The sequence below is a fragment of the Variovorax sp. DAIF25 genome (genome assembly GCF_050711835.1).
Classification (GTDB): domain Bacteria; phylum Pseudomonadota; class Gammaproteobacteria; order Burkholderiales; family Burkholderiaceae_C; genus Variovorax.
Map to the genome: position 1 here is coordinate 6179314 of NZ_CP136636.1, position 111703 is coordinate 6291016.

105 protein-coding genes and 1 tRNA gene (2 of these 106 running past the window's edge) are annotated in these 111703 nt (G+C 69.5%); 59 read left to right on the top strand and 47 right to left on the bottom strand.

The window, feature by feature from the left end:
* The 6 genes from R0232_RS28595 to serA form a co-directional block, all read right to left on the bottom strand.
* Positions 1 to 360 carry the start of a Tim44 domain-containing protein gene (locus tag R0232_RS28595; protein WP_431510262.1) on the bottom strand. It extends 657 nt beyond the left edge of the window, so the window shows 360 of its 1017 coding nt (coding positions 1–360); its start codon is at positions 358 to 360; the stop codon falls past the left edge of the window.
* Positions 361 to 391: 31 nt separating this feature from the next.
* Positions 392 to 1123, bottom strand: a complete 732-nt coding sequence (ubiE, locus tag R0232_RS28600) for a bifunctional demethylmenaquinone methyltransferase/2-methoxy-6-polyprenyl-1,4-benzoquinol methylase UbiE (RefSeq protein WP_057592061.1) — start codon at positions 1121 to 1123, stop codon at positions 392 to 394.
* Between the two features lie 147 nt (positions 1124 to 1270).
* Positions 1271 to 1684 carry a gamma-butyrobetaine hydroxylase-like domain-containing protein gene (locus R0232_RS28605; protein ID WP_208511833.1) on the bottom strand — a complete coding sequence of 138 codons (414 nt, stop codon included), beginning with the start codon at positions 1682 to 1684 and terminating at the stop codon, positions 1271 to 1273.
* 65 nt (positions 1685 to 1749) lie between these two features.
* Positions 1750 to 2196, bottom strand: coding sequence for an HIT family protein (locus tag R0232_RS28610; RefSeq protein WP_431510263.1), 447 nt, complete (start codon positions 2194 to 2196; stop codon positions 1750 to 1752).
* On the bottom strand, positions 2193 to 6071 hold the full coding sequence (locus tag R0232_RS28615) for a DUF3683 domain-containing protein (RefSeq protein ID WP_431510264.1): 3879 nt from the start codon (positions 6069 to 6071) through the stop codon (positions 2193 to 2195). The genes R0232_RS28610 and R0232_RS28615 overlap by 4 nt, the downstream gene beginning before the upstream one ends.
* A 138-nt stretch (positions 6072 to 6209) precedes the next feature.
* Positions 6210 to 7442, bottom strand: a complete 1233-nt coding sequence (gene serA, locus R0232_RS28620) for a phosphoglycerate dehydrogenase (RefSeq protein WP_431510265.1) — start codon at positions 7440 to 7442, stop codon at positions 6210 to 6212.
* 231 nt (positions 7443 to 7673) lie between these two features.
* Here serA and ugpB point away from each other — a divergent pair, with 231 nt between their 5' ends.
* The 6 genes from ugpB (at position 7674) to R0232_RS28650 (ending at position 15165) form a co-directional block, all read left to right on the top strand.
* Positions 7674 to 8987 (top strand): sn-glycerol-3-phosphate ABC transporter substrate-binding protein UgpB, encoded by a 1314-nt coding sequence (gene ugpB / locus R0232_RS28625; RefSeq protein WP_093340996.1) that lies wholly within the window; start codon positions 7674 to 7676, stop codon positions 8985 to 8987.
* A gap of 128 nt (positions 8988 to 9115) precedes the next feature.
* Positions 9116 to 9997: a sn-glycerol-3-phosphate ABC transporter permease UgpA gene (ugpA, locus tag R0232_RS28630; protein WP_093340998.1), complete on the top strand. Its 882-nt coding sequence runs from the start codon at positions 9116 to 9118 to the stop codon at positions 9995 to 9997.
* Positions 9998 to 10060: 63 nt separating this feature from the next.
* Entirely contained in the window at positions 10061 to 10909 is an 849-nt protein-coding gene (ugpE, locus tag R0232_RS28635) for a sn-glycerol-3-phosphate ABC transporter permease UgpE (RefSeq protein WP_057592066.1), read from the top strand.
* A 17-nt stretch (positions 10910 to 10926) separates the two neighbouring features.
* Entirely contained in the window at positions 10927 to 11934 is a 1008-nt protein-coding gene (ugpC, locus tag R0232_RS28640) for a sn-glycerol-3-phosphate ABC transporter ATP-binding protein UgpC (protein ID WP_093340999.1), read from the top strand.
* Positions 11931 to 12671, top strand: a complete 741-nt coding sequence (gene ugpQ / locus R0232_RS28645; RefSeq protein ID WP_431510266.1) for a glycerophosphodiester phosphodiesterase — start codon at positions 11931 to 11933, stop codon at positions 12669 to 12671. Before ugpC ends, ugpQ begins: the two co-directional genes overlap by 4 nt.
* 70 nt (positions 12672 to 12741) lie before the next feature.
* Complete coding sequence (locus tag R0232_RS28650) at positions 12742 to 15165, top strand: DUF3772 domain-containing protein (RefSeq protein WP_431510267.1); 2424 nt, start codon at positions 12742 to 12744, stop codon at positions 15163 to 15165.
* An 18-nt stretch (positions 15166 to 15183) separates the two neighbouring features.
* Here the strand turns inward: R0232_RS28650 and R0232_RS28655 are convergent, their stop codons facing one another.
* Positions 15184 to 15654, bottom strand: coding sequence for an Lrp/AsnC family transcriptional regulator (locus tag R0232_RS28655; RefSeq protein WP_093341004.1), 471 nt, complete (start codon positions 15652 to 15654; stop codon positions 15184 to 15186).
* Between the two features lie 204 nt (positions 15655 to 15858).
* Between R0232_RS28655 and R0232_RS28660 the strand changes: the two genes are divergently transcribed.
* From R0232_RS28660 to R0232_RS28675, 4 genes are all read left to right on the top strand, one after another.
* Positions 15859 to 16833, top strand: a complete 975-nt coding sequence (locus R0232_RS28660) for an ABC transporter substrate-binding protein (RefSeq protein WP_093341005.1) — start codon at positions 15859 to 15861, stop codon at positions 16831 to 16833.
* Between the two features lie 76 nt (positions 16834 to 16909).
* Complete coding sequence (locus R0232_RS28665) at positions 16910 to 17806, top strand: ABC transporter permease (protein WP_057592072.1); 897 nt, start codon at positions 16910 to 16912, stop codon at positions 17804 to 17806.
* On the top strand, positions 17806 to 18600 hold the full coding sequence (locus tag R0232_RS28670) for an ABC transporter ATP-binding protein (protein WP_057592073.1): 795 nt from the start codon (positions 17806 to 17808) through the stop codon (positions 18598 to 18600). The genes R0232_RS28665 and R0232_RS28670 overlap by 1 nt, the downstream gene beginning before the upstream one ends.
* 61 nt (positions 18601 to 18661) lie before the next feature.
* Positions 18662 to 19162, top strand: a complete 501-nt coding sequence (locus tag R0232_RS28675) for a GNAT family N-acetyltransferase (protein ID WP_431510268.1) — start codon at positions 18662 to 18664, stop codon at positions 19160 to 19162.
* Between the two features lie 10 nt (positions 19163 to 19172).
* Here the strand turns inward: R0232_RS28675 and R0232_RS28680 are convergent, their stop codons facing one another.
* Positions 19173 to 19451 carry a hypothetical protein gene (locus tag R0232_RS28680; RefSeq protein ID WP_057592075.1) on the bottom strand — a complete coding sequence of 93 codons (279 nt, stop codon included), beginning with the start codon at positions 19449 to 19451 and terminating at the stop codon, positions 19173 to 19175.
* Positions 19452 to 19544: 93 nt separating this feature from the next.
* Between R0232_RS28680 and hemA the strand changes: the two genes are divergently transcribed.
* The 6 genes from hemA to R0232_RS28710 all read left to right on the top strand — a co-directional run bounded on the left by hemA (position 19545) and on the right by R0232_RS28710 (position 25094).
* Entirely contained in the window at positions 19545 to 20816 is a 1272-nt protein-coding gene (gene hemA, locus R0232_RS28685; RefSeq protein ID WP_203202645.1) for a glutamyl-tRNA reductase, read from the top strand.
* 96 nt (positions 20817 to 20912) lie between these two features.
* Entirely contained in the window at positions 20913 to 22001 is a 1089-nt protein-coding gene (gene prfA / locus R0232_RS28690; RefSeq protein ID WP_431510269.1) for a peptide chain release factor 1, read from the top strand.
* Positions 21998 to 22849: a peptide chain release factor N(5)-glutamine methyltransferase gene (prmC, locus tag R0232_RS28695; protein ID WP_431510270.1), complete on the top strand. Its 852-nt coding sequence runs from the start codon at positions 21998 to 22000 to the stop codon at positions 22847 to 22849. The genes prfA and prmC overlap by 4 nt, the downstream gene beginning before the upstream one ends.
* A 29-nt stretch (positions 22850 to 22878) precedes the next feature.
* The gene (grxD, locus tag R0232_RS28700) at positions 22879 to 23205 is read left to right on the top strand and encodes a Grx4 family monothiol glutaredoxin (protein ID WP_093341014.1); all 327 of its coding nucleotides are present in this window, start codon (positions 22879 to 22881) and stop codon (positions 23203 to 23205) included.
* Positions 23206 to 23218: 13 nt separating this feature from the next.
* Positions 23219 to 23731 (top strand): cupin domain-containing protein, encoded by a 513-nt coding sequence (locus R0232_RS28705; protein WP_093341015.1) that lies wholly within the window; start codon positions 23219 to 23221, stop codon positions 23729 to 23731.
* Positions 23732 to 23810: 79 nt separating this feature from the next.
* Positions 23811 to 25094 carry a hemolysin family protein gene (locus tag R0232_RS28710; RefSeq protein ID WP_093341268.1) on the top strand — a complete coding sequence of 428 codons (1284 nt, stop codon included), beginning with the start codon at positions 23811 to 23813 and terminating at the stop codon, positions 25092 to 25094.
* 15 nt (positions 25095 to 25109) lie between these two features.
* Here the strand turns inward: R0232_RS28710 and R0232_RS28715 are convergent, their stop codons facing one another.
* Both R0232_RS28715 and R0232_RS28720 read right to left on the bottom strand, forming a co-directional pair.
* Positions 25110 to 25793, bottom strand: a complete 684-nt coding sequence (locus tag R0232_RS28715) for a lytic transglycosylase domain-containing protein (RefSeq protein ID WP_431510271.1) — start codon at positions 25791 to 25793, stop codon at positions 25110 to 25112.
* Complete coding sequence (locus R0232_RS28720; RefSeq protein WP_431510272.1) at positions 25790 to 27535, bottom strand: proline--tRNA ligase; 1746 nt, start codon at positions 27533 to 27535, stop codon at positions 25790 to 25792. The genes R0232_RS28715 and R0232_RS28720 overlap by 4 nt, the downstream gene beginning before the upstream one ends.
* Positions 27536 to 27672: 137 nt before the next feature.
* Between R0232_RS28720 and R0232_RS28725 the strand changes: the two genes are divergently transcribed.
* Positions 27673 to 28350 carry an RNA pyrophosphohydrolase gene (locus tag R0232_RS28725; RefSeq protein ID WP_093341020.1) on the top strand — a complete coding sequence of 226 codons (678 nt, stop codon included), beginning with the start codon at positions 27673 to 27675 and terminating at the stop codon, positions 28348 to 28350.
* Between the two features lie 91 nt (positions 28351 to 28441).
* Positions 28442 to 28891 (top strand): CNP1-like family protein, encoded by a 450-nt coding sequence (locus R0232_RS28730; protein ID WP_431510273.1) that lies wholly within the window; start codon positions 28442 to 28444, stop codon positions 28889 to 28891.
* Between the two features lie 69 nt (positions 28892 to 28960).
* On the opposite strand, the gene proB is transcribed toward R0232_RS28730, so the two are convergent.
* From proB to rplU, 4 genes are all read right to left on the bottom strand, one after another.
* Positions 28961 to 30100, bottom strand: coding sequence for a glutamate 5-kinase (gene proB, locus R0232_RS28735; RefSeq protein ID WP_093341023.1), 1140 nt, complete (start codon positions 30098 to 30100; stop codon positions 28961 to 28963).
* An 80-nt stretch (positions 30101 to 30180) separates the two neighbouring features.
* Complete coding sequence (cgtA, locus tag R0232_RS28740) at positions 30181 to 31257, bottom strand: Obg family GTPase CgtA (protein ID WP_093341025.1); 1077 nt, start codon at positions 31255 to 31257, stop codon at positions 30181 to 30183.
* A gap of 71 nt (positions 31258 to 31328) precedes the next feature.
* The gene (gene rpmA / locus R0232_RS28745; RefSeq protein ID WP_057592096.1) at positions 31329 to 31589 is read right to left on the bottom strand and encodes a 50S ribosomal protein L27; all 261 of its coding nucleotides are present in this window, start codon (positions 31587 to 31589) and stop codon (positions 31329 to 31331) included.
* 12 nt (positions 31590 to 31601) lie between these two features.
* On the bottom strand, positions 31602 to 31913 hold the full coding sequence (rplU, locus tag R0232_RS28750; protein WP_057592097.1) for a 50S ribosomal protein L21: 312 nt from the start codon (positions 31911 to 31913) through the stop codon (positions 31602 to 31604).
* A gap of 185 nt (positions 31914 to 32098) precedes the next feature.
* Here rplU and R0232_RS28755 point away from each other — a divergent pair, with 185 nt between their 5' ends.
* From R0232_RS28755 to R0232_RS28800, 10 genes are all read left to right on the top strand, one after another.
* A complete protein-coding gene (locus tag R0232_RS28755) occupies positions 32099 to 33091 on the top strand; it encodes a polyprenyl synthetase family protein (protein WP_296800489.1) in 993 nt (330 codons plus the stop codon).
* Positions 33092 to 33135: 44 nt separating this feature from the next.
* A tRNA-Pro gene (locus R0232_RS28760) sits at positions 33136 to 33212 on the top strand.
* A 121-nt stretch (positions 33213 to 33333) separates the two neighbouring features.
* Entirely contained in the window at positions 33334 to 35067 is a 1734-nt protein-coding gene (gene pilB / locus R0232_RS28765; protein WP_431510274.1) for a type IV-A pilus assembly ATPase PilB, read from the top strand.
* Between the two features lie 30 nt (positions 35068 to 35097).
* The gene (locus R0232_RS28770) at positions 35098 to 36333 is read left to right on the top strand and encodes a type II secretion system F family protein (RefSeq protein WP_208511845.1); all 1236 of its coding nucleotides are present in this window, start codon (positions 35098 to 35100) and stop codon (positions 36331 to 36333) included.
* Entirely contained in the window at positions 36333 to 37298 is a 966-nt protein-coding gene (locus tag R0232_RS28775; protein WP_431510275.1) for a prepilin peptidase, read from the top strand. Before R0232_RS28770 ends, R0232_RS28775 begins: the two co-directional genes overlap by 1 nt.
* Before the next feature lie 16 nt (positions 37299 to 37314).
* The gene (gene coaE / locus R0232_RS28780; RefSeq protein ID WP_431510276.1) at positions 37315 to 37923 is read left to right on the top strand and encodes a dephospho-CoA kinase; all 609 of its coding nucleotides are present in this window, start codon (positions 37315 to 37317) and stop codon (positions 37921 to 37923) included.
* A gap of 74 nt (positions 37924 to 37997) precedes the next feature.
* Positions 37998 to 39491, top strand: coding sequence for an MBOAT family O-acyltransferase (locus R0232_RS28785; RefSeq protein WP_431510277.1), 1494 nt, complete (start codon positions 37998 to 38000; stop codon positions 39489 to 39491).
* A gap of 172 nt (positions 39492 to 39663) precedes the next feature.
* Entirely contained in the window at positions 39664 to 40677 is a 1014-nt protein-coding gene (locus R0232_RS28790; protein WP_431510278.1) for a hypothetical protein, read from the top strand.
* Between the two features lie 34 nt (positions 40678 to 40711).
* The gene (gene zapD / locus R0232_RS28795; RefSeq protein WP_431510279.1) at positions 40712 to 41467 is read left to right on the top strand and encodes a cell division protein ZapD; all 756 of its coding nucleotides are present in this window, start codon (positions 40712 to 40714) and stop codon (positions 41465 to 41467) included.
* Positions 41464 to 41688 carry a DNA gyrase inhibitor YacG gene (locus tag R0232_RS28800; RefSeq protein ID WP_203202663.1) on the top strand — a complete coding sequence of 75 codons (225 nt, stop codon included), beginning with the start codon at positions 41464 to 41466 and terminating at the stop codon, positions 41686 to 41688. Before zapD ends, R0232_RS28800 begins: the two co-directional genes overlap by 4 nt.
* Before the next feature lie 31 nt (positions 41689 to 41719).
* Here the strand turns inward: R0232_RS28800 and R0232_RS28805 are convergent, their stop codons facing one another.
* From R0232_RS28805 to secA, 6 genes are all read right to left on the bottom strand, one after another.
* Positions 41720 to 43693 (bottom strand): acyltransferase family protein, encoded by a 1974-nt coding sequence (locus R0232_RS28805; protein ID WP_431510280.1) that lies wholly within the window; start codon positions 43691 to 43693, stop codon positions 41720 to 41722.
* Positions 43694 to 43716: 23 nt separating this feature from the next.
* Entirely contained in the window at positions 43717 to 45684 is a 1968-nt protein-coding gene (locus R0232_RS28810; RefSeq protein ID WP_431510281.1) for an acyltransferase family protein, read from the bottom strand.
* Positions 45685 to 45770: 86 nt separating this feature from the next.
* The gene (locus R0232_RS28815; protein WP_431510282.1) at positions 45771 to 46226 is read right to left on the bottom strand and encodes an NUDIX domain-containing protein; all 456 of its coding nucleotides are present in this window, start codon (positions 46224 to 46226) and stop codon (positions 45771 to 45773) included.
* Positions 46223 to 47098: an ATP-binding protein gene (locus R0232_RS28820; RefSeq protein WP_093341040.1), complete on the bottom strand. Its 876-nt coding sequence runs from the start codon at positions 47096 to 47098 to the stop codon at positions 46223 to 46225. Before R0232_RS28820 ends, R0232_RS28815 begins: the two co-directional genes overlap by 4 nt.
* Before the next feature lie 7 nt (positions 47099 to 47105).
* The gene (argJ, locus tag R0232_RS28825; protein WP_431510283.1) at positions 47106 to 48335 is read right to left on the bottom strand and encodes a bifunctional glutamate N-acetyltransferase/amino-acid acetyltransferase ArgJ; all 1230 of its coding nucleotides are present in this window, start codon (positions 48333 to 48335) and stop codon (positions 47106 to 47108) included.
* Positions 48336 to 48360: 25 nt separating this feature from the next.
* Positions 48361 to 51147, bottom strand: coding sequence for a preprotein translocase subunit SecA (gene secA / locus R0232_RS28830; RefSeq protein WP_093341043.1), 2787 nt, complete (start codon positions 51145 to 51147; stop codon positions 48361 to 48363).
* A gap of 221 nt (positions 51148 to 51368) precedes the next feature.
* On the opposite strand from secA, the gene R0232_RS28835 reads away from it, so the two are divergent.
* The 3 genes from R0232_RS28835 to R0232_RS28845 all read left to right on the top strand — a co-directional run bounded on the left by R0232_RS28835 (position 51369) and on the right by R0232_RS28845 (position 53898).
* Positions 51369 to 51677: a hypothetical protein gene (locus tag R0232_RS28835; protein WP_093341044.1), complete on the top strand. Its 309-nt coding sequence runs from the start codon at positions 51369 to 51371 to the stop codon at positions 51675 to 51677.
* A gap of 66 nt (positions 51678 to 51743) precedes the next feature.
* Positions 51744 to 52733, top strand: a complete 990-nt coding sequence (locus R0232_RS28840; protein ID WP_431510284.1) for an ornithine cyclodeaminase family protein — start codon at positions 51744 to 51746, stop codon at positions 52731 to 52733.
* A 22-nt stretch (positions 52734 to 52755) separates the two neighbouring features.
* Complete coding sequence (locus R0232_RS28845) at positions 52756 to 53898, top strand: DSD1 family PLP-dependent enzyme (protein WP_431510285.1); 1143 nt, start codon at positions 52756 to 52758, stop codon at positions 53896 to 53898.
* A 40-nt stretch (positions 53899 to 53938) separates the two neighbouring features.
* Here the strand turns inward: R0232_RS28845 and R0232_RS28850 are convergent, their stop codons facing one another.
* Positions 53939 to 55081: a threonine synthase gene (locus tag R0232_RS28850; protein WP_431510286.1), complete on the bottom strand. Its 1143-nt coding sequence runs from the start codon at positions 55079 to 55081 to the stop codon at positions 53939 to 53941.
* Positions 55082 to 55113: 32 nt separating this feature from the next.
* The gene (locus tag R0232_RS28855) at positions 55114 to 56022 is read right to left on the bottom strand and encodes an amino acid ABC transporter substrate-binding protein (protein ID WP_431510287.1); all 909 of its coding nucleotides are present in this window, start codon (positions 56020 to 56022) and stop codon (positions 55114 to 55116) included.
* Positions 56023 to 56187: 165 nt separating this feature from the next.
* On the opposite strand from R0232_RS28855, the gene R0232_RS28860 reads away from it, so the two are divergent.
* Complete coding sequence (locus R0232_RS28860; RefSeq protein ID WP_093341052.1) at positions 56188 to 56814, top strand: helix-turn-helix transcriptional regulator; 627 nt, start codon at positions 56188 to 56190, stop codon at positions 56812 to 56814.
* A gap of 3 nt (positions 56815 to 56817) precedes the next feature.
* Here R0232_RS28860 and R0232_RS28865 read toward each other — a convergent pair whose 3' ends face one another.
* Together R0232_RS28865 and R0232_RS28870 are read right to left on the bottom strand one after the other, a co-directional pair.
* Positions 56818 to 57795 (bottom strand): Bug family tripartite tricarboxylate transporter substrate binding protein, encoded by a 978-nt coding sequence (locus R0232_RS28865; RefSeq protein WP_431510288.1) that lies wholly within the window; start codon positions 57793 to 57795, stop codon positions 56818 to 56820.
* 43 nt (positions 57796 to 57838) lie between these two features.
* Positions 57839 to 59047, bottom strand: coding sequence for a pyridoxal-phosphate dependent enzyme (locus tag R0232_RS28870; protein ID WP_431510289.1), 1209 nt, complete (start codon positions 59045 to 59047; stop codon positions 57839 to 57841).
* A gap of 107 nt (positions 59048 to 59154) precedes the next feature.
* On the opposite strand from R0232_RS28870, the gene R0232_RS28875 reads away from it, so the two are divergent.
* Positions 59155 to 60075 carry a LysR substrate-binding domain-containing protein gene (locus tag R0232_RS28875; protein ID WP_093341057.1) on the top strand — a complete coding sequence of 307 codons (921 nt, stop codon included), beginning with the start codon at positions 59155 to 59157 and terminating at the stop codon, positions 60073 to 60075.
* A gap of 4 nt (positions 60076 to 60079) precedes the next feature.
* Here R0232_RS28875 and R0232_RS28880 read toward each other — a convergent pair whose 3' ends face one another.
* Positions 60080 to 60946, bottom strand: coding sequence for an alpha/beta fold hydrolase (locus tag R0232_RS28880; protein ID WP_431510290.1), 867 nt, complete (start codon positions 60944 to 60946; stop codon positions 60080 to 60082).
* Between the two features lie 143 nt (positions 60947 to 61089).
* On the opposite strand from R0232_RS28880, the gene R0232_RS28885 reads away from it, so the two are divergent.
* Positions 61090 to 61722, top strand: a complete 633-nt coding sequence (locus tag R0232_RS28885; RefSeq protein WP_431510291.1) for a CGNR zinc finger domain-containing protein — start codon at positions 61090 to 61092, stop codon at positions 61720 to 61722.
* Here R0232_RS28885 and R0232_RS28890 read toward each other — a convergent pair.
* The 3 genes from R0232_RS28890 to R0232_RS28900 form a co-directional block, all read right to left on the bottom strand.
* Positions 61709 to 62410, bottom strand: a complete 702-nt coding sequence (locus tag R0232_RS28890; RefSeq protein ID WP_431510292.1) for a hypothetical protein — start codon at positions 62408 to 62410, stop codon at positions 61709 to 61711. The genes R0232_RS28885 and R0232_RS28890 overlap by 14 nt on opposite strands.
* Positions 62411 to 62486: 76 nt before the next feature.
* The gene (locus R0232_RS28895; protein ID WP_431510293.1) at positions 62487 to 63512 is read right to left on the bottom strand and encodes a response regulator; all 1026 of its coding nucleotides are present in this window, start codon (positions 63510 to 63512) and stop codon (positions 62487 to 62489) included.
* 7 nt (positions 63513 to 63519) lie between these two features.
* Complete coding sequence (locus tag R0232_RS28900) at positions 63520 to 67128, bottom strand: ATP-binding protein (protein WP_431510294.1); 3609 nt, start codon at positions 67126 to 67128, stop codon at positions 63520 to 63522.
* A 126-nt stretch (positions 67129 to 67254) separates the two neighbouring features.
* Here R0232_RS28900 and R0232_RS28905 point away from each other — a divergent pair, with 126 nt between their 5' ends.
* From R0232_RS28905 to ureG, 8 genes are all read left to right on the top strand, one after another.
* Entirely contained in the window at positions 67255 to 67557 is a 303-nt protein-coding gene (locus R0232_RS28905) for an urease subunit gamma (RefSeq protein WP_057591402.1), read from the top strand.
* 37 nt (positions 67558 to 67594) lie between these two features.
* Entirely contained in the window at positions 67595 to 68203 is a 609-nt protein-coding gene (locus R0232_RS28910) for a HupE/UreJ family protein (protein ID WP_431510295.1), read from the top strand.
* Between the two features lie 16 nt (positions 68204 to 68219).
* Positions 68220 to 68525 (top strand): urease subunit beta, encoded by a 306-nt coding sequence (locus tag R0232_RS28915; protein ID WP_057591400.1) that lies wholly within the window; start codon positions 68220 to 68222, stop codon positions 68523 to 68525.
* A 12-nt stretch (positions 68526 to 68537) separates the two neighbouring features.
* Positions 68538 to 69221: a LysE family transporter gene (locus tag R0232_RS28920; RefSeq protein WP_431510296.1), complete on the top strand. Its 684-nt coding sequence runs from the start codon at positions 68538 to 68540 to the stop codon at positions 69219 to 69221.
* Positions 69209 to 70927: an urease subunit alpha gene (gene ureC / locus R0232_RS28925; RefSeq protein ID WP_093341067.1), complete on the top strand. Its 1719-nt coding sequence runs from the start codon at positions 69209 to 69211 to the stop codon at positions 70925 to 70927. The genes R0232_RS28920 and ureC overlap by 13 nt, the downstream gene beginning before the upstream one ends.
* 101 nt (positions 70928 to 71028) lie before the next feature.
* Positions 71029 to 71631 (top strand): urease accessory protein UreE, encoded by a 603-nt coding sequence (gene ureE, locus R0232_RS28930; RefSeq protein WP_057591397.1) that lies wholly within the window; start codon positions 71029 to 71031, stop codon positions 71629 to 71631.
* Between the two features lie 332 nt (positions 71632 to 71963).
* Positions 71964 to 72644, top strand: coding sequence for an urease accessory protein UreF (locus R0232_RS28935; protein WP_431510297.1), 681 nt, complete (start codon positions 71964 to 71966; stop codon positions 72642 to 72644).
* A 23-nt stretch (positions 72645 to 72667) separates the two neighbouring features.
* On the top strand, positions 72668 to 73318 hold the full coding sequence (ureG, locus tag R0232_RS28940; RefSeq protein ID WP_093341072.1) for an urease accessory protein UreG: 651 nt from the start codon (positions 72668 to 72670) through the stop codon (positions 73316 to 73318).
* 18 nt (positions 73319 to 73336) lie between these two features.
* On the opposite strand, the gene R0232_RS28945 is transcribed toward ureG, so the two are convergent.
* A complete protein-coding gene (locus R0232_RS28945; protein ID WP_431510298.1) occupies positions 73337 to 73858 on the bottom strand; it encodes a hypothetical protein in 522 nt (173 codons plus the stop codon).
* Positions 73859 to 73982: 124 nt separating this feature from the next.
* On the opposite strand from R0232_RS28945, the gene R0232_RS28950 reads away from it, so the two are divergent.
* Positions 73983 to 74780 (top strand): 2-keto-4-pentenoate hydratase, encoded by a 798-nt coding sequence (locus R0232_RS28950; protein WP_431510299.1) that lies wholly within the window; start codon positions 73983 to 73985, stop codon positions 74778 to 74780.
* Positions 74781 to 74789: 9 nt separating this feature from the next.
* On the opposite strand, the gene alkB is transcribed toward R0232_RS28950, so the two are convergent.
* The 13 genes from alkB to R0232_RS29015 form a co-directional block, all read right to left on the bottom strand.
* A complete protein-coding gene (gene alkB, locus R0232_RS28955; RefSeq protein WP_431510300.1) occupies positions 74790 to 75443 on the bottom strand; it encodes a DNA oxidative demethylase AlkB in 654 nt (217 codons plus the stop codon).
* An 82-nt stretch (positions 75444 to 75525) separates the two neighbouring features.
* Positions 75526 to 76506, bottom strand: coding sequence for an NAD(P)H-dependent flavin oxidoreductase (locus R0232_RS28960; protein ID WP_057591373.1), 981 nt, complete (start codon positions 76504 to 76506; stop codon positions 75526 to 75528).
* A 46-nt stretch (positions 76507 to 76552) separates the two neighbouring features.
* Positions 76553 to 77293, bottom strand: coding sequence for an SDR family oxidoreductase (locus R0232_RS28965; protein WP_431510301.1), 741 nt, complete (start codon positions 77291 to 77293; stop codon positions 76553 to 76555).
* A gap of 118 nt (positions 77294 to 77411) precedes the next feature.
* On the bottom strand, positions 77412 to 77972 hold the full coding sequence (locus R0232_RS28970; protein ID WP_093341080.1) for a TetR/AcrR family transcriptional regulator: 561 nt from the start codon (positions 77970 to 77972) through the stop codon (positions 77412 to 77414).
* A 145-nt stretch (positions 77973 to 78117) separates the two neighbouring features.
* Positions 78118 to 78930, bottom strand: a complete 813-nt coding sequence (locus R0232_RS28975) for a shikimate dehydrogenase family protein (protein ID WP_431510302.1) — start codon at positions 78928 to 78930, stop codon at positions 78118 to 78120.
* 8 nt (positions 78931 to 78938) lie between these two features.
* Positions 78939 to 81188 carry a N,N-dimethylformamidase beta subunit family domain-containing protein gene (locus tag R0232_RS28980; RefSeq protein WP_431510303.1) on the bottom strand — a complete coding sequence of 750 codons (2250 nt, stop codon included), beginning with the start codon at positions 81186 to 81188 and terminating at the stop codon, positions 78939 to 78941.
* Between the two features lie 22 nt (positions 81189 to 81210).
* Positions 81211 to 81549: a hypothetical protein gene (locus R0232_RS28985; RefSeq protein ID WP_177239245.1), complete on the bottom strand. Its 339-nt coding sequence runs from the start codon at positions 81547 to 81549 to the stop codon at positions 81211 to 81213.
* Positions 81546 to 82295: a GntR family transcriptional regulator gene (locus R0232_RS28990; protein WP_093341085.1), complete on the bottom strand. Its 750-nt coding sequence runs from the start codon at positions 82293 to 82295 to the stop codon at positions 81546 to 81548. Before R0232_RS28990 ends, R0232_RS28985 begins: the two co-directional genes overlap by 4 nt.
* 97 nt (positions 82296 to 82392) lie before the next feature.
* Positions 82393 to 83463, bottom strand: coding sequence for an extracellular solute-binding protein (locus R0232_RS28995; RefSeq protein ID WP_093341086.1), 1071 nt, complete (start codon positions 83461 to 83463; stop codon positions 82393 to 82395).
* A 46-nt stretch (positions 83464 to 83509) separates the two neighbouring features.
* Positions 83510 to 84340: an ABC transporter permease gene (locus R0232_RS29000; protein ID WP_203202689.1), complete on the bottom strand. Its 831-nt coding sequence runs from the start codon at positions 84338 to 84340 to the stop codon at positions 83510 to 83512.
* Positions 84337 to 85242, bottom strand: a complete 906-nt coding sequence (locus R0232_RS29005) for an ABC transporter permease (RefSeq protein WP_431510304.1) — start codon at positions 85240 to 85242, stop codon at positions 84337 to 84339. Before R0232_RS29005 ends, R0232_RS29000 begins: the two co-directional genes overlap by 4 nt.
* A complete protein-coding gene (locus tag R0232_RS29010; protein ID WP_057591381.1) occupies positions 85239 to 86381 on the bottom strand; it encodes an ABC transporter ATP-binding protein in 1143 nt (380 codons plus the stop codon). Before R0232_RS29010 ends, R0232_RS29005 begins: the two co-directional genes overlap by 4 nt.
* 47 nt (positions 86382 to 86428) lie before the next feature.
* Positions 86429 to 87682 carry an aminotransferase class III-fold pyridoxal phosphate-dependent enzyme gene (locus R0232_RS29015; protein ID WP_431510305.1) on the bottom strand — a complete coding sequence of 418 codons (1254 nt, stop codon included), beginning with the start codon at positions 87680 to 87682 and terminating at the stop codon, positions 86429 to 86431.
* A gap of 111 nt (positions 87683 to 87793) precedes the next feature.
* Between R0232_RS29015 and otnK the strand changes: the two genes are divergently transcribed.
* Both otnK and R0232_RS29025 read left to right on the top strand, forming a co-directional pair.
* Positions 87794 to 89074, top strand: coding sequence for a 3-oxo-tetronate kinase (gene otnK, locus R0232_RS29020; RefSeq protein WP_431510306.1), 1281 nt, complete (start codon positions 87794 to 87796; stop codon positions 89072 to 89074).
* A 55-nt stretch (positions 89075 to 89129) separates the two neighbouring features.
* Complete coding sequence (locus R0232_RS29025; RefSeq protein ID WP_431510307.1) at positions 89130 to 89810, top strand: class II aldolase/adducin family protein; 681 nt, start codon at positions 89130 to 89132, stop codon at positions 89808 to 89810.
* A 1-nt stretch (position 89811) separates the two neighbouring features.
* Here R0232_RS29025 and R0232_RS29030 read toward each other — a convergent pair whose 3' ends face one another.
* The gene (locus R0232_RS29030; RefSeq protein ID WP_431510308.1) at positions 89812 to 91359 is read right to left on the bottom strand and encodes a hypothetical protein; all 1548 of its coding nucleotides are present in this window, start codon (positions 91357 to 91359) and stop codon (positions 89812 to 89814) included.
* Entirely contained in the window at positions 91356 to 91940 is a 585-nt protein-coding gene (locus R0232_RS29035; RefSeq protein WP_431510309.1) for an SCO family protein, read from the bottom strand. The genes R0232_RS29030 and R0232_RS29035 overlap by 4 nt, the downstream gene beginning before the upstream one ends.
* A 110-nt stretch (positions 91941 to 92050) precedes the next feature.
* On the opposite strand from R0232_RS29035, the gene R0232_RS29040 reads away from it, so the two are divergent.
* The 5 genes from R0232_RS29040 to R0232_RS29060 all read left to right on the top strand — a co-directional run bounded on the left by R0232_RS29040 (position 92051) and on the right by R0232_RS29060 (position 98195).
* Positions 92051 to 92722, top strand: coding sequence for a TetR/AcrR family transcriptional regulator (locus tag R0232_RS29040; RefSeq protein WP_431510310.1), 672 nt, complete (start codon positions 92051 to 92053; stop codon positions 92720 to 92722).
* 116 nt (positions 92723 to 92838) lie between these two features.
* Positions 92839 to 93825, top strand: coding sequence for a tripartite tricarboxylate transporter substrate-binding protein (locus R0232_RS29045; protein WP_431510311.1), 987 nt, complete (start codon positions 92839 to 92841; stop codon positions 93823 to 93825).
* A gap of 84 nt (positions 93826 to 93909) precedes the next feature.
* A complete protein-coding gene (locus R0232_RS29050) occupies positions 93910 to 96078 on the top strand; it encodes a sensor histidine kinase (protein WP_431510312.1) in 2169 nt (722 codons plus the stop codon).
* Entirely contained in the window at positions 96075 to 96689 is a 615-nt protein-coding gene (locus tag R0232_RS29055; protein ID WP_209541795.1) for a response regulator, read from the top strand. The genes R0232_RS29050 and R0232_RS29055 overlap by 4 nt, the downstream gene beginning before the upstream one ends.
* A gap of 168 nt (positions 96690 to 96857) precedes the next feature.
* Positions 96858 to 98195 (top strand): MFS family transporter, encoded by a 1338-nt coding sequence (locus tag R0232_RS29060; protein WP_431510313.1) that lies wholly within the window; start codon positions 96858 to 96860, stop codon positions 98193 to 98195.
* 65 nt (positions 98196 to 98260) lie between these two features.
* Here R0232_RS29060 and R0232_RS29065 read toward each other — a convergent pair whose 3' ends face one another.
* The gene (locus R0232_RS29065) at positions 98261 to 98893 is read right to left on the bottom strand and encodes a TetR family transcriptional regulator (protein WP_395350326.1); all 633 of its coding nucleotides are present in this window, start codon (positions 98891 to 98893) and stop codon (positions 98261 to 98263) included.
* Positions 98894 to 98976: 83 nt separating this feature from the next.
* On the opposite strand from R0232_RS29065, the gene R0232_RS29070 reads away from it, so the two are divergent.
* From R0232_RS29070 to R0232_RS29080, 3 genes are all read left to right on the top strand, one after another.
* On the top strand, positions 98977 to 99642 hold the full coding sequence (locus R0232_RS29070) for an O-methyltransferase (protein WP_431510314.1): 666 nt from the start codon (positions 98977 to 98979) through the stop codon (positions 99640 to 99642).
* A 135-nt stretch (positions 99643 to 99777) separates the two neighbouring features.
* Positions 99778 to 100974, top strand: a complete 1197-nt coding sequence (locus R0232_RS29075; protein WP_093341105.1) for an arabinose transporter — start codon at positions 99778 to 99780, stop codon at positions 100972 to 100974.
* Positions 100975 to 101104: 130 nt separating this feature from the next.
* Positions 101105 to 101506: an HU family DNA-binding protein gene (locus R0232_RS29080; protein ID WP_093341107.1), complete on the top strand. Its 402-nt coding sequence runs from the start codon at positions 101105 to 101107 to the stop codon at positions 101504 to 101506.
* A gap of 81 nt (positions 101507 to 101587) precedes the next feature.
* Here R0232_RS29080 and R0232_RS29085 read toward each other — a convergent pair whose 3' ends face one another.
* Entirely contained in the window at positions 101588 to 102535 is a 948-nt protein-coding gene (locus tag R0232_RS29085) for a LysR family transcriptional regulator (RefSeq protein WP_256222360.1), read from the bottom strand.
* A 117-nt stretch (positions 102536 to 102652) separates the two neighbouring features.
* On the opposite strand from R0232_RS29085, the gene R0232_RS29090 reads away from it, so the two are divergent.
* The 6 genes from R0232_RS29090 (at position 102653) to R0232_RS29115 (ending at position 110930) form a co-directional block, all read left to right on the top strand.
* The gene (locus R0232_RS29090) at positions 102653 to 103531 is read left to right on the top strand and encodes an amidohydrolase family protein (RefSeq protein ID WP_431510315.1); all 879 of its coding nucleotides are present in this window, start codon (positions 102653 to 102655) and stop codon (positions 103529 to 103531) included.
* Between the two features lie 22 nt (positions 103532 to 103553).
* Entirely contained in the window at positions 103554 to 104546 is a 993-nt protein-coding gene (locus R0232_RS29095) for a tripartite tricarboxylate transporter substrate binding protein (RefSeq protein ID WP_431510316.1), read from the top strand.
* A gap of 20 nt (positions 104547 to 104566) precedes the next feature.
* Entirely contained in the window at positions 104567 to 107635 is a 3069-nt protein-coding gene (gene ydiJ / locus R0232_RS29100) for a D-2-hydroxyglutarate dehydrogenase YdiJ (RefSeq protein WP_431510317.1), read from the top strand.
* 53 nt (positions 107636 to 107688) lie between these two features.
* Positions 107689 to 108573 (top strand): LysR family transcriptional regulator, encoded by an 885-nt coding sequence (locus tag R0232_RS29105; protein WP_431510318.1) that lies wholly within the window; start codon positions 107689 to 107691, stop codon positions 108571 to 108573.
* Positions 108574 to 108649: 76 nt separating this feature from the next.
* Positions 108650 to 109810, top strand: coding sequence for an agmatine deiminase family protein (locus R0232_RS29110; protein WP_431510319.1), 1161 nt, complete (start codon positions 108650 to 108652; stop codon positions 109808 to 109810).
* Between the two features lie 28 nt (positions 109811 to 109838).
* Entirely contained in the window at positions 109839 to 110930 is a 1092-nt protein-coding gene (locus tag R0232_RS29115) for an agmatine deiminase family protein (protein ID WP_431510320.1), read from the top strand.
* 6 nt (positions 110931 to 110936) lie between these two features.
* On the opposite strand, the gene paoC is transcribed toward R0232_RS29115, so the two are convergent.
* Positions 110937 to 111703: the end of an aldehyde oxidoreductase molybdenum-binding subunit PaoC gene (gene paoC, locus R0232_RS29120; RefSeq protein ID WP_431510321.1), read on the bottom strand. The gene runs 1444 nt beyond the window's last position; the window shows 767 of its 2211 coding nt (coding positions 1445–2211); its start codon lies beyond the right edge, outside the window; the stop codon is at positions 110937 to 110939.

A 111703-nucleotide genomic window follows, 5' to 3' on the forward strand; every position in this document is an offset into this window, starting at 1 on the left:
CATGCGCCACACGAACACGGCGGCCAGCACCAGCAGACCGATCAGCAGGATGTTGCCGAAGCCTGCGCCCAGGCCCAGCGAGCTCGCGAGCCATGCGAGGCCCAGGCCCGCGGCCAGGCCGCCGAGCATGGCGCCCCACGGGCGCTTCGGTGCCGCGGCGGCGGGTGCCGGCGTGGCGGGCTTGGCGGCCGCGTTGGTGGCGTTCTGTTGCGCGGGCGCGGCCGGCGGCGTGGCCTGGCGTTGCGTCACGTTCGAGGATTGGCGGCCGACGGATTTACCGCCGCCCATGCGCGCCGCGTCGGCCTGGATGCTGACGAGCGCGAGTGCGCCAGCCAGAAGCAAAGTACTCAAACTCTTCATAAGGTCTCCTCTCGAACGAAATCTCGTCTGATCAACACTTGATTCCAACATGGAGGGCGACCACGCCACCCGTCATGTTGTGATAGTCCACATGCCCGAAACCGCCCTCTTTCATGAGGGACTTGAGCTCGTCCTGGCCCGGATGCATGCGGATCGATTCGGCCAGGTAGCGGTAGCTCGCGTCGTCGCCCGCCACCACCTTGCCCAGGCGCGGCAGCACGTTGAAGGAGTACCAGTCGTAGACCTTCTCGAGCGGCTTCGCGACCTTCGAGAACTCGAGCACCAGGAGCTTGCCGCGCGGCTTGAGCACGCGGTTCATCTCCTTGAGCGCGACGTCCTTGTGCGTCATGTTGCGCAGGCCGAAGGCGACGGTGACGACGTCGAAGTGATCGTCGGGGAACGGCAGCTTCTCGGCGTCGCAGACCGTGGTGGGCAGCACCACGCCGGCGTCGAGCAGGCGGTCGCGGCCGGTGCGCAGCATGGCTTCGTTGATGTCGGTGTGGACCACCTGGCCGCTGGCGCCGACCTTCTTCGCGAAGGCCAGCGCGAGGTCGCCGGTGCCGCCCGCGATGTCGAGCACGCGCGAGCCCTCGCCCACGTTCGCGACCATGACGGTGTAGGCCTTCCATGCGCGGTGAAGCCCCATCGACATGAGGTCGTTCATCAGGTCGTAGCGCGTGGCGACCGAGTCGAACACGCCGCGCACGCGGCCGGCCTTCTCGCTCTCGTCGACTTTCTCGAAGCCGAAATGGGTGGTGGTCATGCGACCGATGTTAGGCCGTTCGTCCTCGCATCAAGACGACGACCCCGCTGTACCGGCGGTCATTTGTTGCTTTTTCTGCAAACGCTGAGGTCTTGTAACGCCCGTCACGTCTACCGACGAAGCTATGCTTTCAATAGCAAACGCCGATCAATGGCTGCCGCAGGCGTGGCCGCCTTTCTCGGCCATCGGCGCGTCGCGATCGACGCCCGCTTCGGCCAGCTTCTGCTCGTAGGCGGCCCAGAGTTCGGCCTGCTGCGAACCCAGCTGGTAGAGCAGGTCCCACGAGTAGATGCCCGAGTCGTGCCCATCGCTGAAGCTGGGCTGCACCGCGTAGTTGCCCACGGGCTCGAGGTTCACGAGTTCGACCTCGCGCTTGCCGGTCTGCAGCACTTCCTGGCCCGGGCCGTGGCCCTGCACCTCGGCCGAAGGCGAGTAGATGCGCATCAGCTCGAAGGGGATGCGGAAGGTGGCGCCGTCGGAGAAGCCCACCTCGAGCACGCGCGAGCGGCCGTGCACGGTGATCGACTGCGGCGTCGGCGCGCCGGCTTGCAAGCCTGCCATGGGGGAGTGTCCGTTCGAAGTGGAGGAAAGAGGATGCAGGGAGACGGCGCAGTATGCCGCGCCGGCTACAGCGCCGCGAGGCGCGTGGCCATCGCGGCCTCGGCCGCGCTCAGCAGCGCCTCGACCTGGGCCACGCGCGCGGCCGGTGCCGCGCGCTGCGCGGCGGCCCAGAATGGCGCGGGGAAATGGCTGTCCCAGTCGAAGCGTGCGATCACGTGCCAGTGCAGGTGCGGCACCATGTTGCCGAGGGCGGCGACGTTGATCTTGGTCGGCGCGAGCGTGTCGCGCAGGCATTGCTCGACCTCGGCCACGGCGTCCAGGCAGTGCGCGCGCTCCTCGCGCGACAGGTCGGACAACTCGGGCCGGTGCGCATTCCACACCACGCGGTAGAAGGCCGGGAAGCCCGCTTCCACCGCATGGATCACGCGCAGCCTCGCGCCCTCGAACACCAGGCGTCCGCCCGCCTGTTCGCAGAACACGCAGCCGGCCACGCGCGCCGCCTCGCCGCTCACACCAGCACCCGTTCGATGCCACCGTGGTTCGCGGCCGCCACGTACTCGGGCATCCAGTCGGCGCCGAGGATCTTGTTGGCCATCTCGACCACGATGTAGTCGGCCTCGAGCAGGCCGTTGTTCAGGTCGCTGCCGTAGCGCGACAGGCCCTGCAGGCAGCTCGGGCAGCTGGTCAGGATCTTCACGTTCTCGCCAGCGCCGATCTTGCCGCCGTCGCGCAGCGCGGCCTCGCCCTTCTTCAGTTCCTCTTCCTTGCGGAAGCGGATCTGCGTCGAGATGTCGGGCCGCGACACGCCCAGCGTGCCCGACTCGCCGCAGCAGCGGTCGTTCTTGAGCACGTTGTCGCCGACCAGCGCCTTCACCGTCTTCATCGGGTCCTGCTGCTTCATCGGCGTGTGGCAGGGGTCGTGGTAAAGGTAGCCGGCACCGCCGGCGTCACCCAGGGTGATGCCCTTCTCGAGCAGGTACTCGTGGATGTCGATGATCCGGCAGCCCGGGAAGATCTTGTCGAACTGGTAGCCCTGCAGCTGGTCGTAGCAGGTGCCGCAGCTCACCACCACGGTCTTGATGTCGAGGTAGTTGAGCGTGTTCGCCACCCGGTGGAACAGCACGCGGTTGTCGGTGATCATCTTCTCGGCCTTGTCGAACTGGCCGCTGCCGCGCTGCGGATAGCCGCAGCACAGGTAGCCCGGCGGCAGCACCGTCTGCACGCCCGCGTGCCAGAGCATGGCCTGCGTCGCGAGCCCCACCTGCGAGAACAGCCGCTCCGACCCGCAACCCGGGAAATAGAACACCGCCTCGGTCTCCGAGGTCGTGACCTTGGGGTTGCGGATGATCGGCACGTAGTCCGCATCCTCGATGTCGAGCAGCGCGCGCGCCGTCTTCTTCGGCAGGTTGCCCGGCATCTTCTTGTTGATGAAGTGGATCACCTGCTCCTTGAGCGGCGCCGGCCCGAGCGAGGCCGGGGGCGCCGCCGTCTGCTTCTTCGCGAGGCCGCGCAGCAGATCGTTGGCCATGCGCTGCGCCTTGAAGCCGATGCCCACCATGCCCGCGCGCACCGTCTTGATGGTCTGCGGATTGGTCGCGTTGAGGAAGAACATCGCGGCCGCGTTGCCGGGACGGAAGCTCTTCTGCCCCATCTTGCGCAGCAGGTTGCGCATGTTCATCGACACGTCGCCGAAGTCGATCTTCACCGGGCAGGGCGTGAGGCACTTGTGGCACACCGTGCAGTGGTCGGCCACGTCCTCGAACTCCTCCCAGTGCTTGATGCTCACGCCGCGCCGGGTCTGCTCCTCGTAGAGGAAGGCCTCGACCAGGAGCGAGGTCGCGAGGATCTTGTTGCGCGGGCTGTAGAGCAGGTTGGCGCGCGGCACATGGGTGGCGCACACCGGCTTGCACTTGCCGCAGCGCAGGCAGTCTTTCACGCTGTCGGCGATGGCGCCGATGTCGCTCTGCTGCATGATGATCGACTCGTGCCCCATCAGGCCGAAGCTCGGCGTGTAGGCATTGGTCAGGTCGGCATGCAGCGACTGCGCGCCAGCACCCGGTTCGCGCAGCAGCTTGCCCTTGTTGAAGCGGCCCTCGGGATCGATGCGCTGCTTGTATTCGGCGAAGGGACGCAGTTCCTCGTCCGACAGGAACTCGAGCTTGGTGATGCCGATGCCGTGCTCGCCCGAGATCACGCCGTCGAGATGGCGCGCCAGCTTCATGATGCGCGCGACCGCCTCGTGCGCGGTCTGCAGCATCTCGTAGTTGTCGCTGTTGACCGGGATGTTGGTGTGCACGTTGCCGTCGCCCGCGTGCATGTGCAGCGCGACCCACACGCGGCCCTTGAGCACGCGCTTGTGGATCGCCGTGCACTCGGCCAGGATCGGCGCGAAGGCCGCGCCCGCGAAGATGGCCGACAGCGGCTGGCGCAGCTGGGTCTTCCAGCTCGCGCGCAGCGAATGGTCCTGCAACTGCGGAAACAGCGCATCGACCTCGTCGAGCCAGCCGGCCCACAGCGCACGCACCTCCTGCAGCAACGCCACGGCCTGCGCCACGCGGTCCTCGAGCAGCTCGGCCGAGGGGATCTCGTTGGCGTCGTCGGTCTTGCCCAGCGGCAGGTTGCCGTGCACGAAGAACTTCTCGAGCTCGTCGACCAGCGCGAGCTTGTTGCGCAGCGAAAGCTCGATGTTGATGCGCTCGATGCCGTCGCTGTACTCGGCCATGCGCGGCAGCGGGATCACCACGTCCTCGTTGATCTTGAAGGCGTTGGTGTGGCGGCTGATCGCGGCGGTGCGCTTGCGGTCGAGCCAGAACTTCTTGCGCGCCTCGGGGCTGATGGCGATGAAGCCCTCGCCGCTGCGCGAGTTGGCGATGCGCACCACCTCGGAGGTGACGCGCGCCACCGCGTCGGCGTCGTCGCCCGCGATGTCGCCGAACAGCACCATCTTCGGCAGGCCGCCGTGCTTCTTCGACTTGGTGGCGTAGCCCACGGCCTTCAGATAGCGGTCGTCGAGGTGCTCGAGGCCGGCCAGCAACACGCCCGAGCGCTTCTGCTCGGCGAACATGAAGTCCTTGATCTCGACGATGCTGGGCACCGCGTCCTTGGCGTTGCCGAAGAACTCGAGGCAGACGGTGCGCGTGTGCGCCGGCATGCGGTGCACCACCCAGCGGCAGCTCGTGATCAGGCCGTCGCAGCCTTCCTTCTGGATGCCCGGCAGGCCCGAGAGGAACTTGTCGGTCACGTCCTTGCCGAGGCCTTCCTTGCGGAAGGTACGGCCCGGGATGTCGAGGCGCTCGGTGCGCAGCGGCGTCTTGCCGTCGGCCGCGAAGTACTGGAGCTCGAACAGCGCGCTCTCGGCGTCGTGGATCTTGCCGAGGTTGTGGCCGATGCGCGTGACCTCGAGCCATTCGGCCTGCGGCGTGACCATGCGCCACGAGGCCAGGTTGTCGAGCGCGGTGCCCCACAGCACGGCCTTCTTGCCGCCGGCGTTCATCGCGACGTTGCCGCCGACGCACGAGGCCTCGGCCGAGGTCGGGTCGACCGCGAATACGTAGCCCGAGCGCTCGGCCGCGTCGGCCACGCGCTGCGTGACCACGCCGGCCTCGGTCCAGATGGTGGGCACGGGCGCCTCGAGCCCGGGCAGCGCGACCAGCTCGACCTCGGTCATCGCCTCGAGCTTCTCGGTGTTGATGACCACGCTGTTCCAGGTCAGCGGGATCGCGCCGCCGGTGTAGCCGGTGCCGCCGCCGCGCGGAATGATGGTCAGGCCCAGCTCGATGCAGCCCTTGACCAGCAACGCCATCTCGGCCTCGGTGTCGGGGCACAGCACGACGAAGGGGTACTCCACGCGCCAGTCGGTGGCGTCGGTGACGTGGGCCACGCGCGAGAGGCCGTCGAACTTGATGTTGTCCTTGGCCGTGAGCCGGCCCAGCACGCGGGTGGCCTTGCGGCGCAGCGCGGCGACGTCGCGGAACAGGGTGTCGAAGGCCTGCACGGCCTCGCCGACGCGGCCCGTGAGCTCGCCCACGAGTTGGTCGCGCGGCAGGTCACTGTCGGGCGTGCGGCGCTTCTGCACCTCGGCCAGGCGATGCCGCAGCGCATCGACCAGCAGGCCGCGGCGGCGCGGGTTGTCGAGCAGGTCGTCGATCAGGTAGGGGTTGCGCTGAACGACCCAGATGTCGCCGAGCACCTCGTAGAGCATGCGCGCCGATCGGCCGGTACGGCGCTCGGCGCGCAGCGTCTGGAGCAATTCCCAGGCGCGCTCGCCCAGCAGGCGGATCACGATCTCGCGATCGGAGAAGCTGGTGTAGTTGTAGGGGATCTCACGCAGTCGTGCAGGCTCTGCGGCCTGCGACAGCAGCGCGTTCAACGCGGTCGGAGCATTCATCGGGGTGGGGCCTCGGCCGGGCGCCACGCGTCCATAGCCGGGGTGGGGATTTTAGGTCAGGGCCAGGGTTCGTGCCCTGGCGCCGACGCGTGTCCCTCTGGCACTGCCGGCGCGCCGGCCGGCCTCAGCGCAACGCGATCAGAACAGCACGCGGCTGCGGATCGTGCCCTGCACCTTCGCGAGCTTCTCGAGCGCGAGGTCCGAGGAGGCGGCGTCGATGTCCATCACCACGTAGCCGATCTTCTCGTTGGTCTGCAGGAACTGCGAGGAGATGTTGATGTGGTTGTCCGAGAAGATCTTGTTGATCTCCGACAGCACGCCCGGCACGTTGCGGTGCACGTGCAGCAGGCGGTGCTTGCCCGGGTGCGCGGGCAGCGCCACCTCGGGGAAGTTGACCGACGAGGTCGAGGTGCCGTTGTCGCTGTACTTGACCAGCTTCTCGGCCACCTCGAGGCCGATGTTGGCCTGCGCCTCCATCGTCGAGCCGCCGATGTGGGGCGTGAGGATCACGTTGTCGAGTCCGCGCAGCGGCGACTGGAACTCGTCCTTGTTGCTGCGCGGCTCGACCGGGAACACGTCGATGGCGGCGCCCAGCAGCTTCTTCTCCTTCAGCGCGCCGGCCAGCGCGTCGATCTCGACCACGGTGCCGCGCGAGGCGTTGATCAGGATCGAGCCGGCCTTCATCGCCGCGATCTCGGCCGCGCCGATCATCCATTGCGTGGCCTGCGTCTCGGGCACGTGCAGGGTCACGATGTCGCTCTGCGCCAGCAGCTGGTGCAGGTCGCGCACCTGGCGCGCATTGCCCAGCGGCAGCTTGGTGACCACGTCGAAGAAGGCGACGTGCATGCCCAGCGCCTCGGCCAGCACCGACAGCTGTGCGCCGATCGAGCCGTAGCCCACGATGCCCAGCGTCTTGCCGCGGATCTCGAAGGCGTTGTCGGCCGACTTGAGCCAGCCGCCGCGGTGCGCCACCGCGCTCTTCTCGGGCACGCCGCGCAGCAGCAGGATCGCCTCGGCCAACACCAACTCGGCCACCGAGCGGGTGTTGGAGTAGGGGGCATTGAAGATCGCCACGCCGTGCTCGCGCGCGGCCTCGAGGTCGACCTGGTTGGTGCCGATGCAGAAGCAGCCGGCGGCCACCAGCTTGTGGGCGGCCGCGAACACCTCGGCGGTCAGCTGGGTGCGCGAGCGGATGCCGAGGAAGTGCACGTCGCCGATCTTGGCCTTGAGCGCCTCGTCGGACAACGCGCCCGGCAACGACTCGACGTTGGTGTAGCCCGCCGCATGGAGCACCTCCACGGCCGAGGGGTGGATACCCTCGAGCAGAAGAAACTTGATCTTGCTTTTGTCGAGGGAGGTCTTGCTGCTCATGCTGCTGCTCGCGGTAGCCCCGGCCATGGCAACAGGCTAGGCCGAAAAAGGGAGGGCGATGCTAGCATGGTGCAGCGCAGCAAGCAGGGGCCCGGCGCGCGAGCGCCCTGTCGGCCAAGGGGGTTTCCCCGGGTTTCTTGCCGTGTGCACTCCGTGCGACAAAGCCGCAGAACCGTCACGTATGTAACCTAACATCGCCGGTTTTACTTACTTTTCCCTACAGGAGTCTTAATGCGCTTCAAGACGCTCGCCATCGCCTCTACGCTGGCTGCCGCTCTGGCCGTGCCAGCCCTCGCCCAGGCCCAGACCGAGATCCAGTGGTGGCACTCGATGGACGGCGCCCTCAACGACTGGGTCAACGACCTCGCCAAGCAGTTCAACGAGAGCCAGAAGGACTACAAGGTCGTGCCCACCTACAAGGGCGAATACGACCAGTCGATGGCGGCCGGCATCGCGGCCTATCGCTCGGGCAACGCGCCCGACATCCTGCAGGTGTTCGAGGTGGGCACCGCCACCATGATGTACTCCAAGGGCGCGATCAAGCCCGTGGCCGACGTCATGAAGGAAGGCGGTCAGAAGTTCGACCCCAAGGCCTACATCCCCGCGGTGGCCGGCTACTACACCGCCCCCAACGGCCAGATGCTGTCGTTCCCGTTCAACAGCTCGACGACGGTGTTCTATTACAACAAGGACGCCTTCAAGAACGCCGGCCTCGACCCCGAGAAGGCTCCCGCCACCTGGCCCGAAGTGGTCTCGGCGGCCGCCAAGCTCAAGGCCAGCGGCAGCCAGTGCCCGTTCACCACCTCGTGGATGAGCTGGGCCCAGCTCGAGAGCTTCTCGGCCTGGCACAACACCTCGTACGCCTCGAAGAACAACGGCTTCGGCGGTCTCGACGCCCGCCTGGAATTCAACTCGCCGCTGCACGTGCGCCACTTCGAGAACCTGTCGAACATGTCCAAGCAGGGCCTGTTCGTCTACAAGGGCCGCGCCAGCAAGCCGATCACCTCGTTCACCTCGGGTGAGTGCGCGATGTTCATCGGCTCGTCGGGCAGCTACGCCAGCGTGAAGCGCGACGCCAAGTTCAAGTTCGCCGAATCGGCGCTGCCCTACTACCCGGACGTGCAGGGCGCGCCGCAGAACACCATCGTCGGCGGCGCCAGCCTGTGGGTGATGTCGGGCAAGCCGGCCGCCAGCTACAAGGGCGTGGCCGCGTTCTTCACCTTCCTGTCGAGCCCCAAGGTGCAGTCCGAAAGCCACATGCGCACCGGCTACCTGCCGATCACCACCGCAGCCTACGAGCTGACCGAGAAGGCCGGCTTCTACAAGGAAAACCCGGGCACCGACGTCGCGGTGAACCAGATGATCAAGAAGACCACCGACAAGTCGCGTGGCGTGCGCCTGGGCAACCTGCCCCAGATCCGCGCCATCGAGGACGAGGAAACCGAGCTGATCTGGACCGGCAAGAAGACCCCGAAGGAAGCGCTGGACAGCGCCGTGAAGCGCGGAAACGAACTTTTGGTGAAATTCCAGGCCGCAAACAAGTAAGCTCCGACCCCGGACCGGCGCGAACGAATGTTCGTTTCGGTTCGTTTGACCCGCCACAAGCCAGGCTGCCCCGTGCAGTCCTGGCTGTTTGCTTATTTAGTGTGTCCGTGACCTGAACGCCCTGCCCCATGGAAAAACGCGTCATCTTTCGTTCGAACTGGCTGCCCTGGGCATTGTTGGCGCCGCAATTGTTCATCGTCGGCGTCTTCTTCTTCTGGCCCGCGGGCCAGGCGCTGGTGCAGTCGCTGCAGCAGCAGGACGCCTTCGGCAACTCGATCACCTGGGTGGGGCTGGACAACTTCGAGGCGCTGTGGAACGACAGCACCTACATGGCCTCGTTCCACACAACCATCGTCTTCTCGGTGCTGGTGACGGTCCTGGGCCTGAGCATCGCCCTGGTGCTGGCGGTGTTCGCCGACCGCGTGGTGCGCGGCACGCGCTTCTACCGCAGCGTGCTGATCCTGCCGTACGCGGTCGCCCCGGTCGTGACCGGCCTGCTGTGGTCGTTCATGTTTTCCTCGTCGATCGGCATCGTGGCCTACTGGCTCAAGAAGATGGGCTTCAACTGGAACCATCTGCTCAACGGCGACCACGCCATGGCGCTGGTCGTGATGGCCTCGGTCTGGAAGCAGATCTCCTACAACTTCCTGTTCTTCCTCGCGGGGCTGCAGTCGATTCCCAAGTCGCTGATCGAGGCCGCCGCCATGGACGGCGCGCGCCCGATGCGCCGCTTCTGGACCATCCAGTTCCCGCTGCTGACGCCCACCACCTTCTTCCTGCTGGTGATCAACATGGTGTACGCCTTCTTCGACACCTTCGCGATCATCGACGCCACCACCCAGGGCGGCCCCGGCAAGGACACCGCCACGCTGGTCTACCGCGTGTACTTCGACGGCTTCCGCGGCATGGACTTCGGCGGCGCCGCGGCCCAGTCGGTGGTGCTCATGGTGATCGTCATCGCGCTGACGGTGGTGCAGTTCCGCTACGTCGAGAAGAAGGTCCAGTACTGATGACCGCCCCCATGCTCCCCTTCTTCCCCGCCCGCCGCGCGGCCCACGCCACGGAGGCCCGCCATGGTTGAGCGCCGCCCCTCCCTGGGCATCCTCGCGCACGTGATCATGATCATCGGCGTGCTGCTGGTGATGTTCCCGATCTACCTGGCCTTCATCGCCTCCACCCACACGCCGCAGGAGATCATGCAGGCGCCGATGCCGATCCTGCCCGGCAGCAACTTCTGGGAGACCTACAAGGCGGCGCTGACCGGCGGCGGGCGCACCAGCGCCAACGTGTCGGTGGCGCGGATGATCTGGGTGAGCACGGTCATCACGCTCGTCATCACCTTCGGCAAGATCAGCATCTCGCTGCTGTCGGCCTTCGCAGTGGTGTATTTCCGCTTCCCGCTGCGCGGCCTGTGCTTCTGGCTGATCTTCATCACGCTGATGCTGCCGGTCGAGGTGCGCATCGGCCCGACCTACCAGGTCGTGGCCAGCCTCGGCATGATCAACAGCTTCGCCGGCCTCTCGATACCGCTGATCGCGTCGGCGACCGCCACCTTCCTGTTCCGGCAGTTCTTCCTGACGGTGCCCGACGAGCTGGTCGAGGCCGCGCGCGTCGACGGCGCCGGGCCGATGCGCTTCTTCAAGGACATCCTGCTGCCGCTGTCGAAGACCAGCATCGCGGCGCTGTTCGTGATCCAGTTCATCTACGGCTGGAACCAGTACCTGTGGCCGCTGATCGCCGCCACCAGCGAGGACATGTACCCGATCGTCGTCGGCATCAAGGCCATGATCGGCAACGGCGAGTCGCCGGTGGACTGGAACGTGGTGATGGCCACGGCCGTGCTGGCCATGCTGCCGCCCGCGGTGGTCGTGGTGCTGATGCAGAAGTGGTTCGTCAAGGGCCTGGTCGATACCGACAAATAAAACGCTGAACTGAAAACATGGCTGCCATTTCCCTACGCAACGTCATCAAGCGCTACGGCCACGGCCCCAAGGCCAACCAGGTCATCCACGGCGTGAGCGCCGAGATCGCCGACCACGAGTTCGTCGTCATCGTCGGCCCTTCGGGCTGCGGCAAGTCCACGCTGCTGCGCATGGTGGCCGGCCTGGAGGAGATCTCCGCCGGCGAGATCGCCATCGGCAACAAGGTGGTGAACCAGCTCGAGCCCTCCGAGCGCGACATCGCGATGGTGTTCCAGAACTACGCGCTCTATCCGCACATGACGGTGTTCGCGAACATGGCCTACGGCCTGAAGATCGCGAAGGTGCCGGTGGCCGAGATCAAGGTGCGCGTGGACAAGGCCGCGAAGATCCTCGAGCTGGGCCACCTGCTCGAGCGCAAGCCGCGCGAGCTCTCGGGCGGCCAGCGCCAGCGCGTGGCCATGGGCCGCGCGATCGTGCGCCAGCCGCAGGTGTTCCTGTTCGACGAACCGCTGTCGAACCTCGACGCCAAGCTGCGCGCCCAGACCCGCCTCGAGATCCAGAAGCTGCACCGCGAGCTCGGCATCACCTCGCTGTTCGTCACCCACGACCAGGTCGAGGCCATGACGCTGGCGCAACGCATCATCGTGATGAACGGCGGCGTGATGGACCAGTTCGCGACGCCCGAGGAGGTCTATTCGCGCCCCGCCACCACCTTCGTCGCGAGCTTCATCGGCTCGCCGCCGATGAACCTGCTGCGCCATGCACCGGGTGTGCGGCCGGGCCAGATCCTGGGCATCCGCCCCGAACACATGGCGCTCGACGAGCGCGGCTGGTCGGTGCAGGTCGAGCAGGTCGAGCTGCTGGGCGCCGAGCGCCTGGTCTACGGCCGCATCGGCGACGAGCAGATCATCATGCGCACCGACGAGGCCGACCAGCCGCCGATGGCGGGCGATACCGTAAAGATCGCCGCGCGCGAAGACAAGCTCCACTGGTTCGACGCCGGTTCCGGCAAACGCGCGGAATGAGCACCCCCTGGCCCTATCCGCGCTGGATCGCCCACCGCGGCGCCGGGAAGCTCGCGCCCGAGAACACGCTCGCGGCCTTCCGCTTCGGCGCCGCGCACGGGTACCGCATGTTCGAGTGCGATGCCAAGCTCAGCGCCGACGGCGTGGTGTTCCTGATGCACGACGCCACGCTGGAACGCACCACCAGCGGCCGCGGCATCGGCGGCCAGAAGCCCTGGAGCGAACTGGCACAGCTCGACGCGGGCGGCTGGCATTCGCGCGCCTTCGCGGGCGAGCCGCTGCCCACGCTCGAGAACCTCGCGCGCTTCTGTCTGGCCAACGGCCACCTGCTGAACATCGAGATCAAGCCCACGCCCGGCACCGAGCGCGAGACCGGCGAGGCGGTGGCGCGGCAGGCCGCGACGCTGTGGCGCGATGCGGCCGTCCCGCCGCTGCTGACCTCGTTCCAGGTCGATGCGCTCAAGGGCGCAGCAGCGGCCGCGCCCGAATTGCCGCGCGGCCTGCTGCTCGACACGCTCTGGAACGGCTGGCTCGAAACCGCGCGCGAACTCGGCTGCGTGGCCATCGTCTGCAACCACGCGCTGTGGGACGCCACGGTGGTGGCGCAGGTGCACGGCGCCGGCCTGCGCGCGCTGAGCTACACGGTCAACGACGACTGGGCCGCGCAGCGCCTGATCGACCTGGGCACGGACGGCATCATCACCGACCGCGTCGACCTGTTCAGCCCCGCGCGCTGAACGCGGCCCCGTCACATGCTGTGACGCGCCGCGAAGCCGGACCTTCAGGTGCGGCTTCTATGATGCGTCCATGAGTTGGACCTCCCGTCTCGCGGCCTTGCTGATGGCCGCCCTGCTGCTGTGCGGCACCGCCTTCGCGCAGCAGGACCCCGATCTCGCGGCCGCGCCGCCCGCGCCCACCGTGGCCGAGCTGCGCGCGCTGCTCGCCAAGATCGACCAGAGCACCGACTCGGCCGAGGACGCGCGCAGCCGGCTGACCCAGATCAACGCGATCGGCGCGCAGGCCGACAAGTTCGTGGCGGCGCGCACCGGCGAGCTCAACGACCTCAACGCGCGCCTGGGCGAGCTCGGCAACCCGCCCGCGGCCGGCGCCAGCGAAGACCCCGACATCACGCGCCAGCGCGCGCGCCTGACCAAGGAGCGCAATGCGCTCGATGCCGACATCCGGCTCGCCAAGCTGCTGGCGATCGACGTGCGCCAGCGCGGCACCGACCTGCTGACGCAGCGCCGCGCGGTGTTCGAGGCCCAGCTCACCGAGCGCGCGGCCTCGCCGCTGACCGGCGAGTTCTGGAGCGACCTGCAGGAGGCCTGGCCCGACGACCTCGACCGGCTGCAGGCCATGGCCGCGGGCGTGCAGGCGGGCATCGCCACGGCCCTCGGCGGCGCGGGCCGCACGCTGGTGATCGCGGCGCTGATCGGCGCGCTGCTGCTGGCCTTCGCGGGCGTCTGGGCCGCCGAGCACGGCCTGACCCGGCTCGCGGTGAAGCTGCTGCCCGCCGGGCGGCTGCGGCGCTCGCTGTTGGTGATCGCCATCGTCGCCGCCCACGTGCTGCTGGTGGCGCTGGCCGCGCACGGCTTCGTCTACGTGCTCGAGCAGCACGCGGGCTGGGGGCCGCAGGCGCGCAAGGCGATGCTGTCGCTGGCGCAGGCGCTGGTGTTCATGGCCTTCGTGATCGGCCTGGGCCGCGCGCTGCTGGCCACCGGCCGGCCGTCGTGGCGGCTGCCACCGATTCCCGACGCCATGGCCGCGCGCCTTGCGGCCCTGCCCTGGCTGGTGGCGCTGGTGGCGGCCCTGGCCTGGGCACCGGCCGAGATCAACGCGCTGGTCGACGCCAGCCTCTCGGCTGTGGTCGCCACGCACGTGCTGACCGCGCTGCTGCTGACCGCGCTGGTGGGCGCGGTGCTCTACCGGCTCAAGGCACTGCGCGCCGGCGCGCCCGGCGAGGACCTGCCCGAGCGGCCGATGTGGGTCGGCATCCTGGTGGCGCTGATCGCCATCCTGATGATCGCGATCTGGGTGCTGGTGGCCGTGGGCTACGTGGCGCTCGCGAGCTTCCTGGCTTCGCAGCTGACCTGGAGCGGCATCGTCGCCACCGCGTTCTACGTGCTGTTCAAGTTCGCCGACGACGTGTTCATGGCCACCGTGTCGTCGCGCAGCGGCTTCGGCCAGCGGCTGCAGAAGAGCTTCGGCCTGGCACCGCAGACGCTGGACCAGATCGCCACCGTGCTGTCGGGCCTGAGCCGGGTGGCGCTGTTCTTCTACATGCTGATCGCGCTGGCCGCGCCGCTGGGCACCAGCCCCGGCGAGGTGTTCCAGCGCAGCGGCAAGTTCGGCACCGGCGTGAAGATCGGCGAGTTCCAGCTCGTGCCGGGCGCGATCCTCAGCGCGGTGGCGGTGCTGGCCGTGGGCTTCGTGATGCTGCGCATCTTCAAGCGCTGGCTGGCCGCGAGCTACCTGCCGACCACCAAGTTCGAGCCCGGCATGCAGAGCTCGATCAGCACCCTGCTGGGCTACGTGGGCGGCATCCTGGTGATCGCGTTCTCGCTCTCGGCGCTGGGCATCGGCGTCGAGCGCATCGCCTGGGTGGCGAGCGCGCTGTCGGTGGGCATCGGCTTCGGCCTGCAGGCGATCGTGCAGAACTTCATCTCGGGCCTGATCCTGCTGGCCGAGCAGCCCGTGAAGGTGGGCGACTGGGTGGTGCTCGGCACGGCCGAGGGCGACGTGCGGCGCATCAACGTGCGCGCCACCGAGATCCAGCTCGGCGACCGCTCCACGCTGATCGTGCCGAACTCGGAATTCATCACCAAGACCGTGCGCAACATGACCTTGGCCAACGCCGAGGGCCGGGTGCTGATCCGCCTGCCGATGCCGCTGACCACCGACGCGCAGAAGGTGCGCGACCTGATCCTCGAGGCCTGCAAGGCGCACGAGGGCGTGCTCGAGACGCCGGCGCCGTCGCTCACGCTCGAGGGCATCGAGAACGGGCTGCTGATCTTCCAGGCGATCGCCTACGTGGCGAGCCCGCGGCTGGCCGGCGGCGTGCGCAGCGACCTGCTGTTCACCATTCTCGATGCGCTGCGCCAGGCCGACCTGCCGATGGCCACGCCCACGCTGGTGATGGCGGCCGCGCCGACGGCACCCTCGGCGCTCTCGACCGCGCCCTCGCCGGTGCCCTCCTCGCCGGCCTCGCCGCTGCCGGGCGTGCAGGGCTGAAGGCCGGCTGCGCCCGACTCAACTCAGCGGCAGGGTGGTCGTGCACTTCACCTCGTTGAGGCACACGCTCGAGCGCACCGCCGACACGCCCGGCATGTGCATCAGCGTGTCCATCAGGAACTGCGACAGCGAGTGCAGGTCGCGCGCGACCACCTTGATGACGTAGTCGAAGTCGCCGGTGACCGAATAGCACTCGAGGATCTGCGGCAGGTCGGCCACCAGGTCCTGGAACTTCGGCAGCTCGCCGATGTGGCCGCGGGCCATGGTCACGTGGATGAAGGCGATCACGCCGAGCCCCACCTGGCGCGCGTCGAGCCGGGCCGCGTAGCCGCTGATGAAGCCCATCTCCTCGAGCCGCCGGTGCCGCCGCAGGCACTGGGCCGGCGAGAGATTGGCCACTTCGGAGAGTTCGAGGTTCGATGCACGGCCATGCGCTTGCAAGTGGTCGAGGATCTTCCTGTCGATGCGGTCGAGCGTGATCTCGTGCAATTTCATCTCCTTCAAGTGCCAATGACCGCAATCATATTTCTCAAAGCGGGGTAAGCACTGGCGTGGGATGCACCTTAATTGTGCAGACCACGCTCTAGACTCCAGGCTTCCGGAAGTGCATGCCGCATTTCCGTGCATCGCTTCCCTGCCCGGCCCTGCCGTGGCGTCGGACCCGTTCCCTTCCTCTGATCCGGAGATCCTCACGTGAAATTCGCCCTGCTTCGCACCCCTGTCGCCGCCGCCCTGGCCCTCGGCATGCTCGCCGCCGCGCCCGCCTTCGCGGCCGACAAGTCGGTGGCCGTGACCGCCATCGTCGAGCACCCGGCGCTCGACGCCGTGCGCGACGGCGTCAAGGCCGAGCTGAAGGCGGCCGGCTACGAAGAGGGCAAGAACCTCAAGTTCACCTACCAGAGCGCGCAGGGCAACGTGGGCACCGCGGCCCAGATCGCGCGCAAGTACGTGGGCGACCAGCCCGACGTGATCGTCGCGATCGCCACCCCCTCGGCCCAGGCCACGCTGGCCGCCACCAAGACCATCCCGGTCGTCTACTCGGCCGTGACCGACCCGGTGGCCGCCAAGCTGGTGAAGAGTTGGGACGCCACCGGCACCAACGTGACCGGCGTGTCGGACCTGTCGCCGCTGGACAAGCACATCGCCCTCATCAAGCAGGTGGTGCCCACCGCCAAGCGCATCGGCGTGATCTACAGCCCCGGCGAAGCCAACTCGGTGGCGATCGTGGCCGACCTCAAGAAGGCCGCCGCGGCCGCCGGCATGACGGTGGTGGAAGCCGCCGCAGCGCGCACCGTCGACGTGCCGACCGCCGCCCAGAGCCTGGTCGGCAAGGCCGACGCGATCTACACGCCGACCGACAACAACGTGGTGTCGGCCTTCGAGGGCATCGTGAAGGTGGCGCAGCAGGCCAAGCTGCCGGTGGTGGCGGCCGACACCGCCACCGTCGAGCGCGGCGCGGTCGCGGCGCTGGGCCTGAACTACACCGACATCGGCCGCCAGACCGGCAAGATCGTGGTGCGCATCCTCAAGGGCGAGAAGCCCGGCACGATCGCCTCGCAGACCAGCACCAACTTCGAGCTGGTGGTGAACCCGGGCGCGGCCAAGCTGCAGGGCGTGACCCTGTCGGACGAGCTGCTGAAGACCGCCAAGGTCGTGAGCACCAAGTAAGTCCCGGCTTCATCGCCACCGACGGGCCGTCCTGCGGGCGGCCCGTCTTTTCGTTTTCGCCGGGAGCTTCTTCCTCATGTCCCTCATCGCCTCGCTGGGCGCCATCGAGATCGGCCTGATATTCGGGCTGGTCGCGCTGGGCGTTTTCATGTCCTTCCGCATCATCAACTTTCCCGACCTCACGGTGGACGGCAGCTTCCCGCTCGGCGCCGCCGTGGCGGCCACGCTGATCGTGGCCGGCTGGAACCCGGTGGCCGCCACCGCGGTGGCCTGCGTCGCGGGCGCCGTCTCGGGCTGGGTCACGGCCTGGCTCAACGTGAAGCTCAAGATCATGCAGCTGCTCGCGAGCATCCTGGTGATGATCGCGCTCTACTCGATCAACCTGCGCGTGATGGGCAAGCCCAACGTGGCGCTGATCACCGAGCCCACCGTGTTCAGCATGGCCAGCTTCGGCGGCATGCCCGAGCAGTGGGCCAAGCCGCTGTTGCTGCTGCTGATCGTGATCGCCGCGAAGATCGTGGTCGACCTGTTCTTCGCCTCCGAGGCCGGCCTGGCGATGCGCGCCACCGGCGGCAATGCGCGCATGGCGCGCGCCCAGGGCATCTCGACCGACTTCCACACCATGGCGGGCCTGGCGCTGTCGAACGCGCTGGTGGCGCTGGCCGGCGCGCTGTTCGCGCAGAGCCAGGGCACGGCCGACATCTCGATGGGCGTGGGCACGATCGTGATCGGCCTGGCGGCGGTGATCATCGGCGAGACGCTGATGCCCGCGCGCAGCATGGTGATCACCACGCTGGCCTGCATCCTGGGGGCGCTGCTCTACCGCTTCTTCATCGCGATGGCGCTGAACACCGACTTCATGGGCCTGCAGGCGCAGGACCTGAACCTGGTGACCGCCGTGCTGGTGGCCTTCGCGCTGCTGGTGCCTGCCTACAAGCGCAAGCTCGGCGGGCTTTTCAAGGGGAAGAACTGATGCTGCGCGCCGAACAACTCGAGATGACCTTCAACCCGGGCACGCCGATCGAGAACCGCGTGCTGCGCGGCCTCGGCCTGGAGATTCCCACCGGCCAGTTCGTCACCGTGATCGGCTCGAACGGCGCCGGCAAGTCGACCTTCCTCAATGCGGTCAGCGGCGACCTGATCGTCGACAAGGGCCGCATCGAGATCGACGGCAAGGACGTGACGCGGCTCAACGCCTGGCAGCGTTCGGGCATGGTGGCGCGCGTGTTCCAGGACCCGATGGCCGGCACCTGCGAGGCGCTGACCATCGAGGAGAACATGGCGCTGGCCTGGAAGCGCGGCGAGCGGCGCGGCCTGGGCCTGTCGCTCAACCGCGGGCTGCGCGAGCTGTTCCGCGAGAAGCTGTCGATCCTCAAGCTCGGGCTGGAGAACCGGCTGGCCGACCGCATCGGCCTGCTGTCGGGCGGCCAGCGGCAGGCCGTGAGCCTGCTGATGGCTTCGCTCAAGCCCTCGCGCATCCTGCTGCTCGACGAACACACGGCCGCGCTCGACCCGAAGACCGCGGCCTTCGTGCTCGAGCTCACGGCGCGCATCGTCGAGGAGAGCAAGCTCACCGCGATGATGGTCACGCACAGCATGCGCCAGGCGCTGGACTACGGCTCGCGCACGGTGATGCTGCACGAGGGCCAGGTGATCCTCGACGTGGCGGGCCCCGAGCGCTCGGGCCTGGACGTGCCCGACCTGCTGCGCATGTTCGAACAGACGCGCGGCGAGAAGCTCGACGACGACAAGCTGCTGTTGGCATGAGCGCCGCGCCGGGCCGCCCCAAGCAAGCTCGCACCGCAGTGCGAAGCACGGAGGTACTTCAATGACCGTCGTGCGCGCGATGCGGCCCGAGGACCTGCAGGCCGTGCTGGCGATCCAGCTCGCCTGCTACGGCGCGGGCTTCGTCGAGGACGGGGCGCTGATCGTGCGCCGGCTCGCCGCGGCGCCGCGCACCGGCTGGGTGATCGAGCACGCGGGGCGGGTGGCTGCCTACCTCGCGGCCTATCCCTCGCGCGTGGGCAAGCTCACGGCCCTGCACGGCGATTTCGAGGTGCTGCCCGAGGCGCACGCCGACGCGCTCTACCTGCACGACCTCGCGGTCGATCCGGCCGCCTCGGGCCATGGCCTGGGACCGGCGCTGGTGCGGCATGCGCTGGCCTTCGCCGACGCGGCGGGCTGGCGGCGCTCGGCACTGGTGTCGGTGCAGTCCTCGCTGGGCTTCTGGGAACGCCACGGCTACGCGGTGCATGCGCTGGCCGACGCGGCGCAGCAGGCGCGCCTGGCGAGCTATCCCGCGCCGGCGCACTACATGGTGCGGACCTGAAAGCCGCGGCTCAGCGCCGCCAGCCGCGCTGCAGCAGCCACTGCACGGTGCCGCAGACCACCACCAGCGCGGCATAGCTCGCGATGCGGCCGTCATGGCCCGTGAACACCAGGCCGGCCAGCAGCACCAGCACGCCAGCTATCGTATTGATAGCGAATTGCGCCCAGATGGCAGGCGTTCCGGGCTTTCGCGGCATCAGGAAGCGGCCGCACAGCGCAAGCACCCCGGCCACGAAGACGGCCGGCAGCGCGAAGTTGAGGAGGTGGTTGAGCAGGGCGAGCGCGGACATTCGGGAAGGGGCGGAAGCGTCATCCGCCAGCCGCTATGGAGGTCATAGACAGCACGGTGCCGGGACGGGCTCCGCAAATTTTATAATCGCTACATGTCTGTCTGGGCTCTTGGCTTGAACCACACGACCGCGCCGCTCGATCTGCGCGGTCGTTTTGCGTTTGCGCTCGACCAGATCGCTCCCACCCTGCAGAGCCTGCGCAGCTCGTTCTCGAGCGGCCGCCACCCGCAGGTCGAGGCCGCCATCATCTCGACCTGCAACCGCACCGAGATCTACTGCGCCGCTGACCATGCCGCGATCGACCACACGGTCGGCTGGCTGGCCCAGAGCGGCGGCGTGGCCCCCGCGCTGCTGCGCTCGCATGCCTACACCCTGCACGACGGCGATGTCGCGCGCCATGCCTTCCGCGTGGCCAGCGGCCTCGATTCGATGGTGCTCGGCGAAGCCCAGATCCTCGGCCAGATGAAGGACGCGGTGCGCGCCGCCGAAACCGCCGGCGCGCTGGGCAGCACGCTCAACCAACTCTTCCAGCGCTCGTTCGCGGTCGCCAAGGAAGTGCGCACCGCCACCGAGATCGGCGCGCACTCGATCAGCATGGCGGCCGCCGCCGTGCGCCTGGCCGGCCAGCTGTTCGAGGACCTGCGCCAGACGCGCGTGCTGTTCGTCGGCGCCGGCGAGATGATCGACCTCGCGGCCACGCACTTCGCGGCCAAGGAGCCGAAGTCCATCGCCATTGCCAACCGCACGCTCGAACGCGGCGAGAAGCTGGCCTCGCGCTTCGGCGGCGAGGCGATGCGGCTGGCCGACCTGCCGGCACGGCTGGCCGAGTTCGACATCGTCGTGAGCTGCACCGCGAGCACGCTGCCGATCATCGGCCTGGGCGCCGTGGAACGCGCGCTCAAGTCGCGCAAGCATCGCCCGATGTTCATGGTCGACCTGGCCGTGCCGCGCGACATCGAGCCCGAGGTGAAGGCGCTCGAGGACATCTACCTCTACACCGTGGACGACCTCGCCCAGGTCGTGCAGCAGGGCCAGGCCAACCGCCAGGCCGCGGTGGCGCAGGCCGAGGTCATCATCGACGCCGGCGTGCAGAGCTTCATGCACTGGCTGGGCCAGCGCGGCACGGTGCCGCTGATCCAGCAGCTCAACGCGCAGACCGACGAATGGCGCGCCGCCGAACTGGCGCGCGCGCGCAAGCTGCTTGCCAAGGGCGAATCGGTCGAGGCCGTGCTCGAAGCCCTGTCGCGCGGGCTCACGCAGAAGATGCTGCACGGCGCGCTGGCCGAGCTGCACGCGGGCGATGCCGCCTCGCGCGAGCAGACGGCGCAGACCATCTCGCGCCTGTTCCTGCGCAAAGAGCGTTAGCGGCGCTCGTCCGCGAGCCCGGCACGGCGTGCCGCGGCCTCCATGCGCCTTGCCGCCGTGCCGCGGCACCTCCCCTCTTTTTCGAACTCCTCCGCCGTGAAGCCCTTCCTCCGTCACCAACTCGAACGCTATGCCGCCCGCCTCGGCGAACTCGACTTCCTGCTCTCGCGCGAGGACATCATGGGCGACATGGCGCAGTACCGCACCATCTCGCGCGAGCATGCCGAGGTGACGCAGGTGGCCGGCCGCTATGCGCGCTACGTGCAGCGCGAGGCCGACATCGCGGGCGCGAAGGAGATGCTCGACGACACCGACATGGCCGAGATGGCCGCGCAGGAGATCGCCGAGGCCGAGGCCGAGCTCACGCAGCTGGAAGACGAGCTGCAGCGCCTGCTGCTGCCCAAGGACCCCGACGACGCGCGCAACGCCTTCCTCGAAATCCGCGCCGGTACCGGCGGCGACGAATCAGCGCTGTTCGCGGGCGACCTGCTGCGCATGTACACGCGCTACTGCGAGCGCGCCGGCTGGCGCTGCGAGATCGTGAGCGAGAACGAGAGCGAGCTCGGCGGCTACAAGGAAGTGGTGGTGCGCATCTCGGGCGACGAGGTGTTCGGCAACCTGCGCTTCGAATCGGGCGGCCATCGCGTGCAGCGCGTGCCGGCCACCGAGACGCAGGGCCGCATCCACACCAGCGCCTGCACGGTGGCGGTGCTGGCCGAGCCCGACGAGGCGCAGGCGGTGCAGATCAATCCGGCCGACCTGCGCATCGACACCTACCGCGCCAGCGGCGCCGGCGGCCAGCACATCAACAAGACCGATTCGGCGGTGCGCATCACGCACATCCCGACCGGCATCGTGGCCGAGTGCCAGGACGACCGCAGCCAGCACCGCAACAAGGCCAAGGCGCTGCAGGTGCTGTCGGCACGGATCCAGGAGAAGGAGCGCAGCGAGCGCGCCGCCAAGGACGCCGCGCTGCGCAAGGGCCTGATCGGCAGCGGCGACCGCTCCGACCGTATCCGCACCTACAACTTCCCCCAGGGCCGGCTCACCGACCACCGGATCAACCTCACGCTCTACAAGCTGCTCGCGATCATGGAAGGCGACCTCGGCGACGTGCTCGAGGCGCTGCGCGCCGCGCGCGCGGCGGAGCAGTTGGCCGAACTCGAATCGAGCCTGCCCTCATGAGCACTGAGCCGCTCGCGCCCTCGACCGTGACCCAGGCGCTGGCCGCGGCCGCGCGGCTGGGCGTCGACCGGCTCGACGCCCAGCTGCTGCTGCTGCACGCGCTGGGTCGGCCGCCGCACGACCGCGCCTGGCTGCTCGCGCACGACACCGACGCGCTGCCCGAGCCGCTGTGGACCGCACTGTCGGCGCGGCTCTTGCGCCGCCTCGCGGGCGAGCCGGTGGCCTACCTGCTGGGCGAGAAGGAATTCCACGGCCTCGAGCTGCGCGTCGATCCGCGCGTGCTGGTGCCGCGGCCCGACACCGAAACGCTGGTCGACTGGGCGCTGGAATGCCTCGAAGGCCGGGCCGCGCCGCGCGTGCTCGACCTGGGCACCGGCAGCGGCGCGATCGCGCTGGCGCTGCAGCATGCGCGCGCCGATGCGCAGGTCGATGCGGTGGATGCCAGCGCCGACGCGCTCGCGGTGGCCCGCGCCAACGCCGAGCGCCTGAAGCTGCCGGTGCGTTTCGCCCAGGCCGACTGGCTCGCGGGCGCGGACCCGGGTTACGCGCTGATCGCCAGCAACCCGCCGTACATTGCCGCCGGCGACCCGCATCTGCCGGCGCTGCAGCACGAGCCCGTCTCGGCGCTGGTGGCCGGCGCCGACGGGCTCGACGACATCCGCCGCATCGTTGCCGACGCGCCCGCGCACCTGGCCGAAGGCGGCTGGCTGCTGCTGGAACATGGTCACGACCAGGCCCCCGCGGTGCGGCAGCTGCTGGCCGCCCACGGCTTCGCCGAGGTGCAAAGCCGCGACGACCTGGCAGGCATCGCGCGCTGCTCGGGCGGAATCCGGCGCACGGTGAAATAATCCCTCCAGCCTACTTTTCAGGAGCCCCCATGTCCGACGCCCAGCAACGCATCGACGACCTCGTCAAATCCAACGAACTCGTGCTCTTCATGAAGGGCAACGCCAGCTTCCCCATGTGTGGCTTCTCGGGCCGCGCGATCCAGATCCTCAAGGCCGTGGGCGTCGACACCAAGTCGCTCAAGACCGTCAACGTCCTCGAGGACGACGGCATCCGCCAGGGCATCAAGGACTACAGCAACTGGCCCACCATCCCCCAGCTCTACGTCAAGGGCGAATTCGTCGGCGGCTCGGACATCATGATGGAGATGTACGAGTCGGGCGAACTGCAGAAGGTGCTGGCCGGCGACGCTGCCTGATCCGGGCCCGGCGATGAGCCACGGCCACGATCACGACCACGGGCATCCGCACGACGAGGCGTCGGCCCCGGCGTGGAAGCACGACGGCGTGCGGGTGATCGCGGCCAACCAGCTCGACGCCAACACCGCCCAGACGCCCGGCATGAACCGGGCCGCGGCGATCAATTTCGCGCGCGTCGGCGCGCAGAAGCTCTGGGCCGGCACGGTCACCATCCATGCCGACGCCAAGACCGGCGCCCACCACCACGGCCACCTCGAATCGGTGATCTACGTCGTGCGCGGCCGCGCGCGCATGCGCTGGGGCGAGCAGCTCGAGTTCACGGCCGAGGCCGGGCCGGGCGACTTCATCTACGTGCCGCCCTACGTGCCGCACCAGGAAATCAACGCCAGCCCGACCGAGACGCTCGAGTGCGTGCTGTGCCGCAGCGACGGTGAGGCCGTCGCGGTGAACCTCGACATCGAGCCGGTCGAGAAGCCCGAGTCGGTGCTGTGGGTCGACCCGACCCATCCGCACGGCGGGGTCTGAGCGCTCTTTCGCCTGCGGGCCGCGCCCGTGGCGGGCGCCCCCTGCGCCATGGCACCATCGGGGTCTGTTGGTGACCACCATGACCCTGACCCAAAGCCTGCTCGTCATCGCGCTCCTGATCGCGCTGAGCGCCTTCTTCTCCCTCGCCGAGATCGCGCTGGCCGCCTCGCGTCGCCTGCGCCTGCGCCAGATGGCCGACGACGGCGACGCGCGCGCCGACCTCGTGCTGCGCATCCAGGAGCAGCCGGGCTACTACTTCACCGTGGTGCAGATCGGCCTCAACGCGGTCGCGATCCTGGGCGGCGTGGTCGGCGAAGGCGCGCTGAGCCCCTACTTCGCGCGCCTGTTCACCGGCTGGCTCGGCCCCGAGGGCGCGCAGAGCGCGGGCTTCCTGTGCTCCTTCGTGACCATCATCGCGGTGTTCCTGGTGTTCGCCGACCTGTTCCCCAAGCGGCTGGGCATGAACGACCCCGAGCGCTTGGCGGTGCGCATCGCCAAGCCGATGCAGCTGCTGATCACCACCTTCAAGCCGCTGGTGTGGCTGTTCACCGCCTGCACCGACCTGCTGTTCAAGCTGCTGGGCATGCCGATGGCGCGCGACGACAAGATCACCTCGGCCGACATCCTCGCGATGACCGAGGCCGGCGCGCGCGCCGGTGTGCTCGCGGTGCGCGAGCAGCAGGTGATCGCCAACGTGTTCGAGCTCGAGACGCGGCTCGTGAGCAGCGTGATGACCGCGCGCGACAGCATCGCCTGGTTCCTGCACGACGACCCCGAGTCGGTGCTGCGCGCGCGCATCGTGGCCGAGCCCTTCTCGGCCTACCCGGTGTGCGACGGCGACATCGACCACGTGCTGGGCTACGTCGATGCCAAGGACATGTTCCAGCGCGTGCTCAGCGGCCAGCCGCTGGCCTTCGACCAGGGGCTGCCGCTGCACAAGGCGCTGGTGATCCCCGACCGGCTGTCGCTGACCGAGGTGCTCGAGCAGTTCCAGCAGGCCCATGAAGACTTCGCGATCATCGTCAACGAGTACAGCCTGGTGGTGGGCGTGATCACGCTCAACGACGTGATGAGCACGGTGATGGGCGACCTCGTGTCCACGCCCGACGAGGAACAGATCGTGCGCCGCGACGAGAACTCCTGGCTGATCGACGGCATCACGCCGATCCAGGACGTGCAGCGTGCGCTGCACATCGACGAGCTGCCGCATGCCGACGAGTACGAGACGCTCGCGGGCTTCCTGATGGTGATGCTGCGCCGCGTTCCCAAGCGCACCGACAGCGTGAGCTGGGCGGGCTATACCTTCGAGGTGATGGACGTCGACAGCTACCGGATCGACCAGGTGATGGTCACCAAGACCTGATCGCCTGAATTCCAGTCAGGCCGCGGAACGGGCCTTGTCCTGTTCCTTGCGCTCGATCTCGCGCTCGCGGTCGGCCCAGGCCCACAGCCGCTGGTTCGAGAACACCGCGTTCGGATACGGCGCCTTGCCGCGGCTGCCGTTGTAGCGGCCCAGCGTCAGGAACAGGTCGCCGCTCTCGCGGTCCAGGTAGTGACGCAGGATCACGCAGCCGAAGCGCAGGTTGGTCTGCATGTGGAACAGCTTGGCCGGGTCGCTGTCGCCGATCACGCGGGTCCAGAACGGCATGACCTGCATGTAGCCGCGCGCGCCCGCGCTCGAGACCGCGAACTTGCGGAAATTGCTCTCGACCTGGATCAGCCCGAGCACCAGGCTCACGTCGAGCCCCGAGCGCTTGGCCTCGTACCAGACCGTCTGCAGGAATTCGATGCGCGAGGGCGCATCGGCGACCTTCTTCTTGAGCCGTTCGCTCATCTCGCCGAGCCAGCGCAGATAGGCCAGGCGCGCCTCGGTGTTCGCGAACTGCGGCACCGGCGGTGCCTTGTTGTGGATGGCCGAGCTCAGCGCGGTGCGCACCGAGTCGATCAGCGGCTCCTCGATCTGCGCGCCGGCCAGTGCCGGTCGCGGCAGCGACAGCGCCGCGAGGGCGCCCGCCGCGGCGCCGATGCAATGGCGCCGGGAGAAGCCGCCCGGAAGGCTCATGCCGCGAGCTTGCCGGCGATGAAGTCCGCGATGCCGGCGGCCGGCACCTTGGTCGCGGCGGTGTCGCGGCGATGCTGGTATTCGAGCTGGCCTTCCTTGAGGCCGCGGTCGGAGATCACCACGCGGTGCGGCACGCCGATCAGTTCCCAGTCGGCGAACATCGCGCCCGGGCGCTCGCCGCGGTCGTCGAGCAGCACGTCGACGCCCTTGGCGAGCAGCACTTCGTAGAGCGCCTCGGCCGCGGCCTTGACCTCGGCGCTGCGGTCCATGCCGATCGGGCACACCACCACGGTGAACGGCGCGATCGCGTCGGGCCAGATGATCCCGCGCTCGTCGTGGTTCTGCTCGATGGCGGCGGCGGGCAGGCGCGTGACGCCGATGCCGTAGCAACCCATCTCGAGGAACTGCGGCTTGCCGCCTTCGTCGAGGAAGGTGGCGTTCATCGACTTGCTGTACTTGGTGCCCAGCACGAAGACGTGGCCCACCTCGATGCCGCGCTCGATCGCCAGCACGCCCTTGCCGTCGGGCGAGGCATCGCCCGCGACCACGTTGCGCAGGTCGGCCACCAGCTCGGGCTCGGGCAGGTCGCGGCCCCAGTTGACGCCGGTCATGTGGAAGTCGATCTCGTTGGCGCCCGTGATCCAGTCGGCCATCAGCGCGACTTCGCGGTCGGCCACCAGCTTCACCGGCTTCTTGAGGTTCAGCGGGCCGAGGTAGCCGGGCTTGCAGCCGAAGTGCGCATCGATCTCGGCCAGGGTCGCGAAGCGAAAGCCCTTGTCGAGGCCGGGCAGCTTGGCGACCTTGATCTCGTTCATCTCGTGGTCGCCGCGCAGCAGCAGCAGCCAGACCTGCGAGCCCGTGATGTTGCCGGCCTCGTCGACGATGTCGGTGGCAAGCACCAGCGACTTCACGGTGGTGGCGAGCGGCACGCCGAGCAGCACGGCGACGTCCTCGCAGGTGCTCTTGCCGGGCGTGGGCGTCCTCTCGAGCGCATTGGCGGCGGCGGGACGCGGGCCGGCCGGAGCCAGCGCCTCGGCCTTTTCCATGTTGGCCGCGTAGTCGCTGTCGGGGCAGTAGACGATCGCGTCCTCGCCGGTGGCGGCGATGACCTGGAATTCCTCGCTGAGGTCGCCGCCGATGGCGCCGCTGTCGGCCGCCACGGCGCGGTAACGCAGGCCGAAGCGGTCGAAGATGTTGCGGTAGGCCTGCGCCATCGCCTGGTAGCTGGCCTTGGCCGCGTCGAGGTCACGGTCGAAGCTGTAGGCGTCCTTCATGATGAATTCGCGCCCGCGCATCAGGCCGAAGCGCGGACGGCGCTCGTCGCGGAACTTGGTCTGGATCTGGTAGAAGTTCTTCGGCAGCTGCTTGTAGCTGCGGATCTCCTGGCGCGCGATGTCGGTCACCACCTCTTCGCTGGTGGGCTGCACCACGAAGTCGCGGTCATGGCGGTCCTTGATGCGCAGCAGCTCGGGGCCCATCTTGTCGAAGCGGCCCGACTCCTGCCAGAGCTCGGCGGGCTGCACCACTGGCATCGTCAGCTCGACCGCGCCGGCGCGGTTCATCTCCTCGCGCACGATCGCCTCGACCTTGCGGATGACACGCAGGCCCATGGGCATGTACGTGTAGATGCCGGTGCCGACCTTCTTGATCATGCCCGCGCGCATCATGAGACGGTGGCTCGCCACCTCGGCATCGGCCGGCGCTTCCTTGAGGGTGGAGACGAAGAAACGGGATGCTTTCATCGGAAATGCGGTGCTGGTTCGGAGTGAAACGAGACGGACGACGGCCCCCGTAGAGACCCTGAGAGCCCGGAACCGGTCGCTTGCCGAGTGCAACCCGGCATGCATAATCGACTCAGTTCAAAAATTGGGGTTTGATTATGCTCGACCGGGACGGCTTCAGGCCCAACGTCGGCATCATCCTGCTCAACCAGAAAAACCAGGTTTTTTGGGGCAAACGCATCCGCACGCATTCCTGGCAGTTTCCGCAAGGCGGCATCGACCGCGGCGAAAGTCCCGAGCAAGCCATGTTCCGGGAATTGCATGAGGAAGTGGGTCTCCATCCGGAGCACGTGCGTATCGTGGCCCGTACCCGCGACTGGTTGCGCTACGAGGTGCCGGATCGGTTCATCCGACGAGACGCACGAGGTCACTACAAGGGCCAGAAACAAATCTGGTATCTGCTGCAACTGGTCGGTCACGACTGGGATCTGAACCTGCGTGCCACGGACCATCCCGAATTCGACGCCTGGCGCTGGCACGACTACTGGGTGCCGCTCGACGTCGTCGTCGAATTCAAACGGGGCGTCTACGAGATGGCGCTCACCGAGCTTGCTCGCTACCTGCCACGGCAGGATTTCCGCAACCGCTTCCTGCGCAGCAACGTGCGCGCCCGAGAGTTCGAGCGCCATCCTTCCGCGGGCGGCCACGACGCCAACTTCGAACTGCCTCCGGGCGCGAGCTTCGACCCGGACCCCAATGTCAAATCTGCGACCGACTCTTCCGACGGACCCGTCTTTCCGTCCGCATCCGCTGCGCAACCTCCCACGCCTCGCTAGCCCGGCGCTCGTTCTCGCAAGCGCCCTGCTGCTGGCGGCCTGCGGCTCGGCCAAGCACGACACCGACAACCCCGACTGGGCGCAAAGCGGCATGCCGCCCCCGCCCAAGACGACGCAGTCCGATGCCGAGTGGCAGGAGTCGGCGGCACCGCCGCCACCGGCCTTCGACCAGAACCGCCTGGTGCCGATCGAGATGCCGCCCTACATGACGCTGAAGTTCGGCATCGACCCGAAGACCATCACGATCACGCCCGACGGCATCGTGCGCTACGTGGTGGTGGCGAGCAGCAAGGCGGGCGGCACGATCAACGCCTTCTACGACGGCGTGCGCTGCAAGACCGGCGAGATGAAGAGCTATGCGCGCTACAGCGGCAATGCGTGGGAGCTGGCCAAGGCACCCGAGTGGAAGCGCATCACCGACCTCAACTCGCGCTACACCTGGGCCATCGCGACCCAGGGCCTGTGCCGCGACAGCGCACCGCGCTCGACGGCCAGCGAGATCGTCCAGTACATCCGCAATCCGGTGCGCGAAGTGCAGTGAGCAGCACGCCGGCACGATGAGAAAAGGCCCCGATCGGGGCCTTTTTCTTTGGCGCGGTCGAGGCGAGCCTCAGACCGGCATGAGCACCATGTTGTCCCGGTGCACCATCTCCGGCTCGGCGGCATAGCCCAGCAGCCGCTCGAACTCGGCCGAGGGCTTGCGGCACAGCAGCCGCGCCTCGACGCTCGAGTAGTTGGCGAGGCCGCGCGCCAGCTCGATGCCCTCGGCATCGCGCACCGCGATCACGTCGCCGCGCGAGAACTCGCCCGACACGCCCGTCATGCCGATCGGCAGCAGGCTCTTGCCCTCGGCGCGCACCTTGGCGGCCGCGCCGGCATCGACGATCACGGCGCCACGCAGTTGCAGATGGTCGGCCATCCAGCGCTTGCGCGCCTGGTGCTTCGCGGTCTGCGCCACCAGCAGCGTGCCGATGGCGTCGCCCTGCGCAAGGCGCAGCAATGCATCGGGCTCGCGGCCCCAGGCGATCACGGTGGAGGCGCCCGAACCGGCCGCACGCTTGGCCGCGAGGATCTTGGTGATCATCCCGCCCTTGCCGATGCTCGAGCCCGCGCCACCGGCCATGGCCTCGAGCGCCGGGTCGCCCGCGGCGGCCTCGTGGATGAACTTCGCGTCGGGGTCCTTGCGCGGGTCGGCCGAATAGAGGCCGCGCTGGTCGGTGAGGATCACCAGCGCATCGGCCTCGACGAGATTCGCGACCAGCGCGCCGAGCGTGTCGTTGTCGCCGAACTTGATCTCGTCGTTGACCACGGTGTCGTTCTCGTTGATGACCGGCACCACGCCGAGGCGCAGCAGCGTCACCAGGGTCGAACGGGCATTGAGGTAGCGCTCGCGGTCGGCCAGGTCGGCGTGTGTGAGCAGCACCTGCGCGCTGCCGATGCGGTTCTCGCGCAGCTTGGTCTCGTACATCTGGGCCAGGCCCATCTGGCCGACGGCTGCGGCGGCCTGGAGCTCGTGCACCTCGTGCGGCCGGGTCTTCCAGCCGAGGCGCTTCATGCCCTCGGCGATGGCGCCGCTCGAGACCATCACCACCTCGCGCCCGTCGCGCACCAGCGCGGCGAGCTGCCGGCACCACTCGCCGATGGCGCCCTCGTCGAGGCCGCGGCCCTCGTTCGTCACGAGGCTCGAGCCCACCTTGACGACGATGCGGCGGGCGTCCCGCAGGGCTGTGGATCCGGTATTCGAGGTCATTGAAGGCTGTAGCTGGCGTGAAGACTGACGATTATGCTATTTAATCAATAGCATTGCAGGGCCGGGCCGAAGGCCCTCGCTCAGGGCTTTTCGGGCGGCAGTTCGACGAAGCGCGGATCGATCTCGGCCGGCGGCTGCTCGGCCACCTGCTGGGCCTTGACCTGGCGGTAGATCGCATGCACGAGCGGCTCGCAGCCTTCGCGCGTGAGCGCCGAGATCTCGAACACCGGTCCCTTGAAGCGCAGGCGCTTCACGAAGTCCTTCACGCGCGCGGCGCGTTCTTCCTCGGGGATCATGTCCAGCTTGTTGAGCACCAGCCAGCGCGGCTTCTCGTAGAGCTGCGCGTCGTACTTCTTGAGCTCGCCCACGATCGCCTTGGCCTGCGCGACCGGGTCGACGGTCTCGTCGAAGGGCGCGAGGTCGATCACGTGCAGCAACAGCCGGGTGCGCTGCAGGTGACGCAGGAACAGGTGGCCGAGACCGGCGCCGTCGGAAGCACCCTCGATCAGGCCGGGCAGGTCGGCCACCACGAAGCTCTGTTCGGGGCCGACGCGCACCACGCCGAGATTGGGGTGCAGGGTGGTGAACGGATAGTCGGCGATGCGCGGGCGCGCGTTCGAGATCGCGCTGATCAAGGTCGACTTGCCGGCGTTCGGCATGCCCAGCAAGCCCACGTCGGCCAGCACCTTGAGTTCGAGCTTGAGGCTCTTGCGCTCGCCGGGCCAGCCGGGCGTCTTCTGGCGCGGTGCGCGGTTGATGGCGCTCTTGAAGCGCAGGTTGCCGAAGCCGCCGTCGCCGCCCTTGGCGATGGTGATGACCTCGCCGGGCGTCAGCAGTTCATAGAGCACTTCGCCGGTTTCGGCGTCGGTGATGATCGTGCCGACCGGCATCTTCAGCGTGATGTCGTCGCCCGCGGCGCCGAACATGTCGGAGCCCATGCCGTGCTCGCCGCGCTTGGCTTCGTGCCGGCGCGAGTAGCGGAAATCCACCAGCGTGTTGAGGTTCGAGTCGGCCACGGCGAACACATGGCCGCCGCGCCCGCCGTCGCCGCCATTGGGGCCGCCGAATTCCTTGTACTTCTCATGGCGGAACGACACGCAGCCGTTGCCGCCATCGCCGGCGGCGATGTCGATGAAGGCTTCGTCGACGAACTTCATGGGATGTCCAGTTTACAAATGAAGAAGCCCCGGCAAAGCGGGGCTCCGAGACAGTCGAAGTGGCTGGAGGCTCAGGCCGCCGGCGTCACATTGACCATGTGCTTGTTGAGCGCACCCTTGAAGCCGAACGACACGTGGCCGTCGACGAGGGCGAACAGCGTGTGGTCCTTGCCCACGCCGACGTTCACGCCGGGGTGGAACTGGGTACCGCGCTGGCGCACGATGATCGAGCCGGCGCTGATCAGTTGGCCGCCGAAGGCCTTCACGCCGAGCATCTTGGGCTTGGAATCGCGCCCGTTTCGCGTGGAGCCGCCGCCTTTTTTCTGTGCCATGGAGTCTGCTCCTTAACCGGCGATCGCGCCGATTTGCAGCTCGGTGAACTGCTGGCGATGGCCTTGACGTTTCTGATAGTGCTTGCGACGGCGCATCTTGAAGATGCGAACCTTGTCGTGCTTGCCGTGCGACAGCACCGTGACCGTCACCGTTGCACCGGACACCAGGGGCGTGCCAACCTTGATTTCAGCGCCGTTTCCGACGGCCAGAACCTGGTCGATCACGATTTCCTGGCCAACGTCCGCAGCAATCTGTTCTACTTTGATTTTCTCGCCGGAAGCAACGCGATACTGCTTGCCACCGGTTTTTATGACCGCGTACATGTGAACCTCTTAGGAATTGAGTCTCCGCGGCGAATTCCGCAGAGACCAAGACTATAGCACGGTTTGCGCATGCTCACATGCCCCGGCGCCCGATCGAGGCCAGCGGCCGTTTCCCGCTCCCTATAATCGGCGCCTTCCGGCGTCTTGCGCCATCCCTGTATTCAGCAGCGCCCAGCGCCCACGCTTTGTCAGTTCCCGCCGCCGACACCTCCCCCACCGCCGCAGTCCTCGGCCTGATCGCCGGTGACATGGTCGAAGTCGACCGCGTGATCTCCAACCGCCTCGACACCGGGGTGCCGCTGGTCAGCCAAGTCTCGAAGTACATCATCTCCGCAGGCGGCAAGCGCCTGCGGCCGGCCTTGCTGCTGCTGATGGCCGGCGCGCTCGGCTACACCGGCGAACAGCGCTTCAATCTCGCGGCCGTGGTGGAGTTCATCCACACCGCCACCCTGCTGCACGATGACGTGGTCGACGAATCGACGCTGCGCCGCGGGCGCCCGACCGCCAACGAATCCTTCGGAAATCCCGCCAGCGTGCTGGTCGGCGACTTCCTTTATTCGCGCGCCTTCCAGATGATGTTGGATGCCAACAACATGCGCGTGATGCAGATCCTGGCCGAGGCGACCAACGTGATCGCCGAAGGCGAGGTGCTGCAGCTGATGAACATGCACGACGCCTCGCTCGACGAGTCGGCCTACCTGCGCGTCATCCGCTCCAAGACCGCCAAGCTGTTCGAAGCCAGCACGCGCCTGGCCGCTGTGCTGGCAGGCGTGACGCCCGAGGTCGAGGAAGCCTGCGCCACCTACGGGCAGGCACTGGGCACGGCCTTCCAGGTGATCGACGACGTGCTCGACTACGCGGGCGACGCCAGCGAAACCGGCAAGAACCTTGGCGACGACCTGCGCGAAGGCAAGACCACGCTGCCGCTGATCTTCGCGATGCAGCGCGGCACCGCGGCCCAGAGTGCGCTGGTGCGCGCGGCCATCGAGGCGGGCGACACCGCCCAGCTGGGCAAGATCGTCGAGATCGTGCGCGAAACCGGCGCCCTGGATGCATCGCGCGCGGCGGCCGCGGCCGAAGCACAACGCGCAATTTCTGCGCTCGACGGCTTCGCGACGAATTCGCACGCTTCAGGTTTGCTACAATTAGCGGCTCAGCTGCTTGAGCGGCGTGCCTGACACCTCTTACGAGTTGGCCAAGGACGACTGACTTTTCGCACCATCGGGGTGTAGCTTAGCCTGGTAGAGCGCTACGTTCGGGACGTAGAGGCCGGAGGTTCGAATCCTCTCACCCCGACCAGTCTTTTCGAGACTGGCATAAACCATCAGAATGCCATTTTCTGTTGCTGTACAGCGATTTACAGCACAGGAGTGTTCGGCGATGATCGTGAAGCAATTTCTCACATCTCTTGCATTCGCTGATGGCTGCAGCCGAACTTCCCGTTAAAGAAAACCCGCAAGTCGCCTTGCCAGGGCTTGCACGCGCGCTGGTCTCAGCCGGCAAGCTGCCCGCGAAAACCGCGGAAGATCTCTATCAGAAGTCGCTGAGCAGCCGCTCCAGCTTCATCGCCGAACTCACGGGCACCGGTGCCGTCTCGGCCGCCGACCTCGCTCACACGCTCTCGAATGCATTCGGCGCTCCGCTGCTCGACCTCGACGCTATCGATCACCAGCGCCTGCCGAAGGATCTGCTCGATCCCAAGCTCTGCCAGGCCTACCGCATCGTCGTCCTCAGCAAGCGCAACAACCGCCTGATCGTCGCCACGGCCGATCCGTCCGACCAGCAGGCCGCCGAGAAGATCAAGTTCGCCTCCCAGATGGGCGTGGACTGGGTCATCGCCGAGTACGACAAGCTGTCGCGCATGGTCGAGGCCGCCGCGGCCAGCGCGGCCGAAACCATCAACAGCATCGTCGGCACCGAATTCGAGTTCGACGACGTCAGCGCCGACACCGCGGGCGACGCCAACGAGCAGGCGATCGCCGAGGTCGAGGACGCGCCGGTCGTGCGCTTCCTGCACAAGATGCTGCTCGACGCGGTCAGCATGCGCGCGTCGGACATCCACTTCGAGCCCTACGAGCACCACTACCGCGTGCGCTTCCGGGTCGACGGCGAACTGCGCGAGGTCGCGAGCCCACCGACCGTGATCAAGGACAAGCTGGCCTCGCGCATCAAGGTCATCTCGCGGCTCGACATCTCCGAGAAGCGCGTGCCCCAGGACGGGCGCATGAAGCTCAAGATCGGTCCCGACCGGGTGATCGACTTCCGCGTGAGCACGCTGCCCACGCTGTTCGGCGAGAAGATCGTGGTCCGGATCCTCGACCCCAGCAGCGCGCGCATGGGCATCGATGCGCTGGGCTACGACGCCGACGAGAAGGAACGCCTGCTGCACGCGATCAGCCGGCCCTACGGCATGGTGCTGGTCACCGGGCCGACCGGCTCGGGCAAGACGGTGTCGCTCTACACCTGCCTCAACCTGCTGAACCAGCCGGGAGTGAACATCGCGACCGCCGAGGACCCCTCGGAAATCAACCTGCCGGGCGTCAACCAGGTCAACGTGAACGAGAAGGCCGGCCTGACCTTCGCGGCCGCGCTGCGGGCCTTCCTGCGGCAGGATCCCGACATCATCATGGTCGGCGAAATCCGCGACATCGAAACCGCCGACATCTCGATCAAGGCCGCACAGACCGGTCACCTGGTGCTGTCGACGCTGCACACCAACGACGCCCCCACCACCCTCACGCGGATGCGCAACATGGGCATCGCGCCCTTCAACATCGCGTCGAGCGTGATCCTGATCACCGCCCAGCGGCTCGCGCGGCGGCTGTGCATGGCCTGCCGCGCGCCCGTGGACATCCCGCGCGAAGCGCTGCTCGAAGCGGGCTTCCAGGACGACGAGATCGACGGCAGCTGGAAGCCCTACCGGCCCGTGGGCTGCGCTGCCTGCAGCGGCGGCTACAAGGGCCGCGTGGGGATCTACCAGGTGATGCCGATCTCCGAAGCGATCCAGGAAATCATCCTGCGCGACGGCAGCGCGCTCGACATCGCGCAGCAATCGGAAGCCGAAGGCGTGCGCTCGCTGCGCCGGTCGGGCCTGCGCAAAGTGATGCAGGGCCTGACCTCGCTCGAGGAAGTGGTGGCGGTCACCAACCTATAACGAACACACTGGAAGCGGAGATCGAACCGAATGGCCACAGCAGCATCGACGGCAAACCGGCAACGGCGCGACGTCAAGGAATTCGTCTTCGAGTGGGAAGGCAAGGATCGCAACGGCAAGCTGGTGCGCGGTGAACTGCGTGCCGCCGGCGAGAACCAGGTGCAGGCCGCGCTACGGCGCCAGGGCGTGCTCGCCAGCAAGATCAAGAAGCGCCGCACCCGCTCGGGCAAGAGCATCAAGCCCAAGGACATCGCGATCTTCACGCGCCAGCTCGCGACCATGATGAAGGCCGGCGTACCGCTCCTGCAGTCCTTCGACATCGTGGGCCGCGGCAACGCCAACCCCAGCGTCGCCAAGCTGCTCAACGACATCCGCAGCGACGTCGAGACCGGCACCTCGCTGTCGTCGGCCTTCCGCAAGTTCCCGAAGTACTTCGACAACCTCTACTGCAACCTGGTCGAGGCCGGCGAAGCGGCCGGTATCCTCGAAGACCTGCTCGACCGCCTGGCGACCTACATGGAGAAGACCGAGGCGATCAAATCGAAGATCAAGTCGGCGCTGATGTACCCGACCTCGGTGGTGGTGGTGGCTTTCGTGGTGGTGGCGATCATCATGATCTTCGTGATCCCGGCCTTCAAGCAGGTGTTCAGCTCCTTCGGCGCCGATCTGCCCGCCCCCACGCTGTTCGTGATGGCGGTCAGCGAATTCTTCGTGGCGTACTGGTGGCTGATCTTCGGCGTGATCGGCGGCGGCCTCTATTTCTTCTTCCAGGCCTGGAAGCGCAACGAGCGCGTGCAGCGGGTCATGGACCGCCTGCTGCTGCGGGTGCCGATCTTCGGCGCGCTGATCGAGAAGTCCTGCGTCGCTCGCTGGACGCGCACGCTGGCCACCATGTTCGCTGCGGGCGTGCCGCTGGTCGAGGCGCTCGACTCGGTCGGCGGCGCTTCGGGCAACACCGTGTACGGTGACGCCACGGCCAAGATCCAGCAGGAGGTGTCGACCGGCACCAGCCTCACGAATGCGATGACCAACGTCAATCTGTTCCCCTCGATGGTGATCCAGATGACCGCCATCGGCGAGGAGTCGGGTTCCATCGACCACATGCTCGGCAAGGCCGCGGACTTCTACGAATCCGAGGTCGACGACATGGTCGCCGGCCTCTCGAGCCTGATGGAGCCGATCATCATCGTCTTTCTCGGCGTGATCATCGGCGGCATCGTGGTCTCGATGTACCTGCCCATCTTCAAGCTCGGCCAGGTCGTCTGATGCTGGTGTCGCAGGGATTCGACGCCGCGCTGGCCGGCGTCCTCGGTCTGTTGATCGGCAGCTTCCTCAACGTGGTGATCTACCGCACGCCGGTCATGATGTACCGCGACTGGCTCAACGACGCGGTCGCGAACCTCATGAGCGTCAAGGACATGCCCTCGCTCTGGTCGCTGGTCTTTGGCCCCAAGGCGCAGCCCCCGGCCGGCCTCGAAGCCGCGGCCGACAAGGCCGCTGTCGAACTCGAGAAGTTGCCGCGCTTCGACCTCATGCGGCCCGGCTCGCGCTGCGGCAGCTGCGGCCACGAGATCCGCTGGTACGAGAACATCCCGGTGCTGAGCTACCTCGCATTGCGCGGCCGTTGCGGCGCCTGCAAGACCCGGATCAGCCCGCGCTATCCGCTGGTCGAACTGGCCACCGCCGCGCTGTTCGCGCTCTGCGGCCACCGCTTCGGCCTCACGCCGACGGGCGCGCTGTGGGCCGCCTTCGCGGCGCTGCTGGTCTGCCAGTTCCTGATCGACTTCGACACCCAGTTCCTGCCCGACTCGCTCAACTACCTGCTTTTGTGGCTCGGCCTGATCGGCGCGGCCGCGGGCTGGACCGGCACCTCGCTGCAGCTCTCGGTCTGGGGCGCGGTGTTCGGCTACCTGAGCCTCTGGCTGGTCTACCATGGCTACCGACTCATCACGGGCAAGGAAGGCATGGGCTTCGGCGACTTCAAGCTGCTGGCGGCGCTGGGCGCATGGCTCGGTGCCGACTACCTGATCGCGATCATCCTGGTCTCGTCGCTCGTGGGCGCCGTGCTGGGCCTGGGCATGCGCGTGGCGGGCAAGCTGGCCCACAAGGACATCCCGATCGCCTTCGGCCCCTTCCTCGCGGGCGCGGGCCTGGTCTGCCTCGTCATCGGCCCGGGCGTCGTCAAGCAATGGGCGCCCTTCGCCTTCCCGCTCGGCCCCTGGCTCCATTGAGGCCAGGAGGCTTTCCATGATCCGGCGCATCGGCCTCACCGGCGGCATCGGCAGCGGCAAGAGCACCGTCGCGGGCCTGCTGGTCGCCGAGGGCGCGGTACTGGTCGACACCGATGCCATCGCGCGCCGCATCGCCGAGCCCGGCGGCATCGCGATGCCCTCGCTCGAGGCGCGCTTCGGCGCCGCGGTGCTGCGGCCGGACGGTGGCCTCGACCGCGCCCGCATGCGCGAGCTCGTGTTCCAGGACCCCGAGGCCAAGCGTGCGCTCGAAGGCATCCTCCATCCCCTGATCGGTGCCGAAACCCGGCGCGAAGCAGCGGCCGCCGGCCCCGACGCCACCATCGTCTTCGACGTCCCCCTGCTGGTCGAATCGGGGCGCTGGCGCGCACAGGTCGAGCGCGTGCTGGTGGTCGACGCCACCGAAGAAACCCAGCTGCAACGCGTCGTCGCGCGCTCGGGCTGGGCCCCCGAAGCGGTGCGCTCGGTGATCGCGCAACAGGCCCCGCGGGCGCTGCGCCGCGCCGCGGCCGACGCGGTCATCGACAACGAAAGCCTGACCCTGGAGGAACTCGCCGTGCAGGTGCGGGGTCTCTGGAAACGGTGGACCTCGGCCAGCACGCGATAATCCCCGGTTAGCCGCAGCGGCGGCTGCACCACGATTACGACAAAAGGGCGCTCGCAGCAGCGCCTCCTCTCGAGATGCTGTTCAACTCGTATTCCTTCATCTTTGTCTATTTCCCGCTGGTGCTGCTCGGGTTCTTCCTGATCGGCAAACGCAACATCCGGGCCGCAGCCGGGTTTCTTGCGCTGGCCTCGCTGTTCTTCTATGGCTGGTGGAGCGTGCAGGCCCTGCCGCTGCTGCTGGCCTCGATCTGCGTCAACTACTGGTTCGGCCTGCGCCTGACGCCGGCACCGGGGCGCGACGACCGCCGGCGCAAGACCTTGCTGATCACGGCGCTCACGGTCAATCTCGTGGTGCTGGCGGTGTTCAAGTACGCCAACTTCTTCGTCTCGAACGTCAACGACGGCCTGAATGCCGCGGGCCTCGCGCCGATTCCGCTGCTGCACATCGTGCTGCCGATCGGCATCTCGTTCTACACCTTCACGCAGATCGCCTTCCTGGTCGACTGCTGGCAGGGCAAGGTGCACGAGCGCAGCTTCATCCACTACGTGCTGTTCGTCACCTACTTCCCGCACCTGATCGCGGGCCCGGTGCTGCACCACGCGCAGATGATGCCGCAGTTCGCCAACCCGGCGACCTACCGCGCCGACCCCAACAAGATCGCGCTCGGGCTGGCCATCTTCACCTTCGGCCTGGCCAAGAAGCTGCTGATCGCCGATCCAATGGGCCAGTACGCAGACCTGGTCTTCAACGGCGTGCACAACGGCATCGAGCCCACGCTCTACACCGCATGGTTCGGCGTGCTCGCCTACACGCTGCAGATCTATTTCGACTTCTCGGGCTACTCCGACATGGCGGTCGGCCTGTCGCTGTGCCTGGGCGTGCAGCTGCCGCTGAACTTCAACTCGCCCTACAAGTCGACCAGCATCATCGAGTTCTGGCGCCGCTGGCACATCTCGCTGTCGACCTTCCTGCGCGACTACCTCTACATCCCGCTGGGCGGCAACCGCAAGGGCCCGAAGCGCCGCCACGTGAACCTGTTCCTCACGATGGTGCTCGGCGGCCTGTGGCATGGCGCAGCCTGGACCTTCGTGATCTGGGGCGCGCTGCACGGCATCTTCCTGATGATCAACCACATCTGGACCACCACCTTCCGCCGCAAGGGCCCACCGAGCATCGCCGGCCGCGTCTTCGGCTGGTTCCTGACCTTCCTGTGCGTGATGATCGCCTGGGTGATGTTCCGCGCCGAGAGCCTGCACGCCGCCATGGACATCTACCGCGGCATGCTGGGCCTGCACGGCGTGCCCGGCACCGCATTCCGCGAGTTCCTCGCGGTGCCCTACCGCAAGCCCGAGTTCTTCCAGACCATGCTGGTGGCGATCATCATCTGCCTCGCGCTGCCGCCCACCATCACGCTGCAGCGCTGGGTGCCGCAGGCCGCGGCGCTGGCCGGCCGGCCGGCGCTCAACAAGCTGTTCACGGCCGCGATGGCGCTGTTCACCGTGACGCTGCTCGGCATCTGCATCTCGAAGCTCGGTACCTACAGCCCGTTCCTCTACTTCCAGTTTTGATGTGCCCACCCCCGAATCTCCGCGCACTTCGTGTCGCTTCGGATCCCCCCTCGAGGGGGCGCACCCTGCGGCCCGGCAAAGCCGGTTCCGCGGGTGCCCACGAACGGACCCTGCGATCCTGGGACCTGAGCTTGTGTGATCAGGCGGTGCGCAGTGCAACGGACAACTTGATATGACTCCCGCAAAACTGTGGCTGCGGATCTTCGTGGCCGGATTCCTCGTCATCTCGTCGCTGCTGGTGCTCACGCTCGCAACGCCCATTCCCTACGGCGACCTGAGCCGCATCGGCCTGATGTCCGACCGCGAGTTCGGCTGGACCCAGGAGCCGCCGAAGGTCGCGCCCGAGTACCTGCATGCCGTGCCGCTCGACCAGGCCGACATCGTCGTGATCGGCGACAGCTTCTCGATGACGCACCGCTGGCAGTCGGTGCTGGTCAAGGCCGGCTACAAGGTCACCACGGCTTTCTGGGGGCAGTTCGACGAGCGCCTGTGCGGCGACTTCGACGCCTGGCTCGCGCGCGCCGGCTTCAAGGGCAAGCTCGTGATCGTCGAGAGCGTGGAGCGCATCCTGCAGGAGCGCATGCGCTACACGCGCAGCTGCGAGACGATGAAGCGGCCCTTCGCCGCGCGCACCGAGCCCTTCGCGGTGCCGCTCGAGCACGTGCCCGGCTTCGCGCTCAACTGGGGTGCCAAGCTCACCTCGGGCCTGGACACGCTCAAGTACACGCGCGCCGCCAAGGCGACCACGGCCGACACCGTCTCCACCGACCGCACCAAGGCGCGCATGGTGGTCAATGGTTGCGAAATGTTCAGTCACCGCCTGTGCAACAAGGCCCTGTTCTTCGGCGAGGACGACGAGAACGGCGAGCTGCCGGCCGCGGACGTGGCCGCGATGCAGGCCTTCACCAAGTCGCAGACCGCGTTCCCGATGCTCTGGATGGTGATCCCCAACAAGACCACCACCTACATCGATCCCTCGCACTCGAAGGCCTTCGTCGAGGCCTTCAAGACCTCGGGCCTGGGCCCCGACCTGTTCGCCTTCACGCAGGAAAAGAAGACCCAGATCCGCGACTTCTACTTCCCCAACGACACCCATCTGTCGATGCACGGCCAGCTCGCGCTCGGCGAGCTGATGCTCGGCGAGGTGCGCAAGATCGTGCCTCAGCCCCCGTCACGCACGCCATGAGGCTATTATCGCCTCGTCAGGAGACCGAGCCCGCGTGATCCTCTACGAGTACCCCTTCAACGAGCGCATCCGGACCTATCTGCGACTGGAGCACCTGTTTCGCCGCCTCGGCGAGCTGGTGCCTGCCGAGTCGCCCCTGTCCCACCACTTCGCGCTCGTCACCATCTTCGAGATCATGGACGTGGCCGCGCGCGCGGACCTCAAGGCCGACGTCATGCGCGACCTCGAGAAGCACAAGTCCGCCTTCAACGCCTACCGCGGCAATCCGAACATCTCCGAGGCCGCGCTCGACCAGGTGGTGGCGCAGCTCGAGCGCAACTTCAGCACGCTCAACGGCATCGCGGGCAAGGCCGGCCAGTCGCTGACCGAGAACGAGTGGCTGATGAGCATCCGCAGCCGCGCGAGCATTCCGGGCGGCACCTGCGAATTCGACCTGCCCGCCTACTACGCCTGGCAGCACCGCAGCACCCAGAGCCGCCGCGCCGACCTCGAGCGCTGGTCGGGCACGCTGGCGCCGCTGGCCGAGTCGATCTATCTGCTGCTCAAGCTGCTGCGCGACGCCGACGTGCCCTACAAGGTCATCGCCACCAACGGGCAGTTCCAGCAGAACTTGCCGCAGGGACGCAGCTTCCAGCTGCTGCGCCTGCGCATCGATCCCAAGCTCGGCCTGATCCCCGAGATCAGCGGCAACCGGCTCATGGTCTCGGTGCGGCTCATGCGCCACGAGAGCGACGACCGCCTCCACCAGAGCAGCGACGACACCCCCTTCGAACTCACCTTGTGCGCATGACCGGCGAAGAGCGCATCGAGCCCCGCGAGGGCGAACGCATCGTCCGCTGCCCGAGCTGCGGCGGCGACAGCGTCTATTCGGAACGCAACCCCTACCGTCCGTTCTGCAGCGCGCGCTGCAAGGGCATCGACCTCGGCGCCTGGGCCAGCGAGGAGTTCAGGATGCCGGCCGAAGCCCCGCCCGACGACGAGCCTTTCGGCGATCCCAAGGCGCAGCAGTAGACGATCGGCCCGCGGAAATCCGTGGGCCGACTTACTTGCCACCCGCGGCCGCCGGCGCCGCCTCTCCGAGAAAGATCCTGTCGACATAGTCCGCGTGCGCGCGCGTGTACACGGGCCGCAGATGCTCGCCGTCCTTGTAGACCGGCTTGCCATCGGCCGTCACGCGCAGGCACTGGCCGTCCTTGCACAGCGAGGCCATCGGCTCGACCACCTGTGCACCACTGTCCAGCGCGATCTGCCGCAGCCGTGCGTTGAGCTCGGCCTGTGCCGCGGGCAGCGGGGCCGTCGGCGAATCGAGCACCACCGTCATCGTGCCGAGCCGGCTGCCCGCGATCATGCGCTGCGGCTGGAAGTCCATGCCGCTCGGGTTGTCGAGCAGCAGGTAGACCTTCTTGTTCTGCTTCACGAGCTCGGCCATGGTGTGGCCCAGCATCGAGAGCGCCGGCGCGATGCCGGGTCCGCCGTTGTTCACCGGGTAGACCGCGCGGCCCTCGCGGTACTCGTAGGCCAGCGGGAAGTCGCCGCTGAAGTAGCAGTTCCAGCAGCCGCCGAACACCACGGTGTCGATCTGCGGCGCGCGCGCGAGCTGCAGCATGCCGTCGCGCTGTTCGCCGCAGGCCGGGTTGCCCTCGGCGAACATGCCGGGAATCGGCGCGCAGGCGCCCCAGGTGTAGAAGTAGGCGGTCGCCATGCGCTCGGGTGCCAGGCGCTCGAGCGCCTTGGCGCGCGGCCCGTACTGCTGCATGTGGCTGTCGCCGATCAAGAGCACCTTGCGCTCGCCGCGGCCGACCCGGTAGACCAGGTGCGGGCCCACCTTCTCGGGCGTGAAGCCGTCGTAGTAGCCGTCGTCCACGGTCGCGTCGGTCACCTTCTGCAGCATCTCGCCGCCGTTGCGCGCCGGCAGGCCGGCCACCACCATCACGCCGGCCAGCACGATCGCGCAGCCGATGCCGACCAGGCCGCGCAGCAGCGGCGCGCCCGCGCGGGTGCGCGTGAAACGTTCGAGAAAGCGGTAGGTCAGCCAGGCCAGCAGCACCGCCGCGACCACCGCGCCGGTGCGCACGCCCTCAGAGGGCTCCCAGCCGCCATTGAGGATGCGCGGGTACACCAGCAGCGGCCAGTGCCACAGGTACAGCGGATAGCTGATCAGCCCGATGCCCACCATCAGCGGGTTCGACAGCAGGTAGCGGTTCAGCACCCCCTGCGGCCCCGCCGCGATGCAGCTCGCCGCACCCAGCACCGGCAGCAGCGCCCACCAGCCCGGGAACGCCTTGTCGGCCCGGATCATCACCAGCCCCAGCACGATCAGCCCCACGCCCAGCACCGACTGCACATGGCTGCGCCACGCGGGCTTCATGGTTCCAGCATCGCGCAACCGCATGCACGCCAGGATCCCGCCCGCCATCAGCTCCCAGAAGCGCGACAGCGGCGAGTAGAACGCCGCCGTGCGGAACGGATGGATCGTCAGCACGTTGATCAGGAACGACACCACCGCCAGCGCCCACAGCACGCGCAGCATCGGCCAGCGCCGGCGCCACGCCAGTGCCAGCAGCGGCGGCCAGAAGATGTAGAACTGCTCCTCGATCCCCAGCGACCACAGGTGAAGCAGCGGCTTGGTCTCCGCCGCCGTGTCGAAGTAGCCCGCCTCGCCCCAGAACACGAAGTTCGCGATGAAGGCCGCGCCACCCGCGGCCTGCTTGCCCAGCTCCACGAACTCGCGGTTCAGCAGCACATACCAGCCGAAGGCCAGGGTCGCCGCCAGCACCAGCATCAGCGCCGGGAAGATGCGCCGCACGCGCCGTGCGTAGAAGTCGCGATAGCTGAAGTCGCCCGCCGCCTGGCTCTGAAGAATGATCGTCGTGATCAGGAAGCCCGAGATCACGAAGAAGATGTCCACCCCCACGAAGCCACCGGGCAGCGCCTTCGGAAAGGCGTGGTACGCCACCACCGAGGCCACGGCCACGGCGCGCAGGCCATCGATGTCGGGACGGTACTTGGGATGCATCGGTGCCCCTCCGGGCCGTTCTTTCAGTTGCCGGCGCGCGATGGCGCGGCGGGTGCGAGGAACACGGGATCGACGTAGCGCGCGTGGTCACGGATGTAGGCCGGACGCAGATGGTTGCTGTCGAGATAGGCCGGCGCGCCGTCGGGCATGGTGCGCAGGCACCGGCCTTCCCGGCACAGCTGCCCGACCGCGTCGATCGGCTCGGCACCGGCGGCCAGCGCGATCGCGCGCAGCCGGTCGTTCAAGCGCTCCTGCGCGGGCGGCAGCACCGCGCTGCCTGCCGTCGCGAGCACGGTCATCGTGCCGAGACGGCTGCCCGCGATCATGCGGCCCGGTTCGAAATCGCTGCCCATCGGGTTGTCCAGCAGCAGGTAGACCTTCTTGTGGCGCGCGAGTTCGCCCAGCAGCTTCTGCAGCGACGCGAGTGCCGGCTCGATGCCGGGGCCGCCGTCGTTGATCGGCAGTGCCGAGGCGCCCTCCTGGAACACGTAGGGCATGTAGAAGTTGCCGGTGAAATAGCAGTTCCAGCAGGCGCCGACCATCACCACGTCGATCTTCGGATCGAAGGCGGACTTGAGCATCTGCTCGCGCCGCGGCGCGCAGCCTGGATTGATCGCCACCACCATGCCCGGCACCGGCGCGCAGGCCGGGTATTCGAAGAAGTAGGTGGTCGACATCGCATCGGGCGCGTTGCGTGCCAGCGCGCGCGCGCGCGGCGCGTACTGCGAGATATGGCTGTCGCCGATCACCAGCACCTTGCGCGTGCCCTCGCCGATGCGGCGTACGAAGTGGCCGTCCAGCGTCTCCGACGCGAGGCCTTCGTAGTACTCGCCGTCGGAGGACGCGTTGCTCAGCGTCTGCAGCATCGGGTTGTCGTGCCGCGGCGCGGGCAGGCCCAGTTGCACCGCGACCGCCACGGCGAGCACCGCGACGGCGCTGCCACCCAGCACGCGCAGGGTGGCGGGCTGCGTGCGCGTCCGGACGGCGCGCTCCACCGTGCGGTAGGTGAGCCAGGCCAGCACCACGCTGGCCGCGACCATCGCCGCGCTCACGGCCGCCGACGGCGCCGCGCCCTGCACGATGCGCGCATAGGACAAGAGCGGCCAATGCCACAGGTACAACGGATAGCTGATCAGCCCGATGCCCACCATCAACGGGTTCGACAGCAGGTAGCGGTTCAACACCCCCTGCGGCCCCGCCGCGATGCAGCTCGCCGCGCCCAGCACCGGCAGCAGCGCCCACCAACCCGGGAACGCCTTGTCGGCCCGGATCATCACCAGCCCCAGCACGATCAGCCCCACGCCCAGCACCGACTGCACATGGCTGCGCCACGCGGGCTTCATGGTTCCAGCATCGCGCAACCGCATGCACGCCAGGATCCCGCCCGCCATCAGCTCCCAGAAGCGCGACAGCGGCGAGTAGAACGCCGCCGTGCGGAACGGATGGATCGTCAGCACGTTGATCAGGAACGACACCACCGCCAGCGCCCACAGCACGCGCAGCATCGGCCAGCGCCGGCGCCACGCCAGCGCCAAGAGCGGTGGCCAGAAGATGTAGAACTGCTCCTCGATTCCCAGCGACCACAGGTGCAGCAGCGGCTTGGTCTCCGCCGCCGTGTCGAAGTAGCCCGCCTCGCCCCAGAACACGAAGTTCGCGATGAAGGCCGCGCCACCCGCGGCCTGCTTGCCCAGCTCCACGAACTCGCGGTTCAGCAGCACGTACCAGCCGAAGGCCAGGGTCGCCGCCAGCACCAGCATCAGCGCCGGGAAGATGCGCCGCACGCGCCGTGCGTAGAAGTCGCGGTAGCTGAAGTCGCCCGCCGCCTGGCTCTGAAGAATGATCGTCGTGATCAGGAAGCCCGAGATCACGAAGAAGATGTCCACCCCCACGAAGCCACCGGGCAGCGCCTTCGGGAAGGCGTGGTACGCCACCACCGAGGCCACGGCCACGGCGCGCAGGCCATCGATGTCGGGGCGGTACTTGGGATGCATCCGTCTCTTGTTCGTTCTTCGCTCAGGCCCGCAGCGCGCGCCGCCGGGCCCCAGTCAGCGGCGCAGGCATCGCCACGCCGCGGCGCTCAGGCCAGGGTCGATACGGCCTGGGCCGCCGACGCGGGCAGGCCGCGCTCCTGCACCAGCCATTCGAGCACCGGCAGCGCGCCCGGCAGCACGGGCGCCACGTCCAGCGGCAGGTGCTGCCAGGCCATCTGCTGGCCTTCGCGCATCTCGAAGTCGCCGTGCCAGGCCGTGACCTTGCACCAGTGCAGGCGCACCAGCGCATGCGGATAGTCGTGCTCGGTCACTTTCCAGACCGTGGCGCCGTCGATGGTGATGCCGAGCTCTTCCTGCAGCTCGCGCCGCAGCGCCTGCTCGACCGTCTCGCCGGCCTCGATCTTGCCGCCCGGAAACTCCCAGTAGCCCGCGTAGGGCTTGCCGGGCGGGCGGGTCGACAGCAGCAGCGCATCGTCGGCCGTGCGGATCAGCACGCCGACCGCGACCTCGGTGTGCTTGCGCTCACCTGGCGCGGCGCTCATGCCGTGGCCCGCCCCGCGTAGTCGCGCGCGAACTGGTAGGCCACGCGGCCGCTGCGCGAGCCGCGCTCGAGCGCCCAGACCAGCGCCTCGGGCCGCGCGGCCTCGATCGCGGCGGCATCGACGCCGAACGACGACAGCCACTGGGCCACGATCGCGAGGTACTCGTTCTGGCTGAACGGGTAGAAGCTGACCCAGAGGCCGAAGCGCTCCGACAGCGAGATCTTCTCCTCGATCACCTCGCCCGGATGGACCTCGCCATCTTCGGTGTGGGTGTAGCTGAGGTTGTCCTTCATGTACTCGGGCAGCAGGTGGCGCCGGTTGCTGGTCGCGTAGATCAGCACGTTGGGCGTGGCCGCGGCGATCGAGCCGTCGAGGATCGACTTGAGCGCCTTGTAGCCCGGCTCGCCCTCGTCGAAGCTCAGGTCGTCGCTGAAGACGATGAATTTCTCGGGCCGCTGCGACACCACCTCGACGATGTCGGGCAGGTCGGTGAGCTCGGCCTTGTCGACCTCGATCAGGCGCAGGCCCTGCGGCGCATAGGCCTGCAGGCAGGCGCGGATCAGCGAGGACTTGCCGGTGCCGCGCGCGCCCGTCAGCAGCACGTTGTTGGCGGGCTTGCCCTCGACGAACTGGCGCGTGTTGCGCTCGATCTTTTCCTTCTGGACGTCGATTTCCTTCAGCGAATCGAGCGCCATCGCGGCCACGTGCTTCACCGGCTCGAGCACGCCATGGCCCGAGCTGCGGCGGCGGTAGCGCCAGGCGATCGAGGCATTCCAGTCGGCCGGCTCGGCCAGCGGCTGGGGCAGGATCGATTCGATGCGGTTGATGAGCTGCTCGGCGCGCTCGATCAGTCTCTGGAACTGCTCGTTCATCGAAAAATCAGGATCTGTAGTCGGCGTTGATCGACACGTAGTCGTGGCTGAAGTCGCAGGTCCAGACGGTTTCGCTGGCATCGCCGCGGCCGAGGTTCACGCGCACCGTGATCTCGCTCTGCTTCATCACGCGCTGGCCGTCCTCCTCGCGGTAGGCCGGGTTGCGGCCGCCCTTGACCGCCACGTGCACGTCGTCGAGGAACAGGTCGATGCCGGTCTGGTCGAGGTCGGCGATGCCCGCGTAGCCCACGGCCGCGAGGATGCGGCCGAGGTTCGGGTCGCTGGCGTAGAAGGCGGTCTTGACCAGCGGCGAATGCGCGATCGCATAGGCCACCTGGCGGCATTCGGCGGCGTCGTGGCCGCCGTCGATCTGCACCGCGATGAACTTGGTCGCGCCTTCGCCGTCGCGCACGATGGCCTGCGCCAGCAGGCGCGCCACGTCCTGCATCGCGGCCACGAGCGCCTGGCCCTCGGCTGAGGTCAGCGAGGTGATGGTCGCGTGCGCGGCCTTCTGCGTGGCGATGACCACGAAGGAGTCGTTGGTCGAGGTGTCGCCGTCGATGGTCACGCGGTTGAACGAAGCGTCGGCCAGCTGCTTGGCCAGCGGCTGGATCAGCGCCGGGTCGATCTTCGCGTCGGTGGCCATGAAGCCCAGCATGGTCGCCATGTTCGGGCGGATCATGCCGGCGCCCTTGCTGATGCCGGTGACGCTGACCGTGGCGCCGCCGATCTGCACCTGGCGGCTGAAGGCCTTGGGCACGGTGTCGGTGGTCATGATGCCTTCGGCGGCACGGGCCCAGTGGTCGTCGGCGGCATCGGCCAGCGCGGCGGGCAGGCCGGCCTCGATGCGGTCGATCGGCAGCGGCTCCATGATCACGCCGGTCGAGAACGGCAGGATCTGCTCGGGCGCCAGGTCGAGCTGGCGCGCCAGCGCGATGCAGGTGGCGCGGGTGCGCGCCAGGCCGTCCTCGCCGGTGCCGGCGTTGGCATTGCCGGTGTTGATCAGCATCGCGCGGATGCCGTGGCCGGCCGCGAGGTGGTCGCGGCAGACCTGCACCGGCGCGGCGCAGAAGCGGTTCTGCGTGAACACGCCGCCGACCGCGGCGCCTTCGTCGATCAGCACGACCGTCAGGTCCTTGCGGTTGGCCTTGCGCACGCCCGCTTCGGCCACGCCGATGCGGATGCCGGGGACCGCGAACAAGGCGGCGGGATCGGGAGCGGACAGGTTCACGGGCATGGCGGTATCTCTTCGGAGTTGCAGGTCAGCTGAGTTTGCCGTGGCAATGTTTATATTTCTTGCCACTGCCGCAGGGGCACGGGTCGTTGCGGCCGACGCGCGCGAAGGCGGCGGCCTCGGCGCTCAGCGTGCCCAGGCCCGCGGCCGCGATGCGGCGCTGGCTTTCCTCGTCGACGCGCACCTCGACCTCGCCGGTCTCGGTGGGTGCCGAATAGGTGATGTTCGAGACGTTCTCGCCGCGGTTCTCCATCGCCTCGGCCGCCTGGTCGAGCTGCTCGCTCGACTGCACGCGCACCGTCATGAGCTGACGCGTGACCTCGTTCTTGACCGAATCGAGCAGCTGGCCGAACAGCTCGAAGGCCTCGCGCTTGTATTCCTGCTTGGGCTGCTTCTGCGCGTAGCCGCGCAGGTGGATGCCCTGGCGCAGGTAGTCGAGCGAGGCCAGGTGTTCGCGCCAGTGGGTGTCGATGCTCTGCAGCAGCACCATGCGCTCGAACTGCGTGAAGTTCTCGGGGCCGATCAGCGCGACCTTGGCGTCGAAGGTCTCGTTGGCGGCCTGCACCACCTTCTCGACGATGTCCTCGTCGGAGATGGCTTCGGAGCCCTCGACGATCTTCGCGAGCGGCATGTCGATGCCCCACTCGTTGAACAGGGCCTGCTCGAGCGCGGGGATGTTCCACTGCTCTTCCACCGACTCGGCCGGCACGTACTGGCGCACCAGGTCGATGAAGCAGCCTTCGCGCAGCGCCGCGATCTGGGCGCCGAGGTCGCCGGCATCGAGGATGTCGTTGCGCTGCTGGTAGATCACCTTGCGCTGGTCGTTCGACACGTCGTCGTACTCGAGCAGCTGCTTGCGGATGTCGAAGTTGCGCGCCTCGACCTTGCGCTGCGCGCTCTCGATGCTGCGCGTGACGATGCCGGCCTCGATGGCTTCGCCGTCGGGCATCTTCAGGCGGTCCATGATCGCCTTCACGCGGTCGCCCGCGAAGATGCGCATCAGCGGATCGTCCAGGCTCAGGTAGAAGCGCGAGGAACCCGGGTCGCCCTGGCGGCCCGAACGCCCGCGCAGCTGGTTGTCGATGCGGCGCGACTCGTGGCGTTCGGTGGCGATGATGCGCAGGCCGCCGAGCGACTTCACGAACTCGTGGTCGTTGTTCCACTCGGCGCGGATGTGCTCGATGTCGGCCTTCTTCGCGGCCTCGTCGCGGCCTTCGTCGGCCTCGACCGCTTCGATCATCTTCTCGATGTTGCCGCCCAGCACGATGTCGGTACCGCGGCCGGCCATGTTGGTCGCGATCGTGATCATCTTGGTGCGGCCGGCCTGCGCCACGATGTCGGCCTCGCGCGCATGCTGCTTGGCGTTGAGCACCTGGTGCGGCAGGCCCGCCTGCGTGAGCAGGCCGTCGATGATCTCGGAGTTCTCGATCGAGGAGGTGCCCACCAGCACCGGCTGGCCGCGCTCGTAGCACTCGCGGATGTCCTGGATCGCCGCCTCGTACTTCTCGCGCGTGGTCTTGTAGACGCGGTCGAGCTGGTCGTCGCGCTTGCTCACGCGGTTCGGCGGGATGATCATGGTTTCCAGGCCGTAGATCTCCTGGAATTCGTAGGCCTCGGTGTCGGCCGTGCCGGTCATGCCGGCGAGCTTGCCGTACAGGCGGAAGTAGTTCTGGAAGGTGATCGAGGCCAGGGTCTGGTTCTCGGCCTGGATCTCCACGCCTTCCTTGGCTTCCACGGCCTGGTGCAGGCCGTCGCTCCAGCGGCGCCCGGTCATCAGGCGGCCGGTGAACTCGTCGACGATCACCACCTCGCCCTGCTGCACCACGTAGTGCTGGTCGCGGTGGTAGAGGTGACGGGCGCGCAGCGCCGCGTTCAGATGGTGCATCAGCGTGATGTTGGCCGGGTCGTAGAGCGAGGCGCCCTCGGGCAGCAGCTTGAATTCGCCGAGGATGCGTTCGGCGTTCTCGTGGCCGTCCTCGGTCAGGAACACCTGGTGCGTCTTCTCGTCGACCGTGAAGTCGCCGGGCACCGTGACGCCCTCGCCGGTGCGCGGGTCGGCTTCGCCTTCCTGCTTCTTGAGCAGCGGCACCACCTTGTTGATGGCGAGGTACAGGTCGGTGTGGTCCTCGGCCTGGCCGCTGATGATCAGCGGCGTGCGGGCCTCGTCGATCAGGATCGAGTCCACCTCGTCGACGATCGCGTAGTTCAGCTTGCGCTGAACCCGGTCGCCGGGCTCGTAGACCATGTTGTCGCGCAGGTAGTCGAAGCCGTACTCGTTGTTGGTGCCGTAGGTGATGTCGCTGCCGTAGGCGGCCTGCTTCTCCTCGCGCGGCATCTGCGGCAGGTTGATGCCCACCGACAGGCCGAGGAAGTTGTAGAGCCGGCCCATCCAGGTCGCGTCGCGGTTGGCCAGGTAGTCGTTGACCGTCACCACGTGCACGCCCTTGCCGGACAGCGCGTTCAGGTACACCGGCAGCGTGGCGGTCAGCGTCTTGCCTTCGCCGGTGCGCATTTCGGAGATCTTGCCGTTGTGCAGCGCCATGCCGCCGAGCAACTGGACGTCGAAGTGGCGCATCTTCATCACGCGCTTGGAGCCCTCGCGCACGGTGGCGAAGGCTTCGGGCAGCAGGTCGTCGAGGCTCTCGCCCTTGGCGATGCGGTCCTTGAATTCCTGGGTCTTGGCGCGCAGCGCGTCGTCGCCTAGCTTTTCGAATTCGGGTTCGAGCGCGTTGATGCGCGCGACCGTCTTGCGGTACTGCTTGAGTAGCCGGTCGTTGCGACTGCCGAAGATCTGGGTCAGGAAGTTGGTGGCCATGGGTGGAGGTGGGCGGGCACCTGACACGACAGGCACTGCGACCGGATTCCCTAAGATATGGTGAGAGCAGTTGGGCGCACCTCTTTCAAAAGCAAGCCTTCGAAAGTCGGAAGCCCGTGCCGGTTATCGGTAGTCGGGTTATCGGATTTGAACGATTTTCCCGGCGGGACCGCCGGCAAACCGGGCATTTTAGCTGTCTTGTTTCACCCACAGAATTACGAATGAATCGCCGTTCCACGCCCCCGTTCACGCTGCAGCAGGCGGCCGAGGATTCGCCCACGCTGGCGAGCCTGATCGCGCGCGCGCGCGACGCCGGCGACCGGTTGCGCGCGGTCGAGGAACTGATCCCGCCGCTGATGCGCCCCGCCATCCAGGCCGGCCCGGCCGAGGGCGACGAATGGTGCCTGCTGGTCAAGGGCAGCGCCGCGGCCGCCAAGCTGCGCCAGCTGGCGCCGATGCTGGTAACCCGGCTGCGCAACCGTGGCTGGGAGGTGCGCAGCATCCGCATCAAGGTGCAGACCGGGCGCTGAAGCCCGCGGCGGCCGGCCGTTTTCCCTGAGTTTTACTTTTCGTCTGGAATTGGATAATATTTCCAGATGAATGAAGCCCCATCGTCGCCCGCCGACGCCTCGCTGCTGCTGCTCGACAAGCACCAGGTCGATGCCCTGCTCGCTCCCGAGGACGTGCTCGAGGCCGTGCGCGAGGCCTTCGTGCTGCACAGCGCGCGCGAAGGCCGGGTGTTTCCGGTGGTGCGCGAGCCGCTGGCCAGCGGCGGCGTGTTCGGCATCAAGTCGGGCGACGTGCCCGCGCAGGGGCTGCTCGGCTTCAAGGCCGCGGGCTTCTGGCCGGCCAACCGCGCGCGCGGCGGCGAGCCCCACCAGGCCACGATCCTGCTGATCGACCCGGCGACCGGCAGGCCGCAATGCCTGATCGACGGCAACGCGGTCACCACGCTGCGCACCGGCGCGGCCGGCGCGCTGGGCCTGCGCACGCTCGCGCGGCCCGGCAGCACGCGCGCCTGCGTCTTCGGCACCGGCGTGCAGGCGCGGGTGCAGCTCGAGTTCGCGCTGCGCACCCTGCCCGCGCTGGCCGAGGTGCGCTACGTGAGCGCCCGCGGCGGGCGCGACGCCAACTTCGAGGCCGCCTTCGCCGCGCGCTGCGCGATCGCGCCGGCGGCCGACCGCCACGAGGCCGTGGCCCACAGCGACCTCGTGATCACCGCCACGCCCGGCGCCGGCGCGCTGTTCGACCTCGAGGCCGTGCAGCCCGGCACCCATCTGAACTGCGTGGGCGCCGACACGCGCGGCAAGCGCGAACTGCCCGACGGCCTGCTGCCGCGCGTGCGCCTGGTCGTCGACGACCGCGCACAAGCGCAGCAGATCGGCGAGACCCAGTGGGCACCCGACACCGCCAGCATCGAGCTCGGCGACCTGCTCTCGGGCCGCGCGGCCTTCGAGCGCGCCGCCGACGACATCACCGTGTTCGACATGACCGGCCTCGCGCTGCAGGACCTGACCGTGGCGCGCATGCTGCAGCGGCGCGCGGCCGCGACCGGCACCGGCACGCGCATCGCCTGGCCCTGGTAACTCCCCCTCTTCCCTCCCCGCCATGACCACCACCCCTTCCCTCGCCGAACTCGACACCCCCGCCGCCCTGATCGACCTGCCGCGCATGCAGCGCAACATCGCGCGCATGCAAGAGCGCATGGACGCGCTGGGCGTGCGCTTCCGCCCGCACGTGAAGACCAGCAAGTGCACGCCGGTCGCGCAGGCGCAGCTCGCGGCGGGCGCGCAGGGCATCACGGTCTCCACGCTCAAGGAGGCCGCGCAGTTCCATGCCGACGGCATCGACGACATCCTCTACGCGGTGGGCATGGCCGCGGCCAAGCTGCCGCAGGCGCTCGCGCTGCGCCGCGCGGGCTGCCGGCTAAAGATCATCACGGACAGCCTGGCCTCGGCCCGCGCCATCGCCGATTTCGGCCGCGCGCAGGGCGAGGCCTTCGAGGTGCTGATCGAGATCGACACCGACGGCCACCGCTCGGGCATCAAGCCCGGCGAGGCCGCGCTGCTCGAGGTGGGGCGCGTGCTGCACGACGGCGGCATGCGGCTGGCGGGCGTGCTCACGCATGCGGGCTCGAGCTACGAGCTCGACACGCCCGAGGCGCTCGCGGCCATGGCCGAGCAGGAACGCGCGGGCTGCGTGCAAGCCGCCGAGCGGCTGCGCGCGGCCGGCCTGCCCTGCGCGGTGGTCAGCGTGGGCTCCACGCCCACCGCGCTGTCGGCCGCGCGGCTCGACGGCGTGACCGAAGTACGGGCCGGTGTCTACGTGTTCTTCGACCTCGTGATGCACAACATTGGCGTCTGCGCGCCCGACGACATCGCGCTGAGCGTGCTGGCCACCGTCATCGGCCACCAGGCCGAGAAGGGCTGGGCCATCCTCGACGCCGGCTGGATGGCGATGAGCCGCGACCGCGGCACCGCGAAGCAGAAGCACGACTTCGGCTACGGCCAGGCCTGCGACCTCGAGGGCCGCGTGATCGAAGGCTATGTGCTGAGCGGCGCGAACCAGGAGCACGGCATCCTGTCGCTGGCGGACGGCACGGCCGCGGACATCGTCGAACGCTTCCCGATCGGCACGCGGTTGCGCATCCTGCCCAACCATGCCTGCGCGACCGGCGCCCAGTTCCCCGAATACCACGCGCTCGCGCAGGACGGCAGCCTGCGCGCCTGGCCGCGGCTGCACGGCTGGTAAAGCGGTAAAACGCCCCGCAGCGCGCGGGGCGCCCGGTCGATCAGCCGGCCGACCCAGCGAACAGCTCGGTCATGAACTGCGTCGACTTGAGCCCGGTGCCCGTCAGCAGCACCACCGTCTTCTCGCCCGCGCGGATCTCGCCGCGCTGCTCCAGCAACTCGATGGCGGCAGCGGCCGACGAGGAGGTCGGCTCGGCATAGAGCCCCGTCGCCGCCAGCCGCCGCACGGCTGCCGCGATCTGTTCCTCGGTCAGCGCCACCGTACCGCCGCGCGTCTCGCGCAGCGCCTGCAGGATCTCGCGCAGCCGCACCGGCCGCTTGATCGCCGTGCCCTCGGCGATGGTCGGCGCCACCGCGCGCTCGACCAGCGTGTCGGCGCCGGCCGTGAAGCTCGCATCGATCGGCGAGCAGTTGAGCGGCTGCGCGACGAAGATGCGCGGCAGCCGGCGGATCTGCCCGGCCGCCAGCAGCTCCTTGAAGCCGATGTGGCAACCGAGCACGTTGCTGCCCGCGCCGGCCGGGATGATCACGTTGTCGGGCGCCTCGAAGCCCAGGTCCTCCCAAAGCTCGTAGGCCAGCGTCTTCGTTCCCTGCAGGAAGAACGGGTGCCAGTTGTGGCTCGCGTAGAAGATCTCGGAGGACTGGCGCACCGCCTCTTCTTCGGAAGCCTCGCGCGGGCCGGGCACGAGCTGCACCTCGGCGCCGAAGGCGCGGATCTGCGCCACCTTGGGCGCGGGCGTGTAGGCGGGCGCGAGCACCTTCACGCGCAGGCCCGCGGCGGCACCGGAGGCGGCGATCGCGGCGCCGCCATTGCCCGAGCTGTCCTCAAGCACCGCGTCGACGCCGATCTGGCGCAGGAACGACATCATCACGGCCGCGCCGCGGTCCTTGAAGCTGCAGGTGGGGTTGAACCACTCGAGCTTGAAGAAGGGCTCGAGCCCGCCCCAGCGCTTCTGCACGAGCGGCGTGCAGCCCTCGCCCAGGCTCGCGGGCTGCTCGATCGCCACCGGCAGCGCCGCGCGGTAGCGCCACAGCGAGCGCACGCGCGTGTCGATGTCGTCGCGCGAGATGCCGGGCAGCGGCGTGATCATCATCGGGTGGCCGTCGTCGGAGCGCCAGCGGCGCTCGAGCAGGCCGTGGGTGCGGCCGGTGCGGGGGTCGATGTAGTGCGGGGTATTCGGCATGGATCGGGTCCTTCGTTGCTTGATGAATGGATTCAGCGGGCCTGGTAGGCCTCGGAGGGGTTGTCGTTCGGCGCCGCGATCGCCTGACGCAGCGCGGCGCTCATCGGCAGGTTCAGCGCCGCGTTGCGCGGCGGGATCGGCTGCACGAACCACTTGTCGTAGAGCTTCGCGAGCTCGCCGTTAGCCATCAGCCGGCGCAGCTGGGCATCGACCGCGGCCTTGAAGGCCGGGTCGTCGCGCCGCAGCATGATCGCGATCGGCTCCACCGCGAAGGTCTCGCCCGCGATGCGGAAGTTGCCCGGCGTGCGCGCGCTCGCGATGTTGCCCGCGAGGATGTTGTCGTCGTCGACCCAGGCATCGGCGCGGCCGGTCTGCAGCAGCAGGAAGCTGTCGCCCGTGTCCTTGCCGTAGACCTCCTGGAACTCGACGCCGGCCGCCTTCCTGTGCAGCCGCGCGGTCTTCACCGCGCTCGAGCCCGAGGTCACGACCACCGTCTTGCCCTGCAGCTGCGCGATCGAGGCGATGCCCGACTTCGCGGCCACCGCGAGCCGTACCTCGGTGACGTAGGTGGTGAGCGCGAACGCCACCTCCTTCTGGCGCGCCGCGTTGTTGGTGGTGGTGCCGCACTCGAGGTCGACCGTGCCGTTGCGCACCAGCGGAATGCGGTTCGACGAGGTCACGGGCTGGTAGTCGATGGCCAGCGCGGGCAGCCGCTGCGCCTCGCGCAGGCCGGCGATCACGCGCTCGCAGAGCTCGACGTGGTAGCCGGTGTAGCGGCCCGCGCCGAGCGCATAGGACAGCGGCGCGCCCGAGTCGCGCACGCCCATCGCGATGCGGCCGCTGTCGGCGAGCTTGCGCAGGGTGTCGGCCGAGGCCGGGCCGGCACCGGCGGCCAGCAGCGAGAGGACGAGGACAGGGAACGCCAGACGGATCTTCTTCATGGGTTTCTCCGAGCAGAGAAAGAAAGAGGGAAGTCGGCGCGCCGCCCGCGAAGGCGGCCGCCGGAGGACACCGCGGTTCCAGACAATATATCCATTAATGTACTTTTTGTACAGTTTTGGCGCGCGGTTTGGATGCTTCGTCCAGACCTGGATACATTCACCCGCATGAAGAAGAAGTCCGACAAGCACCTGCTCGAGATGCTCGACCACATCGCCGAGGGCCTGGGCCAGACCTTCGCGCCCTTCTGCGAGGTGGTGGTGCACGACCTGCGCAATCCCGAGAACGCGATCCATGCGATCGAGAACGGCCTGAGCGGCCGGCAGGTCGGCCAGTCGGTCACCGAGCTCGGGCTCGCGCGCATCCGCGATCCCGAGTTCCCGGCCGTGATCGCGAACTACGCCAATGCCTTTCCCGACGGCCGCAAGGTCAAGAGCACCTCGATCGGCATCAAGGACGAGCACGGCGAGTACGTGGCCGCGCTGTGCCTGAACGTGGACCTGACCCTGTTCCAGAGCTTCCAGAGCGCGATGTCGCAGTTCACGCGCATCGACGACAGCGAGGTGCGCGAGCACCTCGAGCCGGGCAGCGGCCAGTCCGAGCGCATCCATGCGCGCATCGACGCCTTCGCGGCCGCGCGCGCGACCACGCCGCGCTCGCTCAAGCCGGCCGACCGCAAGCAACTGGTGCAGGAACTCAAGAAGGAAGGCTTTCTCGAGATCCGCCGCGGCGCCGAGATCGCGGCCGCGCACATGGGCGTGTCGCGCGCCACCGTCTACAGCGACGCCCGCTAGAAGCTACTGCGGCTGCAGCCCGATCTCGCGCGCCACGCGCTGCCAGCGCTCGGCCTCGGCGCGCATGAAGGCACGCAGCTCGCCGGTGGTCGAGCCGCGCAGTTGCACGCCGAGCGCCGACATGCGCTCCTTCACCGAGGCATGGGCCAGCGCCGCGACGGCCTCGGCGCGCAGCTTCTCCACCACCTCGAGCGGCGTGGTGGCGGGCGCGACCAGCGCCCACCACTGGTCGATCTCCATGCCCGCGAGGCCGCTCTCGGCCAGCGCGGGCACGCCCTGGAGGCCCGGGATGTCCACGCGCTTCGCGCTCGCCACCAGCAGCGGCCGGATCCGGCGCGCGCCCACCAGGCTCGAGCCGCTGGCCAGGGTCGCGAAATGCCCGGCCACCGTGCCCGCGGCCACGTCGGTGAGCGCGGGCGCCGAGCCGCGGTACGGGACCATGTTGAAACGGATCTTCGAGCGCTGCGCCAGCAGCTCGCCCGCGAGATGGCTCACGGTGCCCGCGCCGCTGTGCGCGATCGCGGGCGGCGCGGCGCTCGCGGCGGCCGTCTTCATGAAGCTTCGGAAGTCCTTGCTGCCCTCGTCCATGCCCGCGAACAGCACCAGCGGCGAGGTGCCGATCATGGTCACCGGCGTGAAGTCGCGCAGCAGGTCGTAGGGCAGCTTCGCGGTCACCGCCGGTGCGATGGCATGCGGCAGCTCGACGATGACCAGCGTGTAGCCGTCGGGCGGCGCCTTGGCGGCGGCATCGGTGCCGATCTGGCCGGCCGCGCCCGGGCGGTTGTCGACGATCACCGATTGGCCCAGCGTCTGGCTCATGCGCTGCGCCATGGCGCGCGCGATGGCATCGGTGCTGCCGCCCGCGGCCCAGGGCACGACCAGCTTCACGGGCCGGTCGGGAAAGGCGCCCGACCGGGCGTTGCCGGTGGCGCCCAGCAGGGCGCCTGCCGATGAAACGGCAAGGAAGGTACGTCGGCGCATCGCGTGCTCCGTGAACGAGGGACGAAGGAAGAAAGAACCGGTCTCAGACCGGCGGATCGGGCCAGCTCGGGTCGCAGGCAGCGCTCGCGGTGAGCATCAGCACCACGTGCGCATCGGCCGCCACCAGGCCGTTGTCGCGCAACTGCCGCAGCGCGCCCAGGCCCGCGGCCGCGCAGAGTTCGGCGCTCACGCCGGCGGCCGTCAGCAGCCGCCGCGCCACGCGCGCCTCGTCGTCGTTGACCACCACCGCGCCGCCGGCGGTGGCGGTGGCGGCCTGCCATTGCAGGTAGGTGACGGTGGCGCCCGCGGTCGAGAACTGCGCCGTGTGGCCCGGGTAGCTGCCGTTGACGGCGCCGCCCGCGAGCACGCGCGACAGCCGCGGGAACGGCTCCACCAGCCACAGCCGCGGCAGCCGCGCGATGCGCCCGGCCGCCAGCAGGTCGCGAAAGCCCGCATAGATGCCCCAGGCCAGGTCGCCGCGCGCGGTCGGCACCACGATGTGGTCGGGCAGGCCGCCCTCGGCCAGGCATTCGGCCGCGATCGGCTTGTAGCCCTCGATCGCCAGCGGGGCGCTGCCCAGCGCGGGCAGCCGATAGTTGGTGAGCGCGAAGTAGCCCGGATGCTGCGCGCGCTCGCGCACGAAGGCCCAGCGGCCCGCGTTGTCGGAGAAGGCATAGCGCCGCGCGCCGAGCGCGTCGAGCTGGCGCGCATAGGCGGCCGGCAGGCCTTCATAACCCGCGACTTCGCAGGACAGGCCCGCGGCCCAGGCATAGTGGGCGGCCGAGACCGCGGCATTGCCCGAGGAGGCCAGCACCAGCGTGTGGGCGCCGGCGTCCAGCGCCTGCGCCACGCCGACGGCGGTCATGCGATCCTTGTGCGAGCCGGTCGGGTTGACCGATTCGTCCTTGAGCGCCAGCCGCGCCACGCCGAGGCGCTGCGCCAGTTCGGGCAGCTCGCGCAGCGGCGTGTCGCCTTCGCCGAGCGTGAAGCCCGGCAGGTAGGGCATCGGGATGCCGGCGTCGGTGCCCGGCAGGTAGCTGGCCCGCAGGCCGATGTGCACGCCCATGCGGCGGCAGGCCGGGCAGCCTTCGTTGAGCGAGGACACCGGATAGAGCGTCTCGCAGCGCAGGCACTGGAGGCCGCGCAGTTGCGGATTGCGCAGCGGCCGCACGGCATCGGCCGCGAGGGCCTCGTCCGCGGCGGCGTCGGAAGAAAGGTCGGCGGGCAAGGTATCGAGCGCGTGGAGTGTCATCGCACTGTAGGGTGTGAAGGAGTCGGTCGGGGTGGCGGGCCGAATCTTATGCGTTCGGAAATAAAATCAGAATGCCCAAAATACTCAACCGATAACGGAACTTATCGATGCGATTTGCGGAGATCGAGACTTTCCGGGCGCTGATGCGCAGCAGTTCCACGCGCAAGGCCGCGGCGCTGCTGCATGTGACGCAGCCGGCGATCAGCCAGTCGCTCAAGCGGCTCGAGACGCAGGCCGGCATGCAGCTGTTCCAGCGCACCGGCGGGCGGCTGGTGCCCACGCCCGAGGCGCGCGCGCTGTGGGTGGAGGTCGAGCGCGTGTTCATTGGCATGGACGCGATCGAGCACCGGGTGCGCAGCCTGCGCGACTTCGGCACCAACCAGCTCGAGCTCAGCTGCTATCCGGCCTTCGGGCTGGGCTTCATGCCGCGCGCGCTCGAGCGCTTCAAGGCGCACCGCGGCGCGAGCGCCTGGCCGCAGGTGTCGCTGCAGGTGCTCAGTTCCAAGGACGTGCGCGACCGGGTCTCGATGGGCATCTCCGACTTCGGCCTGATGGCCGACGAGCTCTCGCTCGAGGGCCTCGAGCATTCGACCTTCGCGCATTTCCCGGGCGTGGTCGTGATGCCGCAGGGCCATGCGCTCGCGCGCTTCAAGAGCATCGAGCCCGAGCAGCTGGTGGAGGCACCCTTCCTCGCGCTCAACCCCGAGGACCCCTCGCACCGCCGGCTCGAGGCCGCGCTGGCGCAGAAGAGCCTGGCGCTGCGCATGGTGGTGCAGACACCCTACGCCGCCAGCGTCTGCGAGATGGCGCTGCGCGGGCTCGGCGTGGGCCTGGTCAATCCGATCACCGCGCTCGACTACGCCGAGCGCGGCCTGGTGGCGCGCAAGCTGTCGGTCGACATCTCCTTCGCCTGCATCCTCGCGCTGCCGGCCGGCAAGGTGCTGTCGTCGACCGCGCGCGACTTCCTCTCGGTGATGCGCCAGCAACTGGCCGACGACGAGAAGCGCATGCAACGCTACCTGCGCTGAGCCTTCAGCCCTCGGCCGGCAACCGGCCCAGCAGTTCGCCGATCGCCGCGCCGATCTCCGCCGCATGCGTCTCGAGCGCGAAGTGGCCGGTGTCGAGGAAACGCACCTGCGCGTTCGGGTTGTCGGCCTTGAAGGCCTCGGCGCCCGGCGGCAGGAAGAAGGGATCGTTGCGGCCCCAGATCGCGAGGAAAGGCGGACGGTGGTTGCGGAAGTAGTCGTGGAACTTCGGATACAGCGCCACGTTGTTCGCGTAGTCGAGGAACAGGTCGAGCTGGATCTCGATGTTGTCGGGCCGCTGCATCAGGGCCCAGTCGAGCTCCCAGGCCTCGGGCGCCACCTGCAGCGGATCGGGCGTGCCGTGCACGTACTGCCAGCCCGTGGCCTCGTGCGTGAGCTGGGCCGCGCGCACGGCCTCGCGGTTGGCGGCATTCGGCTCGCGCCAATAGGTGCGCAGCACGCCCCAGCCCTCGCTCAGGCCCTGTTCGTAGGCATTGCCGTTCTGCGACACGATCGCGCTCACCCGCTCGGGCCGCGACAGCGCGAGCCGGAAGCCCACGGGCGCTCCGTAGTCGAACACGTAGATCGCATAGCGCCGCAGCCCGAGCGCGTCGGTGAAGCCCTCGATCACCTTCGCGAGGTTGTCGAAGCTGTAGGCGAAGGCCGGCCGCGCGGGCGACTCGGTGAAGCCGAAGCCCGGCAGGTCGGGCGCGACGATATGGAAGCGGTCCGCCAGCAGCGGGATCAGGTTGCGGAACATGTGCGACGAGCTCGGGAAGCCGTGCAGCAGCAGCAAGGTGGGCCGCGAGCGATCGCCAGCCTCGCGATAGAAGACCTTGTGCGCGCCGACGGCGACGGTGTGGAAACGAACCATGGGAAGACTCCTGCAAGCCGATGGCGGCGCCCGGGGACTCCCGGACTTGAATAACCTGCTAACGACGTTTTTAAAGGTTATTCATGACTGAGTAACCTGTCAATCTATTTTTTGACGGTTATCATCGCGCCAGGAGCTTTGCCATGACCACCACCGCCGTCCCCATGCCCGCGCCCTTCGTCGGCGACCATCTCGCGCTCGATTTCGTCAATAGCACCGCCACGCCCGACGGTGTGCGCGTCGAATGGCTGGCCGACGGCGCGGCGCTGCTGCAATGGCTGCTGGCGGCGAAGCAGATCGCGCCGGCCGATGCCGAACGGCTGCAGGCCGCCAAGGGCGGCGCGGCCGCGCTCGATGCGGTGGCGCGGCGGGCGCGCGCGCTGCGCGACGGCTTCCGGCACTTCGCCGAACGCCACGCGGGCCGGCCGCTCGACGTGGAGGCGGCGGCCGAACTGGAGGCGCTGAACCGCCTGCTCGCGCAGGACCAGAGCCATGTGGAAGTGGCGGAAGATCCCGAGGGCGGCGGCCTGCGGCTGCGCCGCGTCGAGCCCTTCTCGACGCCCGATCAGCTGCTGCAGCCGATCGCGCGCGCCATGGCCGGGCTGCTGTGCGACGAGCGTTTCGAATGGGTGCGCGCCTGCGAGGGCCACGCCTGTACGCTGATGTTCCTGGACCGCACCAAGACCCACTCGCGCCGCTGGTGCAGCATGGCCTCGTGCGGCAACCGCGCGAAGGCGGCCGCGCACCGGGCGCGGCGCAACCTCAGTTCCAGCTGAACTCGTGGTTCAGGCCGATCACGACACCGCGCACGCCCTGCGGCCCGGTGCGTGAGGCGCTGAGGTCCAGGCTGATCAGCGGCGTCAGGTTCAGGCGCGCGCCCACGCGCGAGGTCCACAGGCGCGAGACGCGGCTGCGTTCGGCGATCAGCGACAGCGTGTCGTTGAGCGCCCACTCGCAGGCCAGCCCGCCGCGCGTCGTGCGCTGGCCTGTGCCGGGCGCCCAGTCGGCACCGAGGTTGGCGTGGATCTGCAGGCTCTGCGTGGGGCGCCAGGTGACCGGCAGCACGAACTGCCCGCCCGTGCGGCCGCCGGTGCGCAAGTCCGACACCGTGCCGGCCGAGACCGCGGCGCTCCAGGTCGCATCGGGCGCCGGGCCGAAGAAGTTCCACTTGATCTGCGGCCCGCCCGTGACCGTGCGCACGCCCAGCGTCGACAGCCGGTCGAGGTTGAAGCCCAGCTCCACGGGGCCGATGCGGCAGGCCGGGCCCAGGTGGAAGCCGATGACCGGCTCGGTGCCGGTGCGGCCCCACCAGGTCTCGTACTGGCACTGGCCCGGATCGAGGGTGGCGGCATCGTCGATGTCGAAATGGCCGGCCGCGTGCGCGCTCGCGCCGGCCCACAGGCCGCAGGCGGCCAGCAGCCATCCGATGCGCGTCCCTCTCGTGGCGTGTTCGTTGTTCTTCATCGCGGGCGTTCCGGTGGAACCGGCGCGCGATTCTAGGCAGGCGGAAAGTCGGCGGCGTGACGCCGCGGCTCGAACGCTAGATCTCGAACTGCGGCTGCAGCTCGCGGATGCGCTTGATCGCCACGCCGGCCGCGGCCGTGCGCGTCTCCACGCCGAGCTTCACGTAGACGCGCTCGAGGTGCTTCTTGGCCGTGGCCGGGCTGCTGCCGAGGATCTCGCCGATGTCCTTGTTGGTCTTGCCCTTGACCACCCAGTAGAGCACCTCGGCCTCGCGCGCCGTGAGCTTGAGGCTCAGGCTCATGGCCTCGATCACGGCGGTGTCGGACACCTCGCGCATGATGATCATCCACTCGTCGCCGTCGTCGTCGTGCCCGGTCTGCTGGTGCAGCCGCAGCGTGAGGCTGCTGGCGCCCTGCGCGATGGACAACGCCGGCGGCTCCACGCCGCGCTGGCGCGCCGCCGGCGCATGGCTGCGCAGCCAGTCGAGCACGGCGGCCGGGGTCTCGGGCGCGCGCGTCTCGCAGTAGCGCTGCAGCAGGTCGCGCGCCAGCGCCGTCTGCCAGATCAGCCGGCCCTCGGGCAGCCGCACCGTGATGCTGGCGTAGCCGAAGGCGTCGAGCGCGTTGCGCGCCTGGCCGGCCTGGCGCGCCACCTGGCGCGCGCGCCGGGCGCCCTGCAGGTGCACGTTCATGCGCGCCAGCACCTCCTTGGGCTTGATCGGCTTGGTCACGTAGTCCACGCCGCCGGCCTCGAGCGCGGCCACCAGGTGCTCGGTCTCGGTCAGGCCGGTCATGAAGACGATCGGGATGTGCGCCGTCATCCCGTCGGCCTTGAGCCGGCGCGCGACCTCGAAGCCGTCGATGCCCGGCATCATCGCGTCGAGCAGCACGATGTCGGGCCGCGCCTGCGCGGCGCGCTGCAAGGCCTGCTCGCCGTTGGTGGCGATCAGCACCGTGTAGCCCGATTCGTCGAGCGCGTCGTGCAGCACCGCGAGGTTGTCGGGCACGTCGTCCACGATCAGCACCAGGTCGCTGTTGGCGCTCTTGTCGCGCAGCGACTGCGCGAGCGGCACGGGTTCGACAGGGGGGACCGGTGTGTTCATCTGTTTGTCATCCCGCATGGGCCGCCTCGGCCAGCGCGCGGCCCATCGCCTCGAACTGGAACTGCCGCGCCAGCACGCGCTGCGCCTCGGTCCAGGCGGCGCATTCGGGCTGCTCGCCGTCGATCGCGTCGAGCTGGTTCATGATGCCGCGGAAGTAGCCGAGGCTCACGGCCTCGTCGAGTGCGCGCAGCCGCTCGCGCGAGGGCGGCCGCAGCACCGGCTGCACCGGCGCCGGCGCGCTCGCCGCGGCCGCTTCGGTCCAGCGCAGGCCGAGCCGGCGCTCGAGCCAGTCGAGCAGCTCGGTGTGGCGCACCGGCTTCACGAAGAAATCCTCGGGCGCGATCTCCACGTCGTTGTCGAGCCCCTTGTCGAAGGCGTTGGCCGAGACGATCGCCACCGCCGCATCGGCCAGCCCGAGCCGGCGCGCGCGGCGGATGGTCTCCCAGCCGTCGATGCCGGGCATCGCGAGGTCGACGAACATGGCGTCGGGCCGGTAACCGGCGGCGATCAGGTCGAGCGCATCGTGGCCGCTGGCCGCGCTACGCAGCTCGAAGCCCAGCGGCGCCAGCACATGGCCCAGCAGCTCGCGGTCGGCCTCCTCGTTGTCGACCACCAGCAGCCGGCGGCGCGCGCCCTCGTAGCCGCGCCGCGCGCGCTGCACCGGCTGCGGGCGGTCGGTACCGGCCACCGCCTCGTGCACGCGCGGCAGGAACAGCCGCACGCAGAACAGCGAGCCCACGCCCGGCGTGCTGCTGACCTTCATCTCGCCGCCCATCAGGTCGGTCAGCATCTTGGCGATGGTGAGGCCCAGCCCCGCGCCCGGCGCGGCCGCGGCGCCGGCCGAATCGCCGCGCGCGAAAGGCTCGAAGATGCGCTCGATCTCGGCCGCCGTCATGCCCGGGCCGGTGTCCTCGATTTCCACCGCGGCGAACTCGCGCGCATAAGCGAGGCGCAGCGTGACCTGGCCGGCGGCCGTGAACTTGATCGCGTTGCCCAGCAGGTTGATGAGGATCTGGCAGACCCGCTTCTCGTCGGCGCGCACCACCTCGGGCAGCGTGCCCGCGGCCTCGAAGCGGAAGGCCAGGCCCTTCTCGGCCGCCTGCAGCTCGAACATGTCGGCCAGCTCGCGCAGGGTGTCGGCGAAGCGCATCGGCCGCGCATGCAGCGTGAGCTTGCCGGCCTCGATGTGGGCGATCGCCAGGGTGCCCTCGATCAGCGACAGCAGGTGCTCGCCGCCGCGCTTGATGACCGCCACCGCCTGCTGGCGGTGCGGCGGCACGGAATGGTCCTCGCCCATCAGCTGCGCATAGCCGAGGATGCTGTTGAGCGGCGTGCGCAGCTCGTGGCTGATGGCGCTGATGTAGCGGCTCTTGGCCTGGTTGGCCTGGTCGGCGGCGCGCCGCGCCTGCTCGGCCGCGAGCTTGGCCTGCTCGGCCACCTCGCGCGCCTCCTCGGCGGTGCGCGTGGCCGACTGCAGCGCGCGGTCGGTCTCGCGGTGCAGCTCGATCTCGCGCACCAGCAGGTGGGTCTGGCGGTTCGATTCCTCCTGCGCCACCTTGCGGCTCTGGTGCGCCAGCACCAGCCACCAGGCCACGATGCCCGCGATCACCAGCAGCGCCATGTAGGCCTTGAGGAAGCCCGAGCGCAGCGAGGCCTGCTGCGCGGCCGCGAGCGCCTGCGCCACCTCGCTCCGCGCGGCCAGCTCGAGCGCGCTCTCGCCGAGCGCGCGCAGCTCCTGCTGGTAGAGCACGCCGAACACCACCGCCAACAGCGGCACGATGATCAGCATCAGCAGCAGGAAGTGGCCCAGGCCGGTGTCGAGGTAGCGCCAGCTGCGCCGCGGCAGCAGCCAGCGCAGCACCGCCGACCACTGCGCCGACAGGCTCGCATGCGGCTTGCAGAGGTCGCCGCAGCGCGCGTCGAGCGTGCAGCACAGCGAGCAGATCGCGCCCTGGTAGGCCGGGCAGTGGGCCATGTCGGGGCCTTCGTACTCGCGCTCGCAGATCACGCAGCGCTGCACCGCGAGGCGGCGGTAGGCGCCTTCGGATTCCACCCGGGCCCACTGCACCGGCCGGCCAGCGGCCACCGCGGCGCCCTCGACCGAGCCGCGCGCCAGGTAGTAGCGCCCGCCCGTGGCCCAGGCCAGCAGCGGCGAGGCGACGAGCGCCGTGCCGAGCGCGATCAGCGCCGAGAAGGCCTGCGCCAGCGGTCCGAACACGCCCAGGTGCGCGGTGATCGACAGCAGCGAGGCCAGCGCCATCGCGCCCACGCCCACCGGGTTGATGTCCCACAGGTGGGCACGCTTGAACTCGATGCCCGGCGGCGACAGGCCCAGCGGCTTGTTGATGACCAGGTCGGCCACCACGGCCATCATCCAGGCGATGGCGATGTTGGCGAACAGCCCGAGCACGTCGCCCAGCGCCTCGAACACGTTCATCTCCATCAGCATGAAGGCGATCAGCGCGTTGAACACCACCCACACCACGCGCCCCGGGTGGCTGTGGGCCACGCGCGAGAAGAAGTTGCTCCAGGCCAGTGAGCCCGCGTAGGCGTTGGTGACGTTGATCTTGAGCTGCGAGATCACCACGAACAGCGCGGTGGCCGCCACCGCCCAGCCGTAGTCGGGGAACACGTACTCGTAGGCCGCGAGGTACATCTGGTTCGGGTCGACCGCGCGCTCCACCGGCACCATGTGCGTGATCGCGAGGTAGGCCAGCGCGGCGCCGCCGAGCATCTTGACCACGCCCAGCACCACCCAGCCCGGCCCGCCCGCCAGCACCCCGGCCCACCAGCGGCCGCGGCTGGCCGCGGTGCGCGCGGGCATGAAGCGCAGGTAGTCGGCTTGCTCGCCCATCTGCGTGATGAGCGCGATGCCGACCGTGAGAGCGGCACCGAACAGGTGCAAGTTGAATCCTTGCGCACCACCCTTGGCGCCGTTGTAGTGCGTGATGCCCGCGAACGCACCAGGATCGCGCACCAGCACATAGGCGAAGGGCACGACCAGCATCAGCAGCCACAGCGGCTGCGTCCACAGCTGCAGCCGGCTGATTGCCGACACCCCGTGCGTGACCAGCGGGATCACCACCAGCGCGCAGACCAGGTAGCCCCAGACCGGCGGGATGCCCAGCGCCAGCTCGAGCGCGTAGGCCATCACGGCCGCCTCGAGCGCGAAGAAGATGAAGGTGAAGCTCGCGTAGATCAGCGAGGTCAGCGTGGAGCCGATGTAGCCGAAGCCGGCGCCGCGCGTGAGCAGGTCCATGTCGACGCCGTAGCGCGCCGCGTACACGCTGATCGGCAGGCCCGCGAGGAAGATGATCAGCCCCGTTGCCAGGATGGCCCAGAAGGCGTTGGCGAAGCCGTACTGCACCAGCAGCGTGGCGCCCACCGCCTCCAGGATCAGGAACGAGGCCGCGCCGAAGGCCGTGTTGGCGACCCGCCATTCGGACCATTTGCGAAAGCGCTGCGGCGTGTAGCGCAGCGCGTAGTCCTCGAGGGTTTCGCTCGCGACCCAGCTGTTGTAGTCGCGCCGCACCTTGACGATGCGCTGCGGCGCGTCGTCGGACTCGGTGGGGGGGACGGCGGAGGGCGGACCAGGGTTCACACCGTTTCGGTGCATCTTTCGTGCCACCCGGCGCCCCGCGGACCCGGTGCCATACGGCATTCGGCGAACAGGGCACGACTGTTGCAACAGCCCTGCTCTGCCCATAATGGCCGCCTCCTCCCGCCACCCGATGCCGTCTCCATGGAACTGACTCCGCGCGAAAAAGACAAGCTGCTGATCTTCACCGCGGCGCTGCTCGCCGAACGCCGCAAGGCCCGCGGCCTCAAGCTCAACTACCCCGAAGCCATCGCCCTGATCTCGGCCGCCGTCATGGAAGGCGCACGCGACGGCAAGAGCGTGGCCGAGCTCATGAGCGAGGGCCGCAGCGTGCTGACGCGCGCCGACGTGATGGACGGCATCGCCGAGATGATTCCCGACATCCAGGTCGAAGCCACCTTCCCCGACGGCACCAAGCTCGTGACGGTGCACCAGCCCATCGTCTGAACGACCGCACACCCAGAACAACCAAGGACAAGCCCTCATGCGCCCATCGATCTCCTCCAGGACCCTCGCCCTGTTCGCCGCCGCCGCCCTGCTGCCCCTGGCGGCCAGCGCCCACACCGGCGTCGACGGCGGCCTGCACCACGGCCTCGTGGCCGGCTTCATGCATCCGCTGACCGGCGCCGACCATCTCGCGGCGATGGTCGCGGTGGGCGTCTGGAGCGCGCTGTCGGCGCGCCGCGCCTGGCCCGACCTGCTGTGGGCACCGCTGGCCTTCGCCGGCATGCTGCTGGCGGGCGCGCTGGTCGGCCTGGCCGGGCTGCAGCTGCCGGCCGTCGAACCGATGATCGCGGCCTCGCTGCTGGTGCTGGGCCTGCTGGTGGTCACGCGCGTGCACCTGCCGGCCGGCGTCGCGATGGCGGTGGTCGGCCTGTTCGCGGTCTTCCACGGCGTGGCGCACGGCCACGAGCTCGCGGGCGAGCACGACGCCGCCCTCACCCTCGCCGGCATGGTCGGCGCGACCGTGCTGCTGCATGCCGCCGGCATCGCGCTGGGCTGGGCGCTGCGCCATGCCAACGCCTGGCTGCCGCGCATCGCGGGCGCCGCGGTGGTCGGCCTCGGCGCCACGCTGCTGGCGCAGGCGATCTGAGGCGAGGCCCCGGTCCATGATCCCCGGCGAAATCCTCACCGACGACGGCGACCACCCGCTCAACCCGGGCCGTCGCACCCTCACGCTGGTGGTGCAGAACACGGCCGACCGGCCGATCCAGGTCGGCTCGCACTACCACTTCGCCGAAACCAACGGCGCCCTCGGCTTCGACCGCGAGGCCGCGCGCGGCATGCGCCTGAACATCGCCTCGGGCGCCGCGGTGCGCTTCGAGCCGGGGCAGCAGCGCACGGTCGAGCTGGTCGATTTCTCGGGCGACCGCATCGTCTACGGCTTCCGCGGACTGGTTCAGGGCAAGCTCTGAGCGGGCGCCGGCATGCTGTCACTCGCGCTCTCCGCCTTTCTGCTGGGCCTGGTGTTCAACGCCGCGCCGGGGGCCGTGTTCGCGGAAACCGTACGCCAGGGACTGCAGGGCGGTTTCCGTCCGGCCTTCGCCGTCCAGGTGGGCTCGCTGGTCGGCGACGCGCTGTGGGCCGTGCTGGGCCTGGCCGGCGCGGGCGCGCTGATGCAGATCGATGCCCTGCGCTGGCCGCTGGGCATCGCCGGCGTGCTCTATCTCGCCTGGCTCGCGGCCGACAGCTGGCGCGCAGCGAGGCGCGATGCCGGCATCGAGCGCGCGCAGGCCGTGCCCGCGAAGCGGGCGCTGCGCTCGGGCGTGATCCTCTCCGCCACCAATCCCCAGAACCTGGCCTACTGGGCCGCGCTCGGCAGCGCCATGGCCGGCCTCGGCATGGACCAGCCGACCACCGCCCACTACGCCGTCTTCTTCACCGGCTTCATGGCGGCCTCCGTGCTCTGGTGCTTCGTCTGCGCGGGCCTCGTCGCCAGGCTCTTCGGCCGCTCGGCATCGCGCTGGGCCGGCGTGACGCACCGCCTGTGCGCTATCGCGTTCATGGCGCTGGCGGTCGCCTCGATGCGCGACCTGCTGAATTTCACCGGCCCCGCCGAGAACCGGCCCGCGGCCTCCCCCGCAAGACAAGGAACGACATGGCAACCATAGGCAGGCGCGCCTACGCAGAAATCTTCGGCCCCACGGTGGGCGACCGCGTGCGGCTGGCCGACACCGAGCTGCTGATCGAGGTCGAGGCCGACTACACGCTGCGCGCCGGCGGCTACGGCGAGGAGGTCAAGTTCGGCGGCGGCAAGACGATCCGCGACGGCATGGCGCAGTCGCAGCGCACGCGCGCGCAGGGTGCCGTCGACACGGTGCTCACCAACGCGCTGATCCTCGACCACTGGGGCATCGTCAAGGCCGACATCGGCCTGAAGGACGGCCGCATCGCCGCCATCGGCAAGGCCGGCAATCCCGACGTGCAACCGGGTGTCGATATCGTGATCGGCCCGGGCACCGAGATCATCAGCTGCGAGGGCAACATCGTCACCGCCGGCGGCATCGACAGCCACATCCACTTCATCTGCCCGCAGCAGATCGAGGAGGCGCTGGCCTCGGGCGTGACCACCATGCTGGGCGGCGGCACCGGCCCCGCCACCGGCACCTTCGCCACCACCTCCACGCCCGGGCCCTGGCACATCGAGCGCATGCTGCAGGCGGCCGACGCGTTCCCGATGAACCTCGGCTTCCTCGGCAAGGGCAACGCCAGCCTGCCCGGCGCGCTGCACGAGCAGATCGAGGCCGGCGTGATCGGCCTCAAGCTGCACGAGGACTGGGGCACCACGCCCTCGGCGATCAGCAACTGCCTCGACGTGGCCGACGCCACCGACACGCAGGTGGCGATCCACAGCGACACGCTCAACGAATCGGGCTTCGTCGAGAACACGATCGCGGCCGTGGGCGGCCGCGCGATCTGCGCCTTCCACACCGAGGGCGCGGGCGGCGGCCATGCGCCCGACATCCTGCGCGTGGTGGGCGAGGCGAACTTCCTGCCCTCGTCGACCAATCCCACCATGCCCTACACCGTGAACACGCTCGACGAACACGTCGACATGCTCATGGTGTGCCACCACCTCGACGCCGGCATCGCCGAGGACCTGGCCTTCGCCGAGTCGCGCATCCGCAAGGAAACCATCGCCGCCGAGGACGTGCTGCACGACCTCGGCGCGATCAGCATGTTCAGCTCCGACAGCCAGGCCATGGGCCGCGTGGGCGAGGTGGTGCTGCGCTGCTGGCAGACCGCGCACAAGATGAAGCTGCAGCGCGGCACGCTGCCCGAGGACAGCGCACGCAACGACAACTTCCGCGCCAAGCGCTACGTGGCCAAGTACACGATCAATCCCGCGATCGCGCACGGCATCGCGCACGAGGTCGGCTCGATCGAGGTCGGCAAGTGGGCCGACATCGTGGTGTGGAAACCTGCCTTCTTCGGCGTGAAGCCCTTCACCATCATCAAGGGCGGCAGCATCGCGATGGCCGCGATGGGCGACCCCAACGCCTCGATCCCGACGCCGCAGCCGGTGCACTACCGCCCGATGTTCGGCGCCTATGGCGGCTCGCTCGCGAAGGGCTCGCTGACCTTCGTCTCGCAGGCCGGCCTGGCCGCGGGCATCAAGGAACGCTACGGGCTGGCGAAGAACCTGGCGGCGGTGAAGAACATCCGCAACGTGCGCAAGAAGGACCTGATCCACAACGGCTACACGCCGAAGATGGAGATCGATGCGCAGACCTATGCGGTGCGCGCGGACGGGCAGTTGCTGACCTGCGAACCGGCGAAGCTGCTGCCGATGGCGCAGCGCTACTTCCTGTTCTGAGACAAGGCCCGAAAATCCGGCGCGGCACGCCGGCTTGACAGGCTGCGTATCCTTGAAAGCATCGTTCCTGTCTTCAGACGCGCCACGCGTCCCACCGCACCATGCTCACCGCCAACAAACTCATGCCCCAGGGCCGCGGCCTCGCGCCCGTGCTGCTCAAGCGCGCCGCCACCATCGAACTCGACTGGGACGTGCGCCAGAAAAGCCGTTTCGACGCCACCGATTCGCAGGGCCGGCAGATCGGCGTGTTCCTGCCACGCGGCACGGCCGTGCGCGGCGGCGACGTGCTGGTGGCGGAAGACGGTTCGCTGGTGCGCGTGATCGCCGCCCCGCAGCCGGTGTTGCGCATCACGCACTGCACGGCCCACGGCACGCCCTTCGACCTGACGCGCGCGGCCTACCACCTGGGCAACCGCCATGTGCCGATCGAGCTCAAGCCCGACCACCTGAAGATCGAACCCGACCATGTGCTGGCCGACATGCTGCGGTCGATGCACCTGATCGTGGTGGCGGTCGAGGAGGCCTTCGAACCCGAGGGCGGGGCCTATGGGTCGCATGAGCATTCGCATGGGGGTGGTCATAGCCATGACCACGGCCATGATCACTCGCATGGTCATGCGCACTCTTCGGGGCCGAAGCCGCTGGTGTTGGCGCCGGAGTTGCTCGATGCGCATGACCATGGTCATCATGGGCACTCTCACTGAGATGGGGGCTGGGATCTCCGTTCGAGGCCGTTTGTTTCGGTGGGGGCGGGCGCACGCCGATGGGGTACTCCCCTCCGCGAATGTCCCCCGCCCTTCGGGCTCCTCCTTTATTTCGCTGCGGGGAGTACCCCATCGACGTGCGCCTGACGCGCCGTGCTTGATCGGCCGGCACCACCGCTGCGCTTCTCGTGCACAGGGCAGTGGGTGCTTCCCGCAGCGAAATAAAGGAGGAGCCGAAGGCGGGGGACATTCGCGGAGGGAAGTACCCGCTGTCCTGTGCACGCGCCCCGGACCAGAACAACCGATGCGTCACCCTTCGGACGAGAGCCGACATGGCTGACACACCACAGCCCCAAAGCCTCCTCCAGCTCATCTGGCTAGCCTCCCCCGCCCTCCCGGTCGGCGGCTTCTCGTACTCCGAAGGCGTCGAAGCCGCGGTCGAATGGGCCGGCGTCGACTCAGAGGCCAGCGCCGCCGAATGGCTGTCCGACCAGTTGCACCTGAGCTTCGCGCGCGGCGACCTTGCGCTGGTCGCGCAAGCCATCGCGGCCTGGCGCACCGATGATGCGCAGCGCATCCGCACGCTCAACGACTGGGTGCTGCAAACCCGCGAATCGGCCGAGTTCTTCCTGCAGACCGAGCAGATGGGCCGCTCCTTCGTCGAATGGCTCAAGCTGCACCATGCCGACACGGCCGAGGTCTTCGCCGGCCTGCCCGCGAGCTATCCCGTGGCCTTCGCGTTCGCGGCCCACCGCTCGGGTGCTTCGGTGCACGACGGCTGCCTGGCCTTTGCCTTCGGCTGGGCCGAGAACATGGTCGCGGCCGCGGTCAAGGCCGTGCCGCTCGGGCAGAGCGCGGGACAACGCATCCTCGGGCGGCTCGCGCAGGAGATTCCCGCGGCCGTGAACCATGCGATGCAGCTGTCCGACGACGATCGGCAGGCTTTCGCGCCGCTGCTGGCCGTGCTGTCGGCGCGGCACGAAACCCAGTATTCGCGGCTCTTCCGCAGCTAGATTTTTTCCTTCACGCACCCACCATGACCTCCGCCCTGCACCACATCCCCAACCGCACCAAGAAGCTGCCGCCGCTGCGCGTGGGCATCGGCGGCCCCGTCGGCTCGGGCAAGACCACGCTGCTGGAGATGCTCTGCAAGTCGATGCGCGACAGCTACGACCTGGTCGCGATCACCAACGACATCTACACCAAGGAAGACCAGCGCCTGCTGACCGTGGCCGGCGCGCTGCCGGCCGAACGCATCATGGGCGTGGAGACCGGCGGCTGCCCGCACACCGCGATCCGCGAGGATGCCTCGATCAACCTCGAGGCCATCGACCGCATGCTCGAGGACTTTCCCGATGCCGACGTGGTGTTCGTCGAATCGGGCGGCGACAACCTCGCGGCCACCTTCAGCCCCGAACTCTCGGACCTCACGATCTACGTCATCGACGTGGCCGCGGGCGAGAAGATCCCGCGCAAGGGCGGCCCCGGCATCACCAAGAGCGACCTGTTCGTCATCAACAAGACCGACCTCGCGCCCTACGTGGGCGCCAACCTCGACGTGATGGAGCAGGACACGCAGCGCATGCGCCGCCAGAAGCCCTACGTGATGACCAACCTCAAGACCCTGACCGGCGTGGCCGAGGTGGTGCGCTTCATCGAGGAGCGCGGGATGCTCAAGACGGCCTGAGGCCGCCAACTCACGGCTTCACAGTTCGCTGCCGTCGCGCAGCTGGCGTTGCTTGTAGACCAGGCGAACGCTCGCGCGGCGCGGATCGCCCACGCGCTGCACGTAGACGTCCATCTCGCCGCTGCTCCAGGCCGCATAGGCGCTGCCCGGGTCGTTGGCCGCGAGTTCGGCGCCGAAGGCGCCACGGCCCCACTGCAGCAGTTCGGCAAACGCCGCGCCGCCGCCATCGGGCAGGCCCTGCGCCGAGGCCGCGTACTCGACGCGCCGCAGCTGCGCATCGGCGAAGAAGAAGGTCGGTTCGAACACCAGCCCCGCCAGGGCCTGGGGCGCGCCATGCCAGCTTCCCAGCAGGCCGCCCGCGAGCCGCTGCGGCCGCGCCACGCGCTCGGCCGAAGGCAGCGCGGCACGCAGCTCGTCGGCCGACATGCCGAGCCGCACGCCGGGTGGCAGCGCTTGCGCCTGCACGGCGAGGCTCGCGAGACAGAGGGCACCGGCGCCGAGCAGGCGCGCTACGGGTGAAGAGAAGGAAGGAATGGACATCGGGGGACGGCGAAACGGGCAAAACGGGCGACAGCGGCCTGTGACCCGCAGTATCGCCCCGAGTTCGCGACGGCACCGTGTAACTGCCGATACACGACCCGCCGGCCCTTTGTAGACTGGCCCGATGACTCCCCAGGACGTGCTCGACCACTACGACCGGGCCGCGTTGTGGCCTGCCGATCGCCCCGACCGCGGCCCCGCCGGCCTGCCCGCCGCCTATGCCGATGCGCTCGCGCTGCGCGCCCTGCGGCTCGCGCGCGGCGAACGGCCCGTGGGCTACAAGGTCGGCTTCACCAACCGCACCATCTGGCAACGCTATGGCGTTTTCGCGCCGATCTGGGGCCCGGTGTGGAACACCACGCTGACGCTGTGCGACGGCCAGGGCAGCGTCGATCTCGCGGGCACGGTGCAGCCGCGCATCGAGCCCGAGGTCGTGTTCGGCATCGCCGCCACGCCGCCGCAGGGCGCCACGCTCGAGCAGCTGTTCGCCTGCGTCGAATGGATCGCGCCGGGCTTCGAGATCGTGCAGTCGCACTGCGAAGGCTGGAAGTTCGGCGCCGCCGACACCGTGGCCGATGGCGGGCTGCATGCACGCCTGCTGGTCGGACGGCAGCGGCCGCTGCGCGACTTCGCGAGCGACGGCGCGGCGCTCGATGCGCTGCTCGCGCGCACGCGCCTGCGCCTGTCGCGCGACGGCACGCAGGTCGAGGAAGGCACCGGCGCCAACGTGCTCGACGGCCCGCTGCATGCGCTGCTGCACTTCCTGCACGAACTGCAGGCCTGCCCCGGCGCACCCGCGCTGCAGCCGGGCGAGGTGGTCACCACCGGCACCTGGACCGACGCCTGGCCGATCGCGCCCGGCCAGGTCTGGCGCAGCGAGTTCGACGCGCCCTTCGACGGCCTCGAAGTCACGCTGCGCTGAGCGCGCGGCTCAGCCGGCCTTGCGAAAGGTCAGGTTGATGCGCACGCTGCCCAGCAGCGGATGCGGCTTGTCCTTGAGCGGCAGCACGCCATGGAAGCGCAGCCGGTCGGGGCCGCCCCACACCACCACGTCGCCATGCGCGAGCGGCACGCGCTCGACCGCGTCGCCGCGCGCGAGCCCGCCGAACTGGAACACCGCCGGCATGCCCAGCGACACCGAGACGATCGGCGCGCCATGGTCGCGCTCGTCGCGGTCCTGGTGCAGCGAGAGCCGGGTGCCAGGCTCGTAGCGGTTGACGAGGCAGGCATCGGGCCTGAAGCCCGCGAAGCCCGCCGTCTCGGCCGCCTCGCGCGCGAGCCGCGCGAACGCGGCGGGCATCGCGGGCCAGGGCTTTTGCGACAACGGATCGATCGCGTCGTAGCGGTAGCCGCTGCGGTCGCTGACCCAGCCCAGCGGCCCGCAGTTCGTCATCGCCACCGACATGGTGTAGCCGCCAGGCGTGACCAGGTGCCGGAACGGCGACACGCCCTCGATGCGCGGCAGCGCGGCCAGCAACTCGCTCGCGAACGGCAGCGCGAAGCCGCGCAGCACGCAGGCACCCGGGCCCAGCGGCTCGGGTGCGCGAAACGGTTCGTCGGTGGCGGGGAAGAGGTCGAGGGTCATGGCGGATGCGGCCCTCGAAAATACCGCAAGCCGGCGCACCGGGTCCGGCCGGTTCCGGACATCCGGTGCCGCCGGTGTGGTCTCAGGCGGTCTCGAGCATGCCCGCGAGCCGCGCCGCGATCAGCCCATGGGCCTCGGCCATGATGCGGTCGACCAGTTCCTGCACGGTCGGCACGTCGTGGATCAGGCCCGCCACCATGCCGCAGCTGAAGGCGCCCGCGTCCACGTCGCCCTCGATCATCACGCGCGGATAGATGCCCGCCACCTGGTCGTGGATGTCCGAGATCTGAAGGTCCGCGCCCTTCGCGCGCTCGATCGCCAGCAGTTCCTCCACGCCCTTGTTGTTGAGCACGCGCTCGGTGTTGCGCAGGCCGCGCATCACCAGCCGCGTGTCGAGCTCACTGGCCGCGACGATCGCGCGCTTGACGTTCTCGTGCACCGGCGCCTCCTGCGTGGCGATGAAGCGCGTGCCCATGTTCATGCCCTCGGCGCCGAGCGCGAGCGCGGCCACGAGGCTGCGGCCGTCGGCCATGCCGCCCGAGGCGACGAAGGGAATGCGCAGCTCGTCGGCCGCGCGCGGCAGCAGGATCATGTTGGGCACGTCGTCCTCGCCCGGATGGCCGCCGCACTCGAAGCCGTCGACGCTGACCGCGTCGCAGCCGATGCGCTCGGCCTTCAATGCATGGCGCACCGAGGTGCACTTGTGGATCACCTTCACGCCGGCCGCCTTGAGTGCCGGCATGTGCTCCTCGGGGCTGCGGCCCGCGGTCTCGACGATGCGCACACCGCCCTCGATGAGCGCGGCGATGTACTCGGGATAGGGCGGCTTGGAGAAGGTCGGCAGGAAGGTCAGGTTCACGCCGATCGGCTGGTCGGTCATCTCGCGGCAGCGCGCGATCTCGCGCGCCAGCAGCTCGGGCGTCTTCTGCGTGAGCCCGGTGATGATGCCGAGGCCGCCGGCATTCGACACCGCGGCCGCGAGTTCCGCGAAGCCCACGTAGTGCATGCCGCCCTGGATGATCGGATGGCGGATGCCGAAGAGTTCGGTGATGCGTGTTTTCATGATCGATGGAAGATGAAGGGACGAAGAGGAAAGCGCGGCAACTCGCTCACCAGCGTTCCATGTACGGACGCAGGTCGAGCTCGAAGGTCCAGGCATCGCGCGGCTGCGTGTGCAGGTGCCAGTAGTTCTCGGCGATGTGCTCGGGGTTCAGGATGCCGTCCTCCGACTTCAGCGCGTAGCGCTCGGGGAAGCTGGTGCGGATGAACTCGGTGTCGATCGCGCCGTCGACCACCACGTGCGCCACGTGGATGTTGCGCGGCCCCAGCTCGCGCGCCATGCTCTGGGCCAGCGCGCGCAGCGCATGCTTGGCGCCCGCGAAGGCCGCGAAGTTGGCGGCGCCGCGCAGGGCCGCGGTGGCGCCCGTGAAGATGATCGTGCCGCGGCCGCGCTCGACCATGCGTTTGGCCGCTTCACGGCCGTTGAGGAAGCCGCCGAAGCAGGCCATCTCCCAGATCTTGAAGTACTTGCGCGCGGTCTCCTCGAGGATGCTCGAGGGCACGTTGGCGCCGATGTTGAACACCAGCACCTCGACCGGCCCGACCTCGCGCTCGACCTGCTCGAACAGCGCGATCACCTCCTCCTCCTTGCGCGCATCGGAGCCGAAGGCCACGGCCTTGCCGCCGGCCGCCTCGATGCTCTCGACCAGCGGCTGCAGCTTCTGCGCGTCGCGCCGCGTCACGCAGGCGGTGTAGCCGCCGGCCGCGAAGCGCCTGGCGATCGCCCCGCCGGTGGAATCGCCGGCGCCGATGATCAGCGCCACACCGGCGCCCGCATTGCCCTGGCTCATGTCGTCTCCTTGATTGAACGCTCGTGGACCAAAGCACGGTAAAGGAGAGGCATCGGGCTGTCAATCGAGCGCGCGACAGCATTCCGATGGCGCATGCACCGCATGCGGCCGGCGGGTTTCAGTCCAGGTGGTTGCGCTCGATGTCGCGGCGGGTCGAGTTCAGGATGTCCTGGCGCGTGCGGTCGTTCTCGACCACGCGCGCCATCAGCAGCGCGCCCACGCACTGCGCCATCACGGCCCAGGCCGCGTCGTCGTCGCCCGCCAGGCGCTGGCTCCAGGCCTTGTGCAGTTTCTTCAGGCCGCGCTCGACCGCCGCGCGCACGGCCGGGTCGGAGCGCGCGATCTCGGCGCCCAACGCGGGCAGCGCACAGCCGGTCTCGGGGTGCAGGGCATGGGCGCTGCTGAGGTAGCTCTTGAGGCAGCGCGCCACGTGGTCGGGCGGCGAGTCGGGCGTGCCCGCGAGCATCTCGGCGCTGTTCTCCATCTCGCGCTCGATCAGCGCCGCGAACAGTTCGCCCTTGGAGCCGAAGTGGCTGTAGAAGGCGCCGCCCGTGAGTCCGATGGCCGACATCAGCGCATCGACGCCGGTGCTGCTGAAGCCCCCCTTCTTGGCGATCGCTCGGCTGCTCTCGAGCAGCTTCTCGCGGGTCTCTTCCTTGTGGTTGGGGGCGTAGCGCATGGCGGTTCCTCGGCGCGGGATTCCGGTGGACAGGGCGATGGGAAAAATAACATACGATCGTTCAGCCATCCTGACGCCAGGCCATCGATCGCTGCTCGTTTTCCCGGGTCCCTTGCAAGGCCCGCGCCCGCCGTGGAAGGCCTTTTCAGACGGCCGGCGCACCGATCCCGAGCAATTTCTTCACCAGCACGTACTGCGCATCGAGCATCGAGGTGCCCAGCGAGATGCGGCAGCCGCGCGCTTGCGCCGCGGCCAGCAGCGGCGTGATCGCGGGCGTCATGATGATCTCGGCCACGTCGGTGCCTGCCGCCAGGTGCGCCACGTCGAGCGGCAACGCATCGCCCTCGTGCATGCCCATCGAGGTGGTGTTGACCACGAGGTCGAAGCCGCGCGGGTCGTTCGTGCCCGCGCGCGCGTTGCAGTCCGGGTACGCGGTGGCCACATCGGCCGCCAGCGCCTCGGCCCGCTCGTTCGTGCGGTTGTGGATCACCAGTTCGCGCGCGCCCGCCTCGGCGATGCCGAAGGCCACCGCGCGCCCCGCGCCGCCCGCGCCGAGCTGCAGCACGCGGCGCCCCTGTAGCGTGATCCCCTGCCCCGCGAGCCCGTCGACGAAACCGCGACCATCGAGGTTGTCGCCCGTGAGCCGGCCCTCGGCGTCGCGCCGCACGAAGTTGACCGCGCCGATGCGCGCCGCGCGCGGCGTGGTCGCGTCGAGCAGCGGCAGCACGGCGATCTTGTGCGGGATGGTCACGCCGAAGCCGAGCACGTTGCGCATGCGGCGCAGCGCGTCGATCACGGTCGCGAGGTCGGCGGGCGCCACGTGCAGCGGCGACACCGCGATGTCCAGGCCCTCGGCCGCGAAGCGGTCGTTGAGCCGCAGCGAGCCCACCACGTGGGCCACGGGATCGGCCAGCATCAGCATGATGCCGGTGCGGCCGGTGATGCGCATCTCGGTCATGGCAACGCTCAGGCGGGCAGCTCGAACGGGGCCGGATCGAGGAAGCGCCGCAGCACGTTGCCGGTGATGCGGCTCACGTTGTTGTCGTAGCCGTTGTGGCTCAGCGAGAGCACATAGGAGATCGAGCCGGTGGAGAACACCGCGCCGCCCCTGGCGGTCTCGAAGAACACCATGTCGGCGCGCACCAGCGCGTTCTGCTCGCCGTCGAGGCCATGCACCGTGGTGCGGTACTCCTCGGGCGTGGGCAGCGCGCCCGGGCCCAGGCCGTGCGAGGTCGCGAGCATCACGGCATGCGGCGGCGAGCCGAGGCCGACGTCGAAGCGGTCGATCTCGATGCCGACCGCGCCGCCGATGCGCACGCCGTAGTCGCCGATTCGCTCGCCCTGCGCGATGCCCTCGACCGCGAAGGCCACGCGCGCGTCGGCCGCATCGGGCGTCAGCAGGTAGTAGCCGGCGTGGTCGTAGACCATGGCCGAGAAGCCCACGCCGATCAGCTTCTGCGGCGCGAAGCCGCTGTGGCGCCACAGCGCGCCGGGCTCGCCGGTGCCGGCCAGGTGCACCTCGCCGGGCTGCGATTCCCAGGTCCGCGTGCCGGCCATGCCGCGCCGCACCTCGACCGCGGCCGGCGCCTTCGGATGGAAGGCGCAGCGCCAGTAGAAGCCGTTGGCGCCGAGCGCGAGGTGGCGTCCGCCCGCGTTCTGGAAGGCCATGATGCCGTTCATCATCGCCTCGCTGTAGTACTCGGGATGCGACAGTGTCGCCAGCACGCGGTAGCCCGCGAGCGCGCCCGCGCCCTGGCGGTCGAGCTCGACGTCGGTCACCACGTCGTAGTCGATGCCCTTCTCCTCGAGCCAGTCGAGGAAGTGGCTGTCGATCGCGAGGTTGCCGGGCTGCGAGCGCGGCCGCATGTTGAGCACCGGGCGCAGCCACGAGCTGTAGGCGCGGCCGCTGCCGTCGATGTGGTGGTCGTAGGTCGACTGGCCGACCTCGGGATGTTCCTGCAGGTAGATGTCGTCGCCGGTCAGCATCAGCAGGCGCTCGGTCAGCACCTCGAAGTGCACCGCGTGCAGCCGCAGCGCGCTGTTGGCGTAGGCCATGTAGGTCATGCTCGCGGCCAGCACCGCGAGCGGCGCGCGCCTGGCATCGGCCGCGGGCGTCACGAAGAAGGTGATGAAGGTCTCGGCCGCGCTGCCGTCCACGGGCCGCAGGCGCAGCGCGTGGAAGCCCGACTTCCAGTCGGACGGCACGTCGAGCTCGAGCGTCGCGGGCCAGCCGCAGTCGTAGATGTCGTCGCTGTGGAAATGGATGGCGCCGTACTCGCGCGGTGCCAGTCGCCAGTCGTGCACGTCGCCGGTCCAGTGCACGCCGGTCATGCCGCGGCAGGGCAGCTGGTGCAGCCGGCCGTCGAGGCGGTTGGAGGAGCGGTCGAGCACCTCGAGCGTGTCGATGCCGTGCGAGAAGTCCCAGCAGGCGATCAGCGCGGCATCGGCCAGGCCCGGGCGCGCGAGGTCGTCGCAGCGGCGCAGCGCATCCACGCCCAGCAGGCCTTCGGCGATGCGCGGTGCCTCGATCTTGCCGTCGTAGTGCGCGCCGCAGCGGCTACCGGTGGCCGACAGCGCATGCGCGGCCACGGTCAGCGGGCCCTGCGAATCGAGGCGCCAGCCGCCCGGCTTGGTCGCGCGCGCCTCGCGGCGCTGCTCGGGCAGCGCGCCGTCGGCCAGCCGGCATTGCGACAGCACCATCTCGCCGGTCGTCGCATCGAGCGCGCCCTGCACCCAGTACCAGCGGCGCTGCTCGAGCGGCGCATCGGTCTTCAGCTCGATCGCGCCATCGGCGCCGCCCACGCGCAGGCGCAGGCCCTCGCGCGACAGCTGCAGCGCCCAGCCGCGGCCGCTGTCCTCGCACCAGCGCGCGAGCACGGTCTGCGGCGTGGCCAGCAACCGGGTCGGCCAGACGTAGCAGCCGAACGAGAACGCACCCTCGGGCGCGAGGCGCGCATCGGCGGGCACCGACATGAAGGAGCCGCAGGGCGCCTCGTGGAACGCGACCGCATGCACGCCGTCGATCGGCGACGTGAGCTCGCGGTACTTGATGCCGGGCCCGGTGGCGTCGGCGTCGGCGCAGCGCACGCGCACGAACTTCACGTCGGCCTGCTGCTTCGCTTCGCTGCTGAGGTGGAATCGGATGCGTTCGCCGGCGCGCACGCTGAGGGTGTCGGGGTAGCCGACGAAGGCATTGGTGTCGATGGGGGCGCTCATGGTCGTCTCGCGGTGTTCTTCTTCAATCCAGCTTCAGCTCGGTGCCGGTCAGCGCCTTCCAGCGCAGGCCGAACACATGCCACTCGGCGTCGTCGAGCGACTCGAACACCACGTCGTGGAACACCTTGACCTTCTGGCCGCGCTCGTCGGGCATCTGCGCCAGCGCCCAGCGGCGGCCCGGCTCGACCATCACCAGCAGATAGCGGCCGGGGAAGGCGCCCCAGCGCATGCGATGCAGGAGCTTCTTCAGTTCCTCGCTGTGCGGTCCGCGGATGCAGCCGCGGAATTCGCGCGCGAGGTCGGTGCGCTTGGGGTCGAGTACGTAGCGCGCCGCGTTCGGGTCGCTGGTGTGGTCCATCATGGGGTGGGAGGCTTTCTGCCGGTCGGTGGCGGCTGGTTGCGCAGCGCGAGCAGTTCTTCGGCGCGCGCGGGATTGGCATCGATCTCCCCGAGCACGCGCACGAAGTCGCGTCCGCCCTCGATCAGGTCCTGCTCGATGGCGTGGCGCACCAGCGCGGTGTCGCGCTGCTGCAGCCCGCGCAGCACGTTCACGTGCTGGTGCTCGGCGTCGTAGGTCGGGTGGCCGTGGGGATAGAGGAAGTTCATCATCGGCCCCACCTGCACCCAGATGCGGTCCAGCAGCTCGGTGAGCTGCGGCATGCCCGAGTGGCGGTAGATGCCGAAGTGGAAGTCGAAGTTGTGCTGCAGCGCGGCGCGGTAGTCCTTGGTCTTCTCCGCGCGCACCAGCAGCCGGTGGCTCTCGGTGAGCTGCTTGATGGTGGCGTTGTCGAGCAGCGGCACCGCGCGCTCGGCCGCCAGCGGCTCGAGCGCGAGCCGGATGTCGCGCAGCTCGAGGTACTCGGCCAGCGAGAGCTGGCGCACGCGGATGAAGTAGCCCTCCTTCATCTCGAGCGCGCGGTCACGCACGAGCTGGATCAGGGCCTCGCGCACCGGCGTCTCGCTGGTGCCCATGGTCTTGGCCAGCTCGCGGATCTTCAGGCGCTGGCCCGGCTGGAAGGTGGCCGACATCAGCTGCTCGCGCAGGTGCTCGTAGATCTGGCTCGCCAGATTGGTGCGTTCGACCACGTTGATGACCGGGGTTGCCATGGGCTTCTCTCTCCTTGATTGCGTGTGTGCCGGGAATCGCGCGGCGGCGTATTGTGGCCCTGCCGTGGCCCCGCGAGCGGCACTCACGCGATCGGGATCAGCGTCCCAGCCAGGCGATCCAGCGGTCGCGCAGCATCTGGCGGTTGTTGCCGATCCACTCGTAGTCGGCCACGATCAGCTTGTCGAAGTTCTCGGCCGAGGTGGCGAGCATGGCGCGGCGCTCGGGCGGGAACAGGCTCGCGGTCTTGCCGTTGCCGGTGTCGTAGTTGACGGCATTGACGAAGTTCACGTGCTGCTCGGGCGCCGAGGCATAGAAGAAGTCGAGGTAGGCCATGGCCGCCTTCGGGTGCGGCGCGCCCTTGGGGATCGACATGTAGCCGACATCGCGCACGGCGCCGTCCCACGACACGGCGATCGGCACCTTGGCGTTCATCAGCGAGATCAGGCGGCCCGAGTAGCCCATGCTCATGACCACTTCCTTGTTGCGCATGATCTGCTGCAGCTGGTCGCCGCTCTTCCACCAGACGGCGACGTTGGGACGCAGCTTGTCGAGCTTCTTGTAGGCGCGGTCGAGGTCGAGCGGAAACAGCTTGTCGGGCGCGACGCCGTCGGCCAGCAGCGCCGCCACCGGCACCCACCATTCGCGGTCGCCGGTGTCGGGCAGGCCGCGCGGGCCGGGGAACTTGGCCGTGTCCCAGAAGTCGGCCCAGGTCTTGGGCACGTTGGCGCCCTTGAAGGCCTCGGTGCTGTAGCCGATCTGCATGCCGCCCACGGTGCGCATCACGCCGTAGGTGGTGCAGGCGCCCTTCACGCCGTTGGCGGTGACGTTGGGCAGCTTGCTGCAGTCGATGGCCTGCAGCAGCTCCTTCTTCTGCACCAGGTCGGGCGGGGTGGCGGTCACGATGTCGAACTCCATGCCGCCGCTGCGCGACATGGCCTGCACCTTGGCCCACTGGTCGGGCACCTCGATGGCGGCGGGCACCACCTCCACGCCCTTGGCCTTGGAGAAGGGGGTGTAGAAGTACTGCACCAGCGTCTTCTCCATCAGGCCGCCGGTGGTGGCGATCACCAGTTCCTTCTCGAGCCCCTGCGCCGAGGCGCCGGTGAACGCCGCGCAGGCGAGCAGCGCGAGGGCGGCACCCTTGCTTCGAGCCAGACATTTCATCATCGCGAACTCCTTGTGAGTGAGGACCAGGAAAAAACGGGGGGCGCGCTCATTCGGCACGGCGCCGGCGCTCGAGTACGCGCAGCAGCGCCACGGCGATCAGCACCGCGATCGACAGCAGCGTGAGCAGCGTGGCGATGGCCGGGATCACGGGCGTGAGGTTCTGCTCGATGTCCTCGAACATGCGCCGCGGCAGGGTGCGCTGGCGCACGCTCGAGACGAAGAACGAGACCACGGGCTCGTCGAAGGAAATGATGAAGGCGAACAACGCGCCACTCAGCAGGCCCGGCACGATCAGCGGCAGCGTCACGTGGAAGAACGCGCGCGCGCGGCTCGCGCCGCAGCTCATGGCGGCCGATTCGAGGTCGGGGTCGACGCGCGACAGCGCGGCCGAGACCGTGAACACCACGAAGGGCAGCGCCAGCACCGTGTGCGCCGCCACGAAGCCGGCCAGCGAACCGACCACGCCCAGGCGCTGGTAGAACAGATAGCAGGCCACCGCCACCGCGATGTGCGGCGCGATCACCGGGCCGATCACCATCAGCTGCGTGGCCGAGCGGAAGCGCTCGGTACCGCGCACGATGGCGTACGACACCATGGTGCCGATGACCACCGAGCAGACCATGGTGAGCGCGGCCACCTGCAGGCTCAGCAACGCCGCCTTCTGCCACTGCGGATCGCCAAAGAACTCCTGGTACCAGTGCAGGGTGAAGCCGCTGGGCGGGAACTCGAGGAAGTCGGCCGGGCTGAAGGACATCGGCACGATGATCAGCGTGGGCACCATGATGAACAGCACCACCAGCCAGACGTAGGCGCGCAGCGAGAAGGCGCCGAGGTCGAAGGGCGCCCGGTGGCGCACGGTGTTCTCGTTCTTGCTCATGCGCCGCCCCCGATCAGCCGGTTGAAGCTCACGGCCTTGTTGAAGACCATGGTCAGCGTGGCCACCACCACCATCAGCACGCCGATCAGCGCGGCCGCGAAGGGCCAGTCGAGCATCTCGCGCACCTGCTGCGAGACCAGCGTGGCGATCATCAGCTCCTGCGGGCTGCCGACCAGCGCCGGCGTGACGAAGAAGCCCAGCGCCGAGAGGAACACCATCAGGCAGCCGCTCCACACGCCCGCGCGGCTCATCGGCAGCAGCACCTCGAAGAAGGCGCGCCGGCGGTTGGCGCCGAGCATGGCGGCCGCGCGCATGTAGTCGTCGGGAATGTTCTTGAGCGCCGAGTAGATCGGCAGGATCAAAAAGGGCAGCAGCACGTGCGCCATCGCGAGCACCACCGCGCCCTCGGTGTAGAGCAGTTTCACGGGCTCGCCCGTGAGGCCCAGCCACTGCAGCGCGTTGTTGACGATGCCGTCGCGGCGCAGCAGCACGATCCAGGCGGCCGTGCGCACCAGCACGCTGGACCACAGCGGCAGCAGCACGCAGGCCGTGAGCAGCGCGGCCACGGCGCCCTTCACGCGCGTCATCAGGTAGGCGATGGGAAAGCCCAGCACCAGCGCCAGCACGGTGGTCAGCAGGCTGATCCAGCCGGTGCGCAGCATCACGCGCACGTAGACCGGGTTGTCGAACACGCGCGCGTAGTTCGCGAGCGTGGGATGCGGTTCGAGCACGCTGAGCGACAGCAAGCTCAGCAGCGGATAGACGAACACCAGCAGCAGCAGCGCGAAGAAGGGCGCGAGCAGCACGGCCGAGGCCGCGACGCTGAGCTGCCGGCCGCCGAGCCACAGGCGCGAGAACGCCGAGGGCGAGGCCGCGATGACGGGCGCGGTCGCCGTGCTCATGCCGCGGCCACCTCTTCGCCATAGATGCGCAGCGCATCGGCCGGCCACAGCAGGCCCACGCGGTCGCCGGCCGCGAGCGCGACGCGGCTCGGGTCGGGCAGTCGCGCGCGCAGCTCGGTGCCGTCGGACAGCTGCGCGATGCACAGCACGGTGGAGCCGCTGTAGATCACGCCGCTCACGGTGGCGCGCAGCGCGGCCGGATCCTCGGGGCTGCCGATCACGATCTGCTCGGGGCGCAGCGCAGCCACGGCACGGCCGCCGGCAGCGACGCGCCCCACCAGCGCATCGGTGCGCACCTCGCGCGGGCTCGCGCCACCGGGCAGCTGCACCAGTGCGCCCTGGGTGCGCAGCGGGCCGATCTCGGCCGGCATGAAGTTGGTCTCGCCGATGAAGCCCGCGACGAAGCGCGTGCGCGGCCGCTCGTACAGCGCCTTGGGCGCGTCGAGCTGCTGGATGCGGCCCTGGTTGAGGATCGCCACGCGGTCGGCCATGGTCAGCGCCTCGCCCTGGTCGTGCGTGACGAAGACCACCGTGATGCCGAGCTGCGACTGCAGCCGCTTGATCTCGAGCTGCATCTCCTCGCGCAGGTTCTTGTCGAGCGCGCTCAGCGGCTCGTCCATCAGCAGCACCTTCGGCTTGTAGACGATGGCGCGCGCCAGCGCCACGCGCTGCTGCTGGCCGCCCGAGAGCTGCGCCGGCATGCGCTTGCCGTAGCCCTCGAGCCGCACCGTGGCCAGCGCCTGCTCGGCCAGGCGATGGCGCTCGGCGCGCGCCACGCCGCGCATCTTGAGGCCGAAGGCCACGTTGTCGAGCACCGAGAGGTGCGGGAACAGCGTGTACTTCTGGAACACCATGCCGAGGTTGCGCTGGCTCGCGGGCAGGTAGGTGACGTCGCGGCCGTCGATGGCGATGCTGCCCGCATCGGGCAGCTCGAAGCCCGCGATGCTCATGAGGATCGAGGTCTTGCCCGAGCCGCTGGGCCCGAGCAGCGCGAGGAATTCGCCGGGCTGCACGCTCAGCGAGACATCGTCGACCGCGCGCACCGCGCCGAAACGCTTGGCGAGGCCGCGGATCTCGATGCCGGCACCGCCGACGCGTTCGGAGCCCGCAACGGGCGGTTGGGTTGCCGTGGATGCCATGCTGCGGATTCCTCTGGGTGCGTGCGGGAGTGCGTGAGATAGGGACGTCAGCGCCGGCCGAAGCGCGCTGCGACGGCGGCGAAGGCCGCGTCGGTGGCCTGCAGGGCCAGGTCGATGTCTTGCACGGTGTGTGCCAGCGACAGGAACATGTTGTGCTTCGGATGCAGGTAGACGCCGCGGCGCAGCGCCTCGACCGTGAACACTGCCCCCTTGTCGAAACCCGGGTCTTCGTCGAACAGGATCAGCGGCAACGCGGCCGGACCCGTCTGGCGCACCGGCACGCCATGGCTCGCGGACTGCGCGGCGATGCCGTCGCGGAAACGCTGGCCCATGGCCTGCACGTGACCCACCACGTCCTGCGCATCGGCCACTTCGATCGTTGCCAGGCCCGCGGCCATCGCCACGCCGCCCGACCAGAACGAGCCCGTGGTGTAGATGCGCGTGGCCGCTTCTCGCAACGCATCGACGCCGGTCACGGCCGCGAGCGCATAACCATTGGCGATCGACTTGCTCCAGGCGCTGAGGTCGGGCCGCACGCCCACGGTCTCCCAGCTGCCGCCCGCATGCACGCGAAAGCCCGCGCGCACCTCGTCGAGGATCAGCGCGGCACCGGCCTGGTCGCACAGCTCGCGGGCACGGCGTGCGAACGCGGGCGTGGGCAGCTCCTGGTCGATGCCCAGGTCGTGCTTGAAGGCCGCGCAGACGATGGCCGCGAAGTCGGAGCCCGCCTGGGCAACGGCAGCCTCGAGGCTCGCGATGTCGTTGTAGGTGTAGTGGATCAGGTGCGCGCGGTCCTCGGGCGTGATGCCCTGGGGGATCGGCGTGCACCAGGGATCGGCACCGTGATAGGCCTTGGTCGCGACCAGCACCTTGCGCTTGCCGGTGGCCGCGCGCGCCACCATCAGGCAGACGGTGGTGGCATCGGTGCCGTTCTTCTGGAACAGCACCCAGTCGGCGTGGGCGCTGCGCGCGACGAAGCGTTCGGCCAGCTCGACGAAGCGCGCCGTGGGGCCGTCGAGGCAGTCGCCCAGGGCCTGCTGCCTGCGCGCCGCCTCATCGACCACCGGATGGTGATGGCCCAGCAGGTTCGGACCCCAGCTGCACATGAAGTCGATGTATTCGTTGCCGTCGACGTCCCAGACGCGGCAGCCCTGGCCGCGTTCGAAGAACTGCGGATAGCCCGCGGGCAGCGAGGCCGCATTCAGGTGCCCCGTCATGCCGCCAGGCACGACCTTGGCGGCGCGCTGCCGGAGCTGGAGATCGTGCTGGTTCGGCCTGTTCTGCGAGGCGGCGGACGACATTCGGGAACCCTTCGTTGCGTTAGTTTTGAGGCATGATATATCATATTTACTGTAGCGCAATAGCTCACAAACCCGGCATCCGCCCTCGCACGAGAACGATCGGAGACACCCATGGCATTACTGTTCGGCGCCCTCGCCGATGACCTGACCGGCGGCATGGAACTGGCCGCGATGCTGGTGGCGCACGGCGTGCGCTGCGGCTTCGTGACGCGGCCCGAAGCCCTGGCCGAACTCGGCGACGAACTCGACGCGGTGGTGATCGCGCGCAAGACGCGCGTGGTGCCGGCGGCCGACGCGGTCGCGGCCTTCGAGGCCGGCGCGCGTGCGCTGCTGGAGCGCGGCGCGCGCCAGCTCTTCTTCAAGTACTGCGCCACCTTCGACTCCACCGACGACGGCAACATCGGCCCCTGCGCCGACCTGCTGCGCGAGCTCACGGGCGCGAAGCTCACCGCCTTCTGCCCCTCGTTCCCCGAGGCCGGCCGCCGCGTGTTCCAGGGCCATCTGTTCGCCGACCAGATGCTGATCTCGGAGTCGCCCAAGCGCTTCGATCCGCTGACGCCGATGCTCGATCCCAACCTCGTGCGCACGCTGCAACGCCAGACGAAGACCCGCGTCGGCCTGATCCCGCAGCAGGTGGTGCATGCGGGCCTCGAGGCGATGCGCGCGCACGTGGCCGCGCTCGAGGCCGAGGGCACCGGCTTCGCGATCGCCGACGCAGCCGAGCCCGAGGACCTGCGCGCCCTCGCCGGCCTGACCTGGGACTGGCCGCTGATGACCGGCAACTCCTCGATCGGCGCCTACTACCCCGCGCTGTGGCGCGAGCACGGCTGGCTGGCAGCGGGCGACCGCGCGCCGCGCCTGCCGGCGGTCGAGGGCCCGGGCGTGGTGCTGGCCGGCAGCTGCGCCGACCGCTCGATCGAACAGCTGCGTGCCTTCGAACGCGAACGGCCGGTGCACTGGATCGACGTCGAACGCGCGATCGACGGCGCCGACGTGATCGGCGAAGCGCTGGACTGGGCGCTCGCGGCGCTGCCGCAGGGCCCGGTCGCGATCGCGACCTCGGCGCATGCGCCGGTGATCGAGCGCGTGCAGGCGCGCATCGGCCGGCACGAGGCGGCGGCGCTGGCCGAGGACATCCTCGGCCGGCTCGCGGTGCGGCTGCGCGATGCGGGCGTCAAGCGCTTCGTGATCTCGGGCGGCGAGACCTCGGGCTCGGTGCTCGCGCACCTCGCCATCGACCGGCTGCAGGTCGGCCCCTATGCCGGCCCCGGCATCGCGCGCGCGGTGACCCTCGGCGCCGCGCCGCTCGCGCTGTGCCTCAAGTCGGGCAAGCTGGGGCCGGTCGACATGCTGCTGCCCATGCTGCAGAGCATGCGCGACGCGGCCCGCTGAAGAACCGAACGTCCCACCTTCGCTTCACCGCGCCGACGCGCGCAAGGAACCGCCCATGACCACGTCCCCGTCTCCCCTCCCCCTGTCCGAAGACGCCCTGCGCCAGGCCCTGGCCGCCGGCTATCGCCGGCTCGCGCAGCTCGGCCTCAACAGCGGCAGCGCGGGCAACATCAGCTGCCGCTTCGACGGCGGCGCGCTGATCAGCCCCACGGGTGCCGACGCCGACACCATCGACCCGCAGGCGCTGGTGTCGATCACGCTCGACGGCGAGACCCGCGGCGCGGGCATCCCCTCGAGCGAATGGGCGATGCACACCGCCATCTACCGCCGCTACCCGCAGGCCGAGGCCGTGGTCCACACGCATTCGGATGCCTGCGTCGCGCTGTCGGCGCATCGGCGACCGATCCCGGCCTTCCACTACATGCTCGCGGGCTTCGGCGGCGACGACATTCCCTGCGCGCAGTACGCCACCTTCGGCACCGATGCGCTCGCGCAATCGGCGGTGGATGCGCTCGAGAACCGCAACGCCTGCCTGCTCGCGAACCACGGGATGATCTGTTACGCGGCCACGGTCGAGAAGGCGGTGGCGAACGCCGCCAAGCTCGAGACCCTGGCGCGCCAGTACTGGATGAGCGCGCAGCTCGGCGCGCCCGTGATCCTCGACGCGCAGGAGATGGAGACGGTGCGCCAGCGCTACCGCGGCTACGGCAAGTCGCGGCTGCCCACGCGCGGCTGAGTCAGTCGGCGCCGAACGCCAGCACGAAGGCCGCGGTCGCACCCTCGGGGCAGCGCAGCGCGAAGCCCTCGGGCGTCGCACGCAGCGCCAGGGCCGCGCCGCCTTCGATGCGGTCCGCCTCGCCGCGCGCGACCTCGGCGCCATCGCACCACAGGGTCCAGGCACCGCGCGATGCCAACCGCCCGATCTCGACCTCGACGCCGCCGCGCGCGCCCTCGCAGCGGCGCAGCGCGAAGCGCAGCACGCGCGCCTCGGTGTCGAACACCGCCTGCAGCACATCGACCGCGTCGTCCACGCGCACCAGCGCGGGCTGGCGATGGTGGTGCTCGGGCCAGGGCTGGTTGTAGAGGCGCCAGAGCCCGTCGGGTACGTTGAGGCTCGCGTAGCCCAGCAGCACGTTGCCGGTCATCGGCTCGACCAACGTGCGATGGCCCTGCGCGTCCTCGGGCCGGTCGTTGCGCGGGAAGTGGAAGCCGCCCTCGCGCCAGCTCGGCGCCATGTGGCGATCGGCATGGCGCATGAAGCCCTCGAGCGTGGCCGCGTCGCCCATCTCCGAGGCCCAGGCCGCGGCCCAGCCGAAATCGGAATCGTCGTTGACCACCTGCTGGCCCATCACCGGCGGCCGTTCGGCCGAGCGCACCGAGCAGGCGCCGTCCTCGCCGCGCAGCAGCCAGCCCGCGAGCTGTGCCGGATAGTGCGCATGCACGAAGTCGCGGTTCCACATGTTCATCAACATGCCGCACCAGGCATCGACCCAGGGCGAGGGGCCGGCGTTGTCGCGCAGCGCCTGCGTGTCCTGCGCCATCATCGTGAGGTAGTGGCCATTGGCGCCGAGCCGGCCGAAGCGCTCCCAGGCCTGCTGGTAGGCCGTCGTGACCTCGGCCGCCATCGCGCCGCCATGCACCAGGTCGTGCATGCGAAAGCCCAGGATCGCGGGCTGGTTGCAGATCTGGAACACGCAGTTGGGCTCGCAGGCCACGCCGAGGTAGCCGCTCTCGACCATCTGCCAGTAGACGTGCTGGTTGAGGCTGCGCTGGTCGTATTCGAAGCGGCGCTCCTTGCCGCCCCAGAAGAAGGACCAGTAGCTGAAGGTCAGCGCGCCGGGCTGCGCATAGCGGTCGTCGTCGAACAGGTAGTGGTGCAGCAGCGCCATCGACTGCACGTAGGCGCTGTACATGATGTTGTCGCGCCCGACCGGGTTCCAGTCCTCCTCGTAGTCGTGCGAGCGGTGCATGTTGAACACGCTGCCGCCGCGGCTCACGCGCGCCCAGTACATCCAGACCTCGGGCAGCAGCATCTTGGCGATCAGCCGCTCGAACACGGGCCGGAAGGCGCCGGGCGCCGCCGGCAGCCGATGGCGGTGCGCGAGCGCGATCGCATAGGCCATGTAGGCGAGCTGGAAGCGGTAGCCGCCGAAGTCGTCCTGGCCGGTGCCGCGGCCCTGCATGCCAGACCAGTCGTTGACCGGCTGGCGCGAGAGGTTGGCGAAGTGGCGCAGGTGGCCGGCTTGCCGGTCGCTCAGCGGCGTCGAGGCTTCGGGGCTGTTCATGGCGTGTCTCCCTGCATCAGGTCGGTCATGCGCGCCGCCACCGCGGGCGCATCGAGCGATTCGGCGAAGTGCGCGAGGTAGCGGCCGCCCGGCGCCATGAAGTAGGCCAGCGCGGTGTGCGGCACCACGTAGCCGCCGGGCGCCGCCGCGTCGGGCACGCGGCGCGCGAACACGCGAAAGCTCTTCTTCGCGGCCTCGACCTGCGCCTCGCTGCCCGTGAGGCCGACGAAGCCGCCCGGATGGCGCGCCACGCAGGCGCGCAGCACCTCGGGCGTGTCGCGCGCGGGATCGACGCTCACGTAGAGCGGCTGCACGCGCGCGGCCAGCGGGCCCAGTGCCTGCAGCGCCGCGCCGAGCTTGGCGAGCTCGCGCGGGCAGACCACGGCGCAGTGCGAGAAGCCGAAGAACACCAGCAGGTGGCGATCGCCATAGCTGCGCTGGTCGACCGGCGTGCCGAAGTGGTCGACCAGCGAGAAGGCGCCATCGATCGGCGCGGGCATCGGTGCCGGCGCGGCGGCAGCGGCGCCGCCGCAGCAGCAGGACGCGGGCGCGGCATCGGCGAAGGTGGAGAGGAAGGACATGGGCGCATTCTTATTTGAACGCGTTCATTTATGGCCCGGGTTTTCCCGCAGCGCCACCTATACTTCGGCCGTCCCATCGCCTCCCACTCCCCTCGCCGGCCCCACGCTCCATGCCCTTGCGCGACCCGAAGCACGACCTGCGCCGCCGCGCGCGCAGCCAGGAAGACAAGGCGCTGGTGCGCGAGGACTTCATCGCCGCGGGCCGGCGGCTGCTCGCGGCCGAGGGCGCGGCCGGCGTGTCGCTGCGGCGCGTGGCGGCCGAGGCCGGCTATGCGCCGGGCAGCATCTACCAGTACTTCCACGACCAGCAGGACCTGTTCTTCCACATCCGCGGCCGCGACATGGACAGCGCCACCGAGCACCTGCGCCAGGCCATCGCGCGCACGCGCGATCCCGCGCGGCGCGTGCACAAACTGTTCATGGCCACCGCCGACCACTGGCTCGCGCACATGGAGGAGTTCCTCGAGATCTTCCCCGCGCCCAGCCTGCGCGAGCCGCCGCCGCTGGACAGCGAGGGCCGGCCCTTCGGCCGCTCGCGCGCGGTGGTCGACAGCCTGCAGCTCTACTACGACACGGTCGATGCCTTCTTCGCCACGCTGCCGCGCCCGCCGCTGTCCTCGCGGCTCGCGGCCGACACGCTGCTGGCCTCGGTGTTCGGCACCATCGCCTTTCCGTGCATGACGCGCACCATGGCCTGGTCGGACACGCGCGCGATGGTGTCGCAGCTGGTCGAGGCGATGCTCGCGCAGTGGGCGGCGAAGGGCGCGGCGCGCGCGCGTTGAGCGGCACGGGGCGCCGAACGAACGGTGCCCAAATCCGGCGTCCTTGCGGTTGAGCCCGCGCGGCGTGCGCCGAACAATCCGGCCACCCTCCACTCGGCCCCTTCGCCCCGCACGCCATGAAGCCCGCCTCCCTTCGCGCCCTCGCCGCGCGCCTCCTCGTCGCCGCGTCGGTCATGGCGAGCTGCACGCTCGCGCTCGCCGACACCACGCCGCTGCGCATCCTGGTCGGCTTCCCGGCCGGCGGCTCCACCGACCTGATCGCGCGCCAGCTCGCGGCCGGGCTGCAGGCCGAGCTGGCGCGGCCGGTGGTGGTCGAGAACCGCGCGGGCGCGGGTGGCCAGATCGCGGCGCAGGCGCTCAAGGCCGCGCGGCCCGACGGCCACACGCTGTTCCTCTCGAACGGGCACACGGTGTCCATCGTGCCGGTGACGATGGCGAATCCGGGCTTCGATGTCGCGAAGGACTTCGCGCCGGTCGGCCTCGTGACTTCGAACCCCGACGTGTTCGCGGTCAATCCCGCCGTGGTCGGCACGGGCGTGACCGACATCCGCGGCTTCGCGGCCTGGGCGCAGGCCCATGCGGGCCAGAACAGCGTGGGCGTGCCCGCGCCCGGCAGCGGGCCCGAGTTCGCGGTCGGCGTGCTGGGGCGCGCGCTCTCGACGCCGATGACGGCCGTGCCCTACCGCGGCGACGGGCCGCTGGTGCAGGACCTCGTGGCCGGCCAGGTGCCCGCGGGCATCGGCGGCGTGGGTGCGATCCTGCCCTACGTCGAGAGCGGCAAGCTGCGCCTGCTCGCGGTCAACGGGCCCGAGCGGATCGCGCGGCTGCCCGAGGTGCCGACCTATGCCGAGGCCGGCATCTCGGGCCTCGAGGAGATGATGTTCACGGCCGTGTTCGCACCGGCCGGCACGCCCGCCGCGCTGCTGCGCCAGTACAACGCGGCCATCGCCAAGGTGGTGAATGCGCCGGCCTTCGCGCAGAGGATCGCGAGCCTCGGCGTGACCGCGGCCACCAGCACGCCCGAGGCGCTCGGCCTGCGCGTGGAGAGCGGGCGCGCCGCCTACGGCCGGCTCGTGAAGACGCTCGACTACAAGCTGCAGTAGCGGCCACGGCGCGGCACATGCGCGCAGGCCGCGACGGCGATCAGGGCAGAATCCCCTGCGCCGCGCCGGTCGGCCCGCCTGTCCATGCCGCCTTCCTCGCCTTCTTCCCACGATCCCCGCGCGCGCCGCCGCCGGCGCGCGCTGCTGCTCGGCGCCGGCCTGCTCGCGCTCGCGGCGCTGCTGATCGGCGCCGCCGGCCAATGGGCGGCCGCGCGCGAGGCCAGCTTCCAGGCCGACTCGATCCGCCGCGCGATGGAAGTGCACGTGCTGGGCCTGCGCGACTCGGCCGGCAAGTACAGCTACCTGCCGTTCACCGCGGCGCTGCATCCCGAGGTGCTGGCCGCGCTCGCGCACCCCGGCGACGCGACCGTGAAGCAGCGCGCCAACCTCTACATCGAGGAGGTGAACCGGCAGGCCGGTTCCGACGCGCTCTACCTGATCGACCCGCAGGGCCTCACGCTCGCGGCCAGCAACTGGGCCACGCCGCAGAGCTTCGTCGGCGAGTCCTATGCCAACCGGCCCTACTTCATCGATGCGCGCGCGGGCCGCAGCGGCCTGTTCTACGGCGTGGGCCAGACCACCGGCGAACCGGGCCTGTTCATCTCGGCACCGGTGCGCTCGGACGCGGGCGCGGTGATCGGCGTGGTGACGGTCAAGGTCAGCCTGCGCGCGCTGCAGGAGGCCTGGACCTTCGTGCGCGATCCGATCCTGCTGACCGACGCGCGCGGCATCGTGTTCCTGAGCTCGGTGCCCGCGTGGATGTACCAGGCCACGCGCCCGCTCGACGCGGTGCAGCTCGAGCGGCTGCGGCGCGACCAGCAGTACGGCGCGCGCGCCAGCTTCCCCGCGCTGCCCTGGAAGACGCAGCGCGGCGACGGCGAGCCCGGCTACCTGGTGCGCACCGCGCTCGGCGGCAAGCCGCGCAGCTTCCTCGCGATCGACGAGCCGCTGCCCGACCTGGGCTGGACCCTCACGGTGATGGTCGACCACGCCGAGGTCACGCGCGCGCGCGAGCGCACCTGGATGCTGGGCCTGCTGGGCGCCGGCGTGCTGCTGCTCGGCGGCCTCTACTGGCGGCTGCGCGAGCGCCGCTTCGCCGAGCAACGCGATGCGCGACGCGAGCTCGAGCTGCGCGTGCGCGAGCGCACCCACGAGCTCGACGAGGCCCACGCCTTCCGCAAGGCGATGGAGGATTCGCTGCTGGTCGGCATGCGTGCGCGCGACCTCGAGGGCCGCATCACCTACGTCAACCCGGCCTTCTGCGAGATGACCGGCTACGGCGCCGACGAGCTGCTCGGCAAGCTGCCGCCCTACCCCTACTGGCATCCCGACGAGGTGCCGCGCCACTGGCACCACTACGACGCCATGATGAGCGGCCAGCCCGCGCTGTCGGGCTTCGAGTCGCGGCTGCGCCATCGCGACGGCCGCGAGGTCATCACCATGGTCTACACCGCGCCGCTGATCGACGCCGACGGCGGCCACGCGGGCTGGATGAGCTCGGTGGTCGACATCACCGAGCAGAAGCGCGCCGAGCTGCGCCAGCGCCAGAACGACGAGCAGCTGCAGCATGCGCAGCGGCTCGCGAGCCTGGGCGAGATGGCCTCCACGCTGGCGCACGAGCTCAACCAGCCGCTGATGGCGCTGAGCAGCTTCGCGGGCGCGGCCAAGGCCTTCGCCGAGCAGGGCAACCAGGCGTTGCTGGCCAGCAGCCTCGACGAGACCATGGCGCAGGCACGGCGCAGCGCCGAGATCGTGCGGCGCATCCGCGGCTTCGTGCGCCAGCGCACCGCGGGCACGGAAGACTGCGCGGTGGCGGCGCTGGCCGCCAACGCGCTCGCGCTGCTGCAGGGCGAGATGCGGCAGCGCCAGTCGCGCGCCGAGGTGCGCATCCCGGCCACGCTGCCGCCGGTGCGCGGCGACCGCGTGCTGCTCGAGCAGGTGCTGCTGAACCTGCTGTCCAACAGCCTGCAGGCGATGCAGGCCACGCCGGTCGAACGGCGCGTGGTCGAGCTCGAGGCCGAGGTGGTCGAGGGCCGCATGGAGATCCGCGTGCTCGACCGCGGCACGGGCATCGACGACGCGCTCGCCGAGCAGGTGTTCGCGCCCTTCTTCACCACCAAGCCCGGCGGCCTCGGGCTCGGCCTCAACATCTGCCGCACCATCGTCGAGGCGCACCGCGGCCGGCTGGTGTTCGACCACCGTCCGGGCGGTGGCACGGTATTCACCCTCGTGCTGGAGATCCCCTCCCCATGAACGCATCCGCCAACAACCTCTGCGTGGTCGACGACGACGAGGCCGTGCGCCGCTCGCTCGGCCTGCTGCTGCTCTCGCGCGGCTACGCGGTGCAGACCTTCGCCTCGGGCGAGGACTTCCTGGCCGGCGCCGACCTGCAGCGCGCGGGCTGCGCCATCCTCGACCTGCGCATGGACGGCATGAGCGGGCTGCAGGTGTTCGACGCGCTGCGCGCGCAGGACAGCCCGCTGGTGGTGCTGTTCCTCTCGGGCCATGGCGACATCCCGATGGCGGTGGAGGCGGTGCAGAACGGCGCCTTCGGCTGGCTCGAGAAGCCCTGCAACGACGAGCAGCTGCTCGACAGCATCGCGCGCGCCCTGCAGCGCGCCGGCGAGATCGCCGCGAAGCGCCAAGCGCGGCAGGCCGCGCAGGCGCTGTGGGACAAGCTCACGCCGCGCGAGATGCAGGTGGCGCGGCTGGTGGCCGAGGGCAAGCCGAACAAGCAGATCGCGCTCGAGCTCGCACCGCTCGAGCAGCGCACGGTGGAGACCCACCGGGCCCACGCGTTCGCCAAGCTGGGCCTCGCGAACAGCCACCAGCTCGACCGCTTCCTGCGCGAGCACGGGCTGTAGACGGGGCCGCGCCAGCCCGGAAACGCCCACCTAGGGTTAACCCTTGCGTACCGATACGTAGCCGCGCGGCGGTGGGCTACGGACGACGGCGCGCGCGTGCCGCGACAGACTTCCCGGGCACCGATTCAGGCCGCCTCCAGCGGCCGCGACCCGAGACAAGGACACGCCATGAACACCCTCGCCCGCACCGGCGGCGCCCCCGCCGGCGCCTCGCCGGCCGACACCACGCCCTACACCTTCGAGGAGAAGCGCAAGCGCATCTTCGCCATCTTCGCCGCCTCCTCGGGCAACCTGGTGGAGTGGTTCGACTTCTACGTCTACGCCTTCTGCGCGATCTATTTCGCGCCGGCCTTCTTCCCCAAGTCCGACCCCACGGTGCAGCTGCTCAACACCGCCGGCGTGTTCGCGGCCGGCTTCCTGATGCGCCCGATCGGCGGCTGGCTGTTCGGCCGCATCGCCGACCGCAAGGGCCGCAAGACCTCGATGGTGACCTCGGTCGTGATGATGTGCGTGGGTTCGCTGGTGATCGCCTGCCTGCCGACCTACGCGCAGATCGGTGCCGCCGCGCCCGCGCTGCTGCTGCTCGCGCGGCTGCTGCAGGGCCTGTCGGTCGGCGGCGAGTACGGCACCACCGCCACCTACATGAGCGAGGTGGCGATGCGCGGCCAGCGCGGCTTCTTCTCCTCGTTCCAGTACGTCACGCTGATCGGCGGCCAGCTGCTCGCGGTGGTGGTCGTGGTGGTGCTGCAGCAGGTGCTCGACGAGGCCGAGCTCAAGGCCTGGGGCTGGCGCATTCCCTTCGTGCTGGGCGCCGTGGCGGCCATCGTGGCGCTGCTGCTGCGCCGCACGCTGACCGAGACCGCCAGCACCAAGACCCGCGCCGCCAAGGGCGCCGGCACCATGGGCGAGCTGTTCCGCCACCACAAGCGCGCCTTCCTCGTGGTGCTGGGCTACACGGCCGGCGGCTCGCTGATCTTCTACACCTTCACCACCTACATGCAGAAGTACCTGGTGAACTCGGCCGGCATGTCGATCAAGACCGCCAGCAACGTGATGACCGCGTGCCTGTTCATCTACATGTGCATGCAGCCGTTGTTCGGCGCGCTGTCGGACCGCATCGGCCGGCGCAGCAACATGCTGCTGTTCGGCGCGCTCGGCATGCTGATGACGGTGCCGGTGCTCAGCAGCCTGCAGAACGTCGCCAGCCCGCTGATGGCCGGCGTGCTGATCACCGTCGCGCTGGCGGTGGTGAGCTTCTACACCTCGATCAGCGGCATCGTGAAGGCCGAGATGTTCCCGCCCGAGGTGCGCGCGCTCGGCGTGGGCCTGTCGTACGCGGTGGGCAACGCCATCTTCGGCGGCAGCGCCGAGTACGTGGCGCTGGGCCTGAAGTCGATCGGCCACGAGTCCTACTTCTACTGGTACGTGACGGCGATGATGGTCGTGGCCTTCCTGGTCAGCCTGCTGCTGCCGCGCCAGGCCACCTACCTGCATCACGACAAGTAAGGCGCTCGCGCACCGAGAAGAGTCCCGCCGCGGGGTCCGCGCCGGGACTCTTTTTTTTGGGGGCCTTACTCCGCGCCGAGGCTGCGCAGGTAGGCGCACAGCATGTCGGCCAGCGCCTCGGAATAGGCCTTGATCTGCGCCTCGGTGCGCGGCGTTTCCGAGAACTGCTTGCCGACCGCGCCGAAGGTGGTGGTGACCAGGTCGCCCGCCAGCGCGCGCCGCGCCTTCGACAAGCCGGGCAGCGCTTCGCGCAGGAAGGCCTGCATCGCGCGCTCGCCCGCGGCGCGCGCGGTCTGCGCCTCGGGCGCGTCGCGGTAGAACGGCGCCGCGTCGTGCAAGGCGGTGCGCATGCCGGCCTCCTCGCACTCCGAGCGCACGAAGGCATGGACCAGACGGCGCAGGCGATCGAGCGGCGGCGTCGCCACGTCCTCGAGGATGCCGCACAGCAGCTCGGTGGTCTGGCGCCATTCGTCGCTCTGCAGCCGGAACAGGATCGAGGCCTTGTTCGGAAAGTACTGGTAGACCGACCCCACGCTCACGCCCGCGCGCTCGGCCACGCGCGTGGTGGTGAAGCGGTGCACGCCCTCCCTGGCCAGAACCTGAAGGGCGGCTTCGAGGATCGCCGCGACGAGGTCGCTCGAACGGGCTTGCTGGGGCTGTCTTCTAGAGGAGAGCGGGGCACTGCGGCGGGTGGGCATGGCGTGGCTTTCGGAACGCGAATGGAAAATCTGAAGCTTCCTTCATATTATCGACGCACACCGTCCGACTCTTGAAGAACACCATGAACACCCTGACCACCGCACCGCTCGCGCCCCTGCTGGAGCGCCTGTTCGCCGAGGCCGATGCCTCCTCGCCGCGCACCAGCGCCGCCGTCGCCGGCCTGTCGAGCGACGAGCTCGCGCGCCTGATGCAAAGCCGCACCGAGTACCTCGATTTCTATGCCCGGCTGAAGGACTTCCCGCTCGCCGTCTCGCGCGAGACCGGCACGCTGCTCTACATGCTCGCGCGCGGCAACGGCGCGCGCAGCATCGTCGAGTTCGGCACCTCGTTCGGCATCTCCACCCTGCACCTGGCCGCGGCCCTGCGCGACAACGGCGGCGGCCGGCTGCTGAGCACCGAGTTCGAAGCCTCGAAGGTGGCGCGCGCCCGCGAGAACCTCGCGGCCGGCGGCCTCGCCGACCTGGTCGAGGTCCGCGAAGGCGATGCGCTGCGCACGCTGGCCACCGACCTGCCCGAGCGCATCGACCTGCTGCTGCTCGACGGCGCCAAGGCGCTCTATCCCGAGGTGCTGGCACTGGTCGAGGCGCGCCTGCGTCCCGGCGCGCTCGTGATCGCCGACAACGCCGACCACAGCCCCGAGTACCTCGCGCGCGTGCGCTCGAGCGCGGCCGGCTACCTGTCGGTGCCCTTCGCGTCCGACGTCGAGCTCTCGATGCGGCTGGGCTGAGCCTTTCCTTTTCCCCGCCAGCCCCGCTGGCCGTAAGCGTCTGACGTCAAGCAACGCACCCCCGCGATCCTCGCGGCCGGGGTGCGTTTTCCTTTCTTGCGCACCGGCCGTTCGAGGAACAACCTGGACCTCCTCATGACCTCCACTTCCGCCCCGGCGATTCCCGCGCCGTCCCGCTCCGCGCAGAGCCGCCTGCTGCTGCTCGCCGCGGTGCTTTTCATCTCCTACCTCTGCGTCGGCCTCTCGCTGCCCGTGGTGCCGGTCCACGTGACGACGCGGCTGGGCCTCGGCAACTTCTGGGCCGGCCTCGCGGTCGGCATCGCCTTCCTCGCCACCGTGCTCACGCGCGCGACCGCGGGCAGCCTGTCGGACCGCCAGGGTCCCAAGCGCGCCGTGGTGCGCGGGCTGGCCTTCTATGTCGCGGGCGCGCTCGTCGCATGGCTCGCGGGCCTGTGGATTCCCACGCCGTGGATCGGCTTCGGCCTGCTGGTCGCGGGCCGCCTGCTGCTGGGCCTGGGCGAGAGCCTGGTCGCCGTCGGCGTGATCGGCTGGGGCATCGGCCTCGTCGGTCCCGCGCGCTCGGGCCAGGTGCTCGCGCTGGTCGGTGCCGCGATCTACGGCGCGCTCGCGGTCGGCGGTCCGGTCGGCCTCGCGCTGCTCGAACGCTTCGGCTTCGCCGGTGCGATGGCCACGAGCGCGCTGCTGCCCTGCATCGGGCTGCTGGCGGTGTGGCGGCTCGAGGGCGTGGCGGTGCAGCCGGGCGCGGGCCGGCCCTCGCTGCGCAGCGTGCTCGGCATCATCTGGCCGCATGGGCTGATCGTGTGCCTGCAGGGCATCGGCTTCGCGGCCATCGGCGCCTTCTTCGTGCTGCACTTCCGCGGCCAGCACTGGTCGCATGCGGGCCTCGGGCTCACGGCCTTCGGCAGCGGCTTCGTGCTGGTGCGCATCTTGTTCGGCCACCTGCCCGACCGCATCGGCGGGCTGCCGGTGGCGATCGTGTCGCTGGCGGTCGAGGCCTTCGGCCAGGCACTGATCTGGCAGGCGCCGAGCCCCGTCGCCGCGCTCGCGGGTGCCTTCCTCACCGGCCTGGGCTGCTCGATGATCTTTCCGGCCATGGGCCGCGAGGTGGTGCGGCTGGTGGCACCGCAACTGCGCGGCACCGCGCTCGGTGGCTTCTCGGCCTTCCAGGACCTGGCCTACGGGCTCACCGGCCCCGTGGCCGGGCTGCTCGCGGACCGGGCGGGCTATGGCGGCGTGTTCCTCATCGGCGCGGGCGCGGCGCTCGCCGGCCTGCTGATCGCACTGCGACTGCGCAGCGTCGCGCGTGCATGAGAAAGCCCCACTCTCCCTTCGCACCGCAGGCCCTCTCTCGCGTTCGAATACACTCCACGCCGCTTGCAGCCTGCATCCGAGGCTGCGCCGTCATAGGCAACATGACGAATCAAACCTATCAGGAACTCAGTTGAACCGCATCGAACTCGTTGAGAAAATCGCCACCACCCACAACGTCAGCAAGGCAGAAGCCGCGCGCATCGTGGAAACGGTCACCAGCTCCATCGTCGCCGCAGTGAAGAAGGGCGACCCCGTCCAGATCGTCGGCTTCGGCACCTTCAAGCAAGTTGCTCGCGCAGCCCGCACCGGTTTCAACCCGAGCGTCGGCACCAAGATCAAGATCGCCGCCCAGAAGGTGCCGAAGTTCGTGCCGGGCGCCGCCTTCAAGGCCGCCGTGGACCCGAAGGCCGCCAAGCGCAAGGCCGATGCCAAGCCCGCCGCCAAGTCGGCTGCGAAGCCCGCTGCCAAGCCGGTCGCGAAGAAGGCTGCTGCCGCCCCCGCCAAGAAGGCCGTGGCCGCGAAGAAGAAGTGATGCACCGCGGCCTCTCGCAGGCCGCATGCACGCGATGAAGACGGCCCCGCGGGGCCGTTTTCTTTTGGGGCCGCGACCGTCTCAGCGCAGCACGCGCGACTTGTCGTAGGCCTCCTCGAAGATCTGGTGGATCAGTTCGCGGAACCAGCGGTGGCCCGCGTCGTGCTCGTTGCGCGGATGCCAGACCGCGTCGATCGACAGGCCCAGCTCGGGCAGCGGCATCGGCATCGCCACGCAGTCCGAGCCCGAGAGCACGCTGTCCATCCAGTGCGCGGGCATGGCCGCGATCAGGTCGGTGGATTCGATCACGGGCACCATGCCGAGCCAGGTCGGCACCTGGATCATCACGCGGCGCGCGAGCCCGCGCTCGGCCAGGATCTCGTCGAGGATGCTGCTGCCCACGCCCGAGACCTTGAGGTGGCCCAGCGAGAGGTACCTGTCGAGTGTCATCGGCTCCGAGGCCGCGGGATGGCCCTTGCGCATCAGCACCATCCACTGGTCGTCGAGGATGCGCCGCGAGGCCGACAGCACCGAACGGCCGCGCGACACCGAGAGCCGGATCTCCACGCCCTCGTACTCCACGCGGTCCGAGGGCTGGTACATGTCGAAGGACTGCACCGACAGGCTGACGCCGGGCGCCACCGAGCTCAGGTGGATGCACAGCCGCGGCAGCAGCAGCACGCCGACGTAGTCCGACAGCCGCAGGTGGAAGGTGCGGCGCGCGGTCGCGGGATCGAAGCCGCCGCGCACCTCGATCGCGCTCTCGATCTCGCTGAAGGCCTTGCGGAAGCTCGTGGCCAGCCGCACGGCCTCGGGCGTGGGCGCCATGCCTTGCGGCGTGCGCGTCAAGAGCGGGTCCTTGAACTGCGTGCGCAGGCGGCGCAGCGCATGGCTCACGGCCGAGGCGGTCAGGCCCAGCCGGGTGGCGGCCTTGACCACGCTGCGCTCCTCGAACAGGGCTTCGAAGATGACCAGCAGGTTGAGGTCGATGCTGCGCAGGTTCAGGGGCGGGCCGCCGGCGGCGTTCATGGGATGAATCCGGTTCACGATGAAGATGACAAAGATGATCTTGCCTCACGCGGGGGCCTCTCAGAACAATAGCCCGCATCCCCCAGCCTCCTCTCCATGGCATCGATCTTCTTCTCCATGGCATCGCTTTCCATGCACGACCGGCTTCCCCCGACCTCCGCCACTCCCGGCAGCCCTCGACCATTCCCCGAAGGTTCCTGCGACACCCATTTCCACGTCTTCGGCGACGCGCGCGAATTCCCGCTGATCGACGAGCGCTCGTACACGCCGGCCCCGGCCTCGATGGCCGACTACCGGGCCGCCTTCGGACCCGTGGGCGTCGAGCGCTGCGTGCTGGTGCAGCCCAGCGTCTACGGCCGCGACCATTCGCTGCTCAAGCGCACGCTGCGCGAGGCGGCACCCGGCCGCATTCGCGGCGTGGCCGTGATCTTCGAGGACACGAGCGAGCGCGAGATCGAGGAGCTGCATGCGCTGGGCGTGCGCGGCGCGCGCTGCAACGCGCTGTTCTCGGGCGGCGTGTCGGCGGCCAGCCTGCGCGCCATTGCCGACCGCATCGCGGCCTTCGGCTGGCACCTGCAGCTGCTGGTCGACGTGGAACGCGATCCCGACCTGGTGCCGCGCGTGGCCGCCACCGGGTTGCAGGTGGTGGTCGACCATTTCGGCCATCCGTCCCCGGGCTGGACGCCGCAGGGCCGCGGGCTCGCGAACCTGCGCGCGCTGCTCGCGGAAGGGCGCGCCTGGGTCAAATTCTCGGGCGCCTACCGGCTCAGTGCATCGGCCTGCGCCACCGACCCTGCGGTCATCCCGCTGGCCCATGCGCTGGCGCGCGCCAACCCCGAACGCATCTTGTGGGGATCGGACTGGCCGCATCCCGGCATCGACGCGCGCGCTACCGCCAGTAGCGAACTGGCCGGGGCGCTGCGCGCCTGGTTGCCCGACGGCGACCTGGAACAGGTGCTGGTACGCAACCCCACGCAGCTTTACTGGAACCATTGATTCATCACAGGGAGACATTCGAATGACCGACAACAAGTTCAACCGCAGGGCCTTCATCCAGGGCGGCGTCGCGCTCGCCGCAGCGGCGGCGACCTGGCCCGGCAGGGCGCAGGGCCGCGCCTTTCCGACCAAGCCCCTCACGCTGATCGTGCCTTTCGCACCGGGCGGCAACGTGGACATCACGGCCCGCACCCTGGGCGTGCCGCTGACGCGGCATGCGGGGCAGTCGGTGATCGTCGACAACCGCGCCGGTGGCGGCGGTGCCGTGGGCACCGGCTGGGCCGCGCGCGCCGAGAACGACGGCCATTCGCTGCTGGTGGCCACGCCGGGCCAGCTCGGCACCCTGCCCGAGATGATCAAGGTGCCCTACCGCGCCGACAACTTCGTGCCCGTGGCCGTGCTGAGCCGCACGCCCGTGGTGGTGGTGGTGCGCGCCAACGATGCGCGCTTCAAGACCGCCGGCGACTTCCTGCAGGCGATGCAGGCAAGGAGCGAGAACGTGACCATCGGCCATGCGGGCCCGGGCTCGCCGAACCACCTGGCGCTGCTGCAGCTCGAGGATGCCGCGAAGGCACGTGTCAATGCCGTGCCCTACAAGGGTTCGGGGCCGGCGGTGGTCGACCTGCTCGGCGGCCAGATCGACGCCGTGATCGACCAAGTCACGAGCTCGGCGCCGCACATCAAGAGCGGCGGCCTGCGCGCGCTGCTGGTGCTCGGCCCGCAGGTCGGCGGCATGCTGGCCAGCGTGCCGAACCTGGCGCAGCAGGGCATTGCGAACTTCGACGCCACCACCTTCGTCGGCGTGTTCGCGCCCAGGGGCATCGCGCCGCAGACCGTCGCGAGCCTGCAGGGCTGGATCTCGAAGTCGGTGGCCGAGCCCGGGTTCTCGAAGCCGATCCGCGAACTGGGCAGCGAGCCCTTCGCCGAGAGCGCAGCCTACCTGCAGCGGCTGGTGCAGGAAGACGCGATGCTGGCGATGCGGCTGGTCAAGCAAGGCCGCCTCAAGGCGGATTGAGCGGCACCGCACGGCCTGCCATGATCGCCCACGTTCCACCCCCGGTCACGCTGGCGCAGCACTACCGGCAGTTTCTCGCGGCGCTGGCCGCCGCAGGCTTCGAGGGCGAGATCAGCCAGCGCCATGCCGACCGCACGGTCCTCGCGACCGACAACTCGATCTACCAGCGGCTGCCGCAGGCCGTGGTGTTTCCGAAGCATGCCGACGACGTGGTGCGGCTCGCGACGCTGATGGACCGCGACGAGCACCGGCGCGTGGTGCTCGCGCCGCGCGGCGGCGGCACCGGCACCAACGGGCAGTCGCTGACCGACGGCATCGCGGTCGACCTGTCGCGGCACCTGAACGGCATCGTCTGGATCGATCCGGTGCGGCGCGTGGCGCGCGTGCAGGCCGGGGTGGTCAAGGACCAGCTCAACGCGGCGCTCGCGCCACACGGCCTGTTCTTCGCGCCCGAGCTGTCGACCTCGAACCGCGCCACCATCGGCGGCATGGTCAGCACCGATGCGAGCGGCCAGGGCAGCTGCAGCTACGGCAAGACGCGTGACCACGTGCTCGCGCTCGAGGTCGTGCTGCCGGGCGGCGAACGCTTCGAAAGCCGTCCTGCCGGGCCCGACGAACTCCGGGCCCAGCTGGCGCGCCCGGGCCGCGTGGGCGATGCCTGGCGCTGCGCGCACCGGATCGCCGAGCGCGATGCCGCGCTGATCGAGCAACGCTTTCCCAGGCTCAACCGCTGCCTCACCGGCTACGACCTCGCGCACCTGCGCGAGCGCGACGGCCGCTTCAACCTCAACAGCGTGCTCTGCGGCGCCGAAGGCTCGCTGGGCTTCATCGTCGAGGCCGAGCTCAACCTGCTGCCGATTCCGCGCCACACGATGCTGGTCAACGTGCGCTATGCGAGCTTCATGGATGCGCTGCGCGACGCCCAGGCGCTGATGGCGCATGCGCCGCTGTCGATCGAGACCGTGGACTCGCGCGTGCTGATGCTCGCGATGGAGGACATCGTGTGGCAGGACGTGGCCGAGTACTTTCCCTCGAGCGGAGACAGTGCGCCCACGCGCGGCATCAACATGGTCGAGTTCAGCGGCGATTCGCCGGAGGCACTCGAGACCCGCGTCGCGGCCTTCGTCGCGCACCTCGCGCGCGATGCCGGCGCCGCGCGCCTGGGCCACACCATCGCGGCCGGCCATGCCGCCGTGACCCGGGTCTATGCGATGCGCAAGCGCGCGGTGGGCCTGCTGGGCAATGTGCAGGGCGAGGCGCGGCCGCAGCCCTTCGTGGAAGACACCGCCGTGCCGCCCGAGCGGCTCGCCGACTACATCGCCGAGTTCCGCGCGCTGCTCGACGGCCATGGCCTCTCGTACGGCATGTTCGGCCACGTGGACGCCGGCGTGCTGCACGTGCGGCCCGCGCTGGACCTCAAGGACCCGGCTCAGGCCGCGCTGATCCGCCCGCTCTCCGACGCGGTGGCGCGGCTCACGCGGAAGTACGGCGGCCTGCTCTGGGGCGAGCATGGCAAGGGCGTGCGCTCCGAATACGCACCGGCCTTCTTCGGCCCGCTGTATGCGTCGCTGCAGGAACTCAAGGCCGCCTTCGATCCGCACAACCAGCTCAACCCCGGCAAGATCGCGACGCCCGCGGGCGTCGATGCGGCGCTGCTGCGCATCGACGAGGTGCCGATGCGCGCCGACGCCGACCGCCGCATCGACGAGCGCGTGTGGCAGAGCTACGCCGGCGGCCTGCATTGCAACGGCAACGGCGCCTGCTACGACTTCGACCCCGACGACGCCATGTGCCCCTCGTGGAAGGCCACGCGCGAGCGCCGCCATTCGCCCAAGGGGCGCGCCTCGCTGCTGCGCGAATGGCTGCGGCTGCAGGGCGAGGCCGGCGTCGACGTGCTGCAGGCCGCGGCGCGGCAGCCCTCGTTCCTGGCCGGGCTGCCCGCGCGCTGGCGCAACGGCCGGCGGCGTTCGAACGCCGACGACTTCTCGCACGAGGTCTACGAGGCGATGGCCGGCTGCCTGGCCTGCAAGTCCTGCGCGGGGCAATGCCCGGTGAAGGTCAACGTGCCGGAGTTCCGTGCGCGCTTTCTCGAGCTCTACCACGCGCGCTACCTGCGCCCGCTCAAGGACTACTTCATCGGCTCGCTCGAATACAGCATGCCCGGCCTCGCGCGCATGCCCGCGCTCTACAACGGCCTGATGGCGCTGCCTGCGGTGCGCGGCCTGCTCGCGCGGCATGCCGGCATGGTCGACGCGCCACTGCTGAGCCGCTTCGACTTCGGCGCCACCCTGCGACGCTGGAACGTGCGCCACGCCACGCCCTCGGCGCTGGCGCGGCTGAATGCCGACGAGCGCGCGCGCTCGGTGGTGCTGGTGCAGGACGCCTTCACGCGCTACTTCGAGACGCCGGTGCTCGCGGCCTTCATCGCGCTGGCCGCGCGGCTGGGCTGCACGGTGTGGCTCGCGCCCTTCCGGCCCAACGGCAAGCCGCTGCAGGTGCAGGGCTTCCTGCGCGCCTTCGACCGCGCGGCGCGCCGCAACGCCGACATGCTCGACGCGCTGGCGCAATGCGGCGTGCCGCTGGTCGGCCTCGATCCCGCGATGACGCTGGTCTACCGCCAGGAGTACGCCAAGCTGCCGCGCATGGTGCGCCTGCCCGCGGTGCTGCTGCCGCAGGAATGGCTGCTCGATGCGCTGCCCGCCGAAGCGCCGCCGCGCGCCGCGCCGGGCGACTTCCGCCTGCTCGCGCATTGCACCGAGAAGACCAACGCGCCTGCGGCCGCGGCGCTGTGGCCCCGGGTGTTCGCGCGCGCCGGCCTGCGGCTCGAGGCGCAGGCCAGCGGCTGCTGCGGCATGTCGGGCACCTACGGCCACGAGCAGCGCAACCTGCAGACCTCGCAGCGGATCTTCTCGCAGTCGTGGGCGCCCCTGCTGGCGGCCGAGCCCGCGCCGGCGGAGTTCCTCGCCACCGGCTATTCGTGCCGCAGCCAGGTCGAGCGGCTGCAGGCGCGGCGCCTGCGCCATCCGGTGGAGGTGCTGGCGCAGCTGTATGGCGGTGGTGACGAAGAGGACGCCGCCGCCGCGCGTTGAACCCCGTCGATGAAAGGCGCTATCTTGTGCGCCGATCCATCGACCGGGTTCCCATGTCCAACGCCAGACTGCCCTCCTTCAAATTCCTGATCGGCTTCGAAGCGGCCGCGCGCCTGGGCAACTACTCGCGCGCGGCCGAGGAGCTTCACGTCTCGCAATCGGCCATCAGCCACCAGATCGCGCAGCTCGAGCAGCAGGTCGGCCAGCCGCTGTTCCGGCGCAAGGGACGCGGCGTGGAGCTGACCGTGGCCGGCGGCCTGCTGCTCGACAGCGTGGGCAAGTCGCTCGAGCAGATCCGCCACGGCCTGCACCGCATCGAGACCTACATGGACGACCGCCTCGTCACGCTGGTCTGCCCCGCGCCCGTCGCCCACGGCTGGCTGCAGCCGCGCATCGATCGGCTGCTGCAGGCGCACCCGGACCTGTGCCCGATCGTCTCGGTCGACGAGAGCGCCCGCTTCATCGACGAGCTCGACGTGGACATCGCGATCACGCGCGAGCCGCTGCAGCAGCAGGACGTGTTCGAGGTGCCGCTGCTGAGCGACGAACTGGTGGCGGTCGGCCTGCCCGACGCCGATACGGATGCCACGCCCGGCCTGCTGTGCCTCGAGGCCGACCTCACAAGCGACCGCATCGGCCCCTTCATCCGCGAGCACTTCGGCGAGCTGCGCAAGGCCGCGATCTACGACGACCCGCGCCTGCTGCTCGACGCCGCGCTGCGCGGCCGCGGCCTCGCGCTGGTGTCGCGGCTGTCGGCCGACGATGCGCTGCGCAGCGGCCGCTTGCGCCACCTGGCGGCCTGGCCGAGCCTGCCGCTCGGCAGCCTCTGGATCTCGCGCACCCGGGGCCCGTCGCGCCTGCCGCTGGTGCGCGAGGTGTTCGACAGCCTGCGGGCGTTTGCGCGCGAGGACGGTTATTTCATGAGCCAGATCGATTGATACGGCCAGAAAAGATCAATTGTGCGGATGAATGAGCGTCTACAGAATCCGGGACTCCGTAGAAACCCTGATTCTTATGACGACTCGACGAACGCTCCTGGGCCTCGGTGGCCTGGGCCTCTTCCATGGACTGCTGAGCGCCTGCGGCGGTGGCGGCGGCAATGCCGACGGCCCCGCGCTCCCCTTTCCGCCGCCGGCGCCCGCTCCCGCGCCCGCGCCTTCCCCCGCGCCCGCCAGCACCTGGCGCATGCCCGACGAGGGCGGTGCCCATCGCGCCGTCTGGATGGCTTTCGCCGCGCGCGAATCGATCTGGAGCGCCGAGCTGCGCGAGCCGGTACAGCGCGCGCTGGCGCGCATCGCCAATGCGATCAGCGTCTACGAGCCGGTGAAGATGCTCGTGAACGCCGAGGATGCCGCCACGGCGCGCCAGCTCTGCGGCTCCAACGTGCAGCTGATCGAACACCCGATCGATGACCTCTGGATGCGCGACACCGGTTGCGTGTTCGTGCGCAACGCCCGCGGCGAGCGGGCCGCCGTGAACTTCAACTTCAACGGCTGGGGCCGCAAGCAGCCGCATGCGCGCGACGCCACGGTGGCGGCGCGCATGGCCGGGCTCGCGGGCGTGCCGCTGCTGCGCAGCCGCCTGGTGCTCGAAGGCGGCGGCATCGAGGTCGACGGCGAAGGCACGGCCATCGTCACCGAGAGCTGCGTGCTCAACGAGAACCGCAACCCGGGTGTCTCCAGGGCCGCGGCCGAGGAAGAGCTCCAGCGCCTGCTGGGACTCACGAAGATCATCTGGCTGCCCGGCATCGCCAACCGCGACATCACCGACGGCCATACCGACTTCTATGCACGCTTCCTCAAGCCGGGCGTGGTGGTGGCGGCACTGGACAACGACCCCGAGTCCTTCGACCATGCCGTGACCCGGCGCCACCTGGAACTGCTGCGCACGGCGACCGATGCGCGCGGACGCGCCCTGCGCATCGTCACGCTGGCCACGCCGGGCCGGGTGCGCCCCACCTACGCACGCAAGGAGTTCGCGGCCGGCTACGTGAATTTCCTGCTGACCGACAAGGCCCTGTTCCTGCCCGAGTTCGGCGATGCGGTGGCCGACGCGGCGGCCCGCGCGGCGCTGTCCGCGGAGCTGCCGAGCCACCAGGTCGTGCAGCTCGACATCGATGCCATCGCCGCGGGCGGCGGCGGCATCCACTGCACCACGCAGCAGGAGCCGGCGTGACCCCGAACGCTTTCGCCAGGAGACCGACATGCATTTCTCGATGACCCGCCGCCGCCTGACCAGCGCCCTCGGCCTCGCGCCGCTGGGCTGCATCGCCATCGCACCCGCTGCCGCGCCCGAAAGCTGGCAGATGCCCGACGAAGCCGCGCCGCATCGCGCCACCTGGATGTCCTTCGGCCCGAGCGAAGCGATCTGGGGCCGGCGCCTGCTGACGCCGGTGCGCCAGCATCTGGCCCGCATCGCGCGCACCATCGCCGAGTTCGAACCCGTGCACCTGCTGGTGCGCGAACGCGAACACGACCTGGCCGCGCGCCTGTGCGGCAACCGTGTGCAGCTCGAGGTGCAGCCGGTGGACGACCTCTGGATGCGCGACACCGGGCCGGTGTTCGTGCGCAATGGCGCGGGCGAATGGGGCGGCGTCGACTTCAACTTCAACGGCTGGGGTGGCAAGCAGGCCCATGCCGACGATGCCGAGGTGGCCGGCTACGTGAGCGGTGCCGCCAAGGCACGGCCGCTGACGACGGAGCTGGTGCTCGAGGGCGGCGGCATCGAGGTCGACGGCGCGGGCACGGCGCTGATCACCGAGAGCTGCGTGCTCAACGCCAACCGCAATCCCGGCTGGCGCAAGGAGGACTGCGAGGCCGAGCTGCGGCGCCTGCTGGGCCTGCGCAAGATCATCTGGCTGCCCGGCATCGCGGGCCGCGACATCACCGACGGCCACACCGACTTCTATGCGCGCTTCGCGGCACCGGGCATCGTGGTGGCGGGCCTGGAGAACGACCCCGATGCCTACGACCACGCCGTGACGCGGCGCCACCTCGAGATCCTGCGGCAGGCCACCGACGCGCGCGGCCAGCGCCTGCGCGTGGAAGTGCTCGCGGGACCGGACTCGGTGCGCGACGCCTACGACGGCGAGGAGTTCGCGGCCGGCTACATCAACTTCTACGTCTGCAACGGCGCCGTCATCGCGCCGCAGTTCGGCGATGCGCGCGCCGACGGCAACGCCCGCGCATTGCTGCGCGAGCTGTTCCCGAAGCGCGAGGTGGTGCAGCTCGACATCGATGCGATCGCCGCGGGCGGCGGCGGCATCCACTGCACCACGCAGCAGCAGCCGCGTTGAGGCCGCTCACGCCACCGGCGGCAGTCGATCGAGCAGCTTGTCGAGCGTGATCGGATAGCTGCGCACGCGGATGCCGGTCGCGTTGTAGACCGCGTTGGCGACCGCGGCCGCGACGCCGCACATGCCGAGCTCGCCCACGCCCTTGGCCTTCATCGGCGAGGAGATCGGATCGGTCTCGTCGAGGAAGACCACGTCCTGGTGCGGGATGTCGGCATGCACCGGCACCTCGTAGCCCGCGAGGTCGTGGTTGACGAAGAAGCCGTGCCGCTTGTCGACCGCCAGTTCCTCCATCAGCGCGCCGCCCACGCCCATGGTCATGGCGCCGATCACTTGGCTGCGCGCGGCCTTGGGGTTGAGGATGCGGCCCGCGGCGCAGACCGCGAGCATGCGCCGCACGCGGATCTCGCCGGTGACGGCATCGACGCCGACCTCGACGAAGTGCGCGCCGAAGGTCGACTGCTGATACTTCTTGTCGAGGTCGCCGTACTCGATGCCGTCCTCGGCCGAAAGGCCCTCGGCGCCCGCGGCCTCGGCCAGCGGCACCGTGCGCTCGCCGGCGCGCACCATGCCGTCGGCAAAGCTCGCATCGGCGACCGCGAAGCCCAGCTTGCCCGCCACCGCCTCGCGCAGCTTCATGCAGGCCGCGAACACGCCCGAGGTCGAGTTGTTCGCGCCCCACTGCCCGCCCGAGCCGGCCGAGGCCGGGTAGGCCGAATCGCCGAGCCGCACCTGCACCTTGTCGAGCGGCAGCCCCATGGTCTCGGCGGCGGTCT

Excerpts from the sequence above, each read along its gene's own strand:
- R0232_RS28945 (WP_431510298.1), bottom strand. The coding sequence starts at position 73,858 with ATGTCCATTCCTTCCTTCTCTTCACCCGTAGCGCGCCTGCTCGGCGCC.
- R0232_RS28975 (WP_431510302.1), bottom strand. The coding sequence starts at position 78,930 with ATGACCGAGATGCGCATCACCGGCCGCACCGGCATCATGCTGATGCTG.
- ugpC (WP_093340999.1), top strand. The coding sequence starts at position 10,927 with ATGGCTGCCATTTCCCTACGCAACGTCATCAAGCGCTACGGCCACGGC.
- R0232_RS28615 (WP_431510264.1), bottom strand. The coding sequence starts at position 6,071 with ATGAATGCTCCGACCGCGTTGAACGCGCTGCTGTCGCAGGCCGCAGAG.
- serA (WP_431510265.1), bottom strand. The coding sequence starts at position 7,442 with ATGAGCAGCAAGACCTCCCTCGACAAAAGCAAGATCAAGTTTCTTCTG.
- R0232_RS29050 (WP_431510312.1), top strand. The coding sequence starts at position 93,910 with ATGCCGCCTTCCTCGCCTTCTTCCCACGATCCCCGCGCGCGCCGCCGC.
- R0232_RS28810 (WP_431510281.1), bottom strand. The coding sequence starts at position 45,684 with ATGCATCCCAAGTACCGCCCCGACATCGATGGCCTGCGCGCCGTGGCC.
- R0232_RS28720 (WP_431510272.1), bottom strand. The coding sequence starts at position 27,535 with ATGAAAGCATCCCGTTTCTTCGTCTCCACCCTCAAGGAAGCGCCGGCC.
- ydiJ (WP_431510317.1), top strand. The coding sequence starts at position 104,567 with ATGATCGCCCACGTTCCACCCCCGGTCACGCTGGCGCAGCACTACCGG.
- R0232_RS29065 (WP_395350326.1), bottom strand. The coding sequence starts at position 98,893 with ATGCCCACCCGCCGCAGTGCCCCGCTCTCCTCTAGAAGACAGCCCCAG.
- R0232_RS28965 (WP_431510301.1), bottom strand. The coding sequence starts at position 77,293 with ATGAGCCAGGGCAATGCGGGCGCCGGTGTGGCGCTGATCATCGGCGCC.
- argJ (WP_431510283.1), bottom strand. The coding sequence starts at position 48,335 with ATGCCCGTGAACCTGTCCGCTCCCGATCCCGCCGCCTTGTTCGCGGTC.
- R0232_RS28815 (WP_431510282.1), bottom strand. The coding sequence starts at position 46,226 with ATGAGCGCCGCGCCAGGTGAGCGCAAGCACACCGAGGTCGCGGTCGGC.
- ubiE (WP_057592061.1), bottom strand. The coding sequence starts at position 1,123 with ATGACCACCACCCATTTCGGCTTCGAGAAAGTCGACGAGAGCGAGAAG.
- R0232_RS28910 (WP_431510295.1), top strand. The coding sequence starts at position 67,595 with ATGCGCCCATCGATCTCCTCCAGGACCCTCGCCCTGTTCGCCGCCGCC.
- R0232_RS29005 (WP_431510304.1), bottom strand. The coding sequence starts at position 85,242 with ATGAGCACGGCGACCGCGCCCGTCATCGCGGCCTCGCCCTCGGCGTTC.
- rplU (WP_057592097.1), bottom strand. The coding sequence starts at position 31,913 with ATGTACGCGGTCATAAAAACCGGTGGCAAGCAGTATCGCGTTGCTTCC.
- R0232_RS28835 (WP_093341044.1), top strand. The coding sequence starts at position 51,369 with ATGAATCGCCGTTCCACGCCCCCGTTCACGCTGCAGCAGGCGGCCGAG.
- proB (WP_093341023.1), bottom strand. The coding sequence starts at position 30,100 with ATGACCTCGAATACCGGATCCACAGCCCTGCGGGACGCCCGCCGCATC.
- R0232_RS29115 (WP_431510320.1), top strand. The coding sequence starts at position 109,839 with ATGCATTTCTCGATGACCCGCCGCCGCCTGACCAGCGCCCTCGGCCTC.
- R0232_RS28915 (WP_057591400.1), top strand. The coding sequence starts at position 68,220 with ATGATCCCCGGCGAAATCCTCACCGACGACGGCGACCACCCGCTCAAC.
- R0232_RS28775 (WP_431510275.1), top strand. The coding sequence starts at position 36,333 with ATGCTGGTGTCGCAGGGATTCGACGCCGCGCTGGCCGGCGTCCTCGGT.
- R0232_RS28730 (WP_431510273.1), top strand. The coding sequence starts at position 28,442 with ATGCCGCCCCCGCCCAAGACGACGCAGTCCGATGCCGAGTGGCAGGAG.
- ugpQ (WP_431510266.1), top strand. The coding sequence starts at position 11,931 with ATGAGCACCCCCTGGCCCTATCCGCGCTGGATCGCCCACCGCGGCGCC.
- R0232_RS28770 (WP_208511845.1), top strand. The coding sequence starts at position 35,098 with ATGGCCACAGCAGCATCGACGGCAAACCGGCAACGGCGCGACGTCAAG.
- R0232_RS28985 (WP_177239245.1), bottom strand. The coding sequence starts at position 81,549 with ATGATGGACCACACCAGCGACCCGAACGCGGCGCGCTACGTACTCGAC.
- R0232_RS29095 (WP_431510316.1), top strand. The coding sequence starts at position 103,554 with ATGACCGACAACAAGTTCAACCGCAGGGCCTTCATCCAGGGCGGCGTC.
- R0232_RS29090 (WP_431510315.1), top strand. The coding sequence starts at position 102,653 with ATGGCATCGCTTTCCATGCACGACCGGCTTCCCCCGACCTCCGCCACT.
- R0232_RS28980 (WP_431510303.1), bottom strand. The coding sequence starts at position 81,188 with ATGAGCGCCCCCATCGACACCAATGCCTTCGTCGGCTACCCCGACACC.
- R0232_RS28725 (WP_093341020.1), top strand. The coding sequence starts at position 27,673 with ATGCTCGACCGGGACGGCTTCAGGCCCAACGTCGGCATCATCCTGCTC.
- R0232_RS28905 (WP_057591402.1), top strand. The coding sequence starts at position 67,255 with ATGGAACTGACTCCGCGCGAAAAAGACAAGCTGCTGATCTTCACCGCG.
- hemA (WP_203202645.1), top strand. The coding sequence starts at position 19,545 with ATGTCTGTCTGGGCTCTTGGCTTGAACCACACGACCGCGCCGCTCGAT.
- R0232_RS28605 (WP_208511833.1), bottom strand. The coding sequence starts at position 1,684 with ATGGCAGGCTTGCAAGCCGGCGCGCCGACGCCGCAGTCGATCACCGTG.
- R0232_RS28805 (WP_431510280.1), bottom strand. The coding sequence starts at position 43,693 with ATGCATCCCAAGTACCGTCCCGACATCGATGGCCTGCGCGCCGTGGCC.
- ureG (WP_093341072.1), top strand. The coding sequence starts at position 72,668 with ATGACCTCCGCCCTGCACCACATCCCCAACCGCACCAAGAAGCTGCCG.
- R0232_RS28860 (WP_093341052.1), top strand. The coding sequence starts at position 56,188 with ATGAAGAAGAAGTCCGACAAGCACCTGCTCGAGATGCTCGACCACATC.
- R0232_RS29110 (WP_431510319.1), top strand. The coding sequence starts at position 108,650 with ATGACGACTCGACGAACGCTCCTGGGCCTCGGTGGCCTGGGCCTCTTC.
- R0232_RS29000 (WP_203202689.1), bottom strand. The coding sequence starts at position 84,340 with ATGAGCAAGAACGAGAACACCGTGCGCCACCGGGCGCCCTTCGACCTC.
- R0232_RS28895 (WP_431510293.1), bottom strand. The coding sequence starts at position 63,512 with ATGAACACACCGGTCCCCCCTGTCGAACCCGTGCCGCTCGCGCAGTCG.
- coaE (WP_431510276.1), top strand. The coding sequence starts at position 37,315 with ATGATCCGGCGCATCGGCCTCACCGGCGGCATCGGCAGCGGCAAGAGC.
- R0232_RS28785 (WP_431510277.1), top strand. The coding sequence starts at position 37,998 with ATGCTGTTCAACTCGTATTCCTTCATCTTTGTCTATTTCCCGCTGGTG.
- R0232_RS29060 (WP_431510313.1), top strand. The coding sequence starts at position 96,858 with ATGAACACCCTCGCCCGCACCGGCGGCGCCCCCGCCGGCGCCTCGCCG.
- R0232_RS28850 (WP_431510286.1), bottom strand. The coding sequence starts at position 55,081 with ATGCCGAATACCCCGCACTACATCGACCCCCGCACCGGCCGCACCCAC.
- R0232_RS29015 (WP_431510305.1), bottom strand. The coding sequence starts at position 87,682 with ATGTCGTCCGCCGCCTCGCAGAACAGGCCGAACCAGCACGATCTCCAG.
- ureE (WP_057591397.1), top strand. The coding sequence starts at position 71,029 with ATGCTCACCGCCAACAAACTCATGCCCCAGGGCCGCGGCCTCGCGCCC.
- R0232_RS28840 (WP_431510284.1), top strand. The coding sequence starts at position 51,744 with ATGAATGAAGCCCCATCGTCGCCCGCCGACGCCTCGCTGCTGCTGCTC.
- R0232_RS28665 (WP_057592072.1), top strand. The coding sequence starts at position 16,910 with ATGTCCCTCATCGCCTCGCTGGGCGCCATCGAGATCGGCCTGATATTC.
- R0232_RS29070 (WP_431510314.1), top strand. The coding sequence starts at position 98,977 with ATGAACACCCTGACCACCGCACCGCTCGCGCCCCTGCTGGAGCGCCTG.
- secA (WP_093341043.1), bottom strand. The coding sequence starts at position 51,147 with ATGGCCACCAACTTCCTGACCCAGATCTTCGGCAGTCGCAACGACCGG.
- ugpB (WP_093340996.1), top strand. The coding sequence starts at position 7,674 with ATGCGCTTCAAGACGCTCGCCATCGCCTCTACGCTGGCTGCCGCTCTG.
- R0232_RS29025 (WP_431510307.1), top strand. The coding sequence starts at position 89,130 with ATGACCACGTCCCCGTCTCCCCTCCCCCTGTCCGAAGACGCCCTGCGC.
- R0232_RS28650 (WP_431510267.1), top strand. The coding sequence starts at position 12,742 with ATGAGTTGGACCTCCCGTCTCGCGGCCTTGCTGATGGCCGCCCTGCTG.
- R0232_RS29010 (WP_057591381.1), bottom strand. The coding sequence starts at position 86,381 with ATGGCATCCACGGCAACCCAACCGCCCGTTGCGGGCTCCGAACGCGTC.
- R0232_RS28855 (WP_431510287.1), bottom strand. The coding sequence starts at position 56,022 with ATGAAGAAGATCCGTCTGGCGTTCCCTGTCCTCGTCCTCTCGCTGCTG.
- R0232_RS28790 (WP_431510278.1), top strand. The coding sequence starts at position 39,664 with ATGACTCCCGCAAAACTGTGGCTGCGGATCTTCGTGGCCGGATTCCTC.
- R0232_RS29035 (WP_431510309.1), bottom strand. The coding sequence starts at position 91,940 with ATGTCCTTCCTCTCCACCTTCGCCGATGCCGCGCCCGCGTCCTGCTGC.
- prmC (WP_431510270.1), top strand. The coding sequence starts at position 21,998 with ATGAGCACTGAGCCGCTCGCGCCCTCGACCGTGACCCAGGCGCTGGCC.
- cgtA (WP_093341025.1), bottom strand. The coding sequence starts at position 31,257 with ATGAAGTTCGTCGACGAAGCCTTCATCGACATCGCCGCCGGCGATGGC.
- R0232_RS28995 (WP_093341086.1), bottom strand. The coding sequence starts at position 83,463 with ATGATGAAATGTCTGGCTCGAAGCAAGGGTGCCGCCCTCGCGCTGCTC.
- R0232_RS28705 (WP_093341015.1), top strand. The coding sequence starts at position 23,219 with ATGAGCCACGGCCACGATCACGACCACGGGCATCCGCACGACGAGGCG.
- R0232_RS28820 (WP_093341040.1), bottom strand. The coding sequence starts at position 47,098 with ATGAACGAGCAGTTCCAGAGACTGATCGAGCGCGCCGAGCAGCTCATC.
- R0232_RS28680 (WP_057592075.1), bottom strand. The coding sequence starts at position 19,451 with ATGTCCGCGCTCGCCCTGCTCAACCACCTCCTCAACTTCGCGCTGCCG.
- R0232_RS28970 (WP_093341080.1), bottom strand. The coding sequence starts at position 77,972 with ATGCGCTACGCCCCCAACCACAAGGAAGAGACCCGCGAGAAGCTGCTC.
- R0232_RS28845 (WP_431510285.1), top strand. The coding sequence starts at position 52,756 with ATGACCACCACCCCTTCCCTCGCCGAACTCGACACCCCCGCCGCCCTG.
- ugpE (WP_057592066.1), top strand. The coding sequence starts at position 10,061 with ATGGTTGAGCGCCGCCCCTCCCTGGGCATCCTCGCGCACGTGATCATG.
- R0232_RS28900 (WP_431510294.1), bottom strand. The coding sequence starts at position 67,128 with ATGCACCGAAACGGTGTGAACCCTGGTCCGCCCTCCGCCGTCCCCCCC.
- ureC (WP_093341067.1), top strand. The coding sequence starts at position 69,209 with ATGGCAACCATAGGCAGGCGCGCCTACGCAGAAATCTTCGGCCCCACG.
- R0232_RS29105 (WP_431510318.1), top strand. The coding sequence starts at position 107,689 with ATGTCCAACGCCAGACTGCCCTCCTTCAAATTCCTGATCGGCTTCGAA.
- R0232_RS28865 (WP_431510288.1), bottom strand. The coding sequence starts at position 57,795 with ATGCGCCGACGTACCTTCCTTGCCGTTTCATCGGCAGGCGCCCTGCTG.
- R0232_RS29040 (WP_431510310.1), top strand. The coding sequence starts at position 92,051 with ATGCCCTTGCGCGACCCGAAGCACGACCTGCGCCGCCGCGCGCGCAGC.
- R0232_RS28675 (WP_431510268.1), top strand. The coding sequence starts at position 18,662 with ATGACCGTCGTGCGCGCGATGCGGCCCGAGGACCTGCAGGCCGTGCTG.
- R0232_RS28990 (WP_093341085.1), bottom strand. The coding sequence starts at position 82,295 with ATGGCAACCCCGGTCATCAACGTGGTCGAACGCACCAATCTGGCGAGC.
- R0232_RS29085 (WP_256222360.1), bottom strand. The coding sequence starts at position 102,535 with ATGAACGCCGCCGGCGGCCCGCCCCTGAACCTGCGCAGCATCGACCTC.
- alkB (WP_431510300.1), bottom strand. The coding sequence starts at position 75,443 with ATGACCCTCGACCTCTTCCCCGCCACCGACGAACCGTTTCGCGCACCC.
- R0232_RS28950 (WP_431510299.1), top strand. The coding sequence starts at position 73,983 with ATGACTCCCCAGGACGTGCTCGACCACTACGACCGGGCCGCGTTGTGG.
- pilB (WP_431510274.1), top strand. The coding sequence starts at position 33,334 with ATGGCTGCAGCCGAACTTCCCGTTAAAGAAAACCCGCAAGTCGCCTTG.
- R0232_RS29045 (WP_431510311.1), top strand. The coding sequence starts at position 92,839 with ATGAAGCCCGCCTCCCTTCGCGCCCTCGCCGCGCGCCTCCTCGTCGCC.
- R0232_RS28875 (WP_093341057.1), top strand. The coding sequence starts at position 59,155 with ATGCGATTTGCGGAGATCGAGACTTTCCGGGCGCTGATGCGCAGCAGT.
- R0232_RS29030 (WP_431510308.1), bottom strand. The coding sequence starts at position 91,359 with ATGAACAGCCCCGAAGCCTCGACGCCGCTGAGCGACCGGCAAGCCGGC.
- R0232_RS29055 (WP_209541795.1), top strand. The coding sequence starts at position 96,075 with ATGAACGCATCCGCCAACAACCTCTGCGTGGTCGACGACGACGAGGCC.
- R0232_RS28880 (WP_431510290.1), bottom strand. The coding sequence starts at position 60,946 with ATGGTTCGTTTCCACACCGTCGCCGTCGGCGCGCACAAGGTCTTCTAT.
- R0232_RS28715 (WP_431510271.1), bottom strand. The coding sequence starts at position 25,793 with ATGAGCCTTCCGGGCGGCTTCTCCCGGCGCCATTGCATCGGCGCCGCG.
- R0232_RS28960 (WP_057591373.1), bottom strand. The coding sequence starts at position 76,506 with ATGAAAACACGCATCACCGAACTCTTCGGCATCCGCCATCCGATCATC.
- R0232_RS28710 (WP_093341268.1), top strand. The coding sequence starts at position 23,811 with ATGACCCTGACCCAAAGCCTGCTCGTCATCGCGCTCCTGATCGCGCTG.
- ugpA (WP_093340998.1), top strand. The coding sequence starts at position 9,116 with ATGGAAAAACGCGTCATCTTTCGTTCGAACTGGCTGCCCTGGGCATTG.
- R0232_RS28800 (WP_203202663.1), top strand. The coding sequence starts at position 41,464 with ATGACCGGCGAAGAGCGCATCGAGCCCCGCGAGGGCGAACGCATCGTC.
- R0232_RS28870 (WP_431510289.1), bottom strand. The coding sequence starts at position 59,047 with ATGACACTCCACGCGCTCGATACCTTGCCCGCCGACCTTTCTTCCGAC.
- rpmA (WP_057592096.1), bottom strand. The coding sequence starts at position 31,589 with ATGGCACAGAAAAAAGGCGGCGGCTCCACGCGAAACGGGCGCGATTCC.
- R0232_RS28885 (WP_431510291.1), top strand. The coding sequence starts at position 61,090 with ATGACCACCACCGCCGTCCCCATGCCCGCGCCCTTCGTCGGCGACCAT.
- R0232_RS28890 (WP_431510292.1), bottom strand. The coding sequence starts at position 62,410 with ATGAAGAACAACGAACACGCCACGAGAGGGACGCGCATCGGATGGCTG.
- R0232_RS29075 (WP_093341105.1), top strand. The coding sequence starts at position 99,778 with ATGACCTCCACTTCCGCCCCGGCGATTCCCGCGCCGTCCCGCTCCGCG.
- R0232_RS28920 (WP_431510296.1), top strand. The coding sequence starts at position 68,538 with ATGCTGTCACTCGCGCTCTCCGCCTTTCTGCTGGGCCTGGTGTTCAAC.
- R0232_RS28935 (WP_431510297.1), top strand. The coding sequence starts at position 71,964 with ATGGCTGACACACCACAGCCCCAAAGCCTCCTCCAGCTCATCTGGCTA.
- otnK (WP_431510306.1), top strand. The coding sequence starts at position 87,794 with ATGGCATTACTGTTCGGCGCCCTCGCCGATGACCTGACCGGCGGCATG.
- R0232_RS28670 (WP_057592073.1), top strand. The coding sequence starts at position 17,806 with ATGCTGCGCGCCGAACAACTCGAGATGACCTTCAACCCGGGCACGCCG.
- grxD (WP_093341014.1), top strand. The coding sequence starts at position 22,879 with ATGTCCGACGCCCAGCAACGCATCGACGACCTCGTCAAATCCAACGAA.